The organism is Chitinophaga pendula, from assembly GCF_020386615.1.
Classification (GTDB): Bacteria; Bacteroidota; Bacteroidia; order Chitinophagales; family Chitinophagaceae; genus Chitinophaga; species Chitinophaga pendula.
The window spans coordinates 1,960,831-2,076,173 of record NZ_CP077769.1 but is presented as its reverse complement, the minus strand read 5'-3'; the positions used below and the strand labels follow the sequence as shown (position 1 = coordinate 2,076,173).

The window sequence follows — 115,343 nt, the reverse complement described above, 5'->3', positions numbered from 1 at the left end:
TTTTTGTTTATAAAACTTTTGCTGCTGACAACATGGCCGCTATGACACGGAGATTTTCCGGTAATCTGATAGCATCGTAATGCCCTCCCTTCAAATAAGTATGTTCAAATGATCCTTTAGTGTACTTGGCCCAGTCTTTCATGTGGACAAAACTATCTCCTATATTTTGCCGCGACTTAAAGGCCCTGATAGGCCCGTTAATACGACCTGTCTGCTTATACTGCTGAGTAAGACTAATATTATGGTGAAATAACATGGTAATCCTTTCTTTTTCTTCCTCCGATCCATTAAGATCATCCAACCAGTTTTCCAACAATGCCAGTTCTTCTCTTAAAGTCTCGTCGTCACCAATACCCGTTTTACTCTTACGGGATTTGGACTCGCTAACATTCCTGTCCAGTAATACCAGCTGTACCTCTACCCCTTTTTGCTCTAATATTTTTGCGACCTCAAAAGCTACAGTCCCTCCAAAAGAGAAACCCAGCAACGTACATACCCTCGTCGTATCCTGCTCCATAAAAGCTTTGGCAAAACGTTCGGCTTTTATTGCAATACTCTGGTCAAAGTCAGCTTTATTCATAAATCCGGCATCCTGCCAACCAAAACAGTTGAAAGTTCCTTCTACTACATTCGCCAGATCCAGGTAAATAAAAGAAGCGCCTACCAGAGGAGGACAACAATACAATGCCGGAAGCCCGGGATAGATATTGTTAAGCGGGATCAAAATGTCGTCTTTCTTTTCCTTCGGCGCCAGTAGGATCAGTTCTCTGATCGTCGGATATCTTAAAATATCACTCAGCGTCAGTTGCCAGTCTAATTGCTGGTTCATTCTCTGCGTCAGTTGTATCAGCTTGAGTGAATGCCCGCCTACTGCAAAGAAATTATCGGTAACACCCACCTTGGCAACCTGAAGCACGCCTTTCCAGATATCCGCTATTTGTATCTCCAATGCTGTTTCCGGACTTACATACGCATCTTCATCCCTGAGTTCCGGAACCGGCAATGCCTTGTAATCCAGTTTACCACTGTTATTCACCGGCAGCTGCTCCAGTTGGATGAACCAGGTAGGTATCATGTAAGCAGGCAGCCATCGTTCCAGGTAACTACGAAGCTCCCCAGATGACAAAGAACGATCTGCCGTATAGTAAGCCACCAGGTAAGCACTCCCCTCCCGATCATAGACCGTTACTACACCGGAACGCATAGCTTCATGACGCAGCAAAGATTGAACGATCTCGTCCTTTTCTATACGGTAACCACGGATCTTCACCTGACCATCCATGCGACCCAGATAAATGATGTTACCGTCGGGCTGCCAACGGGCCAGATCACCCGTATGGTATTGACGACCCAACTCCGTCTGTCGGAAGCGGCTATCCGTCAACGTTGCCTCATTCAGGTAACAACGGGCCACCTGGATACCGCCAATGCACAACTCCCCGGCTACTCCCACTGGCACCGGATTGCCCGACACATCCAGGATAGACAAACGCGTGTTGCTCACCGGCCGGCCGATAGGCACCAGATCACCGGTATAACCATCCGGAACCTGCCAGTAGCTCACCTCTATGCCTGCCTCCGTCGGCCCATAAAGGTTATATAAAGTAACATGCGGTAGTTTAGACTGTAAATGTTTTATATGGTGCGGCAACAGCGACTCTCCACTGCATAACACCCGCACCAGCGAAGGAAGATCACCCACACTTAACACATCCAAAAATGCAGATAACATCGAAGGCACAAAATGAACCGTGGTGATACCACTACGTTCCAACGCCTCCTTAATATAAACAGGGTCTTTATGTCCCTCCGGACTGGCTAAATGTAAACAGGCCCCACTCACCAACGGCCAGCATAACTCATTTAAGGATACATCAAAGCCAATACTGGTCTTCTGCAATAAACGATCTTCAATATGCAATCCAAAATAAGAAAGGCCCCACTGCAAGCGGTTCAATAATCCACCGTGTTCATTTGCCACTCCCTTAGGACGACCACTCGTTCCAGAAGTATAGATCACATAAGCAATATTACTACTGGTCGCAGAACGGGGTACTTTTGATGTAGGATAAACAGATACAGCAGACCATTCAGTATCTACATGAAGATGATGACCGTGAAGAGGCTGACCATCCATAAATAGCTGATCCATTAAACCATTACCACGATTACTACTCAACACCACGGAGGCCCCACTATCCGACAACATATAACCTAAACGATCTTCAGGATAAGACGGATCTAAAGGCACATAAGCACCTCCCGCCTTCAGTACGCCTAACAACGAGATAACCAGCTCCAGGCTACGGTCCATACATACCGGCACTAACACATCCGGTCCTACTCCCTGCGCCAACAGGTAATGCCCTAACTGATTGGAGCGTTCATCCAGCTCCCTATAGGTCAGGGCCGCTCCCTCAAAATAAACGGCAACACCCGCCGGAGTCTGCAATGCCTGTCTTTCAAACAGATCAGCAACCGTGTCAAAGGCTTCATAATGGTGTATCGCTCCTTGTGATAACAGCTCCAGTTGTTCGGCTTCGCCGGTACCCAGCAATGATAATGTTCCGATATGACCGGAAGGAGACGCCACGACAGCACTTAATAATGACAGGTAATGCCCTCCTAACCGCTCTATCGTACTCGCACCGAACAGATCGGTGCAGTATTCTATACCCACTGACAGTCCCTCTGCCAGCACCGTTACCGACAGCGTCAGGTCAAACTTGGAGGTCCGCTGCTCAGCTGCCACATCGCGGATCGTTATATCTGCTAATGCCAACCCTCCTTCCTCCTGTTCATGCTCTAATAAAAACATCACCTGGAACAACGGGCTGCGACTCATATCACGCTGATCGGTCAACTGCTCTACCACTTTCTCAAATGGAACATCCTGGTGATCATAATCCGATAACAATCCGGACTTCAGCGACGCTAACAACGTGGTAAAAGGTTCCCTACCGGATACCGTACTCCGGATAGCCAAAGTATTGACAAAAAAGCCCAACAAGCCTTCCTGCTCCTGGTGACTGCGGCCTGCAACAGGAGTACCTACGCAGATATCTGACTGACCCGTATAACGATAGAGCAACACCTTAAACACCGACAACAATGTCATAAACAAAGTCACACCATGCGATTGGGATAAAGCCTGCAAGTCAGCCGTCAGCGTCTTATTCACCGACAAATACCGGACAGCGCCCCGCTGGCTCTGAACAGCCGGACGTGGATAATCCAAAGGCAGTTCCAGCGGATATAAGCCACCCAACCGGTTCCGCCAGTAGTCCAGCTTGGGAGCCAGTAGCGCTCCTTCCAGGTAAGAGCGTTGCCATAGCGCATAGTCGGCATATTGTATCCGCAATGCCGGCAACACAGCAGGCACTCCCTGACGATGAGCCGCATAAACGGCAGATAACTCTTTCACCAGAACACCGGTAGACCAGGCATCAAAAGCAATATGATGTACCACCAGCACCAGCCGGTAACTAGCATCGTCAAGCAGGAACAAACTCGCGCGCAACATATAATCTGAAGACAGATCAAACGGTACTAGTAGTAACGATGTAATACCTGTTTCCAGCGCCCCTGTATCATTCCTATAGATATCCTCATTAATTACCCTCAATTCCCAGTCCGCGCTATCCATGATCTGTTGATAGGGTAAGCCGTCTATCGTTTGTATGACCGTTCGCAATACCTCATGACGCTCGATCACCTGGCGGAATGCAGCGATTAATGCTGCTATATCTAATTGTCCTGCAAGATCAAGGACGGCACTGATATGATAGTGTTCACTACCTCCCACCTGATCTATAAACCAAAGCCGTTCCTGGCTATAGGACAATGGCAGATGAACAGGACGTTCGCCTGCTACAATGGCCGGTATGAGCGGCACCGATGGCTGTTCTGACAAGTAGGTAGATAAGGCCGAGATAGTGGGATACTGGAACAACGCCTTAACGGGTACTTCTATTCCCAGCTCTTTACGAAGAGCCGCCAACAATCGCATGATCAGTAATGAGTGACCTCCCAGCGAGAAAAAGTTATCCGTTATGCCAATAGGTGTACGACCTAACAATTGTTCCCACATATCTACCAGCTGCTGCTCCAGTTCATTACGGGCACCTGCATAAACAGTATCCGGCACCATATCAGGAACAGGTAAAGCTCCTTTATCCAATTTCCCATTCACTGTTAAGGGAAAACTATCCATATCTATTAACTGCGTAGGCAGCATATATCCCGGCACCTTACTACTTAGATAAGACAATAACCCATCCGGGTCACGCTCGCCGGCCCATACCACATACCCCAGTAACTGCGCCGTATGCGGAGCAACACTGTATAATCGTACTGCGGCCTGCTGTACACCATCGTATGACTGTAGTACCTCTTCTATCTCTCCTAATTCTATTCGATAACCACGCAATTTGATCTGCTCATCCTTTCTTCCTACAAAAAGGATATTACCATCTGACTGACGCCGACAAAGATCTCCCGTACGGTACATCCGATTACCAGGGATAAAAGGATCAGCGACAAAAACACTTGCATTCAGCAAGGGCTGATTTAAATAACCATTACTTACCTGGACACCAGACAGGTAGAGCTCTCCGGTAACCCCTTCCGGCTGTAACTGTCCGAAGTCATCTAATATATAAGCCGACACATTCGCCAAGGGCCGCCCTATCGGCACTACGCCCGAAGGAGCAACTGAACTTATACTACTAGGATATTCCAACGCCGTCACCGTAGTCTCCGTTGGACCATACTCATTATAAAAACTTACACGGTCTTTCCATCTCAGCAACAGTTCCCGGCTGCATACATCACCACCGGCTATCAACCGCTTTAGTCCTGCTAGACGGCCATCCGGTAATTGTTCCAGGAAACCTGGCGTCGCATGAAGGTGCGTCACACCCGTTGCTTCCAATAAAGAAGTAAAGCCGGCAATGTCTAGCTCCAATCCCTGCGGATAAAGTACCAGGCTACTGCCATTACATAAACTCAGGAAAATCTGTTCTACAGATGCATCAAAACTATAGTTTGAAAACTGAAGTATCCGGTCTGCCGACGTGATATTCATGGCAGCAGTCTGGGCATGTACCAGGTTCACCACACCACCATGGGTGATCGTCACCCCCTTCGGACGACCCGTAGAACCGGAAGTATAGATCACATACGCCACGTCTGAGGGACTTACCTGCCCCACAACGTGATCACTATAATTGTCTGTTAATGAAGGAAGCCGGTCAACCATCAGCAACTCATAGGCATCCACATTAGTAGATAATATAGACTGTTGCGCAGAGTGCGTAACTACCAACCGGGCACCGGTATCCGACAACATATAATGTAAACGATCCGCAGGATAAGATGGGTCCATCGGAACATATCCCGCTCCTGCCTTCAGAATACCAAGCATACCTACTATCATTTCCAGGTTACGTCCGGTGCAAAGGCCGATCAGCATTCCATGTCCGGCTCCCTTGATCGACAAGTAATGCGCCAACTGGCTGGAACGTTTATCTAAATCCGCATAGGTAAGGTTATCATCGCCGTATATTACAGCTATGCCATCTCCATTATAGATGACCTGTTCTCTGAACAGATCCAGCAACGTTTGATCTGCCGGATAAGTCAATACCGGACCATGCGACATCGACAATAGCGCTGCTGTTTCATCGGCACCCAGTAACGGTAGTGTTCCGATATGCCCCGAAGGAGACGCCACGACTGCACCTAATAATGATAGGTAATGCCCTCCTAACCGCTCTATCGTGCTCGCACCGAACAGATCGGTGCAGTATTCTATACCCAGCAATAATTCTTCTGCCAGCACCGTTACCGACAACGTCAGGTCAAACTTGGAGGTCCGCTGCTCGGCTGCCACATCGCGGATCGTTATATCTGCTAATGCCAACCCTCCTTCCTCCTGTTCATGCTCTAATAAAAACATCACCTGGAACAACGGGCTGCGACTCATATCACGCTGATCGGTCAACTGCTCTACCACCTTCTCAAATGAAACATCCTGGTGATCATAATCCGATAACAATCCGGACTTCAGCGACGCTAACAACGTGGTAAAAGGTTCCCTACCGGATACCGTACTCCGGATAGCCAAAGTATTGACAAAAAAGCCCAACAAGCCCTCCTGCTCCTGGTGACTGCGGCCTGCAACAGGAGTACCTACGCAGATATCTGACTGACCCGTATAACGATAGAGCAACACCTTAAACACCGACAACAATGTCATAAACAAAGTCACACCATGCGATTGGGATAAAGCCTGCAAGTCAGCCGTCAGCTCCCGATCTATCCGCAAGCGATGAACAGCACCCCGCTGGCTCTGAACAGCCGGACGTGGATAATCCAAAGGCAGTTCCAACGGAGATAAGCCACCCAAACGGTTCCGCCAGTAGTCCAGCTTGGAAGCCAGTAAGGCGCCTTCCAGGTAAGAGCGTTGCCATAGCGCATAGTCGGCATATTGTATCCGCAATGCCGGCAACACAGCAGGCACTCCCTGACGATGAGCCGCATAAACGGCAGATAACTCTTTCACCAAGACACCGGTAGACCAGGCATCAAAAGCAATATGATGTACCACCAGCACCAACCGGTAACTAGTATCGTCCAGCACGAACAAACTCGCGCGCAACATATAATCTGAAGACAGATCAAACGGTACTAGTAGTAACGATGTAATACCTGTTTCCAGCGCCCCTGTATCATTCCTATAGATATCCTCGTTAATTACCCTCAATTCCCAGTCCGCGCTATCCATGATCTGTTGATAGGGTAAGCCGTCTATCGTTTGTATGACCGTTCGCAATACCTCATGACGCTCGATCACCTGGCGGAATGCAGCGGTTAATGCTGCTATATCTAATTGTCCTGCAAGATCAAGGACGGCACTGATATGATAGTGTTCACTACCTCCCACCTGATCTATAAACCAAAGCCGTTCCTGGCTATAGGACAATGGTAGATGAACAGGACGTTCGCCTGCTACAATGGCCGGTATGAGCGGCACCGATGGCTGTTCTGACAAGTAGGTAGATAAGACCGAGATAGTGGGATACTGGAACAACGCCTTAACGGGTACTTCTATTCCCAGCTCTTTACGAAGAGCCGCCAACAATCGCATGATCAGTAATGAGTGACCTCCCAGCGAGAAAAAGTTATCCGTTATGCCAATAGGTGTACGACCTAACAATTGTTCCCACATATCTACCAGCTGTTGTTCCAGTCCATTACGGGCAGGTATGTAAGGAACATCTGAAGTAATATCCGGAACCGGCAATGCCTTGTAATCCAGTTTACCACTGTTATTCACCGGCAGCTGCTCCAGTTGGATGAACCAGGTAGGTATCATGTAAGCAGGCAGCCATTGTTCCAGGTAACTACGAAGCTCCCCGGATGACAAAGAACGATCTGCCGTATAGTAAGCCACCAGGTAAGCACTCCCCTCCCGATCATAGACCGTTACTACACCGGAACGCATAGCTTCATGACGCAGCAAAGATTGAACGATCTCGTCCTTTTCTATACGGTAACCACGGATCTTCACCTGACCATCCATGCGACCCAGATAAATGATGTTACCGTCGGGCTGCCAACGGGCCAGATCACCCGTATAGTATTGACGACCCAACTCCGTCTGCCGGAAGCGGCTATCCGTCAACGTTGCCTCATTCAGGTAACAACGGGCCACCTGGATACCGCCAATGCACAACTCCCCGGCTACTCCCACTGGCACCGGATTGCCCGACACATCCAGGATAGACAAACGCGTGTTGCTCACCGGCCGGCCGATAGGCACCAGATCACCGGTATAACCATCCGGAACCTGCCAGTAGCTCACCTCTATGCCTGCCTCCGTCGGCCCATAAAGGTTATATAAAGTAACATGCGGTAGTTTAGACTGTAAATGTTTTATATGGTGCGGCAACAGCGACTCTCCACTACATAACACCCGCACCAGCGAAGGAAGATCACCCACACTTAACACATCCAAAAATGCAGATAACATCGAAGGCACAAAATGAACCGTGGTGATACCACTACGTTCCAACGCCTCCTTAATATAAACAGGGTCTTTATGTCCCTCCGGACTGGCTAAATGTAAACAGGCCCCACTCACCAACGGCCAGCATAACTCATTTAAGGATACATCAAAGCCAATACTGGTCTTCTGCAATAAACGATCTTCAATATGCAATCCAAAATAAGAAAGGCCCCACTGCAAGCGGTTCAATAATCCACCGTGTTCATTTGCCACTCCCTTAGGACGACCACTCGTTCCAGAAGTATAGATCACATAAGCAATATTACTACTGGTCGCAGAACGGGGTACTTTTGATGTAGGATAAACAGATACAGCAGACCATTCAGTATCTACATGAAGATGATGACCGTGAAGAGGCTGACCATCCATAAATAGCTGATCCATTAAACCATTACCACGATTACTACTCAACACCACGGAGGCCCCACTATCCGACAACATATAACCTAAACGATCTTCAGGATAAGACGGATCTAAAGGCACATAAGCACCTCCCGCCTTCAGTACGCCTAACAACGAGATAACCAGCTCCAGGCTACGGTCCATACATACCGGCACTAACACATCCGGTCCTACTCCCTGCGCCAACAGGTAATGCCCTAACTGATTGGAGCGTTCATCCAGCTCCCTATAAGTCAGGGCCGCTCCCTCAAAATAAACGGCAACACCCGCCGGAGTCTGCAATGCCTGTCTTTCAAACAGATCAGCAACCGTGTCAAAGGCTTCATAATGGTGTATCGCTCCTTGTGATAACAGCTCCAGTTGTTCGGCTTCACCGGTACCCAGCAATGATAATGTTCCGATATGACCGGAAGGAGACGCCACGACAGCGCTTAATAATGACAGGTAATGCCCTCCTAACCGCTCTATCGTGCTCGCACCGAACAGATCGGTGCAGTATTCTATACCCACTGACAGTCCCTCTGCCAGCACCGTTACCGACAGCGTCAGGTCAAACTTGGAGGTCCGCTGCTCAGCTGCCACATCGCGGATCGTTATATCTGCTAATGCCAACCCTCCTTCCTCCTGTTCATGCTCTAATAAAAACATCACCTGGAACAATGGACTGCGACTCATATCACGCTGATCAACCAACTGCTCTACCACTTTCTCAAATGGAACATCCTGGTGATCATAGTCCGATAACAATCCGGACTTCAGCGACGCTAACAACGTGGTAAAAGGTTCCCTACCGGATACCGTACTCCGGATAGCCAAAGTATTGACAAAAAAGCCCAACAAGCCTTCCTGCTCCTGGTGACTACGGCCTGCAACAGGAGTACCTACGCAGATATCTGACTGACCTGTATAACGATAGAGCAACACCTTAAACACCGACAACAATGTCATAAACAAAGTCACACCATGCGATTGGGATAAAGCCTGCAAGTCGGCCGTCAGCTCCCGATCTATCCGCAAACGATGGATAGCACCCCGCTGGCTCTGAACAGCCGGACGTGGGTAATCCAAAGGCAGTTCCAGCGGAGATAAGCCACCCAACCGGTTCCGCCAGTAGTTCAGCTTGGAAGCCAGTAGCGCTCCTTCCAGGTAAGAGCGTTGCCATAGCGCATAGTCGGCGTATTGTATCCGCAATGCTGGCAGTACAGCAAGTACTCCCTGACGATAAGCCGGAATACCCTCAGCATGAGCCGCATAAAGGGCAGACAACTCCTTCACCAGGACACCGGTAGACCAGGCATCAAAAGCAATATGATGTACCACCAGCACTAACCGGTAACTAGCATCGTCCAGTACAAACAAACTGGCGCGCAACATATAATCTGAAGACAGATCAAAGGGCGTCAGCAGCAGGGTCGAGATACCGGCCGCTAAAGCTCCCGGATCTTGTTTGTAAATATCCTCATCAATCACACGCAACTGCCACTCCGCACCGTCCATGATCTGCTGATAAGGCGTACCGTCTATCGTTCGTATAACCGTTCGCAACACCTCATGACGTTCGATCACCTGGCGGAATGCAGCGGTTAATGCTGCTATATCTAATTGTCCTGCAAGATCAAGGACGGCACTGATATGATAGTGTTCACTACCTCCCACCTGATCTATAAACCAAAGCCGTTCCTGGCTATAGGACAATGGCAGATGAACAGGACGTTCGCCTGCTACAATGGCCGGTATGAGCGGCACCGATGGCTGTTCTGACAAGTAGGTAGATAAGGCCGAGATAGTGGGATACTGGAACAACGCCTTAACGGGTACTTCTATTCCCAGCTCTTTACGAAGAGCCGCCAACAATCGCATGATCAGTAATGAGTGACCTCCCAGCGAGAAAAAGTTATCCGTTATGCCAATAGGTGCACGACCTAACAATTGTTCCCACATATCTACCAGCTGCTGCTCCAGTTCATTACGGGCACCTGCATAAACAGTATCCGGCACCATATCAGGAACAGGTAAAGCTCCTTTATCCAATTTCCCATTCACTGTTAAGGGAAAACTATCCATATCTATTAACTGCGTAGGCAGCATATATCCCGGCACCTTACTACTCAGATAAGACAATAACCCATCCGGGTCACGCTCGCCGGCCCATACCACATATCCCAGTAACTGCGCCGTATGCGGAGCAACACTGTATAATCGTACTGCGGCCTGCTGTACACCATCGTATGACTGTAGTACCTCTTCTATCTCTCCTAATTCTATACGATAACCACGCAATTTGATCTGCTCATCCTTTCTTCCTACAAAAAGGATATTACCATCTGACTGACGCCGACAAAGATCTCCCGTACGGTACATCCGGTTACCAGGGATAAAAGGATCAGCGACAAAAACACTTGCATTCAGCAAGGGCTGATTTAAATAACCATTACTTACCTGGACACCAGACAGGTAGAGCTCTCCGGTAACCCCTTCCGGCTGTAACTGTCCGAAGTCATCTAATATATAAGCCGACACATTCGCCAAGGGCCGCCCTATCGGCACTACGCCCGAAGGAGCAACTGAACTTATACTACTAGGATATTCCAACGCCGTCACCGTAGTCTCCGTTGGACCATACTCATTATAAAAACTTACACGGTCTTTCCATCTCAGCAACAGTTCCCGGCTGCATACATCACCACCGGCTATCAATCGCTTCAGTCCTGCTAGACGGCCATCCGGTAATTGTTCCAGGAAACCTGGCGTCGCATGAAGGTGCGTCACACCCGTTGCTTCCAATAAAGAAGTAAAACCGGTAATGTCTAGCTCCAATCCCTGCGGATAAAGTACCAGGCTACTACCATTACATAAACTCAGGAAAATCTGTTCTACAGATGCATCAAAACTATAGTTTGAAAACTGAAGTATCCGGTCTACCGACGTGATATTCATGGCAGCAGTCTGGGCATGTACCAGGTTCACCACACCACCATGGGTGATCGTCACCCCCTTCGGACGACCCGTAGAACCGGAAGTATAGATCACATACGCCACGTCTGAGGGACTTACCTGCCCCACAACGTGATCACTATAATTGTCTGTTAATGAAGGAAGCCGGTCAACCATCAGCAGCTCATAGGCATCCACATTAGTAGATAATATAGACTGTTGCGCAGAGTGCGTAACTACCAACCGGGCACCGGTATCCGACAACATATAATGTAAACGATCCGCAGGATAAGATGGGTCCATCGGAACATATCCCGCTCCTGCCTTCAGAATACCAAGCATACCTACTATCATTTCCAGGTTACGTCCGGTGCAAAGGCCGATCAGCATTCCATGTCCGGCTCCCTTGATCGACAGGTAATGCGCCAACTGGCTGGAACGTTTATCTAAATCCGCATAGGTAAGGTTATCATCGCCGTATATTACAGCTATGCCATCTCCATTATAGATGACCTGTTCTCTGAACAGATCCAGCAACGTTTGATCTGCCGGATAAGTCAATACCGGACCATGCGACATCGACAATAGCGCTGCTGTTTCATCGGCACCCAGTAACGGTAGTGTTCCGATATGCCCCGAAGGAGACGCCACGACTGCACCTAATAATGATAGGTAATGCCCTCCTAACCGCTCTATCGTGCTCGCACCGAACAGATCGGTGCAGTATTCTATACCCAGCAATAATTCTTCTGCCAGCACCGTTACCGACAACGTCAGGTCAAACTTGGAGGTCCGCTGCTCAGCTGCCACATCGCGGATCGTTATATCTGCTAATGCCAGCCCTCCTTCCTCCTGTTCATGCTCTAATAAAAACATCACCTGGAACAACGGGCTGCGACTCATATCACGCTGATCGGTCAACTGCTCTACCACTTTCTCAAATGGAACATCCTGGTGATCATAATCCGATAACAATCCGGACTTCAGCGACGCTAACAACGTGGTAAAAGGTTCCATACCGGATACCGTACTCCGGATAGCCAAAGTATTGACAAAAAAGCCCAACAAGCCTTCCTGCTCCTGGTGACTGCGGCCTGCAACAGGAGTACCTACGCAGATATCTGACTGACCTGTATAACGATAGAGCAACACCTTAAACACCGACAACAATGTCATAAACAAAGTCACACCATGCGATTGGGATAAAGCCTGCAAGTCAGCCGTCAGCTCCCGATCTATCCGCAAGCGATGGATAGCACCCCGCTGGCTCTGAACAGCCGGACGTGGGTAGTCCAAAGGCAGTTCCAACGGAGATAAGCCACCCAAACGGTTTCGCCAGTAGTCCAGCTTGGAAGCCAGTAGCGCTCCTTCCAGGTAAGAGCGTTGCCATAGCGCATAGTCGGCATATTGTATCCGCAATGCCGGCAACACAGCAGGCACTCCCTGACGATGAGCCGCATAAACGGCAGATAACTCTTTCACCAAGACACCGGTAGACCAGGCATCAAAAGCAATATGATGTACCACCAGCACCAACCGGTAACTAGCATCGTCCAGTACAAACAAACTGGCGCGCAACATGTAATCTGAAGACAGGTCAAAGGGCGTCAGCAGCAAAGTCGAGATACCGGCCGCTAAAGCTCCCGGATCTTGTTTGTAAATGTCCTCATCAATCACACTCAACTGCCACTCCGCACCATCTATGATCTGCTGATAAGGCGTACCGTCTATCGCTTGTATGACCGTTCTCAACACCTCATGCCGACCGAGCACCTGGCGGAATGCAGCCGTTAATGCAGCTATATCTAGTTGTCCTGTAAGGTCAAGGACGGCACTGATATGATAGTGTTCACTGCCTCCCATCTGATCTATAAACCAAAGTCGTTCCTGGCTATAGGACAATGGCAGATGAGCAGGACGTTCGCCTGCTACAATGGCCGGTAATTCCTTTACCTTGTTATTGTCCAGTATATAACTACTCAGAGCAGCTATGGTGGTATATTCAAAAATTTCCTTCAACGTCAATTCAACATCCAATGCACTCCGGATCGCAATGATCATCTTGATCGCAAGTAAAGAATGACCACCCAACATAAAAAAGTCATCAGCCGTACTTATGCGATCCAATTCCAGCAACTCTTTCCATACCGCCAACAGGGATACCTCGACATCATTCACCGGCTCTTTAAAAACAGCGATCGAAAGTTTATCCGGCTCCGGCAAAGATTGTTTATCAATCTTTCCATTGGTGGTAAGGGGTAATTCTTCCAGTATGGATATTGACACCGGTACCATATAAGCAGGTAGACGTTGCCTCAAAAAAGTATAGATACTTTCCCGTTCAAAATTTTCAGTTGGCACTATATACGCAAGCAGGCCGGTGCGCTCTTTATTAGCTATAACGACAGCCTGACTCACTGAATGAAACTGCAATAATATATTCTCCACTTCTCCAGGCTCTACACGATAACCTCGTATTTTGACCTGTTCATCATACCTCCCTTCATATAATAATTCTCCTTTAAACGCCCAACGGCCTCTATCTCCCGTTCTGTACAATAATCCGTTCTGATAAGGGTGTTTTATAAATTTCTGGTCTGTAAGCTCTTGCTGACGCAGGTACCCTAAGGCAAGACCACCGCCGCCTATACATATTTCTCCCGTTATACCCTCCGGTTGCAGCTGTAAGTGCTCGTCCAACAATAGTATCTGGGTATTCCAGATCGGACGCCCTATAGAGATGTCAGATGAGCTGATTTCCTGCACAGCACATCCTACCGTGGTTTCCGTAGGACCGTATTCATTGAAAATACGCATGTCAGGATTCAAACGTTTCAGGATATTGACGTGCTCTTCAAGCAGGGCCTCTCCTCCAACGATCGCTGTATTTATTTTTGTCGACGTAATGTCTATCAGGTCTATCAATAGTATATGTGCGGGTGTCAGCTTAACTGCTGTAATTTCTTCATGGCTAAAAACAATCTGCAATGCCGCCTCTGCATCTTCTTCTATCAGAAACACCTTATCTCCTCTTATCAGACCACTTAACAGGCTTGTGATAGTCAGATCGAATGACAGGGAAGTGAAGACGCCAAAGCTATGCCCTGCCGTACCTTGAAAATAATAATGGTTAGCCCAGTGGAGATAATTCATTAAAGCCCGGTGGGGAACCATTACACCTTTAGGAGTACCACTAGAGCCAGATGTATAGATAATATAAGCAGGGTCCTCTAAACTATTAACAATAGATAATCCTTCACTACTCAAATTATCTAAAGTAAACTCAAGCTCATCTGTTGTCAGCGTAGTTCCCTCCCAGCTGATATCCGTCCTATCGGTGATCAATATCTCTACACCAGCATCACGAAGTAAGAGCAGAACACGGTCAGTAGGATACGACACATCAATGGGCAGGTAAGGAGCTCCCGTTTTCAGTACTCCTATAATTGAGATAGCTGACCATACATTTCTTTTCAACAGGATAGCGACCGGCACATCTTTTCCCGTTCTATGTTGCTGCAGCCGATGTGCCAGTTTATTTGACTTTTCTTCCAGATCGCTGTAGCTATAGCTACCTTTTTTGTCCACTAACGCTATCCGATCCGGATAAGTAACACTATGAGTGGAAAAATAAGTGGTTAACAGTTCTTCTGAAGGCAACCGGACCTCTTGGGTATGCATTGCCAACAAATGTTGCTTTTCCGCTTCAGAAAGGTAGGATATGCTATTTAACGGGGCATCATTGTCTGACAATATTACCGTCATTATCTGTTGAAAGTGAGCCCCCATTTGTATAATACGCGCCTTTTCAAAAAGATCCGTATTATATTCCAATATCAACCTGATGCCATCTGTATTTTCCAGGAACCAGAAACTCAAGTCATAGAGGCTTGAAGTTACTTCCACCTGGTAGTTATCTATAGATAGCTGATCCATAAGCGCATCAGCTTGCTCTCTATCTTTGTCCTGCCAGATAACTGCAACATCAAACAATGCCGTTCTGCTGATATCCCGTACTACATTCAATTCTTCTATCAACCGTTCGAAAGGATAGTTTTGGTAGTTGTAGGCGTCTACCATCGTCTCCCTAACCACCTCCAGATAATCATCAAAGTTAGTCGTGCCATCCAGGTAGGTGCGTAAAACAACATTATTGACATAAAATCCTACCTGATTCTCCAAATCAGGATGTTCACGCCCGCTCACCGGCATCCCTATGATAATATCGTTTTGACCGGTATATCTGTATAGAAGCGTATTCACTAACGCAACCAGCCCCATAAACAGGGTAGCCCCATTGGCGTCTGTTTTCTGTTGCAAACTGTTCTTTAATGCTACCGGCAATTGTATTTTCAGTTGTTCTCCTCGGAAGCTTTGTCTTAATGGTCTTGGCTTATCCAACGGAAGCTCCAGTAGCGGTAGTGTCCCGTTCAACTTTTCATGCCAATATTTACGCGCCTCCTGTTGCTTTTGATCAACATTGGCTATTTGCCAATGGGTATAGTCCCTGTACTGTATACGTAAATCTGATCTACTAATCATCTGCGCTGCAACACCTGCATTATAGCCAGCTATTATTTCTCTTAACAAAAGCGCTACAGACCACTCATCTGATACAATATGATGAATAGAAAGCACCATCAAGTGTTCATTTGAAGCTAGCTGCAACATCACAATACGTATCAATGGCCCATTTTCAAGATCGAACGCTCGCTCACCTTCCTGTCTGATCTTATTCAGAATAGCCGCTTCCTTGTTCGTAGCATAGGTGGACGCTTCATACCGCACATGAACATTCATTTCTTCATATGGGACAATGTATTGTCTTGGCTCTCCTTCAAATACCTGAAAGCGGGTGCGCAAGCTCTCATGGCGACGTATTACCTGTTCAAAAGCTTTATCGAATGCCTCCTTATTAAAGATGCCCTTGATCAGATAAGCAACCGGCCTGCTGTAAGCTACCATCCCTTCTTCTAACTGATGTAAGACCCATAGTCGTCGCTGGGCAAAAGATAGCGGATAGTGAGCCTGTGGCGCTGCCGGAGGAATAGGTTCATAATTCACCTTTATCGATGCCCCGATCAGGGCAGCCTGAGCGGCCAAGGTGGTGTGTTTGAAAATATCTGCTATCGTCAGCTGTACTTCATACTCCTTGTAGATACGCGATAGTAACTGGATCGCTTTCAGCGAAGAGCCGCCCACCACAAAAAAAGATGCCGTTCTGCTGATTCGGTCAACGCCCAGGATCTGCTGCCAGATACCAGATAATTCCTGCTCCAGACCTGCATGCGGAGCCTCATAGTTATCTCCGCCTGACAAGGAATCAGGACGTGGTAGACGCTTACGGTCTACCTTGCCATTCACATTCAACGGAAACTCCTCCAGCCAGATATAATGACCTGGCAAATGCGCTGCCGGCAACTCCTGCTCCAGCTGATGACGTAATTGCGTGCTTTCATACTGACGCCCGGTGTAGTAGCATAATAAAGTACCATTCAGTTCTTCATCCTGGTGTAGCAATAGCTCTACCTGCTCTATACCTTCCTGCCGCAACAATAACCGTTTCACCCCATCCAGTTCCACCCGCACACCATGTAACTTCACCTGGTCATCCCGTCTGCCCAGCAGTTCAAGACTTCCGTCTACACGGTAACGGCCGATGTCACCGGTACGGCATACCATATCAATACGATCGCTCAACAGCGGATTCTGTACAAACAAACTACCATTCAGGCTTTCATCCAGGTAACCGCCACTCATATAAGGGCTACGGATATAAACTTCTCCTATCTCTCCTATTCCACACAACTCGTCTCCGTCTAATACTCCAAAGACAGCATCTTTCATCGCAAAGCCCACCGGTATCGCATCACCGGCACCCCAAACCGTTTCCGTTATGTGATAACAGCTCTTTAATATCGTCGTTTCTGTCAGACCATACAGGTTAGATAACATAGCGCCTCTTCCCTGGTGAGATTGCCAGTTCTCTACATCTCTTCCATATAAGCGTTCGCCGGCCAATACAATATGCCGTAAGCTGGACAACCGCTCTCCGCTGTCTTTCAAACTGCGGGTCAGCAAGCGGAATAAAGTAGGAACCGTCTGTAACACCGTCACCTTCCGGGCAGACAACCAGGTTAGCAACTGCGGGATCTGCTGCCGGGTCCCGGCTGAAGGGACACATAAAGTGCCTCCGCTATATAGTGCAGACAATATATCCTTCAGAGAAGCATCGAAGGTCACCGGCGCCAGCTGGCTGATACGGCTCTCCCGGTTCATCCCAAAACAACCCGTATGCCACCCGATATAATGACTCAGACTATCCAACCGTCCGCGGATACCCTTCGGATGACCGGTAGAACCAGAGGTATAAAAAATGTAACCACCCTTCCCTTCCGACGGCTCAACGGCAGGAAAAGCACTCTCATAATCTTCTAATGCCACTTCCGAAGAGGTATAAACACCTTCCTGATCGCGGAGCAACCTCGCTGTAGTACCCGAAATACTGATCAGCCCATGCACATCAAGGGATAAACTGTTAAGCATATTATCACTGCTTTCCGGTAAGCCTAACAAATAAGGCACCCGGCAATCCAGCTCTTCCAGTAATGGTACCAGCGAGGTAAGTTCACCTAAAGTAGTGATCAACAGACCTGGGCGACTCTCCCGAAGCAAGTACTGTAAGCGCTTCGGTGGCTGACTCAGGTCTACAGGCATGTAGATACTACCACTCTTGATACAACCCAGCAACACAGTGACGACACCTATACCTGCTCCCAGGCAAACACCAGTACATACTTCCGTGAGGCCATAGCTATACAACAGATGCGACAAACGGTTACTCTGCCGCGATAATTCAACATAGCTGATGCTGCTGTTCTCCTCTTCTACCGCCAATCCATCCGGATTACGGGATACCTGCTCCTCTATCACAGTGATCAGCGGCACCGGGGGGGTCAATTCAAAAGGACGCGTGAAATTAGCCCGCAGCAGAACTGTATCATCTTTATGTAAAAGATCCCGTAGCCGTTGATCAGGATCCTGTAATAAACCGCTTAAAACAGTATGTAGATCGCTCACCATTTGTTCTATACGCGGACGATCATACAGATCCGTATTATATTCTATACTTCCGCTGATGCGGCCATCCTGTTCCACAAACTGGAAACGAAGGTCTCCCTTACTAATATGTAGCTCCGGATGTTCTGCCGTTACACTGATCCCATGCATATGTAGGGAATGACCATGGTTCACATCGATATTCTGTAATATTATCGCTACATCGAACAGCGGATTCCGGCTCAGATCTGCGCCAACGCCCAACTCCTCTACCAGGTGGTCAAAAGGATAGCCCTGATGTGCAAAACCCTCAAGAGATACCGATTTGATCTGCGACAGGTAGGTATTAAAGCTATCTTCTCCGGAAGGGTAACTGCGTAGTGCCAGCGTATTCAGGTAATAACCAACCTGTTCTTCCAGGTCCGGATGTTCACGTCCTGCAACAGGAGTACCAATGATCAGGTCCTGCTGACCGGTATACCGGTACAGTAAGGTTTTGACAACCGTCAACAATCCCATAAACAATGTCGCACCACGGCTGTCCAAGTAAGTCCTGAATGAGGAACTTATTGTACTTTCTATAATAAACTGTAGCTGATCACCACGATAACTCGGTACAGACGGACGGGTATGGTCCGGTATCAGCGCCAGTACCGGCAGGTCTCCACTTAAACGGGACAACCAATATTTGCGATCCGTATCAAACTGCCCCGCTCCTATTGTATTTCGCTGCCATTCGCTATAATCTTTGTAATGGATACGAAGAGGAGACAATGGTGATGACAGACCATCACTATAAGCATTATACAGTGACAATAACTCTCGCACCATGATCTGCATGGACCATTCATCTGATATGATATGATGAATCGACAACAACAGCATATGTTGTGTGGAAGACTGCCGTAATAATGACACCCGTAACAAGGGACCTTCGCTCAGCACAAAGGGACGTTCCTGTAGTTGCTGCATAAAATGGCTCAACTGTGTCTCCCTATCGGGTAGGTCGCTGATATCTTCATACGAAATTGAAAAACCGGTGTCTGACACTTCGAGTATACGTTGTACAGGCTCTCCTCCTGACATCACAAACACAGTACGCAGGCTTTCGTGTCTTTCCAGCAAGGTCATAAATGCCGATGAGAGGGCTGCCGGATTCAATATGCCTTCCAGGTGATATACTTCAAGTCCATTGAAGGGTTGTGCGGATGATTCCCGCTGGGCAACCACCCATAGTCGTCGCTGGGCAAAAGATAGCGGATAGTGAGCCTGTGGCGCTGCCGGAGGAATAGGTTCATAATTCACCTTTATCGATGCCCCGATCAGGGCAGACTGAGCGGCCAAGGTGGTGTGTTTGAAAATATCTGCTATCGTCAGCTGTACTTCATACTCCTTGTAGATACGCGATAGTAACTGGATCGCTTTCAGCGAAGAGCCGCCCACCACAAAAAAAGATGCCGTTCTGCTGATTCGGTCAACGCCCAGGATCTGCTGCCAAATACCAGATAATTCCTGCTCCAGACCTGCATGCGGAGCCTCATAGTTATCTCCGCCTGACAAGGAATCAGGACGTGGTAGACGCTTACGGTCTACCTTGCCATTCACATTCAACGGAAACTCCTCCAGCCAGATATAATGACCTGGCAAATGCGCTGCCGGCAACTCCTGCTCCAGCTGATGACGTAATTGCGTGCTTTCATACTGACGCCCAGTATAATAGCATAATAAAGTACTATTCAGTTCTTCATCCTGGTGTAGCAATAACTCTACCTGCTCTATACCTTCCTGCCGCAACAATAACCGTTTCACCCCATCCAGTTCCACCCGCACACCATGTAACTTCACCTGGTCATCCCGTCTGCCCAGTAGTTCAAGACTTCCGTCTACACGGTAACGGCCGATGTCACCGGTACGGCATACCATATCAATACGATCGCTCACCAGCGGATTCTGTATAAACAGGGCCTCATTGAGTACTGTATCCAGGTACCCTTTAGTGACGTAAGGAGTTTTGATGTACACCTCTCCAACTTCTCCTTCTGTACAAAGTCCATTTTCATTGATCACTGCAATCAGGGTATTGGATATCGCCTGCCCTACAGGTATCACTTCACCCGGTTCCCAATCCCAATGAGGTATACGATAACAGGACTTCAATATAGTCGTTTCCGTCAGCCCATACAGGTTAGCTATGACAGCGCTTTCCCCACTTACGCTACGCCAGTTTGATACATCACGTCCATATAGCCGTTCTCCCGCCAAGGCAACATAACGTATATCCGTCAGCAGTATATTTTGCTCTTTCAGATTACGAACGACCAGGCGGAACATAGATGGTACTGTCTGCAGAAGACTTATACGCTGATCTTTGAGCCATCTGGTCAGCAAAGGTATCTGATACCTGATACCGGGAGATGGTATACATAAAGTAGCCCCTGCTGCCAGTGCAACCAGTATATCCTTTAGGGATGCATCAAATGTAACAGGTGCCAGCTGACTGATACGGGACTCTGTATTAACTTCGAATTCCTCCTGATGCCACAATATATAATGACTCAAACTTTCATGACAACCAAGTATTCCCTTGGGAAGCCCGGTTGACCCTGAAGTATAAAATATATAATTACCTGCATCTGGCGATTGCACTATATCTGGTGCTATGACATCATACTCATTCAGGGTAGTCACCGACAATTGATATATACCATCCTCCCAACGCATCACCTGCACCTTTGTTGTATCTACTTCAATGAGGTGCATTCCTTCTAATGTCAGACTGTTAATAGTGACCGCTGCGGTATCCGGCAATCCAATTAACACCGGAACAGGTATGTCATTATCTATCAATAACACCCGTACATCTTCCAATTGTTCGGCAGTTGTAATAAGTACCTTGGGGGGTGCCTGCAACAACATTAGCCTCAGCCTGTTCACCGGTTGACTCACATCTAATGGCAGATATATACTATCGCTTTTAAAACAAGCAAGCATACTGGTTACTAACCTGATAGATGAATACATTGCCACTCCGACCACATCTCCGGTCACAACACCCAGAGAAACAAGTAGATTAGCAATTTGGTTACTATTTTCAAGCAGGTGTCCATAACTAATACTGATAGCCTCCTCTTCAATTGCAACCCGGTCCTTTAGCGCTGCCGACCTGTTATCAATAACGGAATGAATGAATGATCTTGACATAATAATCTATCAAATAATTTTAGAATAAATCGGTTGATCGAATAACTAGTATTCGGTGTTCAGGTCTGTAGTAAAACCGGCATATTGTTGTTGTATATGTTGATCATCTATAAGACCTGTGTAAGATATCTTTCTTAAGATAATCTCCGGATCTTCCACAACAGCTTTCATAACACTGCTGAAGTGTTGTATCATATCTTCTATTCGCTCCTTCCTGTACAGATCCGTATTGTATTCTATACTCCCGCTGATGTTACCATCCTGCTCCACAAATTGGAAACGAAGGTCTCCCTTACTGATATGTAGCTCCGGATGTTCTGCCGTTACACTGATCCCATGCATATGTAGGGAATGACCATGGTTCACATCGATGTTCTGTAATATTATCGCTACATCGAACAGCGGATTCCGGCTCAGATCTGCGCCAACGCCCAACTCCTCTACCAGGTGGTCAAAAGGATAGCCCTGATGCGCAAAACCCTCAAGAGATACCGATTTGATCTGCGACAGGTAGGTATTAAAGCTATCTTCTCCGGAAGGGTAACTGCGTAGTGCCAGCGTATTCAGGTAATAACCAATCTGATCTTCCAGGTCCGGATGTTCACGTCCTGCAACAGGAGTACCAATGATCAGGTCCTGCTGACCGGTATACCGGTACAGTAAGGTTTTGACAACCGTCAACAATCCCATAAACAATGTCGCACCACGGCTGTCCAAGTAAGTCCTGAATGAGGAACTTATTGTACTTTCTATAATAAACTGTAGCTGATCACCACGATAACTCGGTACAGACGGACGGGTATGGTCCGGTATCAGCGCCAGTACCGGCAGGTCTCCACTTAAACGGGACAACCAATATTTGCGATCTGTATCAAACTGCCCCGCTCCTATTGTATTTCGCTGCCATTCGCTATAATCTTTGTAATGGATACGAAGAGGAGACAATGGTGATGACAGACCATCACTATAAGCATTATACAGTGACAATAACTCTCGCACCATGATCTGCATGGACCATTCATCTGATATGATATGATGAATCGACAACAACAGCATATGTTGTGTGGAAGACTGCCGTAATAATGACACCCGTAACAAGGGACCTTCGCTCAGCACAAAGGGACGTTCCTGTAGTTGCTGCATAAAACGGCTCAACTGTGTCTCCCTATCGGGTAGGTCGCTGATATCTTCATACGAAATTGAAAAACCGGTGTCTGACACTTCGAGTATACGTTGTACAGGCTCTCCTCCTGACATCACAAACACAGTACGCAGGCTTTCGTGTCTTTCCAGCAAGGTCATAAATGCCGATGAGAGGGCTGCCGGATTCAATATGCCTTCCAGGCGATATACGTCAAGTCCATTGAAGGGTTGTGCGGATGATTCCCGCTGGGCAACCACCCATAGTCGTCGCTGGGCAAAAGATAGCGGATAGTGAGCCTGTGGCGCTGCCGGAGGAATAGGTTCATAATTCACCTTTATCGATGCCCCGATCAGTGCAGCCTGAGCGGCCAAGGTGGTGTGTTTGAAAATATCTGCTATCGTCAGCTGTACTTCATATTCCTTGTAGATACGCGATAGTAACTGGATCGCTTTCAGCGAAGAGCCGCCTACCACAAAAAAAGATGCCGTTCTGCTGATTCGATCAACGCCCAGGATCTGCTGCCAAATACCAGATAATTCCTGCTCCAGACCTGCATGCGGAGCCTCATAGTTATCTCCGCCTGACAAGGAATCAGGACGTGGTAGACGCTTACGGTCTACCTTGCCATTCACATTCAACGGAAACTCCTCCAGCCAGATATAATGACCTGGCAAATGCGCTGCCGGCAACTCCTGCTCCAGCTGATGACGTAATTGCGTGCTTTCATACTGACGCCCGGTGTAGTAGCATAATAAAGTACTATTCAGTTCTTCATCCTGGTGTAGCAATAACTCTACCTGCTCTATACCTTCCTGCCGCAACAATAACCGTTTCACCCCATCCAGTTCCACCCGCACACCATGCAACTTCACCTGGTCATCCCGTCTGCCCAGCAGTTCAAGACTTCCGTCTACACGGTAACGGCCGATGTCACCGGTACGGCATACCATATCAATACGATCGCTCAACAGCGGATTCTGTACAAACAAACTACCATTCAGGCTTTCATCCAGGTAACCGCCACTCATATAAGGGCTACGGATATAAACTTCTCCTATCTCTCCTATTCCACACAACTCGTCTCCGTCTAATACTCCAAAGACAGCATCTTTCATCGCAAAGCCCACCGGTATCGCATCACCGGCACCCCAAACCGTTTCCGTTATGTGATAACAGCTCTTTAATATCGTCGTTTCTGTCAGACCATACAGGTTAGATAACATAGCGCCTCTTCCCTGGTGAGATTGCCAGTTCTCTACATCTCTTCCATATAAGCGTTCGCCGGCCAATACAATATGCCGTAAGCTGGACAACCGCTCTCCGCTGTCTTTCAAACTGCGGGTCAGCAAGCGGAATAAAGTAGGAACCGTCTGTAATACCGTCACCTTCCGGGCAGACAACCAGGTTAGCAACTGCGGGATCTGCTGCCGGGTCCCGGCTGAAGGGACACATAAAGTGCCTCCGCTATATAGTGCAGACAATATATCCTTCAGAGAAGCATCGAAGGTCACCGGCGCCAGCTGGCTGATACGGCTCTCCCGGTTCATCCCAAAACAACCCGTATGCCACCCGATATAATGACTCAGACTATCCAACCGTCCGCGGATACCCTTCGGATGACCGGTAGAACCAGAGGTATAAAAAATGTAACCACCCTTCCCTTCCGACGGCTCAACGGCAGGAAAAGCACTCTCATAATCTTCTAATGCCACTTCCGAAGAGGTATAAACACCTTCCTGATCGCGGAGCAACCTCGCTGTAGTACTCGAAATACTGATCAGCCCATGCACATCAAGGGATAAACTGTTAAGCATATTATCACTGCTTTCCGGTAAGCCTAACAAATAAGGCACCCGGCAATCCAGCTCTTCCAGTAATGGTACCAGCGAGGTAAGTTCACCTAAAGTAGTGATCAACAGACCTGGGCGACTCTCCCGAAGCAAGTACTGTAAGCGCTTCGGCGGCTGACTCAGGTCTACAGGCATGTAGATACTACCACTCTTGATACAACCTAGCAACACAGTGACGACACCTATACCTGCTCCCAGGCAAACACCAGTACATACTTCCGTGAGGCCATAGCTATACAACAGATGCGACAAACGGTTACTCTGCCGCGATAATTCAACATAGCTGATGCTGCTGTTCTCCTCTTCTACCGCCAATCCATCCGGATTACGGGATACCTGCTCCTCTATCACAGTGATCAGCGGCACCGGGGGGGGCAATTCAAAAGGACGCGTGAAATTAGCCCGCAGCAGAACTGTATCATCTTTATGTAAAAGATCCCGTAGCCGTTGATCAGGATCCTGTAATAAACCGCTTAAAACAGTATGTAGATCACTCACCATTTGTTCTATACGCGGACGATCATACAGATCCGTATTATATTCTATACTTCCGCTGATGTTACCATCCTGTTCCACAAACTGAAAACGAAGGTCTCCCTTACTGATATGTAGCTCCGGATGTTCTTCCGCTACAACTATTTTTTCCATTTGCGGAGATGCGCTCGCCGATTGTTCATTTTCCAGTATTAACACTACATCAAATAGAGGTTGCCGGTTAACATCCATACCGATGTCCAACTCCTCCAATAATAAATCAAATGGATAGTCCTGGTTACTAAAAGCATCTAAGGTTGTCTTTTTAACGTTAAACAACAGTTGCTCAAAGCTTTCTGTAGCAGCAAAGGTTGTTCTCAGCGCCAAGGTATTCAGATAGTACCCGATCTGGTCTTCCAGATCAGGGTGACCTCTACCCGCTACAGGCGTACCTATAATAATATCTTGTTGCCCGGTATAACTATATAATAATGTTTTTACCAAGGCCAGCAATCCCATGAAAAGCGTAGCATTCCTTGCGCCCAGGTAATTATTAAAATCCCGGGACAATTGTGTTTCCAGGGTAAAGGGAAGCTGTATACCTCTAAATGTCTTATAAGCTGGCCGGGGTTTATCTGTAGGCAATGCTAGGATCGGCAGTTCTCCTCCTAACTGTTGTATCCAGTATCTACGTTGTTCTTGGAACTTGTCGTTCTGCACTTCCTGCAATTGCCAGGTCGCGTAATCCTTGTATTGTATACGTAATACCGGTAACGAGAATACGTCTTCTCCATTTACCAGGCTATTATATACGGTCAATAGTTCCGACATCATAACCTTCATAGACCAGGCATCGGAGACGATGTGGTGCATAGATAGCAACAGTAAATGTGCATTATCATCCAATTGGAGTAAGTCGGCCTGAAACAGGGGACCGACAGCCAGGTCAACCGGCGCAGCTCCTACTTTAGCTACATGCCTGTTAACTGCCGCATGCTGGTCTGGCATATTTTGAAAATTCAATACGCTAATCTGCCATCCGGTCTCCTCTAATGTCAATATACGTTGCTGCGGTTCTCCGGCGACTGTAGCAAACACAGTACGCAAGCTTTCATGCCTTGACAGCAACACATTAAACGCTTTTGCCAGTGCCGGTATATGTAACGGTCCAATCATTCTGAAGAGCAATACGATCTTGTAGGTTGCTCCACCCGGCATTTGTTCTTCCTGTATCCACAGCCTTCGTTGTGCATGAGACAAGGGATAATACTCCTTCACCGGTACCAGCGGGATAGGCGTATAAGCACTCCCTTCCAGGCTATTGAGAAACCGGATAAGTTCCTGTTTGTTCGCCTTCAGCTCCGCTAAAAGCTCCTCTGTCAATGCGCCTTCCGGCGCATGCAGTTTCAACTGTCCGCTTTCAGTGCGGATAACAATATCCGATTTCTTCAGTTTGAGCAGAAGTTGGTGTATACTCATATCGTAGTTATTTGGGTCGTATTAATGGCACCCGTGGCCTTATGCTGATTTTCTTTTGCCCAGTTCAATAGTTCTATATGTGTCGCCAGTTCTCTGAGATTAGCGGTCAGGAACAAATCTTTCAGTTGTAGTTTCACGCCTATGTCCTTTTGAATACGATACAACACAAGGATCGCCTTTAAAGAATGCCCTCCCAGGAGGAAAAAATTGTCATGCACGCCTATTTGAGGTATGTGCAATATCTCTTCCCAGATATTTACCAGATAGCGTTCCATATCTGTCTCAGGCGGTTGGTAATTCGTTACCTGCCCTATTGGCTCAGGCAATCTGTTTCTATCTATCTTTCCATTAAGGGTAAGGGGGATCTCGTCCAGCTGGATCAGGTGCGTCGGGATCATATATTCAGGTAACTGTGACCATAAATACTGCCGCAAGGTAATTGCCTCGAGAGGAGTATCTGCTGTATAATAAGCTACCAGATACTTATCAATTCCATTCCCGAATGTATGTATGGCAACGTGAGAGACCCCGGCATATTTCAGCAATACGGTCTCGATTTCTCCGGGTTCTATTCGAAATCCCCTTATTTTGACCTGTGCATCCCGTCGTCCCCAATATCGGATATGACCATCCGCTGACCACTCACATAGGTCCCCTGTATTGTATATTATCTTCCCCGGCCGATACGGATCAGTTATAAATTTTTCAGCCGTCAACGTATCATTATTGATGTATCCCTTTGACAGTCCTATTCCACCGACAAACAAGGTTCCAGGTACACCGACCGGAGTAGGTTGCCTTTCATTATCCAAAATATAGGCCCACAGATTGGTCAACGGCGTACCAATCAGGTCTGCATCTGCTGGTTGTAATATCTTTTTCCAGGTGGCATATACGGTCGTTTCCGTAGGACCATACATATTCCATAATGCTGCACAACGGCTCAACAGCTGCTCCGCCAAATGGCTGTTTAAAGCCTCCCCTCCTGTGATCAAACGACTTTCAGATGATCCTTGCCAACCACTCTCTACAAGCAGGTGCCAGACACCAGGTGTTGCCTGCATTATTGTAACCTGTCGGCTTTCCAGTATCTCAATCAATAAAGCCGGTGATTGTACTTCCTCAGTTGTCGCCAGTATCAACCGGGCGCCACAGATGAGCGGCAACCATATTTCTACTACTGACATATCAAAAGCGGCGGTAGTTACAGCCAACCAAGTATCTAGCAGGTTTACTGACAACGCCTGTCGCAGGTTTTCCAACAAATTACTTACCGCGTCATGACGGATCATTACACCTTTAGGCCACCCTGTGGAGCCGGATGTATAGATCACATACGCCAGATTTTGCATATGCCCAACAGCTATCTCTTTCATGGCTGACAGAGGAAGTCTTTCTAATAAGGGCTGAGGTATCAACTTATGTCCATTCCATGTATCCAGTGATGGCAAATGGCCTTCTTCCGTCAACACCACATTGACGCCCCCCTGTTCTAACATGTACTGTATGCGTGCAGCAGGCGCATTAACATCTATAGGCAGGTAAGCTGCTCCTGTTTTCAGGACCGCCAACATTGCAATTACAAGCCACTCGCTCCGTTCTAATAAAACACCTACAAGACGACCTTCTCCAATTCCATATTGAGTATGCAAATATGTAGCTAACGTGCTCGCATACCGATTCAATAAACTATAGGTTAATTCCCTTCCTCCGCAGATCAGCGCTATTTTATCGGGATATAAGACTGCATTGTCGGCAATGAGTTGATAAAAAGGCGCTTCATACTGCACTTCGCCACCTGTATTACTGAAATCGTATAACAGTTGTGTTCTTTCCTTTTCCGACAAATAATCGAGTTTATCTATTCTCATTTCCGGCATATCCAACGCCACATCCATTAACGAATGCAAGTGCTGCGCTATCCTTTCTATCCGGGCATGCTTGTATATATCCGTGTTATACTCAATAATAAGTGCTAATCCCTCTTTACTATTTTTGAAATAGAACGTCAAATCAAATTTGCTCCCTGCATCCGGTACACGCACCTCGCTGATCCTTATATCACCAGACACCACTTGAGGTTCCCCTGCATCAGCATCAACCAGTACTACCATTACGTTAAACAAAGGGGAGCGGCTCAGGTCGCGTTTGATAGGAAGTTCTTCGACCAGCAGATCAAAGGGATATTCCTTATGCGAGTAAGCCTGGAGAGCATTTTCTTTTACCGCCGCCAATAATGCAGATAGTCCCTTACCCGGATCTATATCCGTGCGGACCACCAGGGTATTGATAAATAACCCTACCTGCCCAGCCAGATCAGCATGTTCTCTTCCCGTCACCGGGATGCCTACCAACAAATCTGTTATGCCGGTATACCTGAACAACAATAGCTTTACGACAGCTAGTAAGCCTATAAATAGCGAGGTATTGTACTCCTGTGTGAAAGTGACTAGTTTTTTCGCAGCCGCTTCCGGGATATTCCATGTCAGCGTAGTCCCATTATATGTCTGTATAGCCGGACGAGCAAAATCCGATGGCATGTCCAGCACCGGGATATCACCTGCAAGTTTATCCATCCAGTATTCCCGGCTCTTTTTGTATTTATTCTCTTTAAGTAACGACCGCTGCCAAACAGCATAATCCTTATACTGTATTCGTAACGGCTGCCTCTCATTTTGCGTTGCATTACGATATTTATCATAGCCGGATAAAAACTCCTTTATCAGTAACTGCATAGACCATTCATCCGTCACTATATGATGAATGTAAAGCAGCAGGTAATAATGTGCTGTATGAAGCTGGTATAGGGCGACTTTTACTAATTGGCCAGATTGTATATCTAAGGGCTCTTTTATTATTTGACTAACATGCTCTCTTGCAGCAATTAGCGGATCAGGCAACCCGCGAAAGTCTTTAACTAACACTGTAAAATTAACTTGTTTCGTATCAAGTATCTTCTGGCGCACTTCGTTATTCACCACCACAAAAGATGTACGGAGGCTTTCATGACGTTCTATCAATTCTTCAAACACCTTTTTCACAATATTCGGATCGACCTCACCATTAATATCCGACAGCATGGGTATAGTATATGCACTGGCATCTCCCCCCATCTGCTGCAGCATCCAAAGCCTTTGTTGCGCATGAGACAGGGGGTAATCGGCTTGTACAGGTGCCGGTGTTATCCGATCACTGGCTGCGGTGTGTACGCTTTCAAGGAGCGTAACAATACCCTCCTTATGCGTTTTGATTATCTTAATTAGTTCGGGAGTAAGAGCTCCTTCCGGCGCCGTTATATTTAATTGACCATTCTCCAGGCGGATGTTCACTCGTAGCTCCCTCAGTTTGACTAAGAGATCGTTTATAGTCATATTACAATTTTATCGACATGGGTACTGCTGATTGCTTCATCCTGCAAGTCCTTTGCCCATTCCAGCAGGCAGATCTGATCATATAGTTCTGCCAATACGGGCTTAAGGAAAATATGTTTCAACTCAATTTTAACAGTCATTTCCTGTTGAATGCGCGACAGTATTTTTAATGCATTCAGTGAATGCCCACCTAACAAAAAGAAATTGTCGTATATGCCCACCTGCTCAATACCTAGTATATCCTTCCATATTTCTGCCAGTTTTGCCTCGGTTTCAGTACGTGGCGGAATATACGTTACGATGTTTCTTTGAGGCATAGGAAGTTGGACAGTATCGATTTTACCATTTGCCGTCAGGGGTAGCTTATCTAATTGAATGAAATAGCCAGGCAACATATATACCGGCAAATATTTTGACAAATTATCACGAAGCACTGCCGGGTCATGTGTTATTGGGGAGATATAGTATGCAACTAAATATTTGTCGTTATCCTTTCCTAATGCCGTTACGATGACCTGTTGTATATGCTCCTCTTTCAGTAGTACCCGTTCTATTTCCGACAGTTCTATGCGATATCCTCTTACTTTGACCTGTGTATCCGCACGCCCGAGGAATTCGATATTACCATCCGGCAGCCATCGTGCAAGGTCTCCTGTATTATACAAAACATCTTGTCCGTACAACTGACCGGTAAACTTTTCCGCGGTCAGTTCAGGGCGATTCAGGTACCCCTTTGCCAGACCGCTACCTCCTATATAGAGCTTTCCCTTAATACCTATAGGTTGTAATTGGAGCATATCGTCCAGTATATAGATGCTTCGCCCGGTAATTGGCGTTCCGATAGCGGCCGGCTTGCCCGCTGTATCAACTACCCGGCAGGAAGTAGTCACCACCGTTGACTCAGTAGGACCATAGTTATTATATAATTTACAGGGAGGAGTAGTAACAGCGCCCAGTTCTTCTCCCCCTGTCAGCAGAACCAGGTCTTTGCTCACAGGAATTTGACTATTCAGGAACAATCTGCAGACAGCAGTTGGTAAAAAACAATGTGTAATGTGTTGTATTGTTATGAACTGCCCCAGCAATGGCATATCCAGTTTAATATGTTCAGGTATCGGCATGAGACACGCGCCGGAAAGCAGGTAGGGCCATATCTCCCATCCTGAAGCGTCAAAACTGATGCCTGCGTACAATGTGGCTTTACTCTTTTCCGACACCTCAAACGTTTTGTTATGCCATTGACATAATTGTACGATACTCTCATGAGCGATCACTACCCCTTTGGGGTGTCCTGTGGAACCGGATGTATAAATTACATACGCAGTGTCCGTACTTTGGGGAGCCAACGGTATCTCTATTTCCGGATATGTCACTACCTCCTTCCAATTGTCCGGTACATATATCATTTCGACATCGAACAGCGTAATATCCGTGTCTGTCAATGCGATTTTCACGTTCGCATCCTTTGCTATATAACGGATCCTTTCCACTGGTAGTAAAGGATCAATTGGCAAATAAGAAGCGCCTAATTTTAGAATAGCCAGCATACCTGCAAGCAGCCACTCACTGTGCGTACATAACAATGGAATAACTGCCCCCTTTTTAACCTCATATTGGGTGTATATGTACTGTGCCAGCCGGTTGGACATAATATTCAGCTCCCGGTAACTTATCTCTTTGTTTCCGTCCTTAAAGGCAAGGAGCTCCGGAGAACATCTTACTTGCCTTTCGAACAGTTCGACCAATGTAGATCTGGTCGATGCAGGAACTGCCGGATTAAATCCGAATAACAATATCTCTTTTTCTGTATCGGAAAGCAATTGTGCCGTATGCAATGATTTAGAAGGATCATTCACCAAACTTTCCGTAAGATTTATGATATGCTGCCCCAGCCTCGTTATACGGCCATACTCAAATAAGCTATCATTATACTCGAGTGTAAATGATATTCCTTTATCTGTTTCCCGGAACAAAAAAGTAAGATCGAATTTACTAACGCCGGCATGTACGGGTAATTCTTCAAATGTTAGCTGTCCCGTTGTTTCTTGCTGCCACACATGCTGTAACACTACCATAATATCGAAAAGGGGAGCATGTCCGGTATCACGTGGTAATTGAAGGTCCTGAACCAGCAGATCAAAAGGATAGGCCTGATGGCCATAGGCATTTAATAAATTACCATTCACTTCGGCCAGCAATTCGAGCAAATTCATCTGTCCTGACAACCTGCTGCGTAAGGCCAATGTATTCACAAAAAAACCGATCTGATTTTCAGTATCCGGATGATCTCTCCCTGCAACCGGTATTCCGATTATCTGGTCTGCCTGACCGGTATAACGGAATAAGATCGCATGTACAAGGGAGAGGAGTCCTGCGAAAAGACTGACCTGTTGTTTCTTCAGTAAGTCGATGAGTATTGCTGTAGTTGCCGTTGGCAGTTCAAAAGTCTGTCTGTTACCTTTATACTGCGGAAGGACTGGCCTTGAAAAATCAGACGGCAATTCCAATACAGGAGGCAGGTCATGAAGGCGTTCCAGCCAGTATGTCCGATGTATGGCCATTTCATCTCCCGCGAGGAGCTCCAATTGCCAATATGCATAATCTTTATACTGGTGTGTTAAAGGCGGCAGCTGCTCTACCCGACCTTCCATTAACTTACTGTAGGTGGACAGCCATTCTCTGACCAGTACATTTACAGACCATTCATCTGCTATTATATGATGAATAGCGAATAAACATTGGTAAGTAGTTGTGGAAAGCTTCCATAACCAAACGTGCAGTAATGGCGTTTTGCCGATATCAAATGTCCATGTAATAGCTTGTAGTACTCCATTTGAGAGAGCAACCTCCTGGTCGGCTATATCACTTAAATCTTTATAGTTGATAATCCCGCTGCTTTCTTCCGGTGCTCCTATACATTGGTAAGGCTCTCCATTGATCTCTCCGAAAGTAGTACGCAGGCTTTCATGTCTTGCGACTAACTTATTGAGGGACGCTTCCATCAGATGAGGGTCCAGGCTCCCCTGTATTTTATAATGCACCAGTATGTTATATGCATTACCGGCCCCTTCAAACTGCTCCAGTATCCACAATCTGCGTTGCGCAGGAGAAAGTGGATAATGCGATTGGAATGGAGCCAGCGGAATGGACACATGGATATCCCGCTGCTGTTGAGATGCTGCGGCTGCCTGAGAACGGAGGTCCGGATAGCTGAACATCTCTCCTAAACCCTGCTTAACACCATGCTGCTGATATAAACGTGCTAACACCTGCATCGCCTTCAGCGACTGGCCTCCTAATTCAAAAAAGTTATCTGTCACACTAATCGTAGCTACTCCCAATACCTCTGACCAGATAGCAGATAACAACCGTTCTGTCGCAGTCGACGGGGCTACATAACTTTGGAGTATCGTATCCCCGGGTGCTGGTAAAAGATCCCGCGCGACCTTACCATGTGCAGTCATCGGCAATTGCGGTAACTCCACAAAATAAGTCGGCACCATATAAGAAGGCACGCGATGACTTAACCAGCTACGCAACGAACTAGCTGATAAGGGAACCGACGAGGTATAATAAGCTGCCAGGCGGCTACCCTCCCCTAAACGTAAACCTATCACCTCCACCTGCGCAATCCCTTCATATTGAGACAGCATATAAGCTACTTCTCCAGGCTCCACACGGTAGCCATGGATCTTCAACTGGTCATCCGCCCGGCCGGTGAACTCCAAGGTACCATCAGCACGCCAGCGACCATAATCACCACTACGATATAAAAGACCTGTACCATCCGGATGCGCTATAAATCGCGCTGCCGTCAGTGAGGGACGTCCATAATAGCCCAGGCTCAGACCTTTACCACCAAGATAAAGCTCTCCAATGATCCCCACCGGTTGCTCCCGAAGCGCTCCATCCAGCACATATACCTGGCGATTAGCTATCGGACGGCCTATTATACCCGCTTCTGATAAATCTTCTATACGATGATAACTGGCACATACCGTACTCTCTGTCGGTCCATAACTATTATAAAGCCGCACATGAGCAGGCATATGGGAGATATGACTACGCTGTAACTGATCGCCGCCACTGATCGCTATACGCAGACTAGCCAACCGGGATGTATACCCTCTTAATGCATCCAGCACCAGCGGCGTCGTACTTAATAAGGTAACCTGCTCCTCTTCAATAGCCGCACTCAGCCCGTCGACATCGGCACCACCGCCTCGTAACAACACCAGCCGGCCTCCAACAGATAACACAGGATAGATCTCCTCCACTGCGGTATCAAAAGATAAAGATGATTGTTGTATTACTACATCATCAGGCCGTAACTCAAAGTAATTCCGGAAGGTATAGACATAATCAAGTAGTGATGCATGACTGATCATCACTCCTTTAGGATGACCGGTAGAGCCGGAAGTATACATCACATAAGCCAGCATATCACCCGATATAGCTGGTGTTACAATTACTTCATCTCTCACCCGAGCAGAAAGAAGGGGCGATATAGCAAACACCTGGCAGCGATCCTGAACTGTAACGCTGTAATGATCATACTGATCATCAGGAACCAACAGCGTGGTCAGACCACTGTCTGATATCATATAATCGATACGGGAGGATGGATAACTACCATCTAATGGAACATAGGCACAACCGGCCTTTAATATTCCCAACATTGCAATTATCTGTAACGGGCTCCGGTCTGATAAAAGACCTATCAATGCGCCTACCCGTACCTGGCAATCAGATTGCAGGCGGTGCGATAAACGGGTAACCTGATCCCCCAGTTCAGCATAACTCCAGCAGGCACCTTCGTACACCAAAGCAGTACGATCTCCCCATTCATAGCATTGAGCCGATAATAATGAACTGATATCCGTATAACCGGTATCATAAGAAACAGACGTCGCATTAAAACCGGATAGCAATGCTCGTTCTCCTTCTCCCAACAGATCATAAAATGACAGGGAGGCATCCGGAGATGAGAGCACACCACTACATAAATTGACGAAGTGATCCAGCAGGCTCTCCATCTGCAATACACCGAACATGTCGCTATTGTAACGCAGTTTCAACTCCAGCTCTTCCCCTCGCGGCCAACATTCCAACTGTAAGGGTGTCAGGCTGCTCCCATTATCTATGTCTACGGCCGTTACGTCCACATCTGGCAGCTCCAGCGCAAAACCATGGGCCTGATCAAACTGCTGATATAAGAACAGCAAGTCAAATAAGGGGGAACGACCGGTTCCTGGTGCCACCGATAGCCCTTCCAACGCTTCATCACTGAACTCCTGGTGATCATAAGCGTCCAGTAATAACGACTGCACCTGTTGCTGCAGCTCCATAAACGACATCCCCCCTGACAGGCGGATACGGATAGGTAATAACTGCAAATAGTAGCCTATCTGATCTTCCAGGTCACGATGATAACGACCCGCCGTATCTGTACTGATCACCAGGTCTTCCTGCCCGGTGTAGCGGTATAGCTGCAACGCCATTACGGACATCAGTGTTGTAAACACCGTCTGATGACCCGATTCACTTAATTGCTTCAGCCCCTTCCATACAGGTGCCGGCAGACGACGGCAAATAATATGTCCTCGAAGCCAGGTGGCAGCGGCACCATTATGCAGAACCGGCAGATCTAACACCGGCAGCGGACCGGAAAGCTGCCGCTGCCAATAATCGACAGATCCCGCACCGGCACCCGCCTGGAAGCGGTCACTGCGCCAATGCAGGTAATCTTTATACTGTAGCCGGGGCAATGAAGGAAGAGCTCCCCCATTCCTGTATATATGGTATAGCGTACGGAGCTCACGGCTCAGCACCTCTATGGACCAACCATCGCTGACAATATGGTGGATCACCAGAATAAAAACATATTCCGAAGCTGACAGCTGCAATAAAGATACCCGTAACAACGGTCCCTGCTCCAGGTCAAAGGGCTGACGGCTCTGGGTATGTGCATACTCCACTGCCTGTTGACGGCCGTCTGGTGACTTCGACAGATCTGTGTATGCTACTTCAAAACAAATCTCTTCAAAGGGAAGGACTACCTGTACCACCGCGGTATCCTGTTGGCGAAAAACAGTCCGGAGGCTTTCATGGCGGCGAACCAGTTCCTTAAAAGCATTATTGAAGGAGGAATAGTCAAAACTTCCCTCCTTAAGATCATTAAGCTGGCATAACCATGACAGATTAAGTGCCACGGTTCCACTATGCATTTGCTCCAGTATCCACAATCTGCGTTGCGCAGGAGAAAGTGGATAATGCGATTGGAATGGAGCCAGCGGAATAGACACATGGATATCCTGCTGCTGTTGAGATGCTGCGGCTGCCTGAGAACGGAGATCCGGATAGCTGAACATCTCTCCTAAACCCTGCTTAACACCATGCTGCTGATATAAACGTGTTAACACCTGCATCGCCTTCAGCGACTGGCCTCCTAATTCAAAAAAGTTATCTGTCACACTAATCGTAGCTACTCCCAATACCTCTGACCAGATAGCAGATAACAACCGTTCTGTCGCAGTCGACGGGGCTACATAACTTTGGAGTATCGTATCCCCGGGTGCTGGTAAAAGATCCCGCGCGACCTTACCATGTGCAGTCATCGGCAATTGCGGTAACTCCACAAAATAAGTCGGCACCATATAAGAAGGCACGCGATGACTTAACCAGCTACGCAACGAACTAGCTGATAAGGGAACCGACGAGGTATAGTAAGCTGCCAGGCGGCTACCCTCCCCTAAACGTAAACCTATCACCTCCACCTGCGCAATCCCTTCATATTGAGACAGCATATAAGCTACTTCTCCAGGCTCCACACGGTAGCCATGGATCTTCAACTGGTCATCCGCCCGGCCGGTGAACTCCAAGGTACCATCAGCACGCCAGCGACCATAATCACCACTACGATATAAAAGACCTGTACCATCCGGATGCGCTATAAATCGCGCTGCCGTCAGTGAGGGACGTCCATAATAGCCCAGGCTCAGACCTTTACCACCAAGATAAAGCTCTCCAATGATCCCCACCGGTTGCTCCCGAAGCGCTCCATCCAGCACATATACCTGGCGATTAGCTATCGGACGGCCTATTATACCTGCTTCTGATAAATCTTCTATACGATGATAACTGGCACATACCGTACTCTCTGTCGGTCCATAACTATTATAAAGCCGCACATGAGCAGGCATATGGGAGATATGACTACGCTGTAACTGATCGCCGCCACTGATCGCTATACGCAGACTAGCCAACCGGGATGTATACCCTCTTAATGCATCCAGCACCAGCGGCGTCGTACTTAATAAGGTAACCTGCTCCTCTTCAATAGCCGCACTCAGCCCGTCGACATCGGCACCACCGCCTCGTAACAACACCAGCCGGCCTCCAACAGATAACACAGGATAGATCTCCTCCACTGCGGTATCAAAAGATAAAGATGATTGTTGTATTACTACATCATCAGGCCGTAACTCAAAGTAATTCCGGAAGGTATAGACATAATCAAGTAGTGATGCATGACTGATCATCACTCCTTTAGGATGACCGGTAGAGCCGGAAGTATACATCACATAAGCCAGCATATCACCCGATATAGCTGGTGTTACAATTACTTCATCTCTCACCCGAGCAGAAAGAAGGGGCGATATAGCAAACACCTGGCAGCGATCCTGAACTGTAACGCTGTAATGATCATACTGATCATCAGGAACCAACAGCGTGGTCAGACCACTGTCTGATATCATATAATCGATACGGGAGGATGGATAACTACCATCTAATGGAACATAGGCACAACCGGCCTTTAATATCCCCAACATTGCAATTATCTGTAACGGGCTCCGGTCTGATAAAAGACCTATCAATGCGCCTACCCGTACCTGGCAATCAGATTGCAGGCGGTGCGATAAACGGGTAACCTGATCCCCCAGTTCAGCATAACTCCAGCAGGCACCTTCGTACACCAAAGCAGTACGATCTCCCCATTCATAGCATTGAGCCGATAATAATGAACTGATATCCGTATAACCGGTATCATAAGAAACAGACGTCGCATTAAAACCGGATAGCAATGCTCGTTCTCCTTCTCCCAGCAGATCATAAAATGACAGGGAGGCATCCGGAGATGAGAGCACACCACTACATAAATTGACGAAGTGATCCAGCAGGCTCTCCATCTGCAATACACCGAACATGTCGCTATTGTAACGCAGTTTCAACTCCAGCTCTTCCCCTCGCGGCCAGCATTCCAACTGTAAGGGTGTCAGGCTGCTCCCATTATCTATGTCTACGGCCGTTACGTCCACATCTGGCAGCTCCAGCGCAAAACCATGGGCCTGATCAAACTGCTGATATAAGAACAGCAAGTCAAATAAGGGGGAACGACCGGTTCCTGGTGCCACCGATAGCCCTTCCAACGCTTCATCACTGAACTCCTGGTGATCATAAGCGTCCAGTAATAACGACTGCACCTGTTGCTGCAGCTCCATAAACGACATCCCCCCTGACAGGCGGATACGGATAGGTAATAACTGCAAATAGTAGCCTATCTGATCTTCCAGGTCACGATGATAACGGCCCGCCGTATCTGTACTGATCACCAGGTCTTCCTGCCCGGTGTAGCGGTATAGCTGCAACGCCATTACGGACATCAGTGTTGTAAACACCGTCTGATGACCCGATTCACTTAATTGCTTCAGCCCCTTCCATACAGGTGCCGGCAGACGACGACAAATAATATGTCCTCGAAGCCAGGTGGCAGCGGCACCATTATGCAGAACCGGCAGATCTAACACCGGCAGCGGACCGGAAAGCTGCCGCTGCCAATAATCGACAGATCCCGCACCGGCACCCGCCTGGAAGCGGTCACTGCGCCAATGCAGGTAATCTTTATACTGTAGCCGGGGCAATGAAGGAAGAGCTCCCCCATTCCTGTATATATGGTACAGCGTACGGAGCTCACGGCTCAGCACCTCTATGGACCAACCATCGCTGACAATATGGTGGATCACCAGAATAAAAACATATTCCGAAGCTGACAGCTGCAATAAAGATACCCGTAACAACGGTCCCTGCTCCAGGTCAAAGGGCTGACGGCTCTGGGTATGTGCATACTCCACTGCCTGTTGACGGCCGTCTGGTGACTTCGACAGATCTGTGTATGCTACTTCAAAACAAATCTCTTCAAAGGGAAGGACTACCTGTACCACCGCGGTATCCTGTTGGCGAAAAACAGTCCGGAGGCTTTCATGGCGACGAACCAGTTCCTTAAAAGCATTATTAAAGGAGGAATAGTCAAATTTTCCTGCTATCTTATTAACGCTCACGATATTTGCTGCTGCATTTCCCGGTTGTACCTGCTCTAATAACCAGAAGCGAAGTTGTCCCCGACTTAACCTGTAATGATGATAATCCGGACTCACGTTGATGCCGGCAACTGTCTGACCTGGTACCTCGTTTGCCAAACGTTGATGCAATTTTCCAACGGTAGTGTTTTCAAATACTTCTTTCGGGGTAAGATGATATCCTTCCCTTTCCAACCTGCTTATCAATTTAATAGCCTTGAGGCTATTAAGCCCTCCCGCAAAGAGATCGACATCCGGGCCTATCAGTTTGGGCACTGTATTGAGGAGATCCGCAACAATTATTACTAATTTCTGCCAACACTCATCGACTCCTTGATCTGCTGTTATCGGATGCAGGCGTTCAATTTCCATTAATTGCTGATCAAACGCCCCCTGCTGATATGCCTCGACTAATAGATAGTGTTGTATTTTACCACTGGTTGTTTTGGGTATTGTTTTGACCGGTACGATATTATCTGGCAGGAGGTTCATCGCATTCTCTATCTTATCCCTGATACGCATCATCAGCAACCGGAAATCTGCCGCTTTTCCTTTGAATTGTACAAAAACAATCAGCTGCTGCTGGTCGTTAAGACGTTCTTTGGCAGCACAGGCTACTACAGTGCCCGGTCTTACGCCCTCCGCCTGCTGTGCAAAATATTCTATATCCTGAGGATAGTAGTTCTGTCCATTAATTATAATGATATTCTTTTTCCGCCCGGTTATTACCAAGGTGTTATTTACCAGGTATCCGAGGTCGCCTGTATTGAGCCAGTTTTCTCTATCGATCACTTCATTGGTTACAACCGCATCGTTGTAATATCCCTTTGTTACATTCTCTCCTTTTATCCATATTATGCCAATATGCTCATCTGGTAAAATATTTCCATGAATATCACCAATTTTGATCCGGCAGTTCGACACCGCCTTTCCTACACAAGCGAAATAGACGGGTTGTGTGTTATTTCCCGGCACTACATTTCTGACCCTTTCTCCGACTTGCAGATAGTTTCGGTCCAATGCAACAAATCGCACAGCCTCTCCCGGTTCCGGCAGCGTTACTGCAACACATGCTTCCGCCAAACCATATCCAGGATACATGGTATTACCCGGAAGACCATATCTTTCCATCCTCGCAGCGAATTCCTCACAAAGCATTTTATTGATGGGTTCCGCTCCATTATAGATAATTCTGACATTATGCAGTTTCCATGCGGGAGCATCCCCTACGTTATTCAACGCCGAGAGCAAATATTGATATCCAAAATTGGGAGCATACAATTGAGTGATCTGATGTTCACTCGCTTTATCCATCCAAATGAGTGGGCGCCGAATGAATAGATTAACTGGCATCAGGTATTGCATAATACCAGTATAGAGGGTTGTCAGGTGAAAACATATCAGCCCCATATCATGTGTCAGCGGCAGCCAGCTAAGTGCTTTATCTATACCGGTAGTGCAGGATCGTTCTGCTATATCTGACATATTGGCCAGCAGATTGCGATGCGTCAGTGCAACACCTTTAGGATTTCCTGTAGAACCGGACGAGAATTGGATATATGCGATATCGTCCGGATTGATATCTTCGGCTTCAGCGTTACCCTGATCAGGCAATAGCGAAGCATTGATATATCTTGATTGCATGAAGGAAAAAACGTCTTCATGATCTTTCCCTGCCGCTAATATGCCTGTATCCTCTTTCCAATCCTTTTCTCCAATAATAAAGGGATGGTTCAGTTTATTCCATATGTTAAAAAGCTTCTGTTTGTGACCTTCCTGACTACCTAAAGATACCGGTACGGGAATGATCCCTCCTAGCAGACATCCCCAAAAAGCCTTTAGGAGTAAATCATTACGTTCCAATCTTATGATCAGTTCATCTCCTTTATTCACGCCCAGCTTCCGGAAATAACATAATGCTGCCGTTGCTTCTTTTTTCAAAGCAGCATAGGATAAATACTTTTCTTCGCCTGATCCGCTTATGAAGGTGATACCGGTATTACGCTGCGAAGCCTGCTCCAATATGGTGATTAACGTGGTCTGCTGTTGCATAGTAGTAAACAGAACTGGACACACTAAGGCAATCTAGTATATGCCGCTAGTTATGTCATGCGTTTAGTAGGCTGTTTTCTTTAGTAACATCTGCGACAATTTTTCCGAAGTTGAACTTGATGACCCTCGTCGCGCAGTTATAATATTCATCATCATGAGTAATCGCTATAATGGTTTTACCTTCCCGTTTTAACCTGGGCAGTAATTCCTTATAAAAGAATCCCCGGAAAGAAGGATCCTGTTCCGCGGCCCACTCATCCAATACGATCACTTCCTTATCTTCCAATAATGCGTATACTAATGCCAACCTTTTCTGCTGCCCTTTCGAAAAGTTACGTCCAAAAATGGTGGCCTGATCCGCTTTAGGTTTTATGATACCGGTCAGATCCATCGTCCGGATCAGATCCTGTAGTTTCTTATTCGAGGTAGTGAGATCAAACTGATCATAGTTCTCATTGAACAGGTGCCCGCTTGTAAACACGGCACTGATCATATTACTATAGTGCGGATAATCCTGATCGGAGACGGGTTTTTCATTCATATAAATCGTGCCATCATATGGTTTATAAAGGCCGGCCAACAGGTATCCAAAAGTACTTTTGCCACTACCATTTCCTCCGGTAACAAAAACCACCTCTCCTTTACGGATTGTCAGATCAATTTTTTCCAATAAGAAAGGCTCATCTCTTTCATTATAATATCGATAGCTCACGCCTTCCATGCGAATACTGTTAAAAGGCTCGCGGGACGATTCCAATGTATTTTTTGGGGTATCCTGCTCTATCGACTCTACAAGATGATCAAATACATTAAGTCTTCCAATGGCTATCTTGACAGCTGTATATGTCGGGATCAATGTGATCAATATAGCAATAGGTCCGATGAGATAAAGTATGGAAACCAGGAATGCAGTTGAAATGCCGGTATCCGCATTAAACAATCGCGGCAACAGGAACATTATGACGCCCAATACGATATACCAGCTATAGCTACCAGTGAGCTCATTGTCCATGTATCTGGAAGATGTGCTGATCGCTATATCCCGTCCTTTCTTCCTATTTGAGATAATAAAATCCTCAAAGATATTACGACTACGTCGCAGACTCATTTTCAATTCCTTAAACCCATTCAGTAAGTCATCCAGGTAACGGTAGTAGACATTCTGCAAATCCCGCTGCCGGTTCAAATCCTTTTCAATCGAATTATTTCTGACTATGTAAAAGACGAGCAATGCTGCCATCACCAATAATATAAAAGCGGCGCCCATTGGAGATATCCAAAACAAATATCCAAAGCAACATATGATCACGATCATCGCGTTAAAAGCATTCATAAAGACTTCCGGTGCATGCGCCAATGTCCTTGTATCATTGATGGCAGTATATATCTTTTCATTTCCAAGCTCCTGGAAGTCCTGATAATTAGCGTAACGGAGTTTATTCAGCACTTCCAGCTCAAAATCAAACAGTATATTATTGGTAATCTTGATCATGTATCTCTGAAAAGTCCTTGCACAGATCAACGCAGACAGTGTCAACACCACATATATCTGCCAGTCATAGGCTGACAGGAAAGGTATCTTCTTTCCGGATACAGCACTATTGATAAATATGAGCAATCCTCCATTCAGTAAGCTGTTGAAGACACCCAGTATCGCGATGTATCCTATGGATTTCATGGATTTTTTCAGTAGGGTATTCAAAAAGTTCATTCCTGTAATTTTAGACAGATTACAACCTCTAACCTGCAAGGAGCAAATCAATAATTGGGGACATTAAATAACGATGTAAACACGTTGAACGTAAGTACTATGATCAACAAATCCATATCATAGGGGGGATTTAGGATAAAGTCTTTCCTGGCATACATCTTTTTAAGGCGCTCAATAGTATCCGGATTAAAATATCCCCGTCTTTTGATGTAGTCGTAAGACAGCATATCATTTACCCATTCATTACCTTGCTTTAGCAGCTGCGGGCTTCCGGGCGCTACAAAGCCAAATTTTTCCCGGGATATGATTTCCTGAGGAATATATCGCCCTGCTAATTGTTTTAGCAGGTACTTTTCCTTCATGTCTTTGAGCATCATTTGCGGCGGAATCTCCCTTACAAAACTTACAAGGTCCGGGTCCAAAAAGGGATATCTGCCTTCAACATTATTTGCCATAGTCATTCTATCACCATGGTCAGCGATCAGGTGTCCTGCCAATCTCAATTTAAAATCTACATATGAACGTTGATGAAAGACGTGCCGTCCTTTTATTCTGCTGTGGTTGACAGCTGGATACTTGAGGCAATCAAATTGAGGATACACCGTATTTACCTGTGAAGAATAGAGTGCTTCTTTGGTGCTTTTGAATTCGTACTCATTCTTTTCATAGGAAAAATCGGGGTCTCCCCAGATCGTCTTACGTACCTGGTCCTCCATCAAATGTTCCAGATCCTTTACCACTTTCTTACCGGCTCTCTGGCTATCAAACTTATATCCTGCGTAGCCTCCGAACAGCTCATCAGCACCTTCACCGGAAAGTACAACCTTTATATTTTTTTCCTTTGCCCGCTGGGATAAAGCCAGAGAGCATACATTATATGTTTCTTTCAGTGGTGACTCAGAAAAATAGACAACATCTTTCAGTTTCTTGTCAAACTCATTCCAGTCAAACTCAATCTCGTTATGCACAGAGTTAACATGTCGGCTCATAATACGTTGAAAACGCTGTTCATTTATGTCTTTATTGTCTGCAGCACCGGAAAAACAGATCGAGAATGAATTGACTTCACCACTACCGATAAGATGTCTCATGGTACCTCCGATGATAGATGAATCCAATCCGCCGCTAAGATAGAATCCCACAGGTACATCCGCCTGCAGTCTTTGCTTAACAGATTTCAGCACTAATTCATTCAGTCTTTCTATATAGTAGGATTCACTCTTCTGTTCAACCTGCTGTTCTGGTGTAGGATATTCGAGGTCCCAATACTGCTTCAACTTGAGTTCTCCTTTTTGGTAGATCCCAAAATATCCCGGTTCCAGGCTGCGGATCTGTGCAAAAAGCGTAGTAGGTGCAATGATAGCAGGATAGGAAAATATCTGATCCAGCCCGCTTAGATCGATACGGCGGTCCAATTCCGGGTAAGCCAAAATCGCTTTCATTTCAGAACCGAACAGAAAGAAATTGTCCTGATGACTATAGAAAAACGGACAGATACCAAAATGGTCACGGGAAAAAAACAGGCTTTGCTCATTTTTGTCATAAAGCGCAAAAGCGAACTGGCCATTTAACTTGTTAACACTATCTGTGCCGTACTCTCTGTACAGATGGAGAATAACTTCCACGTCACAATCTGATCTGAACACATGTCCTTTGGCTTCTAATCCGGCCCTCAGTTCACGGTAATTATAGATCTCACCGTTACAGATCATCATCAAGTTACCATCCCGCGAGATAAACGGTTGTTGTCCCCCTTTCAGATCTATTATACTTAAACGTTTGAACCCCAGGCCTACGTGTCCATCAATATGTATACTCATATCATCCGGACCACGATGCTCAATAGTCTCCGCCATATTCAGGAGTGTTTCCTTGGCGATGGACCTGTCTGTATCTTTATATACTATTCCTGTTATACCGCACATAATGCTTTAATTACATTAGTTCAATTCGAGATGATTTTGTTTTCCGGATACGACTGTAAAAGCGGCTATTTCTCCGAATACATAGTATATCGTATCCAGCATCGCGGTGCCGATATTATGAACTATCTGCCTTTTACTTCCGTTGTTTATAGCCTGCACTTGTGCAGGCGCCGGCCAGTGTAAACCGATCGTATTGATACCATCCTTGCACAGATCTCCTGCCGCGGTGAGAGTACAGGTGGTCCAGCTTCCGTCAATCTCTAGCTCACTGATAAGCTGGTCATTCAATGTAAGCGGTATTCTTACCGGTGCATTTCCCTGTTCAGGCATCCTTAGCGAAATATTAAATGAAACCGGTACACCTTTACTTGCTACGAGGTAAAATCTGGTATAATTGTCTCTCGCCTGGAAACACGCAGTCTTTGTACCCTGGTATTCGTCGTATGAGGTAGCATGATACAATGAATCCAGCAGGTTGATCTGCTGCTCTTCGACACTATGCTCTTTTTTTCTCAGGTCATCTATATAGGTCTGAATGTTAACCCCTACCTTCTTTAATGCGGCTATGATAGCATCCACCAATTCCAGTTCCATCGACTTTGCATTCCTGGGATGGATCAACGCATGTACATATCTATCTAGTCCTGTGCTTTCCGTCAGGATGGTCGCCAATGTTTTACAAAGGTTATTAGGCGTGCTGCGGCTGATCATGTCACAGTAATAGATCATAAACCGGCTGATATGCTGTGAAGCATACAAGGCCTTAATACAATGGTGATACAGGATATCATATGATTGCCCCCAATGGGCATTATGGATAGCCGCAAAGAAATGTGCACGGGCACTCACGTCTTTCTCCGGTTTTATTGCAGTTGCGGCAACGGCACGTTTGTTTTCCTCATTATTCAATTCAAAAATATGTCCGGCGATCGCTTCAGCCACCAATTGGGTACCTTCCGCAGTAAAGTGGCAGTAATCTAGAAAGAGATCACTCCCTGGTATTTTCCCTTTAAGGTGAGATTTGAAGAGTGCAGCAATGTCGAGTACGTTGATATTATACCGGGCAGCTTCCTTCAGGATTGTCTCCCTGATGATGCTGTACATCCGGGGTTTACTATTAGTGCGGCAAAAAATAGCAGTATCCCTTCCTTGCTCAAGGTATTGCCTGGCTTCATCCCATTTTTCCATTTTCATATTACATTCTGCCAGCAATTCATATCCGTATGGGTGACTGGGGTCGAGCGATATCATCTCTGTAGCATACGTGATGCAACGATCCAGCTCATTTTCAGCCAGTGCAGCTTCGGCACCCGTCCTGGCATTGAGCCAATCCGCAATATTGCTACCAGCTAATCTTGAAACAAATTTCTCGCCGGGAGTACTTCTGCAGTGAAGCAGGTTAAATTCCGGAATAGCAAAGATGACCGGGATATTTTTGCCCGACACGATTTCGTTTAGATAGGAAAGGAAGGAACGCACTAATTCAGAAAATATCTCTTCTAGTTTCGCTTTCAGGTATTGGGTGTCTTCTCGCCGGGATAATGCCTCCCCGATCGTTTGATAATAGGTACTATCAGTGGCAATCAGCTCGACCAGATCATCCCTCCAGTTATTACCGGCAAGTATCAATATTATGTCTGGTTGCAATGCTAACGCCTGCTTACATCTCTCCTTCAGTCCGGACATACCCAAATTGGTTTCCGCCAGGTCTATCACTTCATATTTGTTCACGCCTGCGTTTGCATTTATATATTGCTCCAGTACACCTGCAGGAGTAAATCCCGGGTCCAGTAAAAACCCTCTTGCTACAGATTCTCCCAACAGCACTACTCTTTTTCTTTCGCTTTTAGGCGGTATGGAAGGGATATCCGCGAAAAAGCTCCAACGATCTTTCATTGCTATATCCCGTACATAGTAAGTACCATCGCTTTGTGTATCAGGTATATATATTCCTATCCTGTCAGCATTATCTGCGGTGGGAGCCTGTTTGTTTTCTTTCGGCACAGTATCGTATCCCAGCTCGTCCAGTAATTCGTTCATCCGCTGGGTATCCGGACTACTTTCTGCTATGCGGGTAGCCAGTTCTGCTGCGATTTTTCGAGTATGTTCGGTGGATCTTATCGACATGATAAATCTATTTTACAGCGATTAGATAAATGTATAAACGTTGGGGTTCACTTCGAATTCCGGGCGTTCTACCAGATTGAGATTAATCATCTTCAGCATACTGGTATCGTTATCACTGGCATCGATTATATAATTCTCGAGCACCAGGCAGTCAATATCTGTTGTAATAAAACAGACCAATGCTTCTTCAGGTGTACATACGATAGGTTCGTCTCTCACATTAAAAGATGTGTTCAATAAGATAGGGCACCCCGTAAGGTCCTTAAAGGCCTTCAGCAATCCGGCAAACCGCGGATTGGTATCTCTGGATACGGTCTGTACCCTGGCAGAACCATCCACGTGGGTAATAGCAGGGAGATCCAGAGAAGATATAACCTGACATGTTTCTAACATGAATGGAGATTCATGATCCAGATCGAAGTGTTTCGTGGTTTCTGAGCTTAGTATTGCCGGCGCAAATGGGCGGAAAGCTTCTCTTTTTTTCACCATTGCATTTATGCGGTCTCTCATTTCAGGGCCTCGGGGATCGGCCAGAATCGATCTTGCTCCAAGAGATCTAGGGCCAAACTCCATTCTTCCATGAAACCATCCGATAACCTTTCCCTCCCCAATTCGGCGTGCTATCTCTCTCAGCAATTCTCCCTCGTCATTATTAAATGAATGATGTTTCAATGCCGTCGACTTTAACAACCGTGCAATTCTATTATCATCAAAGGATGGACCCAGATAGACATGTTCCAATCGCTTTTTCATGGGTAAACCTGTCAGTTCTGTATATGCCAGTGCAGCAGCACCCAAAGCGCATCCGGCATCATTTGCAGCCGGCTGAACGAAAAGATTTTTAAACGGGCTGTGCTTCAGTACCTTACCATTTGCCACGCAATTAAGCGCGACCCCGCCCGCCATACAAAGGTTGTCGGATCCGGTCTGCTCATGTAAATAACATGCTTTGGCTATCAATATTTCCTCTAATACCACCTGCAGGCTTTTGGCGATATCCTGATGTATCTGTAATATTTCTGTTTCCTTCTTCCGTGGCGGAACACCGAACAGATCGGATAGCGTATCTGCAAACATCTTCTCTCCCTTGAGGAAATCGAAGTATTTCATATTTAGCCTATACTGTCCTTTCTCATCCTGCTCAACAAGGGCTCTGACTGCGTCTACATAGCGAGGTGTACCATAAGGTGCCAATCCCATCACCTTATACTCACCACTGTTTACGCTAAAGCCAAGATAGCTGGTGATAGTACTATACAAAAGACCCAGCGAGTCAGGGAAGATCACTTCCTCGAAGATGTCGAGCTTTTGTCCACGACCTATCCCGTACGTCGTAGTAGCCCACTCTCCTACTCCATCAATGGTAAATACCGCTGCGTCTTCAAATCCGGAATAGAAAAAACTACTGGCAGCGTGTGAATGGTGATGGTCATAATATTTTACGGGACCATTATATCCGAGTTCTTCTAATATGCGGGCAGTTACATTTCCCGAACTCAGGTTAAGGGCCGTACTTCTATCCCACTGATCTTTGCCACTCCATAACTGACGTGCCATTTTCTTAACCGGATCTTCGTAATAAGCAATGCAATTGATATCTGCAATACCGATACCTGCCGTCTCCAGGCAATAGAGAAAAGCTGCCTTAGGCAGATCCGGGTCATTCTTTTTTCTGCTAAAGCGTTCTTCCTGGACAGCCGCCATCAACACGCCATCTTTTAAGATACAACAGGCAGAATCGTGATAAAAAGCAGAGATCCCTACTACATTAAAGCTCATTATCAGAATAATTTTAGTTGTGAATATTATTTACGTATTTAGAATTTAAAAACCCTTTTCCATTGTTGCATTGAATGCACTCAGCTGCTCTTTTTTAACAGATATTTCTGCAGGGGTCAGGTAGTTCAGACCGTGGAGCGGATGATCCGGGTTTTTCAGTACATCGGTCATAAGTGAAATAAAGTGCCCGGACATCTTTTTTATCCTCTCCAGATCATACAGGTCCGTATTGAACTCTATTCCACACAACAGGCCATCGGCTGTTTCCTCAAATTCGAACCTGATATCACCTTTGCTGATACCCGCATCTATCCCTTCCGGATATATTTCCAGATCATGCATACGCGGCAGGTCGCTGGCTGCTACCTGGATATTCTGAAAAACAACTACTACGTCAAACAACGGAGACCGGCTCATATCCCTGGATACACCCAGTTCTTCTACAAGCCGGTCAAAAGGATATACCTGATGCTCAAATGCCTCTAAAGCAGTCGTTTTTACCTGTTGAAGTAAGGCAAGGAAAGAAGCCTGTTTATCGATCTTATCTCTCAGTGCCAGGGTATTCAGGTAATACCCGATCTGGTACTCCAGATCCGGATGCTCTCTTCCCGCAACGGGTGTCCCGATAATGATATCTTCCTGACCAGAGTAACGGAACAGAAGTGCTTTTACTAAAGCGGTCAGCCCCATAAAAGGAGTTACCTGTTGTTCATGCAATAACGTTTTCCACTTATCATACAAAACATTATCAATATCGAAGGGATACTGTGCACCACTATATGTCTGTATATCCGGCCTTTTCTTTTCGCCTGGTAATTTCAGAACCGGTATCTCTCCGGATAATTTTTGGAGCCAATAATTCCGATGGGCCAATAATCTCTCGCCCGAAAGCTCTTCCTGCTGCCAGTGGGTGAAATCCTTATACTGTATGGTCAGGGCGGGAAGTTGAATAGTTCTCTCCAATACTGCTGCATTATACAGTTGTACTACCTCCCTCATAAATATCTGAAGCGACCATTCATCCGCAATTATGTGGTGCATACAATACAACAGCAGATATTCCTGGATATCCAACTTGAGTAATACGATCCGGAGCAGGGGTGCTTGCTGCAACTCAAAGGGATGAAGCGCGGCTTTTTCAATTTCTGCGGAAATGAGGTGTTTAACATCGGCTCTTCCACAAAAGTCCAGCTGAGTGATGTAAAAATTTATGTTATCCTGAATACGCTGCCAGGCGATACCCTCCTCCATAAAAAAAGAGGTACGCAGGCTTTCGTGACGGGCTATCACTTTGTTTATTGCGGTTTCAATGGCTGTAGGTACTATATGACCGATCAGCCTGTAGGACATAAACATATTGAATGTTGGTTGTCCTTTAATACGCTCTTCCAACACCCATATCCGCTGTTGTGCATGGGATAGTGGATACCTGTCCTGCACAGCTATAGTAGGGATAGGTACAAAATCAGATTTATCAGATCGCTGTAATAATTTTGCCTGTGCTTCAATCGTAGCATGATTAAAAATGTCGACGATGGTCAGCTGGGTATCAAGTTGCTTATAGATCTTTGATATCAATTGAATTGCCTTCAAGGAAGACCCTCCCAGTGTAAAAAAGGACGCGGACCTGCTGATCTGTTCTATACCAAGTATCTGCTGCCAGATGCCGGCAATAGTTTGCTCGTCTCCCGGCCGGGGATGTTGTTCTTCACCAAGTACGAGCATGGTAGCCAGTTTAGGCAATTGCTTCCTATCGACTTTTCCGTTGACATTGAGTGGAAACTCCTTTAACCAGACGTAATAACCTGGTATATGGGAGACGGGCAGTGCTCTCCTGAGGATCTCTACCAATGTGGTACCGTTCGTCTCTTCACCTGTATAATAGCAAACCAGCGATTGCTGCAGGTCTTCCACTGTGATCAACAATATTTCCACCTGATCTATTCCCTGCACATTCAACAACGCACTTTTTACCATGTCCAACTCAATACGAATGCCATTGAATTTAACCTGATCATCTTTTCTTCCCAGCAATTCCAGGTTACCATCGCTCCGATAACGCCCAATGTCTCCTGTACGGCAGACAATATCCGCTTTATCCTTCACTACCGGATTCTGGACGAATAGCTGTTCATTCAGCTGTTTATCAATGTATCCTTTAGTTACAAAAGGGCTCTTAATATAAATATCTCCAATTTCACCAGGAGCGCAGATCTGATCGTAATTAATCACGGCAATGCTGGTATTACTGATGGGTTGCCCTACTGGTATGATATCTCCCGGTAACCAGTCTGAATGTGTTATCAGGTACCTGGATTTGAGTATGGTAGTTTCTGTGAGGCCATATAGATTAGACAGCAAGCATTTATCACCATTTATGTGTTTCCAGTTGAGTACGTCTTGCCCATATAACCTTTCTCCTGCCAATGCAATATGCCGCAATGCCGGGAGATCCTTTCCGGACTCCTTTAATGATTTCATCAGTACCCTGAATAGAGAGGGCACTGTTTGGAGTATTGTAATATTCTTATTAAATAACCATTCGGAGAGTTGATCTGTATGCTGGCGAACGCTCTTTGCCGGCACACAAAGTGTAGCGCCGGCTGTCAGCGCAACTAATATATCTTTCAATGAAGCGTCAAAGGTAAGGGGCGCCAACTGGCTGATCCGATCTCCGGGTTTTATCTCAAATGCATTGCGATGCCAGTGTATATAGTGAGCAAGGCTGTTATGCGTCCCGATAATTCCTTTATTCAGCCCTGTCGAACCGGAAGTATAATATATATAAGCATTATCCTGCTTGTCTATTTCCGGGTATTGTGGGGGTTCACGTAGTAAGATATCTTCCTGAGGAATGGACACGTAGCTGTCGCCATTCCATTTCCAGCAAGTCCAGCCTGAGGCTTCCATGGTTATGCCAGCCAGATCGTCGAGATGTAGTTCATTGAGTATTGCTGTAGCAGCGATGGAGATGAGATAGGGAGCATATATTCCTGATGAGTGGAAGAAACTTGTAATTCTTTCGACCTGTTCCGCGTTAACAATCAGTACGCTGGGGTGGGTTTGTTCAAAGATATGCGAGAGCTGTTTGTCCGGCAGATCAAAGCTGACAGGCATGTATACCTGTCCTCTTTTAAAGCAGGCCAACAGGCTGGCTATTGATCTTATACCAGCATGCAACGCCACGCCTACTACCTCTCCGGTCTTCAATTGCAATACTTCGAGGTAACGGCATAGGTCGTTGATTTCTGTATTCAGCCGTTCGTAACTACATTGTTCGTTATCTTCTTCAATAGCAATAAGGGAAGGGTATTCGTTTGCCGTCGCTTCGAATACCGTATATAACAGTTCTTTTATCATATTCAGATGAATTTCAGATCAATTCAGGGAAAACTATTTTTCGGGCATGGAATATCCTGACCCAGCTTTTAACTGAGCATTGTCCTTACTGATAAAATCCGGGAATTACTTGTTGGGCTATTGACGGCCGGGCATGCATAATAATCGAGGGAGGCTGGCCGAAGCCTCCTGATTATTGAATGGTTCTATTGGAATTTCTCTATGTTAGCTGCGCAGATTCTTAATAGCAGCGACCTGGGCTGCCTTTATTGTCTGCATACTTATGGTGACTAATGTAATAATTACGAGTAGTATACCAGATAGAACGAAGATCCACCAGGAGATATCTACCCTGTATGCAAAATTGAGCAACCATTGGTTCATTACGAACCAGGCTACCGGTGAAGCGATTACAAATGCGATAGCTGATAGTCTTACAAAGTCTCTTGACAACAGCATAAAGATCGTTGTATCGGAAGCGCCCAAAACTTTGCGTACGCTTATTTCTTTTGCCCGTTGTGCAGATGTAAAAATGGAAAGTCCCATCAGGCCGAGGCAGGCGGTAAAAATAGCCAGTCCCGTGAATATCGTGAATACCCTGCTGAACAATCTCTCATTGCTGTATTGATTATTAAATTGTTCATCCAAGAAGTAAAACTCAAACAAATTGCCAGGGAAAAACTGGAGATATCGCTCTTTAACTGCTGCTATTGTCGTATTCAGATCCTTGGTATTTACCTTGATGGATATGGGAGATTCGGTACTGTAGTTATTGGGAAGTAATATTGTCGGTTCTACTTTATATCTTAAGGATTTCTGATGGAAGTCTTTAACGACCCCCACGACATCCCGTTCATTGTTGAATACCACCACTTTTTTCCCGATTGCATCCTCATCGTTATTAAATCCTAATAGTTTCACTGCCGCTTCGTTAAGAATAATATTATGTGATGCTACTGCCTTCGTACTGTTATCAATGGTGGTGAAGTTCCTGCCAGCAACTAGTTTTACATCATAAAGTTTAATAAACCCCTCGTCAATATTCATATGTCTCATAGTCAGGTTAGCCCTGGTATCCATGTCTGCACGATGTACATTAAATGCTCTGCCCATCTCCTCTCCGGGCACCCTTCTTGATGTAACAGCATTCAGCACGTTAGGGATATTTTTAACCTCTCCTTTAAAACTATTGGTTTTATCAGCAAAACTGGAATCTGCGCCGGTGAGTATAGGAGGCTTTACTATTAATACCTGCTCTATATCCATCCCCAACTTCTGGTTATTCATATAACTCAGTTGTCTGTAGATGACGATAGAACCTATTATCAGGCCTGCGGTGATAGTAAACTGCCCTACCATCAACGCCTTTCTCATGAAAATGCCTTTCCCGGAGCTGACATAGTTACCTTTCAGGACCAGGATCGGCTTAAAGGCGGAAAGTACAAATGCAGGATAGAAGCCAGCACCCAATACGCTCAACAGGCATAAACCGATGAGCGCAAAAGTGAGTTTATAATTACCCATACCCGCTGCTAAAAGGTAGGGCAATGAAAGCTTTGTTTGAATAAGATTATTGAATGCATTCTGCACAGAAAAGATGATAACAATCGCCAGCAGGATTGCAATAACGTTTACGAGCAGGGATTCGATCATAAACTGTTGGATGAGTAGCTCTCTCGTTGCCCCTACTGCTTTTCTCACGCCTACTTCTTTGGCCCGGTTCATGGATCTGGCAGTTGACAGATTGGTATAGTTAACGATGGCGATAACAATGATTAAGACAGCGATGATAAGAAGTCCCCATACTATGGTAGAGCTATCCGTCTTACCGATCTCGTATTCGAAGTCGGAATACAGATGTGCATTTGATAAGGGTTGCAGGTAAAATTTCTCGATACTGCCCGATACCTTGATGCCATCAAAATATTTCTGACTGAATCCGGTTAATTTATTTTCCAGCTGGTGATAATCAGTACCTGGTTTTAATTGCACATAGTGCCAGAAATCAGACTCTTTGAAGTCGTAATCAGCAGCGGTCCAGTTAATGTTTCCTCCACTATACAAAGATACATATGACATTAACATATCAAACTGGAGATGGGAATTCTCTGGCACATCTTTAACGACGCCGGTCACCCTATATGGAAGAGAATCCCGGGACATGATAATGGGTTTGCCAAGAGCCGCCTGAAGGTTATCATCTTTTATACCGAAAAGTTTTTTTGCCAAACTCTCGGTAACAACGATCGTATTCGGTTCCTTAAGAGCAGCGGTCTGATCTCCGGCTATCAGTGGATAGGAGAACATCGTCAGAAAAGCATTATCCACCGCTAATACTTCCTGGTCTCCGATTTTTGTTTCATTATAGGTAACTATCTGTTGACGAAAGGGTTCAACACGCGAATTGGCAATCACCTCTTCGTAGTCGTCTTTCATAGCTTTTCCGATAGCGGAATAGGTAATAGTGCCATGCTGCACCAGCTTCCCATTCTGATACCTGTCATTTACGACCCTGTATAAATTATCTACATTTTTGTTGAATTGATCGAAACTCAGCTTAAAGGCTACATACTGTAATATCAGCAAGCAGGCTGCAATTCCGATAGCCAATCCTATAATATTAATGCCGGAAAATAGTCTGTCTTTGACAATATTACGCCATGCGATCTTAAGGTAGGGTATGAACATATATCGGGATTAAGGGTAGAGTTAGTGGTCGATAAGTTAGTTAAAGGTTTTCAATAATTCCGGATATATTGAGGGATCGTCACTTTATCTATCTATTAGTCAGTAATTTAGCTAAAAAAGAACAGGTCAGCTCTTCAATTTTTACATCCTCGCTCGGAGATTATAAAAAGCAATATACTAAAATACCTGTACATCTATATTATTGTTCCCCTTAAGAATATAAGCATGGACAGGATGGTTTGTCCGCCACCGGATGCATATATTATTCGGCGGCCAGATAAGGTATCGGCACATGGGCTAATACGACCCGGTTTAAAATATTTACCCTGACCAATACATTTTTTGTCCCATTATGTTTGACGACTTCGCATGTTAATCCTTTTAGTGGTCCTTCGAGAATTTGCAGGGTATCAGATGGACTAAAATGTTCTGTTAATACCTTTATGTCTTCTCCCTGGTGCATGACTATTCGAAGGCTATTAATGATCTGCTCATTTACGGAGGCAATCTCTTTACCAAATCTGACATAAGATAAAACGCCATCCGTATCCTGTATGTCATAGTACTCTTTCAGGTTATGTACTTTTACAAAAACATAAGAAGGAAAAAGTGGAACATCGATGTACTTACGCCGGTCACTCCATTGGCTGAGTTTTCTGACCAGAGGAAACAGTAGTTCGACCTTTTGTTTGGTAAGCCGTTGTACCACTTTTCCTTCCTGCTTAGGCATAGTATAGACTAAGTACCAACTGTTAAAAAGCGTTATCATAGAGAAAGCTTGGGTTGTACATGTCCTGATGATACAAAAAAACAGCTCCCGCTACAGTGAGTCACATTTTACTCATTGCAATTTCTTTCCGATCTGATAATTCTTGATTTTTAAGATAGATTATAGCTCATATATACGGGGACCATACTCTGCATCCTTGTCTATTCTATTCATAAAGGGCTTGAGCGTAAATACATATCCTAAATTGCTGAGCTTGGGTTGTGGTATATTATTTACCCGAGCCATAGGTATTAATATGGTACTGGTGGTACCATCAGACATAATACTTGGAGTTCAGTTTAGCATGTGCAAAAGAGACAGTTTTTAATCTAGCTAGCTTAGGGTTCGATTACTTCGTTGTTGGCAATTACGTTAAGGTGAACAAACTAAAACAAACAAAACTCAGGTAACTGCAAACAGTATTTTGTACTGATGGATATATTGCTGATATGTATACCACCTGCACCAAATGAAATTAAGAATTTTTATCTGAATCAAAAAAATATATTATTATTAACACCATTGTAAATACGTTTTAGTTTCCTTACTTTTCCTTCGGATCATTTTGTTACTCACTTCTTTGTAATGCCGCTCCGATTCAGGATTGTTCTCATCTGTAATAGCTTTTTGAAAGCATTGTAAAAATAAAAAGTCACAACATTTTAACGTTACATGTCTGTGATACGACGTTCCTGATTCCTCCCATATCAGCAATCGCAGCGATCGTCGCCTTTACTACGTCATAAACAAATGAAACATTGACGGTGCGGTATACATCACGGGGAGAATGATAATTTGAATTGCGTACATCTCCGGTGTCACCAATTGAAAGTGCTTTAAAGCCTGCATCCCAAAAACTAACAAAATCAGAAGCCCTGAAATATTCCGGGGCAAATCTACCATCATCTGGCACCACCAGTGATACGACAGCAAGCGTGGCCACATTTTCAGAACTCGCTTGCTCGAAAGCAGCAACCATTTCAGCAGACTGCTCGTTAGCCACAAGCAGGATAAAATCTCCTTTGAAGTGATTGTCTGCAACCTTCTTATATGCAACAGGGAATCCTTCTTTCAATCCTTCCGGAAAAGGCTGGCTACCGACCTTATCCATATAGCACCCGATCATGTCAAAATTGATCATATAGTCTATATTCTTATGTTCTCCAAGCGCAGAAACATAAAATTTACTGCCCAACATTCCAGCTTCCTCCTGGTCGAATCCTACAAAGGCTACATCGTTGTTCAACCGGTATTTAGATAATACCCGCATCACTTCCAACATCCCTGCCACACCTGACGCATTATCATCTCCGCCCCATGAGCCTTTAACAGCATCGAAATGAGCCCCGAGTACAATTTTCCCCTTACCAGCCATTATACCATCCAATTGCCCGATAACATTATCAGCTTTGTAAGCATTAAAATTAAAACGTTGTCTTTGTGTCCGCAGGTGTCCCATCCTGAATGCGCTCTCTAAGTATAGCTTTATTGTCTCCAAATTTTCCCTTCCATTCGTAAAATGCCGCTTCACTGACAATTCCTGTAAGTGCTTTCTAATATTGTTAGAATCGACCTGTGTCAGCAATTCTTTCAGGTCCACCTTGGTATGGTCATCTACTATTACGCCCATTTGATACTTCCATATTTCACTATCTGCTGGTGTGTAGCGCCAGACAATCTGTTTTGCCGATCCGGCTCGTATAGTTGTTCCTACGTCTCCTGATAAGTCCCCTCCTTTGAGGATAATGATCTCCCCCTGATCTGTCTGTAAAAATGGAATGACTGTAAATGAAGCATCTTGTTGGCCTAACAAGCTATAATTTATCCTGACCTCCCTTTTGAGTGTGTCGACGAAGGCACGAAGGTTTTTTATCTCCGTTAAATGCCTGGTCGCATTTGCATGTGGAGCCCACAAGACATACAGCATAACAAAGAGTACGACCCTCCTCATAAGAAATTATATTTCAATACATTATTACGGAACTCATTGTTAACATTTGCTTGCCGTTACTGGTCAAGACTATCCGCTACAGACATTTCAAGCGCTCAATGGTGACAGTTTATTATGCTACTAAAGCTAGTCAATAAAATTTGACAACCTGAGATTGATAATTGACATAAAAGACATCAGCCCGGACGTATAAAATCGTCCGGGCTGATCATTATAGTTTAACTTAAGACTTGTTAGTGGATTCCAAGAGGATTAACAATCACTTGTGTAGCCCCCCACATACAATGGTTGGCTCAGAATGAACAAGCACTTCCATACCTTCTGGCCGGCCTGTTCGCCTGGTTGGATATTATACATTTGAAAGCTAAGATGGCGCAACATCATAATTACCAGCAATATTTTAATTTTTCTGCATTTTAAAATTTCCTGGTTAGCTAGTGAAAAATCAATATGCATAGTGTGATATTCAAATGACCTCAGTTATTCCTTTGTATCAGAGAAATAATAGTAAGTGTAGAAGTCGGATCGTTACAGTGGTCTTAGCCAGTGGCTCATAAGCGGATAGGGCGCTAAGCCGATATTTTTTGACTGATGAGGTTCAGCTGTCATTCCGGCCCATTGCAACATTGGGACTCCGAAAGTATGTCCTGCTTCAAATTGTTCAGCGATATTACGCCCTTCCCCTTTATACCCTTGTTCATGAAAAACAAAGGCAGGGTCAATCTTTAGATGTTTACAAGCAGCAAATGACCACGCGATCGCCATCATTTCTTCTGCTGCATGGTTCTCTCGGCCTCCAATATTGTCTTGTCTCAGCATTGTTCTTTCTGCAGGAGGTACCACGGCAATATGACCTGCCTCGTGCAGCAAATCTCCCGGGTGTTGCAGTTGCTGCTTATCTACCAGGATACAGCCGCCATCGATCTGCAAGCCAGGCAGGAAAGTGGGATCGGATAATTTCCGGAAAATTACCGGGATACCGATAGAACGAATAAATGTTACCGCAGTCTCAAAGGGTTGCATGGCAGATAATTTCAAATACTGATGTAAGATAAAAAATTCAAGCATGTAAAGAAATGCTCCTTATCGCTACAATGTTATTATAACGTAGGTTAATCATTTTTCTGCAGGAATACGATCAATATAGCCAGCAAACCGCTAATAGCTCCAAATTGATAGATTGCACCATAACTGAACCACCCGGCGATCAGCCCGGCAACCGGTCCGGCTATTCCCAATGAAATATCAAAAAAGGCGGCATAAGACCCCAGTGCCGTCCCTCGCATTTGAGGAGATACTTTTTTTATCGCCAGCACCCCTAAAGCAGGGAAAATAAGAGAAAAACCTGCCCCTGTAAGGCTACACCCGATCAATGCAACGGATTCGGAGCTGGCAAATCCAATTAAAAGCTGTCCGATAACCTCGATGAACAGGGAAAACAGTGCGACCTGATAGCCGCCATATTTATCCGGGAATGAAGAGAAAAACACACGGGTAAGTACATAAAACATCCCAAATGCCATAAAAGCCATAGAAGGATTCCCCCAATTTCTCTCTGCGAATAAGAGGGCGATGAAAGAAGAGATGCAGGCAAAACCTATCGAAGCAAAAGCTAATCCCAGCCCCTGTCCGGCAATCACACCAATCACCTTGTAAAACGGTGTTCTGATATGTGACTTGTCCACGGGCAGATCAGGGAGTTTAGTGGTAGAGAGCCAGCTGATAACAGACAATGCAAGAATAGTCCCAAACACATAGGTAATGCCCTGCGTCTCTTTCATCCAGATCGCAAGAGGGGCGCCGATCGCGATACCTGCATACATAGCAATGCCATTCCATGTCATGACTTTTCCCGATTTCTGGATGCCTACCAATCCTATTCCCCAGGTCAGCGCCCCGGTTACAGACATACTCTCTGCTACGCCATGCACTATCCTCGCCAACAGGATCATCCCCAATGCCAGCGATCGATGCTGGCTAAAAGTAGCTACTGCCAGGTATAAAATGCCAGATACCATTACCAGCGATATCCCCGTATAACTGCTCGCTCTGGCACCTCTGGTATCTGTCATCTTACCGGCAGAGGCTCTCGTTAATAAAGTAGCCAGTGATTGTATCCCAATGACAATGCCTACCGCCAGACTTCCATACTTTAAATCGCTTTTTATGAAGGCGGGTAGTACTCCCAGCATCATTCCGATCGTGAGGTATATCGCAAATACCGAAATGATGATTGGTACTATTATACTAAAAAATGCGGCGTCGGTTTTGTCGTTCTGTGTGACCGGTAATGTTAAAGTATTTCTTTCTGACATTTTGTATCGTTTTTATTACGTCGAATATGAACGGTGCAAAATTAGAAAGACAGCGTACGCTGAACGACGGGTATCCAATGGTTATAATAGGACAAATCATGGTTTTCGGCTCCGGAATACAGAAGCCGTCATGCCGGTGTTCTTTTTAAAGAACCGTGAAAAGTAAGTATGATCTTCGTATCCCAACTCGTACGCGATCTGTTTAATATCGAGTGGTGTATAGTGCAGTAATCTCTTCGCCTCCAGTACAATTTCCTGTGTTATCCAATAGCTTGCCGGGAACCCGGTCGCCTCCTTGACTATTTCATTGAGATACAACGGCGTAATATTAAGCAATGCGGCATAAGCCTTTACTTGTTTTAACTCCTTGAAGTTAGCAACTATCATTTGTTTAAACCGGACAATTGTATTATACTTTTGTCCAGCCATGTGCGTTATTGAATTTTGCGTCTGAACGATTTTCGATGCGATCTCTGTAATCAGCGCCTCTGCCAGTGATTTGAGCAGGGATTTCTGAAGGGGGCCCTGCTCTTGAACGACCTCTTCTATCAGCGGCGCAATTTTAAAAGAAATGTCATCTGCCTGTGCGATAGCTGCCTGCTGTGTATTAAGGTAGGTATCGAAGATCTCCCGGCATTGTTTTGAGATCATCCCGGTCTCTACAAAGGTGATCCATCCTTCACAATGTTTCTTCTCAATGTATCGATGCACCTGCCCTGGTGTAACATAACACAGGCAGGCACCTTCCAGCGCCACCTCGTTAAAATCCAGCTCCCATAAAGAATAGCCTTTCCGTTGGATAATAAACATATAATGATCATCCCGATGGGGTACCTGCACTGAACTGTTGATCCCGCTTACCGCCTTAATTGCTACGTATATACTTTTCAACTCATGTTTATGTAGTGCTATCGTATTTTTTTTCATCGAAGAACATTATAATTATCTGATGCAAAAATACGAAGGATATTAATGTACAGCTTGATATCCTATTGACGATCTGTCCGCTGCTCTCTCCTGCGGTTTTTGCTCAGTCCGGATAAAGCAGTATTGGCAAGTTTTTTTACGATCTATAGGTATCGGCTAACCATACAAAGGAAAACTATGAAAGCAGTCATCTTACTAGGTACACTCAAAAAGAGCGATCTTTCCAATACAGCAACGTTAACCGACTTCTTTGCAGAAAACTAGGATCACAAAAAGTCGATTGCGAAATTATCAGTCTGGTAAATGAAAATATTCTCCCCGGTACACTGCTCGATATGGGACCCGGCGACGCCTGGCCCGCTATATGGAGAAGCTGGGAACAGGCAGCTATTAGATAAAATGATCGGGCAACTGCTGAAATATGCTGCGCCTCGAATGGCTGCCAGCAAGTAATCAACAAAAAGGCTCCCTCGTAAGGAAGCCTTTCAACGTTAACAACGTACAGTTGAGGGAGGACACCCAGACAACTGACGGCTGCAGTAGGCGGAGGACAGCTAACCGGCAACCGTTTCTATGCATTAAACTGCCGTAAGTGGTGATCCAAATGCTTGTATACAAAAATACCAATCTCTGCTACTTGCATTTTACCAAAGAAATCATGGACGAAAGCCGGATTTGAGAAATGCCCATATGCAGTTACCTGCTCCATCAGTATATCTTTCTCCAGCTCTGCACCTCCCATCTTCTCTTTAATGGCAAAATCTCCCGCAGGCATATTTTTACCCATCGGCCGGTCATCTTTCACCTGACCTTTCAATGCCATTTTCCCAAATATCTTCCCTAACAACCCCTGTTTATAACGATATGATCCCCTGCCCAATACCCAGTTATTCCAGATCACACAATGCCTGATCATCTGATGGATATTCATTTTACCCCATTGCGCTTTACTTTGCGGGGTAAGCGTGTTGATCCTGGTAACTAATTCATCCCTAACGGCTTTGTCGAATACTGTTTTCATAACATTGCTTGTTTGTACTGTAAAAGTATCTCAGCGCTAAAATTCCATCACTGTGCAAAAGTGACATCAAGGGGTGCGTTTCGTGCCATTTTTCTATATACTTTTGACCTAGTAAAGTCCAGGGAATATGAAACACATTTCCATTATTATATATGAAGATGTTTTACCGACAGCAGTGGCCAATACTACTGCCTTACTGACCAGCGCCAATGAAGCGGCGGCCGGAAAAGGACGCCCGCTCCCCTTCGATATCGAACTGGTAAGTGCCGGAGATAAACAAGTACAATCGGGCATGCTCGTCCAGCTTTGTTGCAGCAAGACCATATCAGACCACTTTGATACAGATGTGGTCATTATCCCACCGATGAATACGACATCGGTAACCGTCGATGCACTATTGTCTCGCAATAACCAACTTATCAGCTGGATACAGGAGCAGTATGCTAGCCACGCACAGGTCATCAGCCTTTGTACAGGTGCTTATATACTGGCAGCATGTGGTTTATTGGATGGCATGCCTGCCACCTCGCATTGGGGTGCATTGGAAGATCTGCAAAAGAGATATCCGCTTATCAACTTCCAGGCAGATAAAGTCATCACTCACTCGAAAGGTATACTTACCGGTGGGGGTGGATTCTCTTCTCTCAATACATTACTGTACTTCATAGAGGGCCATTGTGGTAAAGAGATAGCCGTGGAGCTCAGCAAATTCTACGCACTGGACTATAGCCGCACCTCACAGCAGATATTTTCTGTTTTTTCAGGCCAGCGCTCCCATGATGATGAAGAGATACACGAAGCGCAAAGTTATATTGAAGCACATTTTAAAGTAGACCTGTCTGTAGAGGAAGTCGCCAGGCATGTGAATATGAGCAAACGGAATTTTATACGACGCTTTAAAAACGCGACGTCCTCGAATCCCATCACCTTCATTCAGCGCATAAAAGTAGAAGCCGCCAAGAGAGCGCTGGAAGAAGGAGAAACCAATATAGCTGCGGTCACCTATGATGTCGGTTATAACGACCTGCGAACATTTAGAACGGTATTTAAAAGGATCACCGGACTAACACCTGTCGAATACCGCAATAGCTATAATATCAAACGGGATAAATATACAGACTTCCGGCAAGATCAGCCTTTCGTATGATCGCAATAAATTATCTTTGGATCGATTATGACAGGAATAGACAGCTACCTTCGCTCTCAGACCACCCTTAACGATGAACACATCGAACGGATCATTGCTGCCGCTACTCCCAGGTCCCTTCGTCGTAATGAATGGCTGCTGCAACAAGGTCAGATATGCAGGCATAAGACCTTTGTTGCCAAGGGGTTGCTCCGGATCTATGGTACCACAAATGACGGTGGCGAACATATCCTGCAGTTCTCACAGGAAGGTCACTGGACGGTGGATGCCGAAAGTTATCATCGCCAGAATCCCTCAGCATTTAATATCTCCGCAGTAGAACCCAGCCAGATATTACTCTGGACAAAAACAGACTTCGACCAGCTGTTAGCCGATATTCCCCAACTGGCTTTTTTTTCCCAACAGCTGGTACAACTGAATATCTATGATAACCGTCAGCGACTATTCACTACGCTGAGTGCAACTCCTGAAGAAAAATACAGCGCTTTTATCCGTGCATATCCCGATTTGCTGAACAGGCTCCCCTTACATATGATCGCTGCTTATCTTGGCCTTTCCTTAAAGACACTCACCCGCATCCGCCACGCACAACTACATCGCTAGTTCAAAATATGGTCAAATGACCACGTTTTCCGGCATGTATTGACTCAATTTTGATAATCAAAATAAGTCATTCATTATGCAAGTATTTGTTACAGGAGCTTCTGGATTCGTAGGCTCCGCTATCGTCAAAGAACTATTACAGGCAGGTCACCAGGTACTCGGCTTGGCCCGCACAGACAATGCAGCGGAAAAACTATTGGCGGCCGGCGCCAACGTACATCGCGGAAATCTTGATGACCTCAGAACAATCAAAGAAGGTGCTGCAGATTGCGATGCCGTCATTCATACCGCGTTTAACCATGATTTCAGTCGCTTCAAAGCCAGTTGTGAAGAAGATCGACAGGTCATCGAGACATTGGGCGAAGCCCTGACTGGCACCGACCGTCCCCTGGTGATCACCTCCGGAGTAGGCCTGTTGAACTATGGCCGGTTGGTAACGGAAAAGGATCAGCCAGCCTCATCCGACACCATTCCCCGTGCTGCTACAGAGGAAGCAGCCAATGCACTCGCCGCCAAAGGTGTGAACACTTACATTGTAAGGCTCCCTCCCACCGTACATGGCCCCGGCGATCATGGCTTTATATCGATGATCATCAATATCGCCAGAGAGAAAGGCCAAGCGGCATATATTGGAGAAGGCCTCAACCGCTGGCCTGCCGTACACCGGTATGATGCCGCGAACCTCTACCGGCTGATCATAGAAAAACAACCTACACAAAGGGTTTTCCATGCTGTCGCCGAAGAAGGAATCCCATTCCGGCAGATAGCGACCAGCATCGGAGAAGCCCTCCAAGTACCCGTTACGGGCCTGGACACGCAGGCAGCAACTGCCTTTTTCGAATGGTTTACTCATTTCGCGGCCATAGATTGTCCGGCATCCAGTGAACAAACACGTCAGACACTGGGTTGGATACCTCAACACCCGGAGCTGTCAGCAGAGCTGGTCCCCGGAATATATTTTTAACGATATGGTACATAAGCCTCTTGCCAAAACAAGAGGCTTTTTTAAAATCCTTAACTAGGATGCATACACACATTTTCCTACTTTTATAAAGACTCCTTTTACAAACCTCCAAAACATTACCCCCTGTACACATCCAGGTATGTCAACCTCTTTTTTATGGCATGCGCCATTGATACTGTCTTTTTCGCCTGTAACAAATCATCGGTAATACCCTCCGAACCCTTTCCAATGTCAGCACCGCTACGATCGGCACCATTGCCGTTGCATGGAGCGCAGATGGTAATACGGCCGTTAGCGGTGGATGGCTGAATACCTCCCCACCTATCGTATCGATCTGCACAGCGGTGCATATCTCCGCCCACTACCTGGAACGTTACTTCCATGGCATAAATGCCAGTGACTTCAAGAAAAGAGCGAGTCGGGTCTCATCAGCGTAAGACGCCTACCTATGGCCGGGTACCGGGCGCTCCCAGCATCTCATCACCCAACTCGGCGGAGATACGCAGGAATAACTCCATATCATTCATTTCATCTGGGGCACTCCCATCTGCTTTACCTGGGAGCCCTACTTCGCGGATCAACCGCGCAAAACCACTGGGGCTAGCTATACAGGTGGCGATCGCCTCGGTAGTACCCGTATTACATACCGCATGAGGAGTGGACTTGGGTATAAAAACAAATTCACCTGGCTGCAGAACCGTAACCTGCCCTTTCTGATAAACGGACAGCTCTCCCTCTTTTACCATGATCAATTCAGAGTACTGGTGATGCTGGTGAGGCGGCACATCTATCCCGGGCGCAAACGTGCCCTCTATCAGGTCATAACTGCCATTCGTATCCTGTTCATCTATCAGGATAGTAAGTTTTCCATTAAAGATCCAAAACGATTGTTGCATAGTAGTTGGTTAAAAGTTTATGCCAATGCTCAAAACTGCAACGGTTTATTGATACTGAAAAACAGGCTGGTCCGGCAAAGAAAGTATTTAACGTTATTTAACGTTTAGCAGCAATTAGCAACCGTCACAATGGGAACGCTCCCGGAGAATTATACAGCAGACATAACAGATAGTCTTCGTATATACGTACCTTTGCGGCCATTCTGCAAACAACCTAAAAACTTATGAGAGCAAGAACGTTATTTATCTTTATAGCCACTGTATTGTCCCTTACTGCCTGCAAAAAAGACGAAGTAAGGCAAGTGATCAAAAAGCCCTATGCCAATGGTGTATTACTCCTGAGCAACAGCAGCAAAGAAACAAATGGGCCTTCCGAACTCTCCTTCATAGACGAGCAGGGCAAGCTTACATTAAATATCTTCTCGACCATTAATACCGGGAAAACATTGTCCGCTGCCGCCACGAGCATCACTCACTTTAATAACCGCTACTATATTACTTCTATCGATGGTCCTAATCACCTGACAGTGATCGACGAACAAACCCTGAAGCTGGACTATACCATTACCCAATCCGGGATCGCGAAAGTAGCCTACTTTACCACCACAGATGGCAAAACAGGATATGTGAATGTCACTGACAAACGCAAAGCGGGTCTATATGCCGTAGATCTCTCCGCTAAGACCATCACCGGTACCAGCATCCCGGACAGCAAAGACGTACCCCTCATTCCAATTAGCACCGTCAACAATAGCGTGGTGACCGGCGCCGGCAAACGCCTGGTAAAAGTTGACAATAACCAGCTGCAGACATTATATACCTATAAAGAGAACGTAGCCGGTGTAGTTAAAACAGCCGGTAAAACCGTATGGATAGGGGTACAGGGTTTCACTAACAAACCTAAATTCATAAAACTGGATCAGACCCTTATCGCTGTTGACTCCGTAGAACTCGATAATAATAATTTCAAGTTACCGGCCAATGGCATACTGACCGCTTCTGGTACCGACGAATTCATCTACTGGCAGGAAACTTCGCTGGGCGTATTATGTCGCTTTAATACCCTCACCAAAGTGGCAGAGAAACTGATCGACCACCCTACTGCTGGTATCATGTACGCCACCGCCTGGAAAATAGATCCCCGGAATGGCGATATTTACATCGCAGATACGCCCGACCTATTCTCCGGAGACCTATATAGCCACCTGTACATCTTCGACAAAAATGGTAAAAGTAAACGCGTGATAAAGAATGTCGGCTACGCTGTATCAGATATCATATTTACTAATTAATACCCACAAACAAATACCCCCCGCTATGAACATTGTACCGCAAATCGCCAAACACTTCCGGGATGTACACACCGGTGGCAACTGGACCAGCGTCAACTTGAAAGATACGCTGACAGGTATCTCCTGGCAACAGGCAACTACCCGCGTCCATAACCTGAACACGATCGCCGTACTGGTATTTCATATTAACTATTACGTAGATGCCGTACTGAAAGTACTAAAAGGACAACCGCTGGAAGCAAATGATAAATTTAGCTTCGACCTACCTCCCATTAACTCGGAAGCAGAATGGCAACAACTGGTACAGAAAGCACTGCAAGATGCAGCAGCATTCTCAGCGGAAATAGAAAAATTGGAAGAGCAACGCTTGTTAACAGATTTTGCCGATCCTAAATATGGCAATTATTACAGAAATATTACGGGCATTGTTGAACATACACATTATCATCTCGGTCAGATCGTATTGATCAAAAAGATCCTGAACGAAAATAATTCGCCCGTTTAATGGTACAAAAAGGATATGACAAGGAGAGATGTTGTAACCGCATCTCTCCTTGCATATCTAAGCCCCTTAAGGATTCGTTTGCGTAGCATCCTCCGGCAACGAAACTTCCTGTGGCGCACCGGAAAGGTCCCGGTCAAATTCATACAGGTTAACGTTATTTTTCTTATCCGTGCTGGCTAGTTCATATTTATCGAACAGTTCCAGTACCAGCGTCTCTTCCTCTATCTGCTCTTTCACAAACCATTGCAGGAAGTTCCACGTAGCCCAGTCCTCCTCTCTCAACGCCAGCGATACCAGCTTATTGATCGAAGCTGAATTATCAAATTCATGTTGTATTGCCATCTCGAAAAGATCCTTCAAATCTTTAGGCTCCGGCAACACCGCAGGGATCTGGTTAATCCGGCAATACCCCTGGCGCGTATTGATATACTTCAAAAATTTCATCATATGATTCCGCTCTTCCGCTGAGTGCCGGTACATAAAATCGGCGACCCCGGCATATCCCTGGTTCTCTGCCCAGGATGCCAATGCCAGGTATACTTCCGCTGCATGTGCTTCTCTGGTCATCTGCTCATTCAGCGATTTCTCCATGGTTGCCGAAATACGTTTCTTTTCAAGCATAATTTCTGTTTTTGAGTGTGATCGATACCGTCCCGCTCATAGGGACTACAAGATGTGTCTCCAAACCGTGCTCAACATCTGTACCAAAGCCAATAACCCCGCTACACCGCCTTTTCCAACAGCAGACAGTACTTGAATTTCAACAATTGTGTAATATATTACACAGCAAACCACCTTATACAAACCCACTCCGCATGAACGTTAAAAGAATAGTGGCCAATATCAATGCTGCAGACATCCACGCTGCCAGCTCCTTTTACGGCGACATACTGGGACTGGATATATTGATGGACCATGGCTGGATCACCACCTATGGCAATAAACATCATATGGACGTACAGATAAGTATCGCTAATCACGGAGGCAACGATACACCTACACCGGACTTATCAATAGAGGTAGACGATGTTGAAGCCGCCTTTCAACAAATGCAGCAAGCAGGCTTTCATATTACCTACCCGCTCACCGACGAGCCCTGGGGCGTCCGCCGATTCTATGTCATCGATCCCTTCGGCAAACTGGTCAATATACTCACACATCTCGGATAAGCAGTGCGATGATATTACCTGCTCACCGGAATACCTTCGTGCCTCACCAAATCATATCACGATGCGTACACTAACCGGCTTCACATCAGTGCCGCGTACAGCGCTGAAAACAATCAAAGGCGGTGGCACTCCCACCCCGGCACCTTATTGCCAGGCATACACCTGCCGCGGCATACAGGTATGCCCAACTTGGTGCTATTGCCAGCAGGATAACATCTTCCTCTGCCAATGGCGATAACCAAAGCATGCTAAAATTCACGTAAATGCATTTACAGAACGGCCGCCTTCCTCCCGGAAGATGGCCGTTTTACATCCTGCCAAAGTATCCTTACTTTTATTCCTAAAAAACATGCAAGCGCAGGAAGAAAAGCAATTACAAATCTTTATCACCCAACTTTACCCGCTCCCTCCTGCAGCATTGTCAGCATTCTGCTCCGGCTGGCAACCTCTCACCGTAAAACGTAAGACCGTCCTGACCGTAGCCGGAGAAACAGAAAAACACCTCTACTTCGTAGTAGATGGCGTACAAAGAGCCTTCTACCTCGGAGAAGATCACAAAGAAGCTACCGTCGTATTTACATACCCTCCCTCCTTCAGCGGCATAGCAGATAGCTTCCTCACCCAAACCCCTTCCGCCTATTTCCTAGAAACACTCACCGCCAGCAGGCTACTACGTATCAACTACGACACGATCACCCAGCTATCCCAACAATACACCTCCATCAGGGATATGCTGCTGCAAACTACCGCCCACGTGCTAAAAGGCGTACTCGCACGCCAGGTAGAACTACAGTGCTACAGCAATGAAGAAAAGTTCACCACCCTCCTCCGCAGAAGCCCGCAGCTGCTGCAACTCGTACCTCACAAATACATCGCCTCCTATCTCGGCATCGACGCCACTAACTTCAGTAAACTATATAGCAGCGTAAAGATCTGAATCTTGGTAAATACCAATGTTTAACCAGACATTACGTCAGACCTTTGTATAGTCAAATACAGCATTAATATGAAAACTATTAACAGTAAGGTGCTCCTCGAAGACCTGCAGGCAGATGTCCGCCGTATTATCACCGCCGCCGGCGAACTGAAACAACGATCTATGATGACACTGGAAGCACAATCTGCACCAGGCCAATGGAGCGTCGCACAGGTGCTGGAACATCTCAATATCTATTGCAGGTTCTATCTTCCCGCCATCGAAAACAAACTACACCTGCACCAGAATCAATCCCGCCCGCAATTCAAACCTGGCTGGCTGGGCGACTACTTCACCAAACTAATGCTCCCCCGCCAGGATAATACCATCGCCCGTAAAATGAAAGCGCCTAAAAACGCCATCCCAGCCAGCCATCCCGATGCACATCAGATGCTGGAAGAATTTATTAATCATCAGCATCAGCTGCTCCTATTGTTACAGGTAGCCGCTACCGCCGATCTCCAAAAGATCAGAATACCTATCTCTATCAGTCGTATGATCAGGCTGAAACTGGGCGATACCTTACGTTTCGTTATCGCCCATCAACAAAGACATTTCCTACAGATACAAAATATATACTGGAAGGGATTAACAAAGTTGCCGACAAATACAGCAGGATAACAGCTACGCATCCATCGTAAAAGGTATCGGTTGACCATTACCATCCAGTACTTCTATGATCTCCATTCCGGAGCGCCATATCTCTTGCAGGATGGTCCGCAATTCTTCCAACGACGAAGCCTCCTGCTCATAGATCGCTACATCATCCATAGAAAATGTACATACGAAGACACCTCTTTCCCGTTGCTCAGCTATCCGTCGCTGCTCCTGCTCCTCCGCAGCGATGGCCGCATTGACTTCCAACAGCGACATATCACCTGCCAATATCGTGGTATGTCGCTGCAATAATTCAGCTATACCGCACAAATAACGATCATATACCTCATACCCGCCTTGCAGATATCCATCCGCCAGATCACTACAACGGATCACATCGCCCGGCGAAGTATACAGGGCCTCTAATTGCCGGATATAATCGGTAAACAGCGGTAAGGAAGGATCGATCAACTGTACAAAATACCCGTTGAGCTTTACCCAGACAGGTGTCTCATACGTGAACTCAAACCAGATATCAATAGTCACTTGTAAACTACTTGCTTCAAAATGATATTCATAAGCGATCTGCCGCTCTTCAAAAGCACCAAATCCATACGCCGCCAGAAAACCAAAATGACGTGCGATCATCTCCCGGATATCTTCATATAAACTAAGCGATGCCATAATATTGTTTTCATTTGATCGTATTACCTGGCTCAAAGGAGGCCAGTTCTTCTTTAAATCCTTTGATCAATGCCTGCATAGGCTTATTGGTCTCCAGTATACGGCACAATACAATAGCCCCCTCCATTGCAGCAAACATCTTAAAGGCAAATGCATCCGCCTTTAAGGCGGGCAACCACTCTCCTGCCTGAATACCTTTTTTCAGGATACCGGCAAATGCCTGCTGTGCCTCCAGTACGGCCTCCTTCACCCGTTGCCGGATAACCGGGTGATGATCGTCTACCTCCACGCCGATGTTTAAGATCGGACAACCGCCTTTCACATGAAAGTCCAAAGGTGCCTTGTGCAGATCCAGGTAAGCATAGATCTTTTTCTTGGCTGTCGTCGCCGATCGTAACCGGGCACGGATATTGTCAGCCGCCAGCTGCAGCAAGTGATCCACTGTCTGCCGGGCCAGGTCCTCCCGGTCGTCAAACAGGTTATACAGGCAGCCCCTGGCCACACTGGCAGCCGCCAGCACATCATCTACCGTCGTCCCCGCAATACCCCTTTCATTAAATATAGGCGCTGCCTGCTCAATGATATGCTGACGTGTTTTCTCTCCTTTCTTCATATATGCGTTGTAATTATACCAGCGATTCAATAACAATAGCTGAAGCCCCACCGCCGCCATTACAAATAGCCGCTACTCCATAACGCCCGCCTTCCTGCCTTAATACAGAAGTTAGCGTCACCAATATACGCGCGCCGGAAGCGCCTAGCGGATGCCCGATGGCCACCGCCCCACCGTAAACATTCAATTTGTCTGCCGGAATGCCCAACAGCTGCTGATTGGCTAACGCTACAGCAGCATAAGCCTCATTGATCTCATAATAATCGATCTGATCGCCGCGCAGCCCCGCCAGCTCCAATGCTTTGGGAATAGCCTGTGAGGGAGCTGTCGTAAACCATTCCGGTGCCTGCGCCGCATCCGCATACGATAATATACGCGCAATAGGTTGCAGCCCATACTTCGCCACACTGCCGGCAGAGGCCAGCAACAACGCCGCCGCACCGTCATTCAGATTGCTGGCATTAGCAGCCGTTACCGTACCGCCGGGCACAAATACCGGAGGCAACTGTCCCACTTTCTCCGGTATCACCTTATAAATATCTTCATCCTCCGATACCAATATCGTTTCCTTCTTCTGCACTACCGGCACCGGCACGATCTCCTGACTGAATTTCCCTCGCTTGGTAGCCGCAATAGCCCGCTCATAAGAGGCCAATGCATACGCATCCTGCACCTCCCTCGACAATTGATAGGTACGGGCGCATAACTCGGCAGACACCCCCATGTGCGCCTGGTCATAAGCATCCGTCAATCCGTCCTTCAATACCCCGTCCATCGACGTCACATCACCATATTTATGTCCCTTCCTGAAATAACTGTAGTGCGGTACATTACTCATACTCTCCATACCCCCCGTCAGCACCAGCTGACCCAATCCCAGTTGTATCTGCTGCGCACCGAGCATCGTCGCCTTCATCCCGGAGGCGCATACTTTGTTGATAGTCGTCGCATCCGTCGTTACAGGTATCTTGCTTAATATCGCTGCCTGCCGGGCAGGCGATTGTCCTACGCCCGCACTGAGCACATTACCAAAATAAACGGCATCGATATGCTCCGGTGAGATATTACAGTGCTGATAGCTATGCTGTATCGGATAAGTAGCCAGTTGCGGAGCTGCAATGCCTGACAGACTTCCGAGGTAACCGCCCGTTGGGGTCCGGAAAGCGGCTACAATAAATACGTCTTTCATAATAACAGGTTTATGTGGAATAAATTTGTTGCGAATCAAATTTAGACAAAATTGTCTGTTTTTATGCCCCCACCCCGCTTCCGTCCCCACATTTTATGTACCTTGCCTTTAAACTAGTTACTCATGTCACAGGTAAAATGGTTCGAACGCCAGTTCGACTTCACCATCACACAAAATATCTTCCCTGGTATACTGGAACGCCTGATGGGTACCCCCGCCCGCCTCGAAGAAAAGCTGCGTAGCATACCCCCTGCACAACAGCTCTTCCGCACAGACAACTCCTGGACCATCAAAGAAAATATAGGCCACCTCAGCGATCTGGAACCCCTTTGGCAACAACGCTTCAACGATATCCTCGAAGGCAAGGAAAAACTAAGCGTCACCGACCTGCAGAACACCAGGACCACCACCGCCAATCATGACGACGTACCTACGGAAGAACTGCTACAGCGTTTCCGGCAGATCAGGCAGCAAACCATCGATATGCTCAGCACCGTCGATGAATCAGTCATATTCAGGTCCGCCCTGCACCCCCGGCTGCTCACGCCCATGCGCACCCTGGATCATTTCATGTTCGTAGCCGATCATGACGATCACCACCTCGCAAGAATAACAGAATTGGCTAAACGCTATAATGAGGCCAATCGCCCCTGATAAAAAATAACCTGCCCGATCCCGCCTGCATAGCTGACAATACCCATACATCAGCTAACGGGACCTTTTTTTTAGCACCCAAAGATTCCGCCCAAATCCATATCTTGAGCTACCACCTGCGAAAACCCTTTGAACCCGAAATGATTCCACGACATATTTTCAAATTCCACTTTTCACGTTTAAACTCAGGTCACAATGAAACAATTCTTCCTGTACACGTTGCTGTGTCTCCTATCAGCCCCGCTGGTAAAAGCACAGCAAACACCCGCAAGAGTACCGGGTAGTCCCTACCCCGCCACAGCCGTACCCGACCGGCTGTTCCTTACCTCCGAAAACTATACCGCTTCGCAACGTATCGCCCTGCAAACACTTATGGGCGTCACCGCGCGTACCAAACCGGAGATACTTCGCGACATGTACGGACACCGGCAGCTGGTAGAAAAAGCGGGCATTACCGTCGACGATCGCTATTATATGGACTTCAGCGGCCTCCTCACCCATTTCGCAGGCAGGCTCACCGGCTACATCCTCTGTAATCCAAAAGACAGGTCCACTAACGTCGCTATCTCCCTGGCCGGTATCATGAACGCAGTGGCCATCCCGGCAGACATAGAGCAGATGGCCGTCAACGCCGGCCTCTCCCGCCTGCTCGATGTAAGAGGTAAAGACGAAACCTGGACATTGGCCAACTATGGCGACCAGTTCAGCCGTAGCATCGCCTCCTATCAACAGAGTAGCGACGATCGTATCTACTTCCTGGGCGACTACAGCGCCTACACCAAAGCATTCCAGTTCTGGGATGACGCCCCCACAGGCGCACTGGCCAACAGCGTATACGGCAGGATGAACAAAGGCGCCACCTTCTTCGGTTGGGGACCACAAGAATACGAGACCGTAGAACAGCTGTCCCGCCACTCCATGATGATACATCCCTCCGACTGGGCACCCAATATGTCCACCCTCACCAACATCCCCGCCCGTACACCGGCCTTCCGACAGAAAGACCCTATCAAACCGTTCGAAGTAGTCCCCAACGTACACACCGTCTGCTTCGTCATCAGCGATGGCGACAACGTACAATGGCTGCTGGGTACACACGACAACCCCGCCAACTGGAACAATCCAGACAGAGCACGCCTCCATGTCGGCTGGACTATCTCCCCCGCCCTCACCGAACTGGCACCCATCATATACGAAAAGTATGTCGACAACTGCCTTACCACCCCCGATGGCCGGAATGTCCTGATCGCCGGCCCCTCCGGCAGAGGATATTACCTCCCGGGCAGATACCCCGACGCAGACCTCGACACCGCCAATACATTACTCAACCGGTACATGAAAAAAGCCGACCTCCGCATCGTCAATATCATCGATGCCGACGATAGCGACAATAACCCGGATGCCTATCTGAAACAGGATAACATAGATGCCTTATTCTACTACAGCTACGGCGCTAATTACACCGGCAGGAATGGTAAGATCGACTGGTATAAGGACAAACCTTCCATTGGCGGCCGCTTTACCCTCTGGGGCGACCTTTCCTCCCCTGCCACACTGGCCGCCAAGCTCAACCAGATGCCTACGGATATCCACTCAGAAAATGGATACAGCCTCATCCCCGTACATATCTGGTCCCGCAGCGTAAACGATATATTGGAATGTATCCGTCAACTGGGCCCTAACGTAAGGGTGGTCGCTCCCGATGAATTCGTCTGGCTCGTCCGTAAAAACCTCCGTAACCTCCCCGCTGGCACTGGCAACGGTCTGCAGGCCTCCTACTATAAAGGCGCCAGCTTCAACCACCTCAAATACCAGCAGACAGATCGCAACATCGACTTCGACTGGGCACAAGGATCACCAGACACCTCCCGGCTGGGCACCGATCAGTTCTCCATCAGGTGGACCGGAAAAGTACAACCACTCTATAGCGGCCAATATACCTTCCACCTCCGTGCAGACGATGGCGTTAAACTCATCGTCAATGGCCGCACCTTGATCAATGAACTCCACGCAACCGGCCCTACAACCCGCTCCGCAAAGATCACCTTACAGTCAGGCAAACAGTATGATATCGAAGTAAAGTATATAGAACGTACCGGTAATGCCTATTGCCAGCTGGAATGGGAAAGCGCCTCCCAAATACGGCAGGTCATCCCTAAAGCCCAGTTGTACAGCCGGCCCGCCAACACCAGCGGCCCCGTTACCGCCTACCAGCATTGCGACTTCAATGGCTTCCATGCCGGACTGACCATCGGCCAGTACACACTGTCCGCCTTACAACAAAAAGGTATTAACGACGATGAAATTTCCTCCGTGAAAGTAAATACCGGCTACAAGGTGATCCTCTTTGAAAAGGATCACTTCCAGGGTCGCTCCATCACCCTCACGGCCAATAAAAGCACCCTCCCGGGATGGGATAACAAGGTCAGCTCCCTCAAAGTAATAGCCAATGGTGATCCTGATATCGCCGGCTCCTATACGTTCAAAAATGCCGTCAACAACCTGTTCATGGATGTGAGAGGTGGCGTCGGCGGACTGGGAGAAGGCGTCCCCCTCCAGCTATGGCAGGGCACCGGCCAGGCCAACCAAACCTTTAATCTAAAACACCTGGGCGATGGCGTCTACACCATCAATGCCTACCACAGCGCCAAAACATTAGATGTCGCTCCCCCCGCCGATGCAGAAAATGCCTACATCTGGCAATGGACACCCAGGCAAGCCAGCGGACAACAGTTCATCGCCGTACGCACCGACAGCAGCCGCTATAAGTTCATCTCCGTATTGAGTAATAAAGTGCTGTCCGTAGAAGGCGAAAACCAATCCCCCGAAGCCCGCCTCGTACAACGCAGCGATACCGGCCAGCGCTCCGCCTGCTGGACACTCACCTCGCTGCCGCCGGTAGGTAATGGCAATGGCCTCAACGGCGCCTATTACAAAGGCTTGCAATTCGACTCCCTCGTATTCGTCCGCACAGATGCCAATATCGACTTCGACTGGGGTAATGGCGCTCCCGGCGCCGGCATCCCCAACGATGGCTACTCCATCAGGTGGACCGGCAAAATAGCACCAAGATACTCAGGGGAATACACCTTCTACCTCACCAGCGACAACGGCCGCCGCCTCTGGATCAACAACCAGCTGGTAATAGATAAATGGCTCAACGACTGGGACATCGAATATAGCGGCAACATCTCCCTGACCGCCGGACAACAATACGATATCAAACTGGAATACTTCGAAGACTACGGCGGCGCCAACTGCCGGCTCAGATGGTCCAGCGCACAACAACCTAAAGAGATCATCCCGCAACAACAACTCTACTCCGCATCCACACCTGCTGCCCAACAAAAATTGCTCCTGGCAAAAGGCAATACACCTCTCACGACAATAGGCACAGGCGCCATATATCCCAATCCGGCAGCGGCCCACATAAAGCTCCGGTTCAAAGGACAACAGGCTAATATCAGCATATGCGATGTAACAGGTAAAGAAGTACTGACCGCCCACAACGTACGGCCAGACACACCAATAGATATATCCCGGTTGAAAGAAGGAATGTACTTCGTACAGATGGAAATAGAGGGCGTGAAAACAACCCGGCCATTCATAAAACAAGCAGGCAACTGATCTCCTGCCCACTCATTGCGGCTTCCTGCTCTCACAGGAGGCCGCCCCTATTTACGGGCCTTACGGTAAGCTGCAGGACTCACCCCGCTATACTTCTTGAATTGACGGCTCAAGTGACTCTCATCCGTAAAGCCCAGCTCATCCGCGATCTCCCCGATCGTACGATGGCTATACGTTAGCCGCTGCTGCACCAACCGGATCTTATAGTGAGTAATATAATGCTGTAAACTCTCCCCGGTAAACTTCCGGAAATACTCCCCTACATAGTTCGTACTGAGATTAAAATGCTGCGCCAGGTAATCCACCCGCAATCGATCAGGACTGCTGATATGCTGTTGTATATGCACCAGCATCTTGTTGATCAATGGCTCCGTATCCCCCGCCGCAACAGGATCAATATACTCGCTGTCTCCCGATACATTACGCGCCAGTATATTCAGTATCAACGTTACAAAAGACTGCAGGTTCTCTTCATGATGCAACTGCCGCCCCTCATACTCCGCTATCATACCAGCAATCAGCGTAGCGATCATATTACAGTCCTCCGGCCGCCGGATCAACACCTCCTGGAAACGGTTATGATGATAAAAGATATGCTCCAGCTGCTTCAGCCACTGCGTAATACGCTCCCGCTCCTGCTTCCCCCTGAACTGTGATAAGAACACCTCCGAAAAACGGATAGAACAAAACCGGGTCGGCACCGTACTGTCAAAACCCCGGCAATCCAATGGCGTAAATAAATAAATGTTACCCTGCACGTAAGGATAATAGTTGTTGTTCACATGACGCACACCGTCTCCCTCCAGTATCTGCACGATCTCGAAGAAATGATAGATCAATGGACGCTCATTCCAGCACTCCAGGTCAGATACATAAAGCTCAAATGGCTGATGTAAAGCTTTCCGCTCCATAATAACCCGTAAAATTACAAAACAAACCCCGCTTTGTCACTGTTCCCACCTCCACCCCCCAGCTAATTTTGTGACATAAAAGGAAAACAATGAAGACGATACATAATACACTACTGTCACCGCTAGATACCCCTTCCTTACAACTGGACAATCGCGTGGTCATGGCACCCATGAGCAGACGTAGATCCGATCATGGCATCCCTTCCCCGAATGCACATATCTACTACGGACAACGTGCCGGCGCCGGGTTGATCATCGCAGAAAATACCGCCGTACACAAGAGCGGCATCGGCTACCTCAACGCACCGGCCATCTATAACAAAACACAGCAGGCTGCCTGGAAAAAAATAGTAGATGCAGTACATGCCCGCCACGGAAAGATCTTCATCCAGCTGGTACACACCGGCCGCATCGGCCACCCGCTCAACAACGAAGGCCAAACCGCGCTGGTAGCTCCTTCCGCCATCAAAGCCAATGAGATCATCCGTGTGCCGGGCGATCTGCACCTCCCCATGCCCATACCCGAAGTATTAAGTACCGCCGGTACCCGGGAAATGATAACCGCGCATATCGAAGCGGCTGTCACCGCCATAGCACTGGGCTTCGACGGCGTCGAAATACATGGCGCACATGGATTCCTGCCCGAACAGTTCCTCCACCCCCATACCAACAACAGGACCGACCAATATGGTGGTAACATCGCCAACCGCAGCCGCTTCCTGCTCGAAATAATGGAAGGTGTCGCCGCCGCCATCGGCGCCCATCGTACCGGCGTAAGATTGTCGCCCTTCGCCGGCCTCAACGACCTGCCACCATACGCAGAAGAAGCCGACAGCCATAAGTATATCATAGCTGCCTTACAACAAATGGGTATCCTGTATGTCCACCTCTCCGACCTCTCCGATCCCGTATCCTACAATCGCCCTGGCATACCCGACACCTTCGTCCAACACGTACGCACACACTTTAAAGGATTGCTCATACGCGCCGGCAACTTCACCGCCGACACCGCAGCAGCAGCCATCGCAGCAGGCAACGCTGACCTCATCGCCTTCGGCCGCCCCTTCATCTCCAATCCCGATCTGGTAGAACGATTCCGGCACCACACCTCCCTCACCCCACCAGATACCAACACCTTCTATCAAGGGGGCGACACCGGATATATCGACTATCCCGCCGTACACACCCTCACCCCCTCCCCACACACTTCATGAACCGCAGGGAATGGTACGGTTTTTACTATATATGGTTCATATAACTTTTATAATCTGATATTGTAAAACCAACATAATATGACAAACACTACCGTTGCCGCTGCCCAACAACAGAAACTCCTCATCATTGAAGACGAAGGAGAGATGTGTCTCCTCATTAATATGCTCCTCGATGGGGAAGAACTGGAAGTAGAACATGTAAAAACCATTTCCGATGCTGTGGAATATTTTCAACAGCAGCCGCCTTCCATCGTACTGCTCGACAACCGCCTCCCCGATGGCTATGGCCTCGATTTTATCAGCTTTATAAAAGAGCAATATCCGGCAACCAGAATCATCATGATATCCGGCTTTGATGCAGCTGCGCAGGATGTCGCCCTCGAAAACGGCGCCGACCTGTTCCTGCCCAAACCATTCAACAAATCACAGCTTCGTGATGCACTGAGCCAGCTGTTAAAAGCGTAAAGCAGAACGCTTATCTTCATGGTACTAATGCCTTCACCAATGGATCAACGTATCATTAATCTCTTCGATGAATACACCCATAAACCACTGAAGCGGGATGAATTCATCAGCCGCCTCGTCAGGCTCACCGGCAGTATGGCCGCTGCCATGTCAGTATTGCCCTTGCTGGAGGTCAACTACGCCAAGGCTGCCACCGTACCGGAAGATACCAATGACCTAAACGCAGAAGATATCACCTACCCGGGCGATCGCACCTCCATGAAAGCCTACCTGGTAAAACCTGCCGGGCAGGAAGCTAAAAAAGGTGCCGTCATCGTCATCCACGAAAACCGCGGCCTCAATCCGCACATCAGGGATGTCGCCCGACGTGTCGCCCAGGCAGGATATATTGCCCTCGCACCAGACGCCCTCTCCGTATTCGGCGGCACGCCGCAAGACGAAGAGGCGGCAAGAGACCTCTTCGGCAAACTGGATACACAACAGAATCTGAATAACTTCCTTAAAGCCGTCGACTACCTCCAGTCACTACCGGAGTCTAATGGCAAAATAGGATGCGTCGGCTTCTGCTGGGGCGGCGCTATGGCCAATCAACTGGCCGTCAACGCTCCCTCCCTCAAGGCGGCCGTCGCTTATTATGGCAAACAGCCCGATGCCGCCGATGTACCCAAGATCAAAGCCGCCGTACTACTGCACTATGGCGGCCTCGACGAACGTATCAACGCAGGCATACCTGCCTACGAAGCCGCCCTCAAAGCAGCAGGCGTAAAATATGAACTGTTCGTCTACCAAGGCGCCCAACATGCCTTCAACAACGATACCGCCCCTACGCGGTACAACAAAGAGGCCGCGACCCTCGCCTGGCAACGCACACTGAAACTTTTTCAAGATACCTTACACTAAATACAATAAAGGGCGGCGACACCTATCGCCTTCCTTTATACCTACATCTCCTGCTTTCTTCCGGTGAATTAAGTATATTGACCCCGCTTTGTTACATCTTTCAAGCCGTCGATATGCTTACAATAGGACTCATCAGAGAAGAACATGACAACAGGGTAGCATTCACCCCCAGCCAGGCCCGCTGGATCAACGAACATCACCAACAGGTTAATATCGTTGCACAACCCTCCCCCTCCCGCTGCTTTACAGATGAAGAATACCGCCGCGCCGGTATCCCCCTGCAGGAAGACCTCACCCACTGCGATATCCTCCTCGGCATCAAAGAAGTACCGCCCGCCCGGCTCATCCCCGGCAAGACCTACCTGTTCTTCTCCCACACCAAAAAGAAACAGGCGGCCAACCAACCCATGCTGCAAACCATCCTCAACAACAATATCCGACTCATCGACTACGAATGCCTGGTACATCCCGATGGCCAGCGTATCCTGGGATTCGGATTTTTCGCGGGCGTAGTTGGCGCTCACAATGGCCTCCTCACCTATGGTAAACGCACAGGCCTATACGACATGCAGCCCGTATATACCAACCACGACTTCAAAAGCCTCATCCATCAATATTTCGGTTTTAAATTGCCGCCAGTCAAAATAGTCCTCACTGGCTCCGGCAGAGTAGCTTCCGGCGTACTCGAGATCATGGGCCTGCTGGACATCAAATACATCACCCCAGAAGAATTCCTGCACACCTCACACTTCAGCTACCCCGTATACACCCAACTCAAAGCAGGCGAACTATACCTCCACAAAAAAACTAAAACCTACAGCCGCGAAGACTTCCACGCCAACCCGGCAGAATACGACTGCCAGTTCCTGCCCTTCACCACCGCCAGCGATATCCTCATGAATGGCATCTACTGGGATCGCAATATCCCCCCGCTGTTCAGCTGGGATGACCTCAACAACCCACAATTCCGCATACAGGCCATCGCCGACATCACCGACGATACCCATGGCTCCGTACCTTGCAACCTCGGCGACAGCACCATACAAGATCCCATATATGGCGTCGATAAACACGCCCGCCAAAGGACCGCACCTGGCCTGCCTGGCTCCATCGACATGATGTGCGTAGCCAACCTGCCCAACGAACTGCCACGCGATGCCTCCCTCTACTTCGGCGATCAGCTCATGAAATATGTATTTGAAGAATTACTGCTGCCGCAAAGCAACATGATAGCCCACGCCACCATAGCAGAAAATGGAAAACTCACCACTACCTACAGCTATCTGGAAGGATACGTGAAAAGTAATGCGTGACCTACAGGTACAGGTAATAGTCTTTCAATAAAGTAATAAAAGCAGGGGTATAACTTGATGCCTCCTGGTAAATGTCCATCGTCCGTATATCCGCTTCCTGCCGCTGCCGGGAGAAAATACCAATACTACGGAAATACGCCTTGCCCGTCCGCTGGCTCACATGTAACGCCGTCGTCAGGTGAAGATCGCTAGCTGCCGCCAGCTGCTGAAAAGTGCTGAAATAACGATAGGGCAACAAGATCGAAAATGCCCCGTCTGCCGCCAGCAACCGGTCGATCGCGGCCAGCAACTGCTCATAACTAAGCGTAGTCGCATGCATCGCCTGGTTACGCAACTGATCCTGGCTCTTCAGGTCCGCTTCGTAAAAAGGGGGATTCGTAATAATAAAATCAAAAGGAGTACCCCCCTCCCAATCCCGTATATCTCCATGGTTCACAACCATCCGGTCCGCCCAGGGCGCCGCCGCAAAGTTAGCACTGGCCTGCTCATACGCCGCCGCATCCAGCTCCACCGCCGTAATATCCGCCGCCACCTGCTGCGCAAGCAGCAAACTAAGCAATCCCGTACCCGCACCAATATCCAACAACCTGCCCCCCGCCCCCAAACCTTTGTCAGCCAGGTAACGGGCAGTAAACGCCCCTTGTACACAGGCATCCGTACATACCTTCATGGCACATCGGTCCTGGTACACCGTAAATTGTTTGAATTGGAAATAAGTATTCGGCATGACGGCCGCAAAGATCGTAAAAATTGCCCGACAATATCACCTGCTCCCATCCCCCCAAAAAATAACAGGCAACCGCCTAAGGGTCACCGGGGAGGAAGTTTGTTCTATAACGTATCAGCAAGATAGCAATGCCAATGAGTACATGTAAACTTTCCATCGTAATACCTGCCTACAACGAAGAATTGTACATCCACCGCGTGATAGAACGCGTCTACTCCGTCTCCCTGCCGGGCAACATGCACAAAGAGATCATCATCGTGGATGACCACTCCACCGATGCGACCGGCACACAGGTAGCCGCCTTCCACAACACACATCCGGATGCAGACATCCGGTATATCCGCCATGAAAGGAATCAGGGCAAAGGCGCCGCATTAAGGACAGGTATACAGATCGCCTCCGGCGATTTTCTCATCATCCAGGATGCCGACCTGGAATATGATCCGGAAGAATATAAACGCTTGCTGGAACCCATATTACTCAACCAGGCAGACGTAGTCTACGGCAGCCGCTTCAAAGGCCTCGGCCCCCATCGCATCCTGTTCTTCTGGCATACCATCGGCAACAAGTTCCTGACCTTCCTCTCCAACATGTTCACCAACCTGAACCTGACAGATATGGAAACCTGCTACAAACTATTCCGCCGCGATATCATCGCCAACATCCCCCTCCGGGAAAACCGCTTCGGCTTCGAACCCGAAATAACCGCCAAGATCAGCCGCATCCCCGGCATACGGATATTCGAAGTAGGCATCGCCTACTATGGCCGTACCTACCACGAGGGCAAAAAAATAAATTATAGAGATGGATGCAGGGCCATCTTCTGCATCCTGAAATATAACATCTACCGGTACAAACCACAGCCCGCCAACGCACATCGTACATTGCTGAACAGCTAACTATATCCCATGTTATACCTGCTGCTGAAATTTGCCTATATCATCCTCCTGTCCTTTCTCTTCGGGATCGCATCAGACTGGATACTGCAAAAATATACAGCACGCCCGGACCGGCCGGGCTCATTTGCCATTACCGCCATCAATGGCCTGATGATCATCGGAATGATCTGCAGCTACTTTTCTTTAGTAGCGCCGCTGGCAGTCACTTGCAACGTCCTGCTGGGTGCAACCGGCATAGGTATAGCCATCCTGCTACGTCGCCATATAAAGGAAAGATGGATACAATATCACGGGCAATACAAAACCGCTGGCGGGTGGGCATTCCTCTTTTTCATCCTCCTCACCGCCTATGTACTCTACCTGTCAGCCTTACAAAGTATCAACTATGATGAAGGACTCTATTACGCTCCCTTCATCAAATGGATACAAACCTATCGCGTCGTACCCGGACTGGCCAACCTGCACGAACGTTTCGGATTTAACTCCCACTGGCACCTGCTGGCTGCCGTATTCAACTGGTCATGGCTCACCGGGCAATCCGGCAACCAGCTCAATGGCGTACTGTACCTGCTGGTATCCGTCTACCTGCTGCAAATATTCCGGCACCCACACATACAATGGCCCCATCAACTCATAATGGCGGGCATACTCCTACTCATCAACATGCCCCAGACCAGCGTATATTTTATCACAGCGCCCTCCGCCGATCTCGTCATATTTTATTTCGGCTGCCTGCTTTTCCTTTGCTGGTCCCAACAGGAACACATCTCCGGCGATCTCCGTATCTTCCGGATACTGGCGCCCTTCTTCCTGGTAACGGTAAAGGTATCTTCCATGCCGGTATTACTACTCCCGGCTATTGCCACATGGCAGTACCTGTACACCCGCTCCTGGACCAAAGCGGCCGCCGTCTGCCTCACAGGGATCATCATACTGACGCCCTGGATCATCCGCAACGTCATGCTCAGCGGTTACCTGCTGTTCCCACTGGAAACAATAGATATCTGCCAGGTAGACTGGAAATCGCCTGCCGCCGAAATCATACGCAACCGCTCCCTCGTACACGATTGCGCCTACGTCATGAACAAAGATGCCGCCGTATTACAGGCAGGAGCAGGGCTACAGAAAATGTATACCTGGTTCTTTCACAACCTCCGCCTGTATGATAAATTGCTGCTGATGGGTTTTGTCCTCTCTCCAATAGTAATAGTTTATCACCACCGCCGGTTGACGCGCGCACAATGGGAGAGCTATAGCTACTTATGGATAGGCATGTTATTCTGGCTGTCACAGGCGCCAGACCCTCGTTTCGCCTATGGTTACCTGGTACCGGGCACCGTATGGGCAGTGGCATTATTAGTGAAAACAAACAAGTCCTTTCATTTTCAACGGGGAATAACAGTCGGCTGTACCTTACTTTTTGCAGTCATTACGCTACTACTATATAACCATCTGCACCGGCAGTTCGTCAGCAGAGGCCTCGTGAACATGAGCGCCAACGCATCCATATGGCTGTTCCCCCAACCTTATTCTACACCGCCGTTAAGCAAAGAAACAACACCGTTCCCTTATTATAAGGCGACAGAACAATGCTGGGATGGCCCCCTCCCCTGTACCTACCGGCTGCCGGCGGGCATCCGCCGGAGAGGAGCGACCTTGCAGGAGGGATTTAAAGTCATAACACCACCTCCGAAAATGGGTCCTAAAATGGCGCCCGCGGACTAGGAACCGCATCCAAGCCCACAAACTCACCGGCCTGGTACTTGAAATAAGCCGTCATCGCAATCATCGCCGCATTGTCCGTGCAATATTCAAAAGCCGGGATGTACGATTGCCATCCGTGCCGCGCACTGTACTCCTCCAACGCCTTCCGCAACCCACTGTTGGCACTCACGCCGCCGGCAATGGCCACCTGGTGGATACCCGTCTCCTTCGCCGCCTTCGCCACCTTGTTCATCAGAATACTAACGATACGCTGCTGTATAGAAGCACAGATATCCGCCATATTATCGGTGATGAAAACAGGGTCTTTCGCCTGGTGCTCCTGCAGGAAATACAGGATCGCCGTCTTCAACCCACTGAAACTGAAATTTAAACCGGGTATCTGCGGCTCCGGGAACTTAAAACGGTCAGCATTCCCCTGCTTCGCATATTTGTCGATCAATGGCCCACCCGGATAAGGTAAACCTAATAATTTCGCACTCTTGTCAAAAGCTTCCCCCGCCGCATCATCCAGCGTCTCACCAATTACATGCATATCCAACGGCCCGTCGCATCGCACGATCTGCGTATGCCCTCCCGACACCGTCAGGCACAAAAATGGGAACGTCGGCGCCGGCTCCTGGATAAAATTAGCCAACACATGCGCCTGCATATGATGCACCGCTATCAACGGTATATCCAATGCCATCGCCATCGACTTCGCAAAACATCCACCTACCAGCAACGCCCCGATCAATCCCGGCGCCTGCGTAAACGCAATCGCCGTCAACTCCTCCTTACGTACCCCCGCCTTCTTCAACGCCTGGTCCACCACCGGCACAATATTCTCCTGGTGCGCCCTGGAAGCCAGCTCCGGTACCACCCCTCCGTATTGCTCATGGATCGTCTGGTTCGCAATGTAATTCGACAATATCTTCCCATCCACCAACACCGCCGCACTGGTCTCGTCACAGGAAGATTCAATAGCTAATATTTTCACTGACATAAATGCAAAAATAACAAAAGGGCATAAAAGTATCAGTATCACCTGCCTCCTCGTTTTACTTTCCTATAGCATTCCTATAACATTCGTATAGCATTCGTATAACGTTTGTATAAGTAAATGCCATATTACCATTCATAATTACGCTTAATTGACTATAAATAAGAAGGTTATAACATCTTATTGTTCTCTCATTCATCACCAGGAACACGCTACCTGATATTATTTTAACGTAGGCGCAGGCGGGCACAAAAAAGGGTCGTCTGCATCGCAGACAACCCCTGTAGTCGGTTGTTTTAACCCTCCCGTAGAGGGTGCCGGGCTATCGGGCCGAAATACAGTCTATCCGTACAAGCTTGCCATTCATACAAACAGACATCCGATCCTTAAGCTCGGTATAACTTACCTTGACCCGCTGCTCATTCGACAACTTAAAAGTGCTGTCGGCCAGCTCTACTGGCTGCAAACGAGTGCCATCATTGAGTTCTATTACCCATTTACAGCCGTCCAGTCCGCTCATATCCTTTACTACCCCCTCATATTTACAATCTCCTTGCTGACGGGAAGTCTTACAGGCTGAAAAAGACAATGCAATCATTACTGGCATTGCCATCAAAAGGCGTATACGCATGAAATAATTTTTACTGTGAAACGCCAGAGTATAGGTTTTGTTACATCATCATCACATAACAGGGGCAAATATGCGTAATTATTACCGCATTTTCACCCCTAACAGGTATTCAACAACGTTTTTTTAATATTAGTTAGACCGGATCGCTACTACAGGGTCCAGCTTGGAAGCGAAATAAGCAGGCGTAAAGCCGGCAATAACCCCCACTACCGCCGATATGGTCAACCCCTTGATAATATTTTTAAGCGTCAGCGTAATCTCCAGTGTAGGCCCCGAGATCACTAACGTAATCAAATAAACGAATAACAATCCGATCGCTCCGCCAATAACACATAACATCATCGCCTCCATCAGGAACTCCAGCAGGATAATACTCCGCTTCGCCCCTATCGCCTTCTTCAACCCGATAATGTTCGTCCGCTCCTTTACCGTCACAAACATAATGTTCGCAATACCAAAGCCACCCACCAACAACGCAAATATCGCAATCACCCCACCACTGATATTGATCATACTGAACAAACTATTCAACTGACCACTGATCGCCGTGATCTCATTCAGTGAAAAATCATCGTCCTCCTTCGGACGCAAATGGTGCGCCGCCCGCAACGTCCCCTTCAGCTCATCCCGCAACTGCGAAATAGAAGCCGACGTCTTGGCCTTCACCATAATAAAAGGATCTGCATACCGGCGCTCATCCACTATCGTACGGGCATAACGATAAGGTAGCAACACCGAATTATCATTGTTGATACCACCACCTATCATACTACTACCCTTCTTCTTCAACAATCCCACAATCTTACATGGCCGGCCCGCCACATGGATCGTCTTACCCAACGCCACATCCGCATCGCCAAACAATCCCTCCCATATATTCGCACCCACCACCGCTACATTGGATACCCCGTCATTTTCCGCACCCACAAAATACCGGCCCGCCGCTATCGACAAAGCAATGATCTTATCCGCATCCTGCGTCACCGCCACCAACTCTACCCCCTCCATATAATCATCCCCATACTCCACCTTCTTACCCGTAGAACTGAACAGGAACGCCACCGCACCAGCACTCTGCACCTTGTCCTGTATCGTCTTCAACTCCTTGAACTGCGGCTCCGGACGGTTCATATACTTCCACCACGGATACTCCCCACTCTCATCACCACTCCAAGGCCACTTCTGCACATAGATCACATCACTACCCAAAGACTGCACCTCCGAACGGATATTCGACTCCAGACTATCCGTTACCGTAAATACCGCAATAATGCAAAAGATACCGATCGTGATCCCTAATAAGGATAATGAAGTACGCAGCTTATTGACCCGCAGCTCCTGCACGGCCATTTTTAAACTGTTCCAGAGAATTTTCAGGGTATTGAACATGGTCCTGTTTTAAAACTAAATACCAACTTGGGTTTCCTTCCTTCTATCCGCATGCCGCAGTCTCAGAAATCCCTCCAAAATACATTAAAAAATGCATGTATAATTGCGAAAATATGAAGAACGGTCATTTTTTAACAACCTTGGCAAAACACCTCCCGGCAAATTGACGTTGGCATCCCGAAAATAGCTACCTTTGCAGCTATTTTCGAAGAAGTCATATATGAAGTACGCAAACGAGATCAATAAAAGAAAATCTTTCGCCATCATCGCCCACCCGGATGCCGGTAAAACCACCCTCACAGAAAAATTCCTGCTGTTCGGTGGCGCCATCCAAACCGCCGGTGCCGTAAAGTCCAATAAAATCAAAAAACATACAACCTCCGACTTTATGGAAATAGAAAGACAACGTGGTATCTCCGTAGCTACCTCCGTAATGACTTTCGAATACCGCGACATACTCGTCAACCTCCTCGATACCCCCGGTCACAAAGACTTCGCCGAAGATACCTACCGCACCCTCACCGCCGTAGATAGCGTAGTACTCGTGATCGACTGCGTAAAAGGGGTAGAAACACAAACCGAACGCCTCATGGAAGTATGCCGCATGAGAGATACCCCCGTGATCATCTTCGTCAACAAACTCGACCGCGATGGTAAAAATCCGTTCGACCTCCTCGACGAACTGGAAGAAAAACTCAATATCAAAGTACGCCCCCTCTCCTGGCCCATCAACATGGGTAAAGACTTCAAAGGCGTATACAACCTCTATAACAAAAGTTTCGTTTCCTTCCTGCCCAATAAAAAGGCCACCGACGACGATATCGTCCCCCTCGATGACCTCAGCAGCTCATTCGTAGACGAAACTTTCAACACTGCCGATGCCACCCAGCTCCGCAACGACGTAGAACTCATCGAAGGCGTATACGATACCTTCGACAATGAAGCCTACCTCGATGGCAAACTGGCCCCCGTATTCTTCGGCAGCGCCGTTAACAACTTCGGCGTAAAAGATCTCCTCGATACCTTCGTAGAGATCGCTCCTACCCCCCGCAACCGAGAAGGCAGCACCCGCACCATCGATGTACATGAAGATAAATTCAGCGGCTTTATCTTTAAAATACATGCCAACCTCGACCCACGCCACCGCGACCGCATCGCCTTCCTCCGCGTCTGCTCCGGAAAATTCGAAAGAAATAAATTCTACCACCACGTACGCCTCGATAAAGACCTGCGATTCTCCAACCCCTACTCCTTCCTCGCCCGCGAGAAAAACGTAGTGGATGACGCATATCCCGGCGACGTAGTCGGCCTGTTCGATACCGGCAACTTCAAGATCGGCGATACCATGACAGAAGGCGAAAACTTCTATATCACCGGCATCCCCAGCTTCTCCCCCGAACTGTTCAAGGAACTGGTCAATAAAGACCCGCTCAAAACCAAACAGCTCGAAAAAGGTATCCGCCAGCTCACCGACGAAGGAGTCGCACAGCTATTCACCCAGCACGGTGGTAACCGCAAAATCATCGGCTGCGTAGGCGACCTCCAGTTCGAAGTAATACAATACCGCCTCCTCCAGGAATACGGCGCCGCCTGTCAGTTCAACACCCTGCCTTTCTATAAAGCTTGCTGGATCACCGGCCCCAAACAAAAACTCGACGAATTCACCCGCTTCAAGCAGGCCAATATTGTGGAAGATAAAGATGGACACCTCGTATACCTCGCCCAATCCGAATGGTACCTCAACACCGAACGTACCAACAACCCGGACATCGAATTCCACTTCACTTCCGAAATACATAAATGATTATATACACGCGATATCCGAAAGGTATCAATAACACACACGATAAATAATTGCAAAAAGACCAGCAGGTATGCTGGTCTTTTTCGTATATTCATATCGTATAATCCCACGTAACATCGCACCCCCTTAAGCAGCATAATACAATCTTTAATAGCATTTAAACTGTACCAATAGTAGCCCGTATTCTTTAACCCAAATCCATAATTATGAAAAAGATCCCCCATTTCCAACCCCTTACCAGGACCGCCCTCAAAGACGTAAAAGGTGGTGGTCAAAACGTTGCAGCAGCAGGATGCCCACTATTCATTAGATGTGATAACGCATTTAATCCTAACAACTACTGCGCCTCATTTGCCATGACAATACAATGCTATTGCGTTGGCGTACCTATCATGTCTCCGCGATACTGCGGCCTTTGGGTAGGATAAACCCACTTATCCTGAAGGGACAACTCCACCACACGGAGTTGTCCCAAAACGATCCTCCTTTACCCCCACTCCCTTCAGCGCATCCCCCACATAGATAATATTGCATCAGCATTAGTGAGAAAAATTGTAGCATCACAGTACCCCTGCAACCTATCTTTATAAAAATCAAATTGCCTGCCGGCAGTGTGTACGACCCGATAAGCCCCGACGCCACAGGCAACAAACATACGTAGCATAAATTCCACCTTATGATGTACCCAAAAAGTAGTGCATCACATTCCAATCACCGTAATCCGTTTACATGAAGTGAAATAACACACACATCCGTATCTGCCGCTAAGGAACAGGAACAAAAATTACAGGTCACACCCCTGTCTCCCTTCGCATATACACACCCTTACAACTTTCATCCTTAACAACCCGGCACACACTCCGCTGCATACACCGTACGATCAGCAATTATTTCAACCACCCCCCGTGGCTGACAGGCACTGCTATTTACTAACCATAACATAAAACCAAATTCCAAAAAAGAACCTTATGCAATTCATCCCATCAAAAAGGATCATACGCTGTATACTGTATGCACTCCTGCTCGTCCTCCCTTCCTGGGTCATGGCGCAAACCAGAACAATATCCGGTACCGTCACCGATGACCAGGGCCTACCGGCAATAGGGGTATCCGTCGCCGTAAAAGGCACCAAAACCGGCACCGTCACCGACGCTACCGGTAAATTCACCCTCAAGGTAACTCCCGGCGCCGTACTGCTGCTCTCCAGCATGAGCTACGAAAACGCCACCATCACCGTCGATCAGAAAGACAGCTACCAGCTCACCCTCAAATCGAAAGCCTCCAATCTCAATGACGTCGTAGTAGTAGGTTATGGCACCCGCAAAAAGTCCGACCTTACCGGCGCCGTCGGCACCATTAAAAGTGAAGCCCTCCAGGAACGTCCCAGCTCCTCGCTCAATCAGGAACTGTCCGGACGGGTCACCGGCGTTAACGTATCCTCCAACTCCGGCCGACCCGGCGGTCGCGCCAATATCCGCATCCGCGGCTTCAGCTCCATCAATATCCAAAACGATCCGCTCTACGTAATAGATGGCGTCATCCTTAATGTTACCGGCCTGCAAAACGGTAGCTCCCCCATCGATTATATCAACCCGAATGATATCGCTTCCATAGAAGTACTCAAAGATGCCTCCTCTACCGCCATATACGGCGCCAGAGGCGCCAACGGTGTCATCCTCGTCACCACCAAAAGAGGCACCGCCGGCGGCGGCCGCCTCACCTACGACGCCGATTTCAGCGTAGGCACCCTCCCGCGTAAAATACCCGTACTCAACGCCCGCGAATTCCTCCAGGTAGAAGAGATCGCCTATCAGAACGCACAGAAATACGATCCGGTAGGCTGGGCCAACGGTAAATACGTCGACCCCAAAACAAAAAGGACCAATCCCCTCCTCTTCGACGCCCAGGGAAATCCCCGCTACGATACCGACTGGCAAAAAGTAGCCACCCAAAATGCCTTCACACAAAATCACCAGCTGGCATTCACCAACGGCAACGAAAAAGGTACCTACGGTGCCTTCCTCAACTATCGCAACGAAAATGGCCTCATCAGAGGCTCCTGGCAGAAAAGATATGCCGGCCGCTTCGTATTCGATACCCAGATCAAAGACTGGCTCAAAGTAGGTGGCACCCTCGGATATACTGACCAAAACGAAAAACAAGTCGATGAACTGGGCGGCGGCGGCATCGTCACCATGCGGCAAGTACTGGAAGCATTACCCATCCTGCCCGTAAGATTTCCCGATGGCTCCTGGGTCGGTAATGATAAATACCCGGGCATGGAAGGGGGCGCCAATCCCATCCAGGTCATAGAAGAACGCCTCTACTATCTCCGCACCCAAACCATGCTGGGCAACTTCTACGCTAACATCCACCTCGCCGATGGCCTCGAACTCAGAAGCTCCGTCGGTACCAACGTCATCAACCAACGCCGCGACTACTACGGCGGCCGCGACCTCAACTACATCTCCCGCGGTCAACAAGGTGTCGCTCAAGTCACCAACAACCGCTACAACTCCTGGCAATTCGAAAACTACCTCACCTACAACAAAAACTTCAATCGCATACATGCCCTCAACGCCCTGCTAGGTATCTCCTGGCAACATATCGATCGCTTCGAAAACCTCGCCTCCACACAGGGCTTCAACGATGACTACTTCCAGTTCAACAACCTGGGCGCCGGCGCCAACCCACAACCACCCACCTCTTTCAGCAACGCCTATGGCCTCAACTCTTACTTCTCCCGCGTCAACTACGGCCTGAAAGACAAATACCTCTTTACCTTCACCGGCCGCCTCGATGGCTCGTCCAAATTCGGTAAGAACAACCAGTACGCCTTCTTCCCCTCCGCCGCCATCGCCTGGCGCGCCTCCCAGGAAGACTTTATAAAAGCCGTACCAGCCATCTCCAACCTGAAACTACGGGCCAGCTACGGCGCCACCGGCAACTCCGAAATATCTGCCTACCAGGCGCTCGCCGGCATGGGCAACTATGATGTCATCTTCAATGGCACCCGCAACATCGGCATCGGCATCAACCGCATGTCCAACGAAAATCTTAAATGGGAAAAAACATTACAGGTAGATGCAGGCCTCGAACTGGGCTTATTAAATGATCGCATCTCCCTCGAGTTCGACGTATACCGCAAAAAGACCGTCGATATGCTCCTGCAAGCGCCATTGCCTACCAGCAGCGGCTACAGCAGCATCACGCAAAACATCGGCAGCATGGAGAACAGAGGCGTGGAATTCTCCCTCAACACCGTCAACGTCAAAACCAAAAACTTCAGCTGGAACACTAACTTTAATATCTCCATCAACAAAAACAAAGTACTGGCACTCACCGGTGGTAGCGATATCTATTCCGGCAACACCGTTATACGTGTAGGCGAATCCGTTGGCTCATTGTTCGGCCGCGTACACCTGGGTACCTGGAGCACCGCCGAGAAAGATCTCGCAGCAGTCTACAAAGCCCGTCCCGGCGATGTCAAATACCTCGACCTTAACAACGATAAGCTCATCAACGACAACGACCGCACCATCATCGGCAAAGGCATACCCGATGGTTTTGGCACCTTCCTCAATACCTTCCAGTACAAGAACTGGTCCCTCACCGTCGACCTGCAGTATATGTATGGCAACGATGTGCTGGATCGCAGCATCCACTCCCTGGAAGATCGACAGGGCATCGCCAACAGCTATAAGACCGTACTCAACGCCTGGACAGAGACCAACCAGAACACACCCATCGCTCAGATACGCCCCATCGCCGCAGGCTATACCACTAACAACGACAGCCATAAAGTAACCGATGGCTCCTTCATCCGTGGCCGTAACCTGCTGCTGGCATATGTGTTCCCGCCCAACACCGTCGCCCGCATGAAACTGAGCCGCCTGCGCGTATATGCCTCCATGCAAAACTTCTTCCTGGTCACCAAATACAAAGGATATGATCCGGAAGTGTCCAACTCCGGTTCTCCATTCGACCAGGGAGTCGCCCTCTACGACTATCCCAAACCAAGGGTATTCCTGCTGGGCGTCAACATAGCACTGTAACCATATCCATCCACTCATTACAACGATCCGATCATGAAAATAACTGCTTCCATATATCTGCCATTACTACTCACAGGCGCCTTGCTGCTGGGTAGCTGCTCCAAGTTCCTGGATGAAAAAGATCCCAGCAACTTTACCGTCGACAATTACTTCACCAAACCGGAACATGCCCGGAGCGCCGTCAACGCCATCTACGCCTCCATGCGTGATCCTATGAACAGCGGCTTCGGCGGCGGCACCTGGATGATGACAGAATTCGCTACCGGCCTCGCAGAGACAGACCTCGGACAGGCCGTCAACAGCTACTTCGTCAAAGACCTCATCAATACCTCCGACAATGGCTATGGCGCCGACTACTGGGCATTCTATTACAAAGGCATCGCCAATGCCAACCTCGCCATCGAGAAGATTCCGGGTATCAATATGGATGATACCGAACGTAAACGCCTCCTGGGAGAAGCCCGCTTCTTACGCGCCTGGTACTACTTCCAGCTGATCCGTATGTTCGGCAACATCCCCCTGATATTAAAGCCAGTCACCCTCACCTCTCCCGATCTCCGTCCGCCACAGGCGCCGGTAGAAGATGTCTACAACGCCATCATTGCCGACCTCAACGAAGCAGAAACCGCCGGCCTCCCCTGGATTGATATCTCCGGTAAAGTCAGCCTGGGCGCCGTCAAATCGCTGATGGCCAGCGTCTACCTGACCATGGCGGGCTATCCCTTGCAGAAAGGAGCATCACATTATACACTGGCCGCTAAAAAAGCCGAAGAAGTGATCGATTCCAAACAGTTCCGCCTCTTCACCACCTACGCCGATCTGCACAACCCGGCCAAGAAGAATGTAGAGGAAAACATCTTCATGATCCAGTACAAAACACAGATCATCCCTTCCAACTGGCAGGTGTCCATCCTCCCGTACAACAAGAACATATCCGCCTATTCAGATGAAACAGGTGGCATCTATGCCAATCTTAACTTCGTGAAATCATACGAGGCTGGCGACCTGCGCGCCAAAGAGAAACAGTTCTTCTATACGAAGTACACCTCGGAGTCCGACAGGAATAAAGTAGTGGAATTAGGGGGATACTACATTTATAAACATTTCGATGAAGTGGCACAAACATCTACGGCCAACAGTGATCTCAACTGGCCCGTGATCCGATATGCAGATGTGTTACTCATGTATGCGGAAGCATCCAACGAGATCAGCGGTCCTACCACCAAAGCCTACGACGCCATCAATGCCATCCGCGGACGCGCAGAATTACTACCGGTAGCAGGTCTCTCCAAAGATCAGTTCCGCGAGGCCGTATGGCGCGAGCGCTGGTTTGAACTATGCTACGAAAACAAAACCTGGTTCGACATGGTACGCCTGCGCAAAGCCTTCAATGTCACCACGAGGCAGTTCGACAATTACGTAGGTCACAAGTTCACCTATGGCCCTGTCATCACCGCAAGAGAGCTGCTCTTCCCCATTCCCACCCTGGAGATCAAAAACAATCAACACCTCAAACAAAATACAGGATACTAAAAATGACCGGGCCGCAATTGCGGCCCGGTCATTTTTAATACAGTCAATTATTTCTTACCAATAATATAATGCAAAACCTGCAATAATCCCTGAAAAGATGCACCTGCTTCTACACTAATAATATATTCCTTGTCCTGCTTATCTTTCAACTTCAGTCGGGTAAAGTTCCCCTTAGGTGGTCCATTTTCGGTTTGTTCCCCTCGCAAAGCCAGCGTTACATCTGCCATCTCCGTGAAATACAAAGAAAAAAGTGCCGCTCCTTTTTGTTCAAGTATTCTTTTATCTGTCAGCAATACCCAGTTTGATTCGTCTTGCCTACAGCATATAAGCGCACTTTCAGTTGGTTCAAGCAATGCCAACTGGTTAACATAAGTTTGGTCGTTACTTTCATAGATTATCCTGGTTAATAGCCCTTCTCCACCTTTCCGCTTAAATATGGAAAGTAATATAGAAGGTTTGATTTCATGCTGTATCATGGTCGGTTGTCCCTTCTGAATTGATAATATACTGCCAATCGCTTTCTGTCTGCTCCCAATAATATCGCCTACCTCTAAATACTTCATAACTGATAGCGGGATAATTCAAATCGCTGAGTCCAAGTATTCCTGCCAGCATGTAAAAAGTATCACCTAAGGCTTCATTATAATATCCGGATACAGGTTTAATATCGCCGGAATGTATTATTACAACCAGCTCCTGAGCTACCATCGAAAGTATTGCCTTTATTGATTTCATTCTATAGCCACAGTGGTTTTTCCTCTCTACAACACAGACACTCCTGCAAAATAACGCAATTTAACGTCACACCCCTATTTATCCATCTCCCTTAATGCAAAAGGCCGCTACCTGGGATCAGGTGCGGCGTTGCTTGTACGACCAACTCAAATTATTGCTTAGTGAGTATGATAAGGCTATGTATCGTGTGTGATAATCGTTATTCGTATATCACACAACGAAAGTAGTCTCATTCGATTGTACTCGATGATCGATTTGGAAATTTGATTTACGCAAAAGGGAATTAAAGCAAAAAGCCCATAGGTAATACCTATGGGCTTGAGCTATTTAGTGCAGTAATAAACTATTGTTTCACGTATTGAAAGATGATTTCCCGGCTGGTGCCTTCGCTTTTTCCGGATACACGCGCATCCAGGTGTTGCTCATCTTTCCAACGGTAGAGTATCTTCTGAGGGAAGTCATGCTCCGGATTTTCGGCGACAAATCCTTCTGCTTTCAGCACCTTTACTTTGAACCGTACCGGCTGGTTGTCGTTCTGCCCTACGACAGTAGGAACATAAAAGATACCATCCTGTCTGCGGACCATCTGCATCGACTCCAGCAAGGTAGTATCATTACCTACGATGCGAAAGCTCTGTCCCTGCCAAGTAGAGTCATTGGCGCGCTGCCATTGTTCGATGATCTGGCTCCTTTTCGTCTGCATTACCCATACGCCTTCCAGGCGTTGCAGGTAACCGAATTGTACGGGCTTGACCTGGGCAATAACAGCATCGGTCATAAAAAGGCATAGCAGGATTATGCAGCTACTGTTGTACCACAGCTTCTTCACCATAGATCTGATGTTTGTATTTTAAGGAAGGGGAGGCTACAAAAGGTCCAATACCCAGTTCGGCCCATTTGTCATCCACCTTACGGATGGTCGCGTCGTCAGCAACGATGATATTAGGCCAGTCTCTTTCGAAGTTGTCCAGCAGTCTGGTCTTCAGCGTCCCGTCCATGCCGATACCGGCCAGTCTCTTACCCGGCTGATCCGCAATGGGGCGGTCGATCACAAAGCTGTCTCTCCTCGGGTCCAGGTTATTACAAAAACGCCACAGCGCAGAGGGCAGGTCGGACACATCTACGGTATGTTCTACATAAAGGACCATTTTGATCCCTGCCAGGGCGGGCAGCTGATACAAGGCCTCATTCAGCTCCCGGATATGGTTGATCCGGTTTTTCTCCACTGCCACCAGGATACAGGAGATGTCCTGATCCAACAGGCTGCTGTTGATAGCTTTGATCTCAGGGAATTGCGACCGGATAGCGGCCTCGTCCGGCTTACCTGGGGTAGCAGGCAGGTAATAGCTACCGTCGATCTCCTCTTCGTGTTTGCGGGTACCGTCGATACATACCTTACCGCCAAATCCCATCTTGGAACAGGAGTGATCCAGTACGTCCATCGGTCCCTGGCTGAAATAAATATCGGTAGCAGGATTCAGGTGCCGGAACACATCCTGCGCCAGCTTGCGATAATCGTGGATGTCAGTATGCTCATCAGCAACTACCAGTATTTTATTGAACATCATCTGTCCGGCGCCCCACATGGCATTCATCACTTTCTGCGCCTGACCGGCATAGTCTTTCTGTATCTTGGAGATGACCAGGTTATGAAACACACCTTCTACCGGCATTTCCATATCGATGATCTCGGGTACCAGCGTCATTTTGATCGGCGCCAGGAAGATGCGCTCCGTAGCTTTCCCGATCCAGGCATCTTCCTGCGGTGGAATACCAACGATCGTAGAGGGATACACCGCATCTTTACGATGTGTGATCGCCGTTACATGAAAACGAGGATACCAGTCTGCCAGGGAATAATAACCGGTATGGTCGCCAAACGGACCTTCCCATATCAGTTCCTCATGGGGTTCTACATACCCTTCTATTACAAAGTCCGCATCTGCCGGCACTTCCAGCTCCGGCTGCGTAATACATTTTACCAGCTCTACTTTCCGCTTACGCAGAAAACCGGCCAGCATATATTCATCTACATTCTCGGGCAAGGGTGCCGTGGCGGAATAGGTATAGACAGGATCTCCTCCTAGTATCACCGCTACCGGCATCCGTTTATGCAGCTTTTTATATTCGGAAAAATGTTTGGCGGATACCTTATGTTTATGCCAGTGCATACCGGTAAGGTCCTTGCCGAACACCTGCATACGATACATCCCTACATTCCGGCTGCCGGTGTTAGGGTCTTTGGTATGTATCACCGGCAGGGTGATAAAAGGACCGCCGTCTTTAGGCCAGCAGGTCATCACGGGCAGCTTATGCAGGTCCGGATCTTTCATCACTACCTCCTGACAGGCGCCACGACCACTCACTACTTTAGGTAGCCAGGAAGCAAACTGCCCCAGCTTGGGCAACATCGACAATTTATCCAGGATACCTTCTTTCGGTTTGGAAATTAGTTTGAACAACGCCTCTATCTCATGTGCCACATCATCGAGATGGTTGACACCCAAAGCCAGGCACATCCGTTTATTACTTCCCATCGAATTGATCAGTACCGGAAAATCATAACCGGTATTCTCAAACAACAATGCTTTTCCACCGCCGGGCATTTTACTCACCCGGTCGGTGATCTCCGCCATCTCCAGCTCAGGACTCACATAGGTTTTGATCCTGATCAGCTCTCCGGCTTGTTCCAGCGTGTCTATAAAATGTTTCAGATGCTTATATGCCATAAATTCAAATGCTACGATCCCCCAAAAGTACTATCAATTCATTAGAAAATCAGCTAATAAAAAATATAGGGTATCGCCCGCCGATAGCAGGCAATACCCTTCTTTGGATAGCATAATTCATCTATTCAGCCGTCTCCCTACAGTGTGATGATCACACGCGGACGGCCAAATGGCCTGGGAGGCGGTGGCGGCGGCGGTGGATACATCACCACAGGATACGGCCGCACATATACGACTCTCGGGTCCCGATAATGACAGTCCCGCTCCCGGTACCGGCGATAATCACGCCGGTCACAATCTTTGTAGTGACCCCTTCCCCGGTGATTGTCGGCATAACGGTCCGGATAAGAACGGCGGTCCCACCCTCTCTGCGCATAGGAACCAGATATAGTTCCTCCTAGCAGGAGTAACATCAATAATGCTTTTTTCATGCTGTTTGAAATTTTAGTTCTTCAGTATGGCTTCGAAAGAATGAACATTGCTACACGAACAATGGTAATAGTAAATGGTGGGAAATTTGTGTTGTCGGTGTTGTTGGCGTTGTGGTTTTTGTAATGAATAATAAATGCTCGTCCCCGTTAACGTGAAAAAGACAGGTAGTGGCGCGCCAACCGGCATATGTATCGTTTCTTACTCTCTCCGCGATTTTTGATCCGTACGGCCTGTCCGGCCGGCATCGCTATTATTACCTGTGACAACATTAATCCAAGAAATGTGCCATAAAATAAAACATCCCGTCCAGGAGACGGGATGCATTTTTATATGTGGACTTTTGATGGGGCAAATTAGCGCCTATCATTAGCAAACATTATGCCGGACTAAAATCTAGGGCAGGTAGATACCTTCTGACGCCCCCAGCGACTACCGCCGCTACCGCCAAACCGGTAAGCGAGCGTCACACCGGAAAACACATACCAGTCCTTATTCTTATCACTACCACGCACCGTCCCGTCTACCGGGTAAGAACCCCTGGGCACATCTTTCGCATTCACCTCATCCCCGCGATACGCAAACTTCACCCCATTAGGTCCTGTATATTGTAATAAAGTATTCTGATCTACATAAGTCTTACTCACATCATCCAGGTAATCGGTAAAGGTCTTACGGAAACCAAGCTCCGCACCCACCGTCCACAGATCATTCAACTGCACCTTCACCCCCACACCAAATGGAATAGACACCTGCCTGATGTTGTACATCTGCCGGTCAGGATACTGCGGTAAGCCTTGTCCTTCCGTACGCAGGCGACGCAAACGAACCGTTCCGCCGGCACTGTCTTTCGTAGTAGGATAAAAACTAAAACCAGCTACTCCCACAAATACATAGGGCGTATAACCAGTTACTTCAATATCCAGGAAATTGATCTCCGCTAACAGGTTCACTTCCCATATGTCAGAACGGAAACTTAAGTTACGGGCACGCAGATCCTTACTTTCATTAGTACTGTCCGCCCCGGCGATATTCCCGTATTGTACACCCAGCCGTACCGTCAGAAAACGGTTGATATCCCTTCTCACAAACAATCCTACGGAGGGCTTGGTATATTTAAGATCTACACGCTGCTGCACAAGGTCTCCGCTGTAATTACTGATTCCCAAAAATCCGCCGGCATGCCAGCTCTGTGCCGATCCTAATAATGGAAATAGTATACCTGCTAAAAGTATCCCAGTGATCTTTTTCAATGTGTCAGTTTTTTAAGAGGTTAATTGTTAATTAGTAACGCCAGGAATCCGGAAAAAATTGTAAGCCCTTGCATTAGCGGCTAAATTAGAATTTTTCTTCAAGTTTTTAAAATGCATGCCTATTCACCTGCCCGCAGATAAGCCCATCCCTCCAGCTGACGTTCCACCAGGTGCCCCACACCCGCAGGGATAATGCGTACGCCCGGCAGCCAGCTGGCGCTTGCAGATAACGATCGGATCGTATTGGCACAGAGCAGCCATTGCACCCCTCTCCCCTGCAAGGACATGATCTCCTCCCTATATGCACTCTCCTCCGATAATAAAGGATAGGCCTGCCCGTGCACCACCACCTCCGCCTTCAGCAAACGTCCTTCAAAATAAACCAGCAGGTTGCCTAACTGCCGCAACAAGGCCCTATGTACGGCCATATCCCCCGTGCTCAACTGAAAAACTACCTGGTGTTCCTTCATAATTGTCCGTTTTTATATCCCGGCAGCGAAGATACCGGCAAAATATTTTTCGCCGTTAACAAACAGTTAGCATTTGAAAAAAATGAAAGAGATAATTTTGTTGTACAAACATGTTCTGTAAGAGATTGTCATTTTTATAAACACGGGTTATTCCATCGCCATCAGCGGGAGACTGATCGGCTACCCAAACAGGCTGAAGGAGCTGTTTCATCTAGTTGAAACAGCTCTTTTTTTATGCGCCAACACCACCCCAAAATCCACTTCCCCTAAATCTACCGCTCCCATACGTATACCTATAACCGATATCCATAACTGATATTGATAAACATCAATATATTTTTCATTATCTCAAATGCAATGCTTAGATTGCATATATCAAAATCTTTTTGATAGCCCCCTGAGAAACGCAAATCAAGGATACATCGCTCACAACACTTGGAATTGGGAATATAACATTTACATGACCGCAAAATCTTCATCTGCATTAACATGAAGCCCACTCCTGAACTCCAGCATGCTTATGCACTCCATGGATTAGGATACGCAGATAATAACCTCGCCGAACAAATTGATATTAAAACCGTTGCGGACTGGTTAGGCATATCCTATTCTTATTTCTATCACACTTTCGCCAGGATCACCGGCGAACCTTTCGGACAATACGTCAAACGCCATCGCCTCGAAACCGGCGCCGGCCTCCTTAGACACAGCGACTACAACGTCACCGAAATCAGCGAACGCACCGGCTATGCCACCGTAGCCGCTTTTACCAAAGCATTCACACAACACTATGGTCAAAGCCCCAACAAATGGCGCGGCATTCACATCCTCCCCAATGAACAACGTACATTGGAACTGACAGAAATGATCGTCGCCGCCACCGCGGCAGCTGGGGTCTCCATCAACCAGTTCTTTAATATAGACCGGGCCGAAAGCATCTACCTGCCCGAATCCACACTTTACTATAACTTCCTCTCCCTCGGCCAGGATCCCATCACCCAAATGATCATCCGCATGGCCGCCGAAGAAGAACGCTTCAATCGCCTCAAAAGACACCTGGACATCAAAAAGTCCATGTTCATCACCGGTACGCTCGATGCCGTTCCGGTTACCAACTACGAAAAACTCTCCATGTTCGCCGGCCTCGCCATCCCAAAAGATCAAACAGCCATTCACGAACAACTGCAACGTGACGAATTCCGCTTCTTCCGAAAGAAACTCCCGGGTGGATATTACTACCGCCTGCCCGTGCCGCTGGACTTCGCCAGCGCCGGCGTTCCCATGTACGAATTCATCAATCGCAGTTGCCAGGAGGGCATCTTCAAAATGAGTGGTAACCACTTCTTTATCTCCCTCACCGGCCCACGCCTCTGCGAGATATACATCCCCTACATGAAACGCTGCCTCTGACATACAAGAAAGACGGCAGGAAATCAAAGGGATATCACTCCCCTCGCCTTCCTGCCGTCTTCCGTAATAAGTGTCAAAACTATTGCTTCGCAATCTCGGCAAACAAAGTACGGTAACAGTTCGCCGATGTATTCACCGTATCTTTCGGGTCCTTACGCACCCCGTAAAATTCATCCATAAACGCTCCCGCACCAGACCATATCGTCTGCATCATCCCCTGGAACCTGGGCTTCATGTCCGCCGTCGCACTCTCCCGGAATTGCAACATATCCTTCAGCTGTGCCACCGCATTGCCTGGCATCCGCCACGGACAGGTGATCACATTCAGCCCCTTCATCGCAAAATATACTGGCGTCTTATCAGGACGCTCATAATGCCAGTCGCAGATCATCACGTCTTTCGGGATCATGTCTATCGCTCGGTAAGTATTGTTAAAACTGGCTTCCCACATCCCCAGCCCCGTCGTCTTGCCATCCAGCAGCCGGTCACCCCATATCCACAACTGTCGGTTCTTTTGCGCCAGGTGCTGGCTGATCTTCGTCACCTCCGCAGCAAACAACTCCGCCTTGTCAGCACCGTTACAACGCGGACACTGCTGCTCCCCTATATAAAACACCTCGTCCATCCCGGCATGGAAAGCCGTAGACTCAAACACGTCACAGATCTCATCCACCAGCTCAAATACGATCTTATGCACCTCCGGATGACGCGGACAGTAACTCTTACAGTAAAGCCCATCTGGATTAGGCCATACATACTTCTCCGGCATCTTCACCTGCGGCGTCTCATCAAACTGCGGATATACCCGCAACAGGTTATGCGTCTCTCCCGCCCAGGACTGATGACCCAACAAATTGATCTGCGGAATCAGCCGGATGTTCAGCCGCTTGCACAACTTCACCAGCTGCTGCACCTGCTGCTTGGATAAAGCCGCCGAATCACGCAACTCCGGATGAGAAGCAAACTGGTAATTCCAGTCTATCCGTAATACAAGCGTGTTCACCTGGCGTGTCGCCAGCTCTTTCTCTACAAAAGTCAGGAACCGCGCCAGCTCCGACGGCCGTGGCGCAGCAATACAAAATCCCCTAACAGGCAACAGGCTGTCAGGATGTACAGCAGGGGTACGTACACTACCGTCAACAGTACCAACATTACGGAAAGCACTGAGCACGAGGATGCTCAGCAACAAATACAGGGTGTTTTTCATGTTTGCAGGGTTTTAAATGTCACGTACATCCGGAGACGAACGCACGTTACATAACGTGTTAAGCTATACGCGCATGGCGCATAGCTAAAGATAATACAAGAATTGTATTATTACACATCATCACCCAGCAAGATAGCCCAAGGGGCAAGATATTCTATATGCTCAAAAGCTATTTTCATAATCGCGATCAGCGGTATCGCCAGGAACATGCCGGGTATCCCCCACAACATACTTCCCAACACCACACCCACAATAGTGACCAGCGCATTGATCTTCACCTTGGACCCTACAATACGGGGCAACAGGATATTGCTGTCCAGCAGGTGCACCAGGAATAACACCACTCCTACCTGCAACGCCCCGCCAAAAGTACCGCTGGTCAACGTCACCAGCATACTCAGGACAATCGCCGTAAAAATGCCTATATAAGGAATGATATTGAACATCGCAGCCATAATACCCAGCAGCGTCGCATACTTGATACCTAATATCCAGAATACGGCACAGTTCAGCAGCGCCACCACCACCATCTCGATCAACAACCCGGATACATAACTCTTAATAATGAACCGGGTCTGACCCAGCACATCCTGCAGCGTCTCCTGGTGCTTCTCCCGGAACAAACGTACCAGAAAACGAACCAGCTGCCGCCGGTATAATAACAGGAAAAAAGTATACAGCAGCACAAATACCACAAATACTACCATACTGGAAATAGATACAAATGTCTGGCTCACAAAGGAGGTCGCCGTACCCAAAGTACCTACCGCCACCTTCTCCAGGTAATCCATCTGAGTAGTGGCATCTATATGGAACCGTGCATGGATCCAGCCCTGCAACAGGTCTATCGAATGCAGTAACTGCCGCTCCAGCGAAGGAAAGTCAGAAATGAAAGAAGCCATCTGCGATACCAGCAGCGATAATACCCCGGCCAGCGCGATCACAAATATAAATACCGATACAAATGCCGCCAGCCCACGGGGAAAACGCCATCGCTCCAGCAAATTGGCCAGCGGCAACAATAGGATCGCCGCCAGGAAGGCAAAGGTCAGGGGAATAATGATCTCCGCAGCAATATGACATATATATACAATCAATACCAACGAAATCAACGTATAAGCCAGTTTTGCGCTAAAGGGTAGAGTTCTTATTCTCATGCTCATAGATTTACTCAAATATATTAAAGATCACTTATTCTTATATTATTATCTTATTAATATAAAAAAGCTCCCCTACGCTTTTGAACGCAGGAGAGCTTATCAACAACTAAAACTAAGCAAAAAAAATGCCTTTTGACGGATCTAATAATTTAAACAGATCAGTTCCCGGGCTTGTGTAAACTACGACGGTATGCCCAATAGAAAACAACCGGGAAGATAAAAAGGTTGAACAAAGTATCAGTTATTAATCCTCCAATCACTACTCTCGCCAATGGACGGGCGGTTTCAGATCCTATTCCCACACTCGTAGCTGCCGGCAACAGGCCAATAGCCGCCATCATCGCCGTCATTACCACTGGTCGCACTCTCGATGCTACCCCCTCCCGGATCGCCAGCGACAAACTGAAATCAGCCTGGCCACCCAGTACACGGATGTTATTCTTAAATCGCGATGTCAGGATCACCCCATTCTGTACACATATACCAAACAGCGCTATAAACCCAATCCCTGCCGAAATACTGAAGTTCGTATGCGTAAACCAGAGCGCAAAGATCCCGCCAAGTATAGCGAAGGGGACATTACCCAACACTAGCAACGCATCCTTGATCTTACCAAATAACATAAATAGGATCAGGAAAATAAGCAATAAACTGATCGGCACGACCTTCGTCAGCCGGTCCGTCGCCCGCTCCTGATTCTCAAAATCACCGGCCCACTCCAACGTATACCCCTTCGGTATCTTCACCTGCGCACCTACCTTCTGACGGGCCTCCTGTATAGTACTACCCATATCACGGCCCCTCACGGAAAATTTGATCGCCCCATAACGCAGGTGCTTATCCCGGTATATGATACTGGGCCCCACCACGTGGTCAATCGTCGCAATCTCCTTCAAAGGCACTTTACTACCCCGCAAGGTAGGCACCATCAGATCCCCGATAGAGTGCTCATCCTCACGGAACGACTCCGGATAACGGATACGCAGGTCAAAATACTTCTCCCCTTCGTAGATCCGCGTCGCTGCCTTACCGCCGATCGCCATCTCCACAATGGAGTTCGCATCCTCCGTCGTCACACCATACAACGCCATCTTCTCCTGGCTCAGGTTGATACGCAACTCCGGCTGACCCAGGTTACGCAATATCCCCAGGTCCTCGATACCGTCCACCGTCTTCAATATCCGCTCTATCTGCTCCTCCCGCTGCTCGATCACCTTAAAGTCATCGCCAAACAGCTTCACTACGATAGACCCTTTAACACCAGATACCGCCTCCGCCACATTATCCATGATCGGCTGCGAAAAACTAAGCGATATCCCGGGTGTCCCCTCTAGCTGCCGTTGCATACTCTCCACTAATTGTTCCTTCGTGATCTTCCGCTTCCACTGATCCTTCGGGTAAATGTCTGCATGGAACTCTATATTATAGAATCCCGTCGCATCCGTACCATCATTCGGCCGGCCCGTCTGGGAGATCACCTGCTTCACTTCCGGGAAAGCCAACAACTTCTTACGCATCTCGTTGGCCAGCTTCACCGATTCGTCCAGCGACGTACTCAACGGCCCCGTAGCCCTTATATAGATCGCGCCTTCATTCAACTCCGGCAGGAACTCCGTTCCCAGAAAACGGAAACAATATAGACCAATAGCCAACACCGTCAGCGCACCGGCAAACCAGGCTCCCTTCCGCCTGAACACACGATCGAATAAACGTAGGGTATACTTGTTGAGGAACTCAACAAATACATTGTGTTTCTCCCGCACATTCTTCTTTAATAATACACTGGCCATTGCCGGTACCAGCGTAAATGTCAGGATCAAAGCCCCCAGCAAGGCAAAACCAAGCGTCCATGCCAGCGGAGAGAACATCTTACCTTCCACCTTCTCAAAAGCGAAAATGGGCAGCAACCCCGTGATGATGATCAACTTGGCAAAGAAGATACTTTTGCCGTTCTCCATACAGGCCCGTCGTATCATCCCCAGCTTACTCAGCTGGTTGAACCGCTGCATCCCCATATGATGGGCCCGCCGGTCCAGCACCACAAAGATCCCCTCCATCATGACGACCGCCCCGTCGATAATAATACCAAAGTCAATAGCCCCCATAGAAAGCAGGTTCGCACTCATCCCCTTCAACCGCAGGCAGATAAAGGCAAATAACAACGACAATGGTATCACCACCGCCACAATAATAGTGGTACGCCAGTCCGCCATGAACAGAAACACGATCACCGTTACAAAGATGATCCCCTCCAACATGTTGTGCAACACGGTATGGGTGGCATAGTCGATCAGGTCCTCCCGGTTATAGAAGGTCTTGATCTTCACATCCTCCGGTAAGATCCGCTCATTCAGATCCGCGATCTTCAGCTTCAGCTGCTCGATCACATTCGCAGGGTTCTCCCCCTTCCGCATCACCACTATACCTTGCACCACATCATGATCCAGGTCGCGACCTACCTGCCCAAGACGTGGTAACGAAGACACCGTCACATTTGCCACATCTTTTACCAGTACCGGCGTACCATTAATATGATCTACAATAATATTACGTATCTCATCCACATTGTTCAGGATACCGATCCCCCTCACCACATAGGCCTGGGCATTCTTTACGATCACATCCCCGCCCACGTTAATATTACTTTTCGCCAACGCCTGGTAAAGCTCTGTCGCACTGATATCATACTGTACCGCCTTATCAGGGTTAACCTTCACCTCGTATATTTTAACAGAACCGCCAAAGCTGACAATGTCTGCCACCCCCGGTACCGCCAGCAGATTACGCTCTACCACCCAGTCCTGTAACGTCTTCAACTCCTGCACCGATCGTTTGTTGCTCTCCAGCGTATACCGGTAGATCTCACCAGTAGGCCCATATGGTGGCTGTATATCCGGCGACACCCCATCCGGCAGGTCCGCCGAGGTAATATTGTTATTTATCTGCTGCCGGGCAAAAGTGTCATCCACATCATCGTCAAACACCACCTTTACCACCGACAGCCCGAACAACGAAGAAGAACGGATATGCGTTTTCTTCTGCGCCCTGTTCATCGCAATCTCGATCGGACGCGTCACGAATTTCTCCACTTCCTCCGCACTACGACCCGACCACTGCGTGATGATCGTCACCGAAGTATTCGTTACATCCGGAAATGCTTCTATCCCTATCTGTTTAAAACTGACATATCCCGCCACCGCCAGCAGACCAGCTGCAAAAAATATGAAATACCGGTTGCTGAGCGAGAAAGCCAGTACCTTCTTGAAGATCTTGTTCATAATTATAATAGGTCTGTGCCAGCTTACTGTGCTTGCAGCGTTTCATAAATAAATACCTGACGGGAAGCGATCACCTGCTCTCCGGGCTGTAACCCGGTTGCGATATAACTCCTGTCATCCAACGTCCGGGCAATCTGTACCTCCCTTACCTCTACAAATGGGGCCCGGAACGTACGTACCAGCACATAATATTTGTCATGGTCGAAAATGATCCCCCTCGAAGGAATACTCACCATCTCATTATCACTGTGCCTGGCCGCACGGATACGTACAAACATCTCCGGCTTCAGCAGGTAGTCCGTATTTTTTACCACCACCCGCGCTTTCATCACCTTATTATCAGGGTCCAGTACATTATATATCTTATCAATACGGCCGGTAAATACCTTATCAGGATAGGCCAACGTAGTCATGGTCACCTCATCCCCTTCACGTATACCGGAAATATCCGACTCAAATACATTCAGCATCGCCCACACCTCTTTCAGATCAGCTACCGTAAAGATCGGGTCCGCATTATCCGGCCGCCATTGCATATGCTCTACCGCTTTTTTGCTGATGATAAACCCGGCTTCCGGCGCCTTCACCAGATAACTGTTCTGCTGCGAACCTCCGTTAATAGCCAGTATCTCTTTGGATTTCTCATAAGCGGCCTTCGCTTTGGCATAATTACTTTTAGCTTCCTCCACATCCTTCTGGGCATTCAGTCCGCTCTTAAAAAAAGATGCTGCCACTTCCATATTACGACGCGCCAGCTGCAGCTCACTCTCCGCGGTATAATGATCGGCAGAATATCCGGCCATCTCCGCACTGCGCATAACAGCCAGTGTCTGCCCTTGCTGTACAAAATCGCCGGAGTGTACCTTCACCGCCGTCACAATACCGCTCACCATCGGAAAGATGCGCGCGACCTTATCTTCATTCACAGAGATCTTACCGGTCAGGTACAGCTCCTGATCTACCGGACGATTGGTGGCAGTATCGATCTGCAACGTCCGCACCAGCGAATCCGTCAGCGCCCAACGCCGTACCGGCACTTCCTGTGGCTGACTGTTACAGGCGCCCAACGTGGCCGCAGTGAATAAGGTGAATAGTATAGGTACATACTGCCTATTATTAAATTGCATATGTTAGATGATTTTATCAGGGATGAAAAATGAGGGAACCGGTGGAATAATTCAGCTGCTCCAAAGAACGATGACGCTGGTACTGCAGCTCATTATACTTCAGTACATGCTCGCGGTAAGCATCATACAGATCGGTGAACTCCAGCAGACCTATGTTGTGCGAACGGAAATTCCGCTCCACCTCGCCCATCAGCGTAGCATATTGCTGCATGAAAGCAGGGTCCAGTTCCGTCACCAGCTTCTCCGTCTGTAAAGCTTGCTGATAACTGGTCATCACTTCCTGCTCTAGCTGATCCTGTTGCGACTGCATACCGAGCTTATCACCCGCCAGCGTAGCACGGGCCATTTTGATATTACCTTGGTTACGGTTGAAGAAAGGCAATGGCATACTGATCGTCAACGCATTGTAGTTACGTTCGAAGTTGCCTTGCTTATCATAGGAAAAGCCAAGCTGCACATCCGGTACAGCCATGGCTTTCTGTAGTTGTAGGTTCAGCTCACTATATTTCACTTGCTCTTTGGCAATCTGCAGGTCATAACGATTTACGTAAGCAGTGTCCAGCAACTGCTGGTAAGGCCTTTGAGCCACCAGGTCCGGATCACGCTCATCCCTCACCGCTACTGGCCGTATCACCGTAGTACTCGGCACGCGTATCAGCAACGCTAGGTCTGCCTGCAACTCCAGCAGGTCCTTTTGCTGCTCCAGCTGATCATGTTGCAGATCATACAGCATAGAACGCAACCGAACAATATCCTTCAACGACACATTCCCCTGGTTATGCTGCTCGTCAAATGCCTTGACAATACGCTGCAAAGACGCAATCTGGCTGGCATACATGTCCAGCGACCGCTGCGCATAATACAGCTTGTAAAAAGTATCTCTTAAGGAATAGCGGAGAGTGCGCAACAGGTCGAAAAACTGGTACTCACTCATCCGCACACCACTCTTAGCCAGGTTGATCTGCTTATTCCGCTTACCGGCCAGCTTGAATAACTGCTGCAACTGGAACACATTCTCCCCGGCGTAAGAAAGATCAAACCACTTCCGGTTAGTGTGGTTGTACAACACATTCTCATACGATACCTGCGGGTTGTCGTATAATTTAGCCGTGATCACCTCAGCCTTCGCCGAGTCAATACTATACTGCTGCATCAGCAGCGGAAGGTTTTGCTGCAGTAACCGCTGTTGCGCCTGCGATAGTGTAAGGGAAAGCGTGTCCCGCTGTTGTGCCGATGCCGTATATCCACCGCCTAGCAGCAGCAACATCGTTCCAACAAGCAGCCATAATCTTTGCGTCATATATAATTATTTCGGACGCAAAGATGAATGGGACGTATTAGGTGGGCATTAGAAAAAGATTAGAATGAGATTAGAACCGGCCATTAGCTGCAAACAAAATGTTAAAAGTGGTGCCTTTGCCTGGCCAGCTCTGTACCGTAATAGTAGCACCGTGTAAAGCAAGTATCTTCTGCGCCATCGCCAGACCAATACCATAACCGTCAAATTCATGGGCATTACTCCCCCGGAATAATGGCATAAATATCCTGTCCAGCTCCGACGGATCAATACCAATACCGGTATCCGATACCGATAGTAACATACCCGCCGCACTCCATGACAGCTTACAGCCAACCGGCCGCATATGGGAAAACTTAAACGCGTTCTTTATAATATTATGTAATGCCAGGTGCAACAGCTGCCGGTTACCATATATGATCAGCTGCGCCGCATCCTCCGGCATATGTTCCATCACTACCTCCACCACCGCCGGCGGTACCCGCTGCGCCCAGGCCGTCTGCTCCTCCCACAACCATTCGTCCAGCCGTATCGCTACCCGCTGCGAAGGGTCCGGCAATACATCCGGCCGCGTCAGCTCCAGCAATCCCTGCGTGATGATACGCAACTTCTCAGATTCCCCCAGCACTGTCTGCAACGTCTCCACATACTCCTCCCCGCTACGCACCCGCTGCAACGTCACCTCGATCTCCCCGATGATAGTGGTCAACGGCGTCCGCAACTCATGCGACGCATTCGATACAAACGACTTCTGCCGCTCAAAAGCAGCCTCCAGCCGCTCCAGCAACTGGTTGAAATTGTCCGCCAACTCATCGATCTCATCCCTGTTACGACTCTTCGATACCCGCATATCCAGGTTGCTCGACCGGATCACTTTCATCTGCCCGTTGATATGTTTCACCGGTTGTAACGCCCGCCGCGCAAACCACTGCCCGGTAAAAAAGATGATCAGCAACCCCAGACAGAAAGTACCGGCCAGTATCCATACCAGATACTGCAACTGCTGCATACCGCTCTTGTTACGGGCCGTAATGATCACCACATAGTCCCCCTGGTTGTCCGGATAGAATAACCCCAACGCCTGCTTATCCTTGATAGTGAACCGGTAAATCTTACGCTGCCGGATCGTCTCCAGCAAAGATGCCGGCCAGTTATATTTGATCTTTTCGATAAACACAGGACGGTCGTCCTGGTCGTAGATATTGCTCGACTCATTAGGAATACGCTCCTGGTAACGCTCCTCCAGCTCACGGAATTTCTTCTTCGTCAGCTCATCCTTCTCCAGGAACACCTGCGCCGTAATCAGCGCCCTCCCCTGTAAAGTGCGGTAAAAACTCTTCTGGATATATTGGGCAGACAACAGATAGATCAACGCAAATACCGCCAGCAACAAAATGCCGGAAATCAACGTGTACTGCAATGACAAACGGTGCCGTATCTTCATAACAGCTCCTTATTTCAGTTTCATTACATATCCCATTCCTACCACCGTATGGATCAGCCGGCCACCGGCATGTCCCTTCTCAATCTTATTACGTAGGTAATTAATATATACATCTATCACATTCGTACCGGTGTCAAAGTCCAGCCCCCAGACCACTTCCGCGATCAATGTCCGCGACAGCACCTTACCGATGTTACGCAGGAAAAGCTCCAGCAAAGCATACTCCTTGGCCGTCAGCACAATCTCCTGCCCGTTGCGTATAGCCAGCCGGGTGGTCGTGTCCAGCTGCAGATCTGAAAACACCAGCTGCGCACGCTCCTCCTTAATAGGGAATTTACGCCGGCTCAAAGCCTGTATACGCGCCACCAGCTCAGAAAAATGAAAAGGCTTCGCCAGGTAATCATCCGCACCGGCATTCAACCCGTCCACAATATCCTGCGTAGCATTCAACGCCGTCAGCATCAAGATAGGTGCCTGCACCTGCCGGTCACGAATATACCGGCACAACGCAATCCCATTGATCTGTGGCAACATCACATCTAATATTATAAGATCATATTCATCCAGCAACGCCGCCTTCTGCCCCGACTCCCCGTCGTAAGCCACCTCCACCTGATGACGCTGCTCCTCCAACCCCCGCTTGATAAAAGCCGCCACCTTCTCTTCGTCTTCTATGAGTAATATCTTCATATGTCAATAGCAATCTCCAATGCCAAAACTAAGCATACTTTGCTTAGCACACATTAAAGCTACATTAGAAACTACAAATCCCCCCTCCCGTCCTCCTGCAATACCACATAATAAGAAGGACAGCGACCGCTTTATTGGCCGCTGTCCTCCTTATTCCCTGCGTCCATTCTCAGGACCAGGTAAATGACGATGTTAAAACTTAAAAGTAACGCTCACCAGGAAGTTGGATTGCTTCTGCGGACGGGCATAAAACCCATCGCTCACCCAGTATTTCTCACCGGTCAGGTTATTACCCTTTATAGCCATCCGGAATTTGGGCGTGTTATAAAACAAGGTAGCGTCAAAGGTAGTATAGGATGGTAATACAAAAGTATTCGCAGGATCATAGAACGCATCCCCTACATACATAGCGCCCGCGCCAACACCCAGTCCTTTTACCGCTCCTTTTAAAATACTGTAACCCACCCAGATATTGCCTACATGACTGGGCGCACCTACCGTCCGCTTACCTTCTAGTTGCGGCGTCGCTTTCTTATACCTGTTTTCGTTATAACCATAGCCGGTAATGATATTCAAACCGGGCAACGGATTGCCAATGATCTCCAGTTCCACACCTTTGCTCTCCTGTGTACCATCTTGCACCGTAAATACCTGGCTTCCCCTTACCTCCCCTCTGGTGCTGTTTTTTACCTGAATATCATAATAACTGATCGTTGCCGCCAGTTTGTTTTCAAAGAGATCCAGCTTTACACCTCCTTCCAGCTGATTGGCCTGCTGGGGTTTAAATGATGTCACAGCACCGTCCGGCTGCAAAGTATTGGGAACATTCTTAAATCCATTCATATAGTTGGCAAAGATCGCCACCTTGTTCAATATAGGCTGATAAACCACACCGAACTTAGGAGAAAAGGACGTCTGCTTGTAGTCCCCGGTAGTAACCTGTGTCAGATTGTTCTTCGTTCCCTTGTTGTCGAAATAATCCACTCGCAGACTCGCCATCACCAACAACTGATTGGTAATATTCAATACATCGGAGAAATAAGCGCCGTAGCTATACTGACGACTACGCGTTTCCGGCGTATTCAGGGTGCCCAGACGCGCATCTACCGTTTCCACCCGTACGTCCTTGACAGTGCGGAGCGTATTCACCGTATCCAGTACCAGATTATTATACTTCAGGTCACGGTACTGATCCATAAAGTCAACACCTACTACCAGGCGGTTACGCATACTGCCAATCTTAAAATCACCGGTGAAGTTCTGTTGAAAATGTTTGCGCCCCATTCTGTCAGGAGCGTGTACACGGATACTCCTGGCTATAGTAGTATCCGTCAGCCAGGTCATGTCAAACAGGTACATGTTATCATAACCTCCCGTCGCCCACGCATAATTCGTGGTAGAAGTCCACTGCTCAGATAACTTATACTCCGCCTGCAGGAATATGTTGTTAGTAGACATGTTGGCCTTGAAAGAATTATCTATCAGGGAACGATTGTAGTCAAGTTTCAGCTGATCGTATGACTTGGCATTAATACCGGGCGATACGATCCAGGCAGTACTGGAAGTACCTTTATAACGTTGCATATCTGCGTCCAGCCGAACCGTGAAGCGGTCGTTCACTTTATACAATATACTGGGGGCCACTACAATGGTCGTCCCATGCCCCTGGTCCTGGAATGTATTCTCCTGCTGATAAGCCACATTCGCTCGGAAAAGCATGGTCTTATTATCATTCAAAGGCGTGTTAAAATCAGCAGTAAGACGGCTCAGGTCATAACTACCTTGCGTATAACTCACCTCGCCGGCAGTCTTGTCAAATGGCTTTTTGGTAATATAATTAACCAACCCGCCAAATGAAACCATCGAAGCACCAAATAAAGTGGAAGAAGGCCCCTTGATCGCCTCTACCCTTTCCACCGTCGCCAGGTCGATCGTCGTACGCGTAAATGTCGCCATACCATTACGCAGGTTATCACTCGTAACAAAACCACGCGAGAAAAATGCCGGAATACCAGCACCTGTCTTCGCAGGAGCCGCACCGGGTACATTACGGAACGATTCATCCAAAGTAACAGACAGCTGCTCACGTATCAGCTCTTTATCTATCACACTATATACCTGGGTATTCTCCAGGTACTTCAGCGGCAGACGACCCACACTGGCACTTTGCTTTTTGGAAGTAATAGTATATTTATCGCCGACAATTAATATCTCGTTGAGCGCTCTTGCACTGGTAGTCAGCGTAAAGTCAACATGCGCCGTCTCTCCCGCTTTCAACACAACCGTCTTTTCCTGCGTCGCATGACCCATGAATAGTATCGCAAGTTTGTAAGTCCCCGCTCCCAGTTCTTCAAAGTGGAAGGTACCGTCCCTTCCAGCCTGCGCCGTCTTCTTACCATTCAATACGATCGTCGCAAATTCGGCTGGCTGCCCGTCGCTGGTAGTCACCTTCCCCTTAATGCTACCGTCATCCTGATAGTGGACCATAGGCAGCTCATAACCGGAGAGCAGCCCGGCAGCCAGGGTATTATTACTCAGTTGAAAGAATAGGAATAACGAGGCTATCGTAGCGGCACGGTTGATAGATAATATCTTCATAGTACTGGAACAGTATTGTTTCTGCGCCTGCGAAGATAAATAGAACCCAAGCCGATCATTTACGCAATGCGGAATTTTTTAATGCACCGCATCCCTACCTCCCATAATTC

64 protein-coding genes are annotated in these 115,343 nt (G+C 47.6%); 23 read left to right on the top strand and 41 right to left on the bottom strand.

What is annotated here, in order from left to right:
* Positions 1 to 7: 7 nt before the first annotated feature.
* From KTO58_RS07915 to KTO58_RS07845, 15 genes are all read right to left on the bottom strand, one after another.
* Positions 8 to 21,667 (bottom strand): non-ribosomal peptide synthase/polyketide synthase, encoded by a 21,660-nt coding sequence (locus KTO58_RS07915; protein WP_225860126.1) that lies wholly within the window; start codon positions 21,665 to 21,667, stop codon positions 8 to 10.
* 45 nt (positions 21,668 to 21,712) lie between these two features.
* Positions 21,713 to 26,614 carry a condensation domain-containing protein gene (locus KTO58_RS07910; protein ID WP_225860125.1) on the bottom strand — a complete coding sequence of 1,634 codons (4,902 nt, stop codon included), beginning with the start codon at positions 26,612 to 26,614 and terminating at the stop codon, positions 21,713 to 21,715.
* Positions 26,611 to 29,985: a non-ribosomal peptide synthetase gene (locus KTO58_RS07905; protein WP_095839901.1), complete on the bottom strand. Its 3,375-nt coding sequence runs from the start codon at positions 29,983 to 29,985 to the stop codon at positions 26,611 to 26,613. The genes KTO58_RS07910 and KTO58_RS07905 overlap by 4 nt, the downstream gene beginning before the upstream one ends.
* Entirely contained in the window at positions 29,982 to 41,393 is an 11,412-nt protein-coding gene (locus KTO58_RS07900) for a non-ribosomal peptide synthetase (protein ID WP_225860124.1), read from the bottom strand. Before KTO58_RS07900 ends, KTO58_RS07905 begins: the two co-directional genes overlap by 4 nt.
* 55 nt (positions 41,394 to 41,448) lie before the next feature.
* On the bottom strand, positions 41,449 to 43,104 hold the full coding sequence (locus tag KTO58_RS07895; RefSeq protein WP_095839904.1) for a cyclic peptide export ABC transporter: 1,656 nt from the start codon (positions 43,102 to 43,104) through the stop codon (positions 41,449 to 41,451).
* Between the two features lie 47 nt (positions 43,105 to 43,151).
* Positions 43,152 to 45,029, bottom strand: a complete 1,878-nt coding sequence (gene asnB, locus KTO58_RS07890; RefSeq protein WP_095839905.1) for an asparagine synthase (glutamine-hydrolyzing) — start codon at positions 45,027 to 45,029, stop codon at positions 43,152 to 43,154.
* 15 nt (positions 45,030 to 45,044) lie between these two features.
* Positions 45,045 to 47,156, bottom strand: a complete 2,112-nt coding sequence (locus KTO58_RS07885; protein ID WP_095839906.1) for an SGNH/GDSL hydrolase family protein — start codon at positions 47,154 to 47,156, stop codon at positions 45,045 to 45,047.
* Between the two features lie 21 nt (positions 47,157 to 47,177).
* Entirely contained in the window at positions 47,178 to 48,935 is a 1,758-nt protein-coding gene (locus KTO58_RS07880; protein ID WP_095839907.1) for a carbamoyltransferase family protein, read from the bottom strand.
* Positions 48,936 to 48,980: 45 nt separating this feature from the next.
* Positions 48,981 to 52,295, bottom strand: a complete 3,315-nt coding sequence (locus KTO58_RS07875; RefSeq protein ID WP_225860123.1) for a condensation domain-containing protein — start codon at positions 52,293 to 52,295, stop codon at positions 48,981 to 48,983.
* 204 nt (positions 52,296 to 52,499) lie between these two features.
* Positions 52,500 to 54,962 carry an ABC transporter permease gene (locus KTO58_RS07870; RefSeq protein ID WP_095839909.1) on the bottom strand — a complete coding sequence of 821 codons (2,463 nt, stop codon included), beginning with the start codon at positions 54,960 to 54,962 and terminating at the stop codon, positions 52,500 to 52,502.
* A 262-nt stretch (positions 54,963 to 55,224) separates the two neighbouring features.
* Positions 55,225 to 55,731, bottom strand: a complete 507-nt coding sequence (locus tag KTO58_RS07865) for a UpxY family transcription antiterminator (protein ID WP_095839910.1) — start codon at positions 55,729 to 55,731, stop codon at positions 55,225 to 55,227.
* A 652-nt stretch (positions 55,732 to 56,383) separates the two neighbouring features.
* Positions 56,384 to 57,544, bottom strand: a complete 1,161-nt coding sequence (locus KTO58_RS07860) for a M20/M25/M40 family metallo-hydrolase (RefSeq protein ID WP_157753114.1) — start codon at positions 57,542 to 57,544, stop codon at positions 56,384 to 56,386.
* 666 nt (positions 57,545 to 58,210) lie between these two features.
* Complete coding sequence (locus KTO58_RS07855) at positions 58,211 to 58,750, bottom strand: hypothetical protein (protein WP_198314979.1); 540 nt, start codon at positions 58,748 to 58,750, stop codon at positions 58,211 to 58,213.
* Positions 58,751 to 58,794: 44 nt separating this feature from the next.
* Positions 58,795 to 59,997 (bottom strand): MFS transporter, encoded by a 1,203-nt coding sequence (locus tag KTO58_RS07850; protein WP_225860122.1) that lies wholly within the window; start codon positions 59,995 to 59,997, stop codon positions 58,795 to 58,797.
* A 96-nt stretch (positions 59,998 to 60,093) separates the two neighbouring features.
* The gene (locus KTO58_RS07845) at positions 60,094 to 60,924 is read right to left on the bottom strand and encodes a helix-turn-helix domain-containing protein (RefSeq protein WP_095839913.1); all 831 of its coding nucleotides are present in this window, start codon (positions 60,922 to 60,924) and stop codon (positions 60,094 to 60,096) included.
* 303 nt (positions 60,925 to 61,227) lie between these two features.
* Here KTO58_RS07845 and KTO58_RS07840 point away from each other — a divergent pair, with 303 nt between their 5' ends.
* Positions 61,228 to 61,377 carry a hypothetical protein gene (locus KTO58_RS07840; protein ID WP_157753115.1) on the top strand — a complete coding sequence of 50 codons (150 nt, stop codon included), beginning with the start codon at positions 61,228 to 61,230 and terminating at the stop codon, positions 61,375 to 61,377.
* Between the two features lie 118 nt (positions 61,378 to 61,495).
* On the opposite strand, the gene KTO58_RS07835 is transcribed toward KTO58_RS07840, so the two are convergent.
* On the bottom strand, positions 61,496 to 61,945 hold the full coding sequence (locus KTO58_RS07835) for a DinB family protein (protein ID WP_095839914.1): 450 nt from the start codon (positions 61,943 to 61,945) through the stop codon (positions 61,496 to 61,498).
* A 127-nt stretch (positions 61,946 to 62,072) separates the two neighbouring features.
* Between KTO58_RS07835 and KTO58_RS07830 the strand changes: the two genes are divergently transcribed.
* The 3 genes from KTO58_RS07830 (at position 62,073) to KTO58_RS07820 (ending at position 64,659) form a co-directional block, all read left to right on the top strand.
* Positions 62,073 to 63,092, top strand: coding sequence for a GlxA family transcriptional regulator (locus KTO58_RS07830; RefSeq protein WP_095839915.1), 1,020 nt, complete (start codon positions 62,073 to 62,075; stop codon positions 63,090 to 63,092).
* A gap of 27 nt (positions 63,093 to 63,119) precedes the next feature.
* The gene (locus KTO58_RS07825; protein ID WP_095839916.1) at positions 63,120 to 63,695 is read left to right on the top strand and encodes a Crp/Fnr family transcriptional regulator; all 576 of its coding nucleotides are present in this window, start codon (positions 63,120 to 63,122) and stop codon (positions 63,693 to 63,695) included.
* A gap of 76 nt (positions 63,696 to 63,771) precedes the next feature.
* Positions 63,772 to 64,659, top strand: coding sequence for an SDR family oxidoreductase (locus KTO58_RS07820; protein WP_095839917.1), 888 nt, complete (start codon positions 63,772 to 63,774; stop codon positions 64,657 to 64,659).
* A 116-nt stretch (positions 64,660 to 64,775) separates the two neighbouring features.
* Here the strand turns inward: KTO58_RS07820 and KTO58_RS07815 are convergent, their stop codons facing one another.
* Together KTO58_RS07815 and KTO58_RS07810 are read right to left on the bottom strand one after the other, a co-directional pair.
* Positions 64,776 to 65,042 carry a hypothetical protein gene (locus KTO58_RS07815; protein ID WP_095839918.1) on the bottom strand — a complete coding sequence of 89 codons (267 nt, stop codon included), beginning with the start codon at positions 65,040 to 65,042 and terminating at the stop codon, positions 64,776 to 64,778.
* A gap of 63 nt (positions 65,043 to 65,105) precedes the next feature.
* Positions 65,106 to 65,555, bottom strand: a complete 450-nt coding sequence (locus tag KTO58_RS07810; RefSeq protein WP_095839919.1) for a cupin domain-containing protein — start codon at positions 65,553 to 65,555, stop codon at positions 65,106 to 65,108.
* A 224-nt stretch (positions 65,556 to 65,779) separates the two neighbouring features.
* Here KTO58_RS07810 and KTO58_RS07805 point away from each other — a divergent pair, with 224 nt between their 5' ends.
* Positions 65,780 to 66,847, top strand: coding sequence for a DUF5074 domain-containing protein (locus KTO58_RS07805; RefSeq protein ID WP_095839920.1), 1,068 nt, complete (start codon positions 65,780 to 65,782; stop codon positions 66,845 to 66,847).
* 25 nt (positions 66,848 to 66,872) lie between these two features.
* Positions 66,873 to 67,352 (top strand): DinB family protein, encoded by a 480-nt coding sequence (locus tag KTO58_RS07800; protein ID WP_095839921.1) that lies wholly within the window; start codon positions 66,873 to 66,875, stop codon positions 67,350 to 67,352.
* A 66-nt stretch (positions 67,353 to 67,418) separates the two neighbouring features.
* Here the strand turns inward: KTO58_RS07800 and KTO58_RS07795 are convergent, their stop codons facing one another.
* Positions 67,419 to 67,973, bottom strand: coding sequence for a ferritin (locus KTO58_RS07795; RefSeq protein WP_095839922.1), 555 nt, complete (start codon positions 67,971 to 67,973; stop codon positions 67,419 to 67,421).
* Between the two features lie 194 nt (positions 67,974 to 68,167).
* Here KTO58_RS07795 and KTO58_RS07790 point away from each other — a divergent pair, with 194 nt between their 5' ends.
* The 4 genes from KTO58_RS07790 (at position 68,168) to KTO58_RS07775 (ending at position 70,118) form a co-directional block, all read left to right on the top strand.
* Entirely contained in the window at positions 68,168 to 68,521 is a 354-nt protein-coding gene (locus KTO58_RS07790) for a glyoxalase superfamily protein (RefSeq protein ID WP_095839923.1), read from the top strand.
* Positions 68,522 to 68,582: 61 nt separating this feature from the next.
* The gene (locus KTO58_RS07785) at positions 68,583 to 68,759 is read left to right on the top strand and encodes a hypothetical protein (protein WP_157753116.1); all 177 of its coding nucleotides are present in this window, start codon (positions 68,583 to 68,585) and stop codon (positions 68,757 to 68,759) included.
* A 111-nt stretch (positions 68,760 to 68,870) separates the two neighbouring features.
* A complete protein-coding gene (locus tag KTO58_RS07780) occupies positions 68,871 to 69,458 on the top strand; it encodes a Crp/Fnr family transcriptional regulator (protein WP_095839924.1) in 588 nt (195 codons plus the stop codon).
* A gap of 69 nt (positions 69,459 to 69,527) precedes the next feature.
* Positions 69,528 to 70,118 carry a DinB family protein gene (locus tag KTO58_RS07775; RefSeq protein ID WP_095839925.1) on the top strand — a complete coding sequence of 197 codons (591 nt, stop codon included), beginning with the start codon at positions 69,528 to 69,530 and terminating at the stop codon, positions 70,116 to 70,118.
* 3 nt (positions 70,119 to 70,121) lie between these two features.
* Here KTO58_RS07775 and KTO58_RS07770 read toward each other — a convergent pair whose 3' ends face one another.
* Genes KTO58_RS07770 through KTO58_RS07760 form a run of 3 tightly spaced genes read right to left on the bottom strand, consistent with a single transcriptional unit; the run spans position 70,122 to position 72,580 of the window.
* On the bottom strand, positions 70,122 to 70,778 hold the full coding sequence (locus tag KTO58_RS07770; RefSeq protein ID WP_095839926.1) for a hypothetical protein: 657 nt from the start codon (positions 70,776 to 70,778) through the stop codon (positions 70,122 to 70,124).
* A gap of 10 nt (positions 70,779 to 70,788) precedes the next feature.
* On the bottom strand, positions 70,789 to 71,391 hold the full coding sequence (locus tag KTO58_RS07765; protein WP_198314981.1) for a TetR/AcrR family transcriptional regulator: 603 nt from the start codon (positions 71,389 to 71,391) through the stop codon (positions 70,789 to 70,791).
* A gap of 13 nt (positions 71,392 to 71,404) precedes the next feature.
* Positions 71,405 to 72,580 carry an acetyl-CoA C-acyltransferase gene (locus tag KTO58_RS07760; protein WP_095839928.1) on the bottom strand — a complete coding sequence of 392 codons (1,176 nt, stop codon included), beginning with the start codon at positions 72,578 to 72,580 and terminating at the stop codon, positions 71,405 to 71,407.
* Between the two features lie 123 nt (positions 72,581 to 72,703).
* Between KTO58_RS07760 and KTO58_RS07755 the strand changes: the two genes are divergently transcribed.
* Both KTO58_RS07755 and KTO58_RS07750 read left to right on the top strand, forming a co-directional pair.
* Complete coding sequence (locus tag KTO58_RS07755; RefSeq protein ID WP_095839929.1) at positions 72,704 to 73,234, top strand: DinB family protein; 531 nt, start codon at positions 72,704 to 72,706, stop codon at positions 73,232 to 73,234.
* A gap of 195 nt (positions 73,235 to 73,429) precedes the next feature.
* On the top strand, positions 73,430 to 76,861 hold the full coding sequence (locus KTO58_RS07750; RefSeq protein ID WP_095839930.1) for a PA14 domain-containing protein: 3,432 nt from the start codon (positions 73,430 to 73,432) through the stop codon (positions 76,859 to 76,861).
* 47 nt (positions 76,862 to 76,908) lie between these two features.
* On the opposite strand, the gene KTO58_RS07745 is transcribed toward KTO58_RS07750, so the two are convergent.
* Positions 76,909 to 77,772 (bottom strand): helix-turn-helix domain-containing protein, encoded by an 864-nt coding sequence (locus KTO58_RS07745; RefSeq protein WP_095839931.1) that lies wholly within the window; start codon positions 77,770 to 77,772, stop codon positions 76,909 to 76,911.
* Between the two features lie 89 nt (positions 77,773 to 77,861).
* Here KTO58_RS07745 and KTO58_RS07740 point away from each other — a divergent pair, with 89 nt between their 5' ends.
* The 4 genes from KTO58_RS07740 (at position 77,862) to KTO58_RS07725 (ending at position 81,664) form a co-directional block, all read left to right on the top strand.
* Entirely contained in the window at positions 77,862 to 78,986 is a 1,125-nt protein-coding gene (locus tag KTO58_RS07740) for an alkene reductase (RefSeq protein ID WP_095839932.1), read from the top strand.
* Between the two features lie 78 nt (positions 78,987 to 79,064).
* The gene (locus KTO58_RS07735) at positions 79,065 to 79,451 is read left to right on the top strand and encodes a response regulator (RefSeq protein ID WP_095839933.1); all 387 of its coding nucleotides are present in this window, start codon (positions 79,065 to 79,067) and stop codon (positions 79,449 to 79,451) included.
* 39 nt (positions 79,452 to 79,490) lie between these two features.
* A complete protein-coding gene (locus KTO58_RS07730; protein WP_095839934.1) occupies positions 79,491 to 80,351 on the top strand; it encodes a dienelactone hydrolase family protein in 861 nt (286 codons plus the stop codon).
* Between the two features lie 113 nt (positions 80,352 to 80,464).
* Positions 80,465 to 81,664, top strand: coding sequence for an NAD(P)-dependent oxidoreductase (locus KTO58_RS07725; RefSeq protein ID WP_095839935.1), 1,200 nt, complete (start codon positions 80,465 to 80,467; stop codon positions 81,662 to 81,664).
* A 1-nt stretch (position 81,665) separates the two neighbouring features.
* Here the strand turns inward: KTO58_RS07725 and KTO58_RS07720 are convergent, their stop codons facing one another.
* A complete protein-coding gene (locus KTO58_RS07720) occupies positions 81,666 to 82,391 on the bottom strand; it encodes a tRNA1(Val) (adenine(37)-N6)-methyltransferase (RefSeq protein ID WP_095839936.1) in 726 nt (241 codons plus the stop codon).
* Positions 82,392 to 82,525: 134 nt separating this feature from the next.
* Between KTO58_RS07720 and KTO58_RS07715 the strand changes: the two genes are divergently transcribed.
* Entirely contained in the window at positions 82,526 to 83,290 is a 765-nt protein-coding gene (locus tag KTO58_RS07715) for a glycosyltransferase family 2 protein (RefSeq protein WP_095839937.1), read from the top strand.
* A gap of 9 nt (positions 83,291 to 83,299) precedes the next feature.
* Complete coding sequence (locus tag KTO58_RS07710) at positions 83,300 to 85,015, top strand: DUF8201 family protein (RefSeq protein ID WP_225860121.1); 1,716 nt, start codon at positions 83,300 to 83,302, stop codon at positions 85,013 to 85,015.
* Here KTO58_RS07710 and tsaD read toward each other — a convergent pair.
* From tsaD to KTO58_RS07695, 3 genes are all read right to left on the bottom strand, one after another.
* Positions 84,993 to 85,997, bottom strand: a complete 1,005-nt coding sequence (gene tsaD, locus KTO58_RS07705) for a tRNA (adenosine(37)-N6)-threonylcarbamoyltransferase complex transferase subunit TsaD (RefSeq protein ID WP_095839939.1) — start codon at positions 85,995 to 85,997, stop codon at positions 84,993 to 84,995. The genes KTO58_RS07710 and tsaD overlap by 23 nt on opposite strands.
* Positions 85,998 to 86,316: 319 nt before the next feature.
* Positions 86,317 to 86,625: a hypothetical protein gene (locus KTO58_RS07700; protein WP_157753118.1), complete on the bottom strand. Its 309-nt coding sequence runs from the start codon at positions 86,623 to 86,625 to the stop codon at positions 86,317 to 86,319.
* A 129-nt stretch (positions 86,626 to 86,754) separates the two neighbouring features.
* Positions 86,755 to 88,014 carry an ABC transporter permease gene (locus tag KTO58_RS07695; protein WP_095839941.1) on the bottom strand — a complete coding sequence of 420 codons (1,260 nt, stop codon included), beginning with the start codon at positions 88,012 to 88,014 and terminating at the stop codon, positions 86,755 to 86,757.
* A 220-nt stretch (positions 88,015 to 88,234) separates the two neighbouring features.
* Between KTO58_RS07695 and KTO58_RS07690 the strand changes: the two genes are divergently transcribed.
* The 4 genes from KTO58_RS07690 to KTO58_RS07675 all read left to right on the top strand — a co-directional run bounded on the left by KTO58_RS07690 (position 88,235) and on the right by KTO58_RS07675 (position 95,406).
* Positions 88,235 to 89,818: a peptide chain release factor 3 gene (locus tag KTO58_RS07690; protein ID WP_095839942.1), complete on the top strand. Its 1,584-nt coding sequence runs from the start codon at positions 88,235 to 88,237 to the stop codon at positions 89,816 to 89,818.
* A 206-nt stretch (positions 89,819 to 90,024) separates the two neighbouring features.
* Complete coding sequence (locus tag KTO58_RS07685) at positions 90,025 to 90,246, top strand: hypothetical protein (RefSeq protein WP_157753119.1); 222 nt, start codon at positions 90,025 to 90,027, stop codon at positions 90,244 to 90,246.
* 540 nt (positions 90,247 to 90,786) lie between these two features.
* Positions 90,787 to 93,873, top strand: coding sequence for a SusC/RagA family TonB-linked outer membrane protein (locus KTO58_RS07680; protein ID WP_095839943.1), 3,087 nt, complete (start codon positions 90,787 to 90,789; stop codon positions 93,871 to 93,873).
* Between the two features lie 33 nt (positions 93,874 to 93,906).
* On the top strand, positions 93,907 to 95,406 hold the full coding sequence (locus tag KTO58_RS07675; RefSeq protein ID WP_095839944.1) for a RagB/SusD family nutrient uptake outer membrane protein: 1,500 nt from the start codon (positions 93,907 to 93,909) through the stop codon (positions 95,404 to 95,406).
* Between the two features lie 47 nt (positions 95,407 to 95,453).
* On the opposite strand, the gene KTO58_RS07670 is transcribed toward KTO58_RS07675, so the two are convergent.
* From KTO58_RS07670 to KTO58_RS07645, 6 genes are all read right to left on the bottom strand, one after another.
* Positions 95,454 to 95,969: a hypothetical protein gene (locus tag KTO58_RS07670; protein ID WP_157753120.1), complete on the bottom strand. Its 516-nt coding sequence runs from the start codon at positions 95,967 to 95,969 to the stop codon at positions 95,454 to 95,456.
* Positions 95,970 to 96,484: 515 nt separating this feature from the next.
* Complete coding sequence (locus tag KTO58_RS07665; RefSeq protein ID WP_095839947.1) at positions 96,485 to 96,919, bottom strand: DUF6265 family protein; 435 nt, start codon at positions 96,917 to 96,919, stop codon at positions 96,485 to 96,487.
* Between the two features lie 25 nt (positions 96,920 to 96,944).
* On the bottom strand, positions 96,945 to 98,870 hold the full coding sequence (locus tag KTO58_RS07660) for a menaquinone biosynthesis decarboxylase (protein WP_225860120.1): 1,926 nt from the start codon (positions 98,868 to 98,870) through the stop codon (positions 96,945 to 96,947).
* 137 nt (positions 98,871 to 99,007) lie between these two features.
* Positions 99,008 to 99,301: a hypothetical protein gene (locus KTO58_RS07655; protein ID WP_095839948.1), complete on the bottom strand. Its 294-nt coding sequence runs from the start codon at positions 99,299 to 99,301 to the stop codon at positions 99,008 to 99,010.
* A gap of 387 nt (positions 99,302 to 99,688) precedes the next feature.
* The gene (porG, locus tag KTO58_RS07650) at positions 99,689 to 100,552 is read right to left on the bottom strand and encodes a type IX secretion system protein PorG (protein WP_095839949.1); all 864 of its coding nucleotides are present in this window, start codon (positions 100,550 to 100,552) and stop codon (positions 99,689 to 99,691) included.
* Positions 100,553 to 100,671: 119 nt separating this feature from the next.
* Positions 100,672 to 101,022, bottom strand: a complete 351-nt coding sequence (locus KTO58_RS07645) for a DsrE family protein (protein ID WP_157753121.1) — start codon at positions 101,020 to 101,022, stop codon at positions 100,672 to 100,674.
* A 489-nt stretch (positions 101,023 to 101,511) separates the two neighbouring features.
* On the opposite strand from KTO58_RS07645, the gene KTO58_RS07640 reads away from it, so the two are divergent.
* The gene (locus KTO58_RS07640) at positions 101,512 to 102,432 is read left to right on the top strand and encodes a helix-turn-helix transcriptional regulator (RefSeq protein WP_095839951.1); all 921 of its coding nucleotides are present in this window, start codon (positions 101,512 to 101,514) and stop codon (positions 102,430 to 102,432) included.
* A 79-nt stretch (positions 102,433 to 102,511) separates the two neighbouring features.
* Here the strand turns inward: KTO58_RS07640 and KTO58_RS07635 are convergent, their stop codons facing one another.
* From KTO58_RS07635 to KTO58_RS07595, 8 genes are all read right to left on the bottom strand, one after another.
* Positions 102,512 to 103,639, bottom strand: coding sequence for a family 20 glycosylhydrolase (locus KTO58_RS07635; RefSeq protein ID WP_095839952.1), 1,128 nt, complete (start codon positions 103,637 to 103,639; stop codon positions 102,512 to 102,514).
* Between the two features lie 110 nt (positions 103,640 to 103,749).
* Positions 103,750 to 104,796 carry an AI-2E family transporter gene (locus tag KTO58_RS07630; protein WP_157753122.1) on the bottom strand — a complete coding sequence of 349 codons (1,047 nt, stop codon included), beginning with the start codon at positions 104,794 to 104,796 and terminating at the stop codon, positions 103,750 to 103,752.
* Between the two features lie 161 nt (positions 104,797 to 104,957).
* Positions 104,958 to 108,077 (bottom strand): efflux RND transporter permease subunit, encoded by a 3,120-nt coding sequence (locus KTO58_RS07625; RefSeq protein ID WP_095839954.1) that lies wholly within the window; start codon positions 108,075 to 108,077, stop codon positions 104,958 to 104,960.
* Between the two features lie 23 nt (positions 108,078 to 108,100).
* Positions 108,101 to 109,204, bottom strand: coding sequence for an efflux RND transporter periplasmic adaptor subunit (locus tag KTO58_RS07620; RefSeq protein ID WP_095839955.1), 1,104 nt, complete (start codon positions 109,202 to 109,204; stop codon positions 108,101 to 108,103).
* A gap of 16 nt (positions 109,205 to 109,220) precedes the next feature.
* Positions 109,221 to 110,504: a TolC family protein gene (locus KTO58_RS07615; protein ID WP_095839956.1), complete on the bottom strand. Its 1,284-nt coding sequence runs from the start codon at positions 110,502 to 110,504 to the stop codon at positions 109,221 to 109,223.
* A 70-nt stretch (positions 110,505 to 110,574) separates the two neighbouring features.
* Entirely contained in the window at positions 110,575 to 111,945 is a 1,371-nt protein-coding gene (locus KTO58_RS28825) for a sensor histidine kinase (protein ID WP_095839957.1), read from the bottom strand.
* 9 nt (positions 111,946 to 111,954) lie between these two features.
* A complete protein-coding gene (locus tag KTO58_RS07600) occupies positions 111,955 to 112,635 on the bottom strand; it encodes a response regulator transcription factor (protein ID WP_095839958.1) in 681 nt (226 codons plus the stop codon).
* A 192-nt stretch (positions 112,636 to 112,827) separates the two neighbouring features.
* Positions 112,828 to 115,233, bottom strand: coding sequence for a TonB-dependent receptor (locus tag KTO58_RS07595; protein ID WP_095839959.1), 2,406 nt, complete (start codon positions 115,231 to 115,233; stop codon positions 112,828 to 112,830).
* Between the last annotated feature and the right edge of the window lie 110 nt (positions 115,234 to 115,343).

Bases quoted from the DNA above. Each gene is read 5' to 3' on its own strand.
- KTO58_RS07915 (WP_225860126.1), bottom strand. From the start codon at position 21,667: ATGTCAAGATCATTCATTCATTCCGTTATTGATAACAGGTCGGCAGCG.
- KTO58_RS07910 (WP_225860125.1), bottom strand. From the start codon at position 26,614: ATGAGTATACACCAACTTCTGCTCAAACTGAAGAAATCGGATATTGTT.
- KTO58_RS07905 (WP_095839901.1), bottom strand. From the start codon at position 29,985: ATGACTATAAACGATCTCTTAGTCAAACTGAGGGAGCTACGAGTGAAC.
- KTO58_RS07900 (WP_225860124.1), bottom strand. From the start codon at position 41,393: ATGCAACAGCAGACCACGTTAATCACCATATTGGAGCAGGCTTCGCAG.
- KTO58_RS07895 (WP_095839904.1), bottom strand. From the start codon at position 43,104: ATGAACTTTTTGAATACCCTACTGAAAAAATCCATGAAATCCATAGGA.
- asnB (WP_095839905.1), bottom strand. From the start codon at position 45,029: ATGTGCGGTATAACAGGAATAGTATATAAAGATACAGACAGGTCCATC.
- KTO58_RS07885 (WP_095839906.1), bottom strand. From the start codon at position 47,156: ATGTCGATAAGATCCACCGAACATACTCGAAAAATCGCAGCAGAACTG.
- KTO58_RS07880 (WP_095839907.1), bottom strand. From the start codon at position 48,935: ATGAGCTTTAATGTAGTAGGGATCTCTGCTTTTTATCACGATTCTGCC.
- KTO58_RS07875 (WP_225860123.1), bottom strand. From the start codon at position 52,295: ATGATAAAAGAACTGTTATATACGGTATTCGAAGCGACGGCAAACGAA.
- KTO58_RS07870 (WP_095839909.1), bottom strand. From the start codon at position 54,962: ATGTTCATACCCTACCTTAAGATCGCATGGCGTAATATTGTCAAAGAC.
- KTO58_RS07865 (WP_095839910.1), bottom strand. From the start codon at position 55,731: ATGATAACGCTTTTTAACAGTTGGTACTTAGTCTATACTATGCCTAAG.
- KTO58_RS07855 (WP_198314979.1), bottom strand. From the start codon at position 58,750: ATGCTTGAATTTTTTATCTTACATCAGTATTTGAAATTATCTGCCATG.
- KTO58_RS07850 (WP_225860122.1), bottom strand. From the start codon at position 59,997: ATGTCAGAAAGAAATACTTTAACATTACCGGTCACACAGAACGACAAA.
- KTO58_RS07845 (WP_095839913.1), bottom strand. From the start codon at position 60,924: ATGAAAAAAAATACGATAGCACTACATAAACATGAGTTGAAAAGTATA.
- KTO58_RS07840 (WP_157753115.1), top strand. From the start codon at position 61,228: ATGAAAATATTCTCCCCGGTACACTGCTCGATATGGGACCCGGCGACG.
- KTO58_RS07835 (WP_095839914.1), bottom strand. From the start codon at position 61,945: ATGAAAACAGTATTCGACAAAGCCGTTAGGGATGAATTAGTTACCAGG.
- KTO58_RS07830 (WP_095839915.1), top strand. From the start codon at position 62,073: ATGAAACACATTTCCATTATTATATATGAAGATGTTTTACCGACAGCA.
- KTO58_RS07825 (WP_095839916.1), top strand. From the start codon at position 63,120: ATGACAGGAATAGACAGCTACCTTCGCTCTCAGACCACCCTTAACGAT.
- KTO58_RS07820 (WP_095839917.1), top strand. From the start codon at position 63,772: ATGCAAGTATTTGTTACAGGAGCTTCTGGATTCGTAGGCTCCGCTATC.
- KTO58_RS07815 (WP_095839918.1), bottom strand. From the start codon at position 65,042: ATGGAAGTAACGTTCCAGGTAGTGGGCGGAGATATGCACCGCTGTGCA.
- KTO58_RS07810 (WP_095839919.1), bottom strand. From the start codon at position 65,555: ATGCAACAATCGTTTTGGATCTTTAATGGAAAACTTACTATCCTGATA.
- KTO58_RS07805 (WP_095839920.1), top strand. From the start codon at position 65,780: ATGAGAGCAAGAACGTTATTTATCTTTATAGCCACTGTATTGTCCCTT.
- KTO58_RS07800 (WP_095839921.1), top strand. From the start codon at position 66,873: ATGAACATTGTACCGCAAATCGCCAAACACTTCCGGGATGTACACACC.
- KTO58_RS07795 (WP_095839922.1), bottom strand. From the start codon at position 67,973: ATGCTTGAAAAGAAACGTATTTCGGCAACCATGGAGAAATCGCTGAAT.
- KTO58_RS07790 (WP_095839923.1), top strand. From the start codon at position 68,168: ATGAACGTTAAAAGAATAGTGGCCAATATCAATGCTGCAGACATCCAC.
- KTO58_RS07785 (WP_157753116.1), top strand. From the start codon at position 68,583: ATGCGTACACTAACCGGCTTCACATCAGTGCCGCGTACAGCGCTGAAA.
- KTO58_RS07780 (WP_095839924.1), top strand. From the start codon at position 68,871: ATGCAAGCGCAGGAAGAAAAGCAATTACAAATCTTTATCACCCAACTT.
- KTO58_RS07775 (WP_095839925.1), top strand. From the start codon at position 69,528: ATGAAAACTATTAACAGTAAGGTGCTCCTCGAAGACCTGCAGGCAGAT.
- KTO58_RS07770 (WP_095839926.1), bottom strand. From the start codon at position 70,778: ATGGCATCGCTTAGTTTATATGAAGATATCCGGGAGATGATCGCACGT.
- KTO58_RS07765 (WP_198314981.1), bottom strand. From the start codon at position 71,391: ATGAAGAAAGGAGAGAAAACACGTCAGCATATCATTGAGCAGGCAGCG.
- KTO58_RS07760 (WP_095839928.1), bottom strand. From the start codon at position 72,580: ATGAAAGACGTATTTATTGTAGCCGCTTTCCGGACCCCAACGGGCGGT.
- KTO58_RS07755 (WP_095839929.1), top strand. From the start codon at position 72,704: ATGTCACAGGTAAAATGGTTCGAACGCCAGTTCGACTTCACCATCACA.
- KTO58_RS07750 (WP_095839930.1), top strand. From the start codon at position 73,430: ATGAAACAATTCTTCCTGTACACGTTGCTGTGTCTCCTATCAGCCCCG.
- KTO58_RS07745 (WP_095839931.1), bottom strand. From the start codon at position 77,772: ATGGAGCGGAAAGCTTTACATCAGCCATTTGAGCTTTATGTATCTGAC.
- KTO58_RS07740 (WP_095839932.1), top strand. From the start codon at position 77,862: ATGAAGACGATACATAATACACTACTGTCACCGCTAGATACCCCTTCC.
- KTO58_RS07735 (WP_095839933.1), top strand. From the start codon at position 79,065: ATGACAAACACTACCGTTGCCGCTGCCCAACAACAGAAACTCCTCATC.
- KTO58_RS07730 (WP_095839934.1), top strand. From the start codon at position 79,491: ATGGATCAACGTATCATTAATCTCTTCGATGAATACACCCATAAACCA.
- KTO58_RS07725 (WP_095839935.1), top strand. From the start codon at position 80,465: ATGCTTACAATAGGACTCATCAGAGAAGAACATGACAACAGGGTAGCA.
- KTO58_RS07720 (WP_095839936.1), bottom strand. From the start codon at position 82,391: ATGCCGAATACTTATTTCCAATTCAAACAATTTACGGTGTACCAGGAC.
- KTO58_RS07715 (WP_095839937.1), top strand. From the start codon at position 82,526: ATGAGTACATGTAAACTTTCCATCGTAATACCTGCCTACAACGAAGAA.
- KTO58_RS07710 (WP_225860121.1), top strand. From the start codon at position 83,300: ATGTTATACCTGCTGCTGAAATTTGCCTATATCATCCTCCTGTCCTTT.
- tsaD (WP_095839939.1), bottom strand. From the start codon at position 85,997: ATGTCAGTGAAAATATTAGCTATTGAATCTTCCTGTGACGAGACCAGT.
- KTO58_RS07700 (WP_157753118.1), bottom strand. From the start codon at position 86,625: ATGCGTATACGCCTTTTGATGGCAATGCCAGTAATGATTGCATTGTCT.
- KTO58_RS07695 (WP_095839941.1), bottom strand. From the start codon at position 88,014: ATGTTCAATACCCTGAAAATTCTCTGGAACAGTTTAAAAATGGCCGTG.
- KTO58_RS07690 (WP_095839942.1), top strand. From the start codon at position 88,235: ATGAAGTACGCAAACGAGATCAATAAAAGAAAATCTTTCGCCATCATC.
- KTO58_RS07685 (WP_157753119.1), top strand. From the start codon at position 90,025: ATGAAAAAGATCCCCCATTTCCAACCCCTTACCAGGACCGCCCTCAAA.
- KTO58_RS07680 (WP_095839943.1), top strand. From the start codon at position 90,787: ATGCAATTCATCCCATCAAAAAGGATCATACGCTGTATACTGTATGCA.
- KTO58_RS07675 (WP_095839944.1), top strand. From the start codon at position 93,907: ATGAAAATAACTGCTTCCATATATCTGCCATTACTACTCACAGGCGCC.
- KTO58_RS07670 (WP_157753120.1), bottom strand. From the start codon at position 95,969: ATGAAGTATTTAGAGGTAGGCGATATTATTGGGAGCAGACAGAAAGCG.
- KTO58_RS07665 (WP_095839947.1), bottom strand. From the start codon at position 96,919: ATGACCGATGCTGTTATTGCCCAGGTCAAGCCCGTACAATTCGGTTAC.
- KTO58_RS07660 (WP_225860120.1), bottom strand. From the start codon at position 98,870: ATGGCATATAAGCATCTGAAACATTTTATAGACACGCTGGAACAAGCC.
- KTO58_RS07655 (WP_095839948.1), bottom strand. From the start codon at position 99,301: ATGAAAAAAGCATTATTGATGTTACTCCTGCTAGGAGGAACTATATCT.
- KTO58_RS07645 (WP_157753121.1), bottom strand. From the start codon at position 101,022: ATGAAGGAACACCAGGTAGTTTTTCAGTTGAGCACGGGGGATATGGCC.
- KTO58_RS07640 (WP_095839951.1), top strand. From the start codon at position 101,512: ATGAAGCCCACTCCTGAACTCCAGCATGCTTATGCACTCCATGGATTA.
- KTO58_RS07635 (WP_095839952.1), bottom strand. From the start codon at position 103,639: ATGAAAAACACCCTGTATTTGTTGCTGAGCATCCTCGTGCTCAGTGCT.
- KTO58_RS07630 (WP_157753122.1), bottom strand. From the start codon at position 104,796: ATGAGAATAAGAACTCTACCCTTTAGCGCAAAACTGGCTTATACGTTG.
- KTO58_RS07625 (WP_095839954.1), bottom strand. From the start codon at position 108,077: ATGAACAAGATCTTCAAGAAGGTACTGGCTTTCTCGCTCAGCAACCGG.
- KTO58_RS07620 (WP_095839955.1), bottom strand. From the start codon at position 109,204: ATGCAATTTAATAATAGGCAGTATGTACCTATACTATTCACCTTATTC.
- KTO58_RS07615 (WP_095839956.1), bottom strand. From the start codon at position 110,504: ATGACGCAAAGATTATGGCTGCTTGTTGGAACGATGTTGCTGCTGCTA.
- KTO58_RS28825 (WP_095839957.1), bottom strand. From the start codon at position 111,945: ATGAAGATACGGCACCGTTTGTCATTGCAGTACACGTTGATTTCCGGC.
- KTO58_RS07600 (WP_095839958.1), bottom strand. From the start codon at position 112,635: ATGAAGATATTACTCATAGAAGACGAAGAGAAGGTGGCGGCTTTTATC.
- KTO58_RS07595 (WP_095839959.1), bottom strand. From the start codon at position 115,233: ATGAAGATATTATCTATCAACCGTGCCGCTACGATAGCCTCGTTATTC.